Raw genomic sequence first — 115,343 nt, 5'->3', positions numbered from 1 at the left:
ATTGTAGCGGTACCTTCGTGAACTTCGCCAAGTTTATGCACTTTCCCAGTGTAAAAGAGGATTCTTTCGGTGGTAGTGGTCTTCCCGGCGTCTATATGAGCCATTATACCTATATTCCTCAATCTGTTCAGCGGAATCTGTCTAGGCATTTGCTACACCCCTTTCTGTATAAAATGGCAAAAAAGACCCACAATAGCTCGTATTACCACCGGTAGTGGGCAAAAGCCCTGTTGGCTTCAGCCATCCTATGAGTTTCGTCCTTCTTCTTCACCGCACCGCCCGTCCCGTTGGCAGCATCCATTATCTCTGCGGCTAATTTTTCTTGGATAGTCTTCTTGTCATTGCGCTCGCGGGCATACTCCACGAGCCAACGAATACCTAAAGAAATTCGCCTGTGCTCGGGCACTTCTATAGGCACCTGGTAGGTAGCACCGCCTACCCTACGAGGTCTAACCTCAAGGACCGGCATCACGTTTTTCAACGCTTCATGGAAAACTTCCAATGGATCCTTTCCTGTTTTTTCGCGGATTATCTCAAAAGCTCTGTAGCATGCCTTTTGAGCGATGCTCTTTTTCCCATCGTACATTAGTTTATTAATGAGCTTAGTCACTAACTTGCTCTTGTAGATGGGATCTTCTGGCACATCTCTTCGAACGACATGACCTTTTCTCGGCATCCTCTTCCCTCCTTTCAATTAAGACTTCGGCCTTTTAGCCCCGTAAAGGGAGCGACCCTGTCTCCTGTTGGCGACTCCTGCAGCATCTAATGCGCCGCGGATGATGTGGTACCTTACACCAGGTAAGTCCTTTACCCTGCCGCCTCTTACCAAAACCACGGAGTGTTCCTGGAGGTTGTGACCTATGCCCGGAATATAAGCTGTAACTTCCATACCATTGGTAAGCCTTACCCTTGCTATCTTCCTCAAGGCTGAGTTGGGCTTTTTAGGTGTCGTGGTCTTTACAACGGTACACACTCCACGCTTCTGAGGACATCCTCTCAATGCAGGAGATTTAGATTTGGAAACAACCTTTTTCCTTCCTTTCCTCACCAACTGGTTTATTGTCGGCATCGTTACACCTCCTTCCCAAGCAATTCTGCAAAAAAGAATGCCCCATAATAGGGGCATTTTCCGTTTTCTATTGTTGATTTAATATCGCAGCCGATGCTGCCCCTACGTCGATGCCACACGCCTCCCCCAGTTCCTTCATAGTAGCTACAGGCACTATTTCGATGCCTTTAGCCCTACATAGTTCTTTCAGCCCGGCAACTACGTGCTCCTCCGCGTCTTCAGCAATGAACACCACAGATGCCTGTCCTTTTTCTACAGCTTTCAGTGTTTGTTTGGTCCCTACAGTTTTCTTGGGGGCGCTTTTCAATTTACTAAGCATTCCATGCCCTCCTCAAGCTTGTCGCTATTTTAAAGCTTGAGCACGCACCTATATATTTTAGCATTATCAAAAGTAAGTGTCAATAAAGTTTTACTGTTGGTTCGTAGATTGATTTTCTTGCCCCTGCCCCTCTACGTTTATTTTGATGTTCCTGTAGCGCTTCATTCCAGTACCCGCAGGAATAAGTTTCCCTATTATTACGTTCTCTTTAAGTCCTATAAGCGGGTCAATCTTGCCTTTTATGGCCGCTTCCGTAAGAACTCGCGCCGTTTCCTGGAAGGACGCCGCGGACAAGAACGAATCAGTGGCAAGGGACGCTTTTGTTATGCCCAACAGGACCCTCCTTGCTTCTGCGGGCTTTTTACCTTCCTGCTTTGCGTGCTCATTTATCTCTTCAAATTCAAATATATCTACTAGTTCACCCGGCAAAAGCTCTGTATCTCCCGGATCCTCTATTTTCACCTTGCGCAGCATCTGTCGGATTATAATTTCAATGTGCTTATCGTTTATATCCACTCCCTGCATTCGGTAGACCTTAAGCACTTCCTGTAACAGGTAAGCCTGAACTCCACCTACGCCTTTAATTCTCAATATGTCGTGGGGATTTATGGGTCCTTCGCACAATGGGTCTCCTGCTTCGACGCGGCTCCCGTTTTCCACCGTCAGCCTTGCTCCATAAGGAATCTGGTAAACCCTGGCTTCTCCGTCGTCGCCGGCAACCTCCACTTCCCTCTTTTTCTTGGTGTCCAGAATCCTGACCATGCCGGCATTTTCTGCAATGACCGCTTGCCCTTTGGGCCTCCTTGCCTCAAATAATTCTTCTACCCTCGGAAGACCCTGAGTTATGTCATATCCGGCAATTCCACCAGTGTGAAACGTTCTCATAGTGAGCTGCGTTCCGGGCTCCCCAATGGACTGGGCTGCTATAATCCCCACCGCTTCACCTACTTCTACAGGTTTTCCGGTAGCAAGGTTTTTCCCGTAGCACTTGGCGCAAACGCCGTGGCGAGTCCTGCAGGTGAAGACCGAACGGATTTTTACTTCCTCTATACCTGCGGCTACTATCTTATCCGCAATTTCGTCGGTAATCATTTCGTTGGCCCTTACTAGAACTTCGCCGGTTCTGGGATCTACCACATCCTCCAGAGCATAACGGCCATCGATTCGCTCTCTTAAGGTTTCTATCACTTCCTTGCCGTCCATTATAGCTCTTACGGTGACGCCTTCTGTTGTGCCGCAGTCCAGTTCCCTCACTATCACGTCTTGGCTTACATCCACCAGGCGCCTAGTCAGGTAACCAGAATCGGCAGTCCTTAAAGCTGTATCGGCAAGCCCTTTTCTTGCGCCATGGGTTGATATGAAGTATTCCAACACGGTAAGCCCTTCTCTGAAATTGGCCTTAATCGGCAGGTCTATGATGCGCCCAGCTGTGTCGGCCATGAGGCCCCTCATCCCGGCCAACTGTCTTATCTGCTGCTTATTACCTCTTGCGCCGGAATTAGCCATCATGTAGACCGAGTTCAATTTATCCAGGCTGTTCATCAAACTTTCAGTGACCTTCTCCGTGGCATTAGCCCATATCTCGATGACTTTTTCATAGCGTTCTTCGTCGGAAATGAGCCCTCGCCTGTACATTAGTTCTACCTGGTCGACCTGTTCTTCCGCCTCGGAAATGATTTTTTCCTTGTCCTCCGGTATCTCAATATCGGTGATGCCTATGGTAATACCTGCTTTTGTAGCAAAATGAAAACCTAATTCTTTTATTTTGTCGAGCACTTCAGCGGTCTTTGTCGTTCCGTGTTTTTTGTAGCAGCGGTCTACTATTTCTCCTAGTTTGCCTTTATCGACCAACATATTTAGTTCCGGCTCAAAGAGATTTTCTTCCTTGCTCCTATCTACAAAACCGAGGTTCTGGGGTATGCACTCGTTGAAAATTATACGGCCCGGCGTAGTCTTTATTATTTTAGAACACTTTTTCCCGTTGATTTCCCTCGTCACTCTTACATTGACTTTGGCATGGAGGGATACCTCGCCCATGTGATATGCCAAGACAGCTTCTTCGGGAGAGGAAAAATACCTACCTTCGCCTTTTACGCCGTCTCTCTCTATAGTGAGGTAATAGATGCCCAGAACCATATCCTGCGTCGGAGTGACTACTGGCTTTCCATCGGCTGGCTTTAGCATGTTGTTGGTAGAAAGCATAAGTAATCTTGCCTCTGCCTGGGCTTCAGCCGAAAGAGGGACGTGGACGGCCATCTGGTCGCCGTCGAAGTCGGCATTGTATGCGGTGCAGACCAGCGGATGAATCTGGATAGCCCTGCCTTCCACCAGCACCGGTTCAAAAGCCTGAATGCCCAGGCGGTGAAGTGTAGGAGCCCTGTTTAAAAGCACCGGATGTTCTTTTATGACATCCTCGAGTACGTCCCACACTTCGGGTTTTACCCTCTCCACCATTCTTTTAGCACTTTTTATATTGTGGGCGTATCCTTCCTCCACCAGTTTCTTCATCACAAAAGGTTTGAAAAGCTCCAATGCCATTTCCTTGGGAAGCCCGCACTGGTAGAGCTTGAGCTCGGGACCTACTACGATTACCGACCTGCCCGAATAGTCCACGCGCTTACCCAAAAGGTTTTGCCTGAAGCGCCCCTGCTTGCCTTTTAACATATCGCTCAGCGATTTAAGGGGCCTGTTGCCGGGACCGGTTACAGGTCTTCCCCTCCTGCCGTTGTCTATGAGCGCGTCGACAGCCTCCTGGAGCATCCTCTTCTCGTTGCGAACTATTATGTCAGGTGCTCCCAGGTCCAAAAGCCTCTTTAACCTGTTGTTTCTGTTTATAACTCTGCGGTAAAGGTCGTTTAAATCTGAAGTGGCAAAGCGCCCTCCATCCAATTGGACCATCGGCCGGAGGTCCGGCGGGATAACCGGTATCACCTCAAGTATCATCCACTCAGGTCTGTTGCCCGATTTCCTGAAAGCTTCCACCACTTCAAGCCTTCTTAAAATGCGAACTTTTTTCTGGCCATTAGCCTCTTTGAGCTCGGCCCTGAGTTCCTTGGCGAGTTTTTCCAGATCGATTTCCTGCAGCAATTCTTTTATCGCTTCAGCACCCATGCCTGCTCTGAATGCGTTGCCGTATTTTTCCCTGTATTCCCTGTATTCTTTTTCGGTCAGAAGTTGTTTCTTAGCAAGAGGAGTATTACCCGGGTCGATTACAATGTATGAAGCAAAATATATGACTTTTTCCAAAGCCCGAGGCGACATATCGAGCATTAGACCGATTCTGCTGGGTATTCCTTTCAAAAACCAGATGTGGGATACGGGAGCAGCAAGTTCAATGTGCCCCATCCTCTCGCGGCGCACTTTGGATTTTGTAACCTCTACACCGCAGCGGTCGCATATAACGCCTTTGTATTTCACTCTCTTGTATTTGCCACAATGACATTCCCAGTCCTTGACAGGACCGAATATCCGCTCGCAGAAAAGTCCGTGCTTTTCCGGTTTTAAAGTTCTGTAGTTTATGGTTTCGGGCTTTTTTACTTCGCCCCTTGACCATTCTCTTATCTGTTCCGGGGAGGCAAGACCTATCCTTATGGAATCGAAAAAGTTCAGCTCAAGCAAAGGGCGTCTCTCCCTTCATTGATTAATAATCGTCTTCATCGCTTTCTCCAAAATCCAACTCCTCATCGAAGTCCTCATCAAAATCCATATCTTTTTCCAATTCCCTATCCGACAGCAGTTCTTCGTACAGGTCTTCTTCCTCCGGTTCTTCTTCCTCTTCATCCGTCACCGGAGTTTCCGCCTGACCTTCGAAGCCTTCCATATTCACATCCAGACCTTCAACTTCTTCATCGTCATCAGTTTCCTTAATTTCTATTTCCTTCGCATCCTCGGAAAGAATCTTTACGTCAAGGCACAGCGACTGCAATTCTTTTATGAGCACCTTGAAAGATTCGGGTATTCCCGGCTCCGGCACGTTTTCGCCTTTTACGATGGCCTCGTAAGTTTTCACGCGACCCATCACGTCATCGGACTTCACAGTAAGGAGTTCCTGCAAGGTATAGCTTGCACCGTAGGCCTCCAAAGCCCACACTTCCATCTCTCCGAATCTCTGTCCTCCGAACTGTGCCTTTCCGCCAAGAGGTTGCTGCGTAACGAGCGAATAGGGGCCGGTGGACCTGGCGTGAATCTTATCGTCCACTAAGTGAACAAGTTTCAACATGTACATATAGCCTACCGTAACTTTTCTATCAAAAGGCTCTCCGGTACGTCCGTCCCTTAGCTCTATCTTGCCATTTTCCGGCAGACCCGCTTTCCTAAGACATTCAAAGATTTCTTCCTCATCGGCACCATCAAAAACGGGAGTTGCTACGTGCCAACCCAATGCTTTTGCAGCCCACCCCAGGTGCGTTTCAAGTATCTGACCGATGTTCATTCGCGAAGGAACTCCCAAGGGGTTTAGCACTATATCGACCGGGGTGCCGTCGGGTAAGAAGGGCATGTCTTCAATCGGCAGTATCCTTGAAATTACCCCTTTGTTCCCGTGACGACCTGCCATCTTATCTCCAACCGATATCTTGCGTTTTTGAGCAACGTACACCCTCACTAACTGGTTGACTCCAGGCGGCAGTTCGTCTCCGTTTTCCCTGCTAAACACCTTGACGTCTACCACTATACCGTATTCGCCATGCGGGACGCGTAGCGATGTATCCCTTACCTCCCTTGCTTTTTCCCCAAAGATGGCTCTTAGCAACCTTTCTTCCGCCGTAAGCTCTGTTTCGCCTTTGGGAGTCACCTTGCCCACCAGGATATCTCCAGCCCGGACTTCGGCTCCTATTCGTATGATTCCCCTTTCGTCTAGATCTTTCAAAGCATCCTCACCCACGTTGGGGATGTCCCTCGTAATCTCCTCAGGGCCTAGCTTAGTGTCCCTAGCTTCAGCTTCGTACTGCTCTATGTGAATGGACGTGAAAACATCGTCTTTGACAAGACGTTCCGAAATTAAAATGGCATCTTCGTAGTTGTAGCCTTCCCACGGCATGAAAGCCACCAGCACGTTTTTTCCTAAAGCGAGCTCCCCATGGTCGGTAGAAGGCCCGTCGGCTATAGGCTGGCCGGCTTCTACCCTGTCACCCTTCCTCACGATGGGCCTTTGGTTAATGCAGGTTCCCAGGTTGGACCTCATGAATTTGTGGACTTTATATACGTCAAGGCCGTTGTCACTGTCCCTACGAATTACTATTTCCCTTGCCGTAACCTTTTCCACCACGCCGGAATTTTTCGCTACGATCATGACACCCGAGTCCAAGGCCGCCCTCCATTCTATCCCCGTGCCGACTAACGGCGCTTCGGTGGTTATAAGTGGCACCGCCTGGCGCTGCATGTTGGAACCCATGAGGGCGCGGTTGGCGTCGTCGTGCTCAAGGAACGGTATGAGAGCTGTCGCAACGCTGACCAATTGCTTCGGCGTAAGGTCCATATAGTCTACCTCTTCCGCCGGAACCAGTATCGTTTCGTCCTTGTATCTTGCCGTAACCCTCTTTTGAATAAACCTTCCCTCTTCATCAAGGGGCACGTTGGCCTGGGCTATTACATATTCATCTTCTTCGTCGGCAGTCAGGTATTCAATTTCATCGGTGACTACGCCTCTTTCCTTGTCAACCTTGCGGTATGGGGTCTCGATAAAGCCGTATTCGTTTACCCTGGCGTAAGTGCTGAGCGAACTTATAAGACCGATGTTGGGTCCTTCCGGAGTTTCTATAGGGCACATGCGGCCGTAATGGGAATAGTGCACGTCCCTGACTTCAAATCCGGCCCTCTCGCGGCTGAGGCCTCCGGGGCCCAGGGCACTGAGCCTTCTTTTGTGGGTAAGTTCTGCTAAGGGGTTGGTCTGATCCATGAATTGAGAAAGCTGGCTACTTCCAAAAAATTCCTTTATTGCGGCTACCAGAGGTCTTATGTTAATGAGCCCTTGAGGAGTTATGGCATCCACATCCTGAATGGTCATCCGTTCTTTGATAACTCTTTCCATCCTGGCGAGGCCTATGCGGAACTGATTTTGCAAAAGTTCTCCTACCGACCTCACCCTGCGGTTGCCCAGGTGATCTATATCGTCTATGTCTCCTATCCCGTAAGAGAGGTTGAGAAGATAATTGACAGTTGCAACTATATCATCGACGGTGATGTATTTTTCAGTGCGGAATACGTCCGGACCATCACCTTCCTTATATCCATTGGCTATTACCTTAACGGCCTTATCTTCTTCAACCTGCACTTTGATTTCGTTTATCCTGTGCTGTTCGAGCATTTCGGCTATCTTTCGGGTGATTTTTTGACCCTGTTTTACCAATATCTCTCCAGTCGCGGGATCCTCTATGTTCTCCGCAGCCGTCTTCCCCACAATTCGGTTTTTCAACCGGAGCTTCTTGTTGAATTTATACCTACCGACATTCGCCAGGTCATATCGCTTGGGATCGAAAAACAGTGACTCCAGCAGCGACCTTGCATTTTCCACGGTCGGCGGTTCACCCGGCCTCAAGCGCTTGTAAATCTCAATCAAAGCCTCTTCTTGATTCTCCGTATTATCCTTCTCCAAGGTCCTTAAGATTTTCTCGTCCTCACCCAACAGTTCCAGAATCTGGGCATTCGTGCTGTAACCTAATGCTCTCAAAAGAACGGTTACGGGAATTTTCCTGGTCCTATCAACCCTTACGTATATGACTTCGTTGGAGTCAGTCTCCAGTTCAAGCCATGCACCGCGGTTGGGAATTACGGTTCCCATGTAGAGGGCCCTGCCGTTTTTATCTATCTGCCTGTCGAAGTACACACCGGGAGAGCGCACTAGCTGGCTTACAATTACCCGCTCTGCCCCGTTTATTATAAAGGTGCCGTTTTCTGTCATGAGCGGAAAATCGCCCATGAAAACATCCTGTTCCTTAACCTCTCCCGTCTCCTTGTTTATGAGTCTAACCCGAACTTTCAGAGGAACAGCGTATGTAACATCCCTTTCCTTGCATTCATCCACCGAGTATTTGGGATTGTTGTCCAAAGTGTAATCTAGAAATTCCAATACGAGATTTCCTGTAAAATCCTCTATGGGGGAAAATTCCTGGAGAACTTCTCTTAACCCTTCCCTTAAAAACCATTCATAAGAATTTTTTTGTATCTCTATAAGGTATGGGAGATCCATCACTTCTTGAATTTTCCCAAAACTCCAGCGGGTGCGTCCTCCTACTTTTACAGGACGAACCATTCCATTTTTCACCCCTTTATAAAAGTAAAAATAGCCAAAAGCAAGGCCCTCACTTTAAACCTGCTTTTGGTTTTTGCCGCCACATCTCATCTATATAATATTAACCATTTTCAGCTTGCTTTATTCAACCTCGCACCGTTTGACTAATTTTGTCCATAATCGTGCAGTTTATAATAATATCACAGGGAAGTTAATTTGTCAATAAAAACCCCTCCATTAAGTCCGCCTCGCTTACGACGATGGTTTTGAGCCCGAGGAACCTCATTATTTCTAAAGCTATAAGCGCTCCTGCCGCTATAATGTCGGCACGCTCCGCTGCAAGGCCGGGGATTTTTTTTCTTTGATCTAAGTTGAAGCCGCAAAGCTCTTTTGTCATTTTTTCCATCTTTTCGTATTCGAGGTAAGTCCCGTGCACTTTAGTCCAGTGATATTCCTCTAGTTTTTTTAAAATGGCACAAAGAGACGTAAAAGTTCCACCGACGCCAATTGCGTTTACCCCACCTGCTTTCACTTTCTTAAAATTTTTTTCAAAGCCTGAGAGCAACTTCCTTGCTTCCATCTGCAGGGCCTTTATCTCTTCATTTTTTGGCGGATCAGACTTCAAAAATTGCTCCGTCCATCTTACCGCCCCCATCGGCAGGCTCTCTTCCAATTCTATCTCCTTTTCACCTAAAGCAAATTCTGTGCTGCCTCCCCCTATATCTATGACCAGAGCCCGTCCTTCAACTTTAAGGGATTCCTTTGCTCCAATGAACGAAAGTTTCGCTTCCTCCCGTCCCGAGAGAAGCCTCACTTCAAGGCCGACCCTTTCCTTCAATTCTTGCATAAATTCACCGCCGTTTTTGGCTTCACGGACGGCACTGGTTGCAAAAGCAACTATTCGCTGGCAGCCGAAAGCCATAGCCTTGTTTTTAAAAGCCTCCACTGCCGATACAGTTTTCTCAATCGAATCCCGCCAAAGCATCCCATTTTTTACTACACCCGCTCCGAGGCGGGTTGTCGCCAGATCCTTAAATATTTGGTTTATTTTCCCTTCCTCAATCTCTGCAACGAGAAGCCTCACAGAATTAGAGCCCAAGTCTATGACAGCCGCTTTCATAAAAATCCTCCTTGTCTTCACTAATGGAACTAAAAATCCAGGGTCTTTACCCTGGATGTCTGCAAAATATCTTTTTAATACGCTTTGCGCTTATATCCACTTGTCCCCTTCTTTGCCACGTATTTCTTTAAATCCTTTTGGCGTTCTTCGCTTTCCTTTAAAAATTTCGCCAGCTTTTCTTCAAAACTCATGGCATTAGTTCTGCGGGGCTTGGCATTCTCCCTTGTCTTCCGAATCGAAAGGCTTACCCTACCGTCCTCGGATATGGCAATGACCTTTACTTTTACTACGTCGTTGTAGTTGAGATAATCCCTCACGTCTTTTACGTATCCCTCTGCCACCTCCGAAATATGCACCAATCCCGTAACGCCTTCGGGAAGCTCCACAAAAGCTCCGAATTTGGTTATTCCCGTAACTTTGCCCTCAACAATTTGTCCCACCTGCACAGGCATTATAAAAGTATTCCTCCTTCAAAGATTACACTCAATGGCCTTATTATACTCCATATATAGAACTTAAGTCAATAAAAATTTAGCTTTAACCCTCAACGCCTCGGCGATACTTTATATAGAATCTCTCCGGGCTTAACCAAACCAAGTTGGTCTCTTGCCAATTCTTCTATGTAACTTTCGGTGTTCAAAAGCTCGATTTCTTTTTTTAACTTCTCTCTCTCGGCAGAAAGCCGTGTTATCTCACTGCTTAGTTCAACTTCCTGCCTTCTTAAATCGTTGATTTTAAACTGCTGAACTGCAAATGTATAAATGAAATATATCAAAAAAATCAAAAACAATACCCTGCCTATTTTAATCCTCTTCTTCGCGCCCACCGCAAGCCCTCCTTTTGTTATTAAATTCTATGAATCCTTGAAAAATCCTCTTTAATTAATATTTTCTTTTTGGCATCATCCTCCTGGCTTCTTCTACTATTCTCTTCAAAAGCCTCACCGGTTTCCATCGCATTGTATAACAAAAAATTTTTCGCGGAAAACAGGCTATCCCACACATAATCCTCTCTATTATAATTAAAACTCTTATAACATAAGGGCTTACGGCGCAGCAATATACCAAAAGTCCTGTAGCAAATCCAAAAAAAAGGTAAATTCTTACTTGACCGTAATTTATTTTATAAATAATGTAAAAAGTTCCAAGAGCCATAAAAATCCAATACATAAAATCGCCAACTGAAGTCAAAATAGGCCCTGGCTTTAAAAACCTCCTCAACCTCCTGTAAATATCAAAAAAAAGTCCTGCTATAATTCCCGACGATATGGCCCCTGCAAGGAAAATAAGCTGCACATCTACTTCGGCTATATTCATAGACTATTTCCCTTCCTCTGCCCATTTGACCCTTACTTAAAAAGCCGGCTTAAAAACCTTTTCCCTTTTTCCGCAGATGCAATTTCTTCTGCATACGAAAGTGCTTTCACGTAACCTTCTATGACTATTATCCCTTCATCGAGATTTAATTGCTTCATAAGCATTTTTTCACCTTTTATGTTGAGCACGCCCCTTTCTGTAGAAACTACTATATCCTCATCGGTGAATTTGTCAACATTAAGCACACCGTTAATTTCTAAAATCTCCCTGTCATTTAAAACAATACGGTGCTTTGAGGGCCTTTTCTCTTCCAACAAAAAACCCTCCCTTCAAATAACTCCCTTAGGAAATTATATTAGGGAGGGATTTGTTTTATGACGATTTTAATCCCATAGTTTCACTATTTTTACATCCTTGAAATAATACCTTATTATGTCTTCTGGAGACTTCCCTTGTTCTGCAAAAACCCGGGCGCCCCATTGAGACATTCCCACCCCGTGTCCGAAACCTTTGCCTTCCATGATTATCTTGTCCTTTTCGATTCTCAAACTTGTAAGCAACGTAGATCTCATCCTCATAGGATCAAGAGCCGTCCTCAAATCCGCGGCGTGAACGACGGCACTGCCTATTTTAATCTTAGTCGCCCTGCCTGAAGGCCCCCTTTCCAACACGGATACTTCGTTTATTTCTCCGGTTTCTTGCCCTAGCTTTTCTTTCAAAAGTCGCTTTAATTCATCCTTTCTGAAAGCAGCCTTCCACACTCGCTTGCCCTCAGGCCCCGCGTTCTCATCAGGAGATTTAACCACCGCAATATACGGCGGCTCTTCTTCTTTATAATTCAACCCTTCCTTTGCAGTAGCAGTGAGGCCTCCCGCATGGGAATGAAACCAAGCTTTTACAAAATTCCCTTTATATGATATGACTTCGCCTCTGGTCATTTCTACGGCCTTTTTTATTCTATCGTTGATATTGCCCGGATTCCAGGCCTGTGCTTCTTCAAAGTCAGTAGAAATGTGGGCATCTCCGTACTTAGAAGTTCCTTTACTTTTGACGAATTCCAAAACATAAGTCCTAGCCAGTATTGCCTGAGCCGCAAGGGCTTCCACAGGCCAGTTGTTTTCCATCTCTCCAGCCACAACGCCCGCCACGTAATCCTCCAGTTTCATCTTTTTCCTCTGCCCGCTTTCTACTTCATACACTACAAGCTCCGGCTCTTTGCCCTGTCCCCGGCTTATCTTATCCGGAATTTTCGGAAGTTCGTGAGTCTTTTCAACGCCCTGCCTCGCTCTGCATCCAGGGAGTATCAAAGTCAATATTAAAGCCATTATCAGCAAAACCTGCAGTTTTGTCCTCATATCCAAGCCTCCCTAGGTCCGATTTTTTTATTGACAAGCTACGATATTAGTATTTTTCTAATATGAAAAATTAATTATCGGGGAATAAAAAAATAGGCCCCTTCGAGCCTATCATTTATCCATAAAATCGAAATATTATTGCAGTCTTTTCATTTGTTTATCATATCTTTCAGGGCCTTGCCAGCTTTAAAAGCAGGAATAGCAGCCGCAGGAATGTCAATTTCCTCTCCCGTCTGAGGATTGCGGCCTTTCCTCGAACTCCTTTCCCTAACCTCAAAGGTACCAAATCCAACAAGCTGTACTTTATCTTTCTTTGCAAGGGCCTCGGAAACGGCTTCAATAAATGCATTCAGAGCTTTTTCTGAATCTTTTTTGGTCAATCCGCTCTTTTCCGCCATCACCGAGATTAATTCCGCTTTGTTCACTCAGCTTCCCTCCTTAATAATTCTTAAGTTTAAAACCTTTTATCATAATTAGTCTATTCTCCGCGAAAAGCCAAAATCCTTCTTGTCTCAAGGCAATTTATAACTTTTTTTCTTGAATTTTCCCTTTGTCCCAGAGTCTGTCCATGTCTTTTAATGTCATTTCCTGTAATTTTTTGCCCATTTTTGACGCTTCTTCTTCGACATATTTAAACCGGCGGATAAACTTATTGGTAGCTCCCCTTAAGGCCAATTCCGGGTTTACGCCGAGAAACCTCGCCACATTTACCATTGCAAATAAAAGATCCCCTATCTCTTCCATTATTTTGCCTCTATCAATGCCTTTATATACTTCCTTTAACTCATTGAGCTCTTCGTACACCTTTCCCAGAGCTCCATCCACGTTCTCCCAATCAAAGCCCACCCTCGCAGCTTTCTCTTGAACTTTGTAAGCTCTCATCAAAGCCGGAAAGGACTCGGGGATCTTGTCCATCGTTTCGGCATAAGATCCAACTTCTTTTTCTTCTTTCTTTATCTCCTCCCAATGTTTAAGCACTTCCTCGGCACTTTCAAGCCTTTTTTCGCCAAAAATATGGGGATGGCGGCGAATCATCTTTTCGCAGATAATTTGAACCACATCATTGAATTTAAATTCTCCCCTTTCTTCGCCAATCCTCGATAAAAAAACTATCTGCAAAAGAAGGTCGCCGAGCTCTTCCGACAGCTCTTTGGGGTCGCTTTTATCTATGGCATCTATAACCTCAAAGGTCTCTTCCAGTAAAAACTGCTTTAGCGTCTCCGGAGTTTGGGCCTTGTCCCAAGGGCAGCCGTTTTCCCCCCTCAACTTGGCCATTATATCAACAAGATCCCGAATGGAATAGCTGGACGTACTAATCACCTCCTTTTAAAATTAATACCTTTCAACCAGCCGATTAACCGCGCTCCTCCAGGTAGCAGGCTTAGCTCTTCTTCTCCCACTCCACCTAATGCCAGAAGTACAGCCGCATACACGAAAACGCCCGCACCTACTGAGCCCAGCGTTGCAATACCACTGCCGTATCCGTAAGTGGCTATAAGATTATAAAAATTGCGCACCAAAAGTCCCATAAAAGCAGCAGCAGCCGCTGGTTTTATTACCATGTCCCTAAGCTGCAAATTCATGCCAGTATATTTCATCGCAGAAATAAAATTAAAAAGCGATGCTATAAAGTAACCGGCCACGGTACCCATGGCCGCTCCTTTTATATTTATAAAAGGCAGTGCGGTTAAAGTATAATTTATGCCCACTTTAAAAACCGCTCCCAAGGCCAAATTTTTTACAGGCACCGTAGTTTTTCCTATTCCCTGGAGAATGCCGGTCGTGGTCTGCTGGAGAGCCAAAAATATTATACCCCACGATAAAATTGAAAGAGGAATACCGGCCTCCGGGTTTTTGTAAAGGAGGGCACACACCGGCTCGGCCAGCACGTATAATCCCACCGCAGCCGGAAGTGCAAACATCAGCGTCACCCTAATGCCGGTCTTGGCTCTTTGAGCCACCAGTTGCCCACTTTTCAGAGCCATTGCTTCAGATATCGCCGGCACGAGACTTGCGGCGATGCTCATGGTCACCACTGCCGGGAGATTTATGATAGGTGCAGCCATCCCTGTGAGCTGGCCATAAAGCTGTGTAGCCCTTAACATTGAAAAACCCGCATCTTGAAGCCTTCTTGTCACTATCGCCGCATCGGCCAGGTTCATAACTGGCACAATAAGTCCTCCTAAAGTTATTGGCACCGCATAATAAAAAAGCTGCCACGCTATTTTAAAAGGATTTTCAATCCGGGAATTCGAGGCTTCTTCAAAAGAACCAAAGATGCTGGCCTTCTTCCTGCTGTAGACGGCCACCAGCACCAGTAATCCCGCCACCGAGCCCACCACTGGCCCAAAAGCCGCCCCTGCAGCCGCATATTCTACGCCGCGGGGAAGGAGAACGGTCGCCAGCAAAAATACTGATACAACCCGCCCTATCTGTTCAACCACCTGAGACAAGGCAGAAGGGGTCATGTCCTGCAACCCTTGAAAAAAACCGCGAAAGCACGACATCACCGACACGAAAAAAATAGCAGGCGAAATACTGAGCAAAGGGTAAAAGGCCTTTGGATTTCCAAGGACCTTTTCTGCCAAAAACCGTGCGTTTATCATTAAAAATAAAGCAAGCAATGCACCGACTATCGTAAGAACCATCAAAGACACTTTAAAAATCCTGTAAGCATTGCGGTATCTTTTAACCGCCACTTCTCCTGCCACCATCTTCGATATAGCGGTGGGAAGACCTGCTGTGGAAATGGAAAGCAACGTCACGTAAATGGGATAAGCCATTTGATAAAGGCCCATACCCTCTTCTTTTATCATCATGGCAAGGGGAATCCTGTATACCGCTCCCAGTATCTTTACAAGAAATCCGGCCGCCGTAAGCACCATGGCACCTTTTAAAAAAGAATTTTGCCTTTCCGTCAAAAACGACCCCAGCCTTTCTTTTTTCTGCAAGTTTCTACGACCCTTAATTATATTCTATTTGCTTTCTTCTTTCAATATTTGCAACCCGTCGAAGAAATTTTCTTGCAGAATACAATTTTATATTATACTATAATATTGTATACAATATTATTGTGCATCATAAAAAAGGATTAAGATATATTATTTACATAGGGGGCCTTCAATAATGAAACATTTAAAATCTCTGGGGTTAACAAACCCCCGCAAAGTCCATTTCAATTTGCCCGTACCATTGTTAATAGAACACGCTTTGAAAAGAGGTGAAGGCGTCCTCGGCAATACCGGCGCTTTAATAGTCAATACCGGAAAATACACAGGCCGTTCTCCCGAGGACAAGTTCATAGTAGAAAACCCGAAAAGCGCAGGTGAAATTTGGTGGAACAACAATAAACGTTTTCCCCGGTCGAAATTCGAGGCTCTCTTTCGCCGCATAACTTCTTACCTGCAGAACCGGGAACTTTATGTTTTCGACGGCTTCGTAGGAGCTGATAGCAACTTTCGAATCCCTTTGCGAGTGATAAATGAATATGCCTACCAGAATCTATTTGCCCGGCAGCTTTTCATAAGAGGTTCAAAACAGGAACTCAAAGCCATCACCGAAAATACCCGCGCGGCCTATCCCGTCGATTTCATACCAGGCGCGGTCATCCCCGGAACGGGAGGGCATCCCCGCACGATAATTTTCCTCACCGCCGATGCATTCGGCGTGCTGCCTCCGATAGCAAAACTTTCTTTCGAACAGGCCATGAATTATAAAAAAAACTAGCAGCTTTTTTGCTGCTAGTTTTTATCAGGAAATATTCATCTGCCTCGAAAAGAAACCGGCCGCGGTTTCTGCCACCTTTAGCTCCAATTCTCCCATAGAAACATTAGGGTCTTTTGAAAGAAGAATTACAGCCCCTATTGGGTCGCCATCGGCTATTATAGGAACTATCACCTGACCAGTGTACTTTATTTTCCCCTCTTCTTCATCAGCCGTTATCTTCACGTATTCCTTCTCGCTCGTCTTTTTTATGAGAACCGTCTTGCGCTCTTCTAAAATAGCCTCGATGTCTGAACTTATAGATTTATCAAGAAGCTCTTTTTTCGGAGTCCCAGCCACCGCGATTATCGAGTCCCTGTCGGATATGCATGCGATATGACCCAAGGAGTCATGGAGGGCTTCCACGTATTCTTTTGCAAAGTCCGCAAGTTCTCCGATAGGCGAATATTTCTTTAAAATAACTTCTCCTTCGCGGTCGGTAAATATCTCAAGAGGGTCCCCTTCTCGGATTCTCAGGGTTCGCCTGATTTCTTTCGGAATCACGACTCGCCCCAACTCATCAATACGCCGCACAATTCCTGTTGCCTTCAATGTTTTCCCTCCTTAATTTCGAAAGAAAGATTTTTCTCAAAGATAGTATACAACCCCGCAACCTATTTTATTCATTAGAGGGAAGTTGTAGAAATTCCACCATCTCCTTTAACACACCCTCGATTTTAAATAACAACTTGTGACCTTCCAGGTTTCTAACCTTGAAGATAAAAGAAGGAACGGTCGTGCCCTGAAACGTAACCTTACTTTTGAAAGCTTCTTTTAAAGCTGAAAACTGCTCGTGTGAAAAAACACCGCCCGACTGAAACTTGAAAACGACGATATCGGTCAGCTGGATTATGCTCGAAAGCTTCAATCTCTTCGCCAGCACCCTGAGGCGGGCCACCGCCAGTAAATTCCGGGCAGGCTCGGGCAAATCGCCGAACCGGTCTTCTATTTCCTCCTCTAAGTCATCGGCCTCTGCCAGGCTCTCCACCGCTGCAACCCGCCGGTATACGTCTATCTTTTGGGCGGCGTTGCTAATATAATCGTCCGGGATATAGGCGCTGAGCTTCAGGTCAATAACGGGCTGAATTTCTTCTTTTTCCGGTTCACCTTTGAGTTCCCGGACCGCCTCCGCAAGGAGCTTGCAGTAAAGGTCGTACCCCACTGCCATCATGTGACCGTGCTGTTCAGCGCCGAGGATGTTGCCTGCACCGCGTATCTCCAGGTCCCTCAGGGCGATTTTAAAACCCGCGCCGAACTCCGTAAAATCTCTTATGGCGGCCAATCGCTTTTCAGCCGTTTCACTCAGCGCTTTATCCTTTCTATAAGTGAAGTATGCGAAGGCCTGGGTGCTGGACCTTCCGACCCGTCCCCTCAACTGATAAAGCTGAGAAAGGCCAAACCTGTCTGCCGAAATCACTATAAGGGTGTTAACACTTGGTATGTCTAGTCCCGTCTCAATTATGGTAGTGCATACCAGGACATCATATTTGTGTTCATAAAACTCCAACATGACCTCTTCTAGCTCTCTTTCCTTCATTTTCCCATGGGCTACGGCAATTCTCGCTTCAGGAACTATTTGAGAAAGCCTTTTTGCTTCTTCATAAATGGTATTCACTACATTATAGACGTAATAGACTTGTCCGCCTCGAGAAATCTCCCTTATAATGGCGTCCCTTACAAGAGCGTCGCTATATTCCACAACGTAAGTTTGAACAGGATAGCGATTCTCCGGTGGCGTCTCAATAATACTCATATCCCTTATCCCAGTCATCGCCATGTGTAAAGTCCTAGGTATAGGCGTGGCCGTTAATGTAAGCACGTCTACGTTCTTTTTAAGCTGTTTTAATTTTTCCTTATGGGCAACGCCAAACCTCTGCTCCTCGTCCACAATGAGAAGCCCAAGGTCTTTAAATTTCACATCCTTTTGCAGCAATCGATGGGTACCGATAATTATGTCTATAGCTCCCTTCCTCAGGTCTTTCAAAATAGCCTTCTGCTGTGCTTTTGATTTAAACCGGCTTATCACCTCTATTTTTACCGGGAAAGGCGCAAATCTTTCCGAAAAAGTACGGTAATGTTGTTCAGCCAGAATTGTAGTGGGAACCAATACCGCCACCTGCTTCGAGTCCATCACCGCTTTAAAAGCAGCCCTCATGGCAACTTCGGTCTTCCCGTACCCCACGTCCCCGCAAAGGAGCCTGTCCATGCATTTACTGCTTTCCATATCCTTTTTTACTTCTTCTATGGCCGTGAGTTGGTCGGGCGTCTCTTCATAAGGGAACATATCCTCAAATTCCTTTTGCCATACCGTATCCGGCGAAAACGCAAAACCTTTCATGGCCTGCCGGGCAGCGTAAAGCTCAAGCAGGTCCTTTGCCATTTGCTTTACCGACTCTTTTACCTTAGCCTTTGCCTTCGCCCATTCACCGCTCCCCAACTTGTTCAACTTCGGGGGTTTATCTTCAGGACTTACATATTTGTGCAGCATTTCCACCTGTTCGGTAGGTACATAGAGTTTGTCCCCACCTGCATACTGAAGAGCAAAATAATCCCTTTTTTGCCCGTCTACCTCCAGGGTTTCGATTCCCAGATATCGGCCTATACCGTGAGAAATATGCACAATGTAATCTCCTGCTGAAAGTTCTTCAATGGAATGAATTCTTTTACCTTCACGCCTAAATTTAGGTCTTCGCGCTCTTATCTTGGGTTGTCCGTAAACATCCAGGTCAGATATTAAGGCAAACTTTGCCTCGGGAATCAAAAAGCCCTTTTCAACGGAACCCGGCGTTATCACAACCTTTCCAGGCATAAGTTCCCCTTCTACCGAACCAATAAATACTGCCTCAAGACCCTTTTCCTCCAGAGCCTTCTTTAAGTGAATACCCCTTTCGCCTGTCCCCGACAAAACTATAGTGCGGTATCCTTTTTTCTTTAAGTCGCTAATTTCTTCGACCAAAAGGTCCGCTTTGCCATGAAATGAGGCAACTGCCCTGAACTGAAATGAGTAAAGCCCTTTTACATCAAATTCCCTTGGAATGCGGGGAAGCGTGGAAACGTAAACGGTCTGCGCCCTTGTAAGATTTTCCAAAATCTCAAAAGGCGAATAATACATTGCCGAAACCGACGGCAGGATTTCTCCCTTCTCCAGGAGCCCTTTGTAGGTCTCTTCAATTTCAAAAGTAGAGGTTTTGGCACTTTCTACTATTTTGCCCGGTTCCACCATTATGACGATGGGAGGATGCGAAAAGTAATCGATGATTGAAGAAAGATTCGGGTAAAGATGAGAAATATAAAGTTGAGCTGATTCGAAAAACATCCCACTTTGCAGCTTCTCTATATGTTCATTTATTTTTTCTTCTAGCTTTTTGCCTTCCACAAGAGACGATACTTGCTCGAAAACTTTTTTCCTTTCCTCCAATTCGCGGGCTATGCTTATGGCTGCGTTCCTTGCCGTTTCCCTGTCAAATACCACTTCTCTCGCTTGAGAAATGAAGACTTCTTGAAGTTTTTCTATAGAACGCTGGTCCTCCACAGAAAATTCTCTAATAGAATCAACTTCATCATCAAAAAATTCCACGCGGTAGGGGTTTTCCACAGTTATGGGATATACATCTACAATACCCCCCCTTACCGCGTACTGGCCGGGTCCTTCAACTATGTCCACCCTTTCGTATCCCATGAGGGAAAGTTTCGAAGTCATATCATCGAGCTTTATTTTTTGTCCAACGCTAATTCGTATGGTGAATTTTTTAACAATATCAGGTGGCATCATTTTATTCGTCAAAGCCTGTAACGGTGCTACTACTACCGGATTTTTATCTGCAAGCAGCTTCTCAATAACCTTCAATCTATGCGCTGTAAATTCGGGACTTTTAGCTGCTGTCTCGTAAGGTATCACCGAGCTTGCCGTAAAAATAGCCACATTTTCTGGTCCCAAAAAGTACGTAAGGTCGTCGGTCAACTTTCGGGCATCCAACGAATCAGGAGTCACCACAAGCACCGACCTTGGTGTTTCCTTTTTGACAGCAGCTATGAGGAAAGCCCGCTGGGAATCCGAAAGGCCGTAGGCCAAAAGTCCGGAAAGCCCCCCTTTTAGGTCTTCAATAAACCTTTTTAATTCGCTCATTTCTCGAGATATAATTCGTACATCCATCTTTTCTCCCTTTACTTTTATGGATATATTTTAAAATTTTCTGATAAATACTTCCGCTATATTTCATCTTTTAAAAAGCTATGTATTTATTATATAAAATATTACCGCTCCTGACAACTTAACATCACCAGACTATTCCATCCAATGTGAAGAATGCAAGCTACAAAAATCCCGACATACAGGCTTTTAAAAACATCCCATACAAAGACCGTGACAAGCCCGAGAATGGCGTGACTTAAAACCGCCGATATCCCCGCCACCAAAGCTTTTTTACCTCCCTTTTTTGCCACGTCGCATATAGCCTCAATCATTCCGAAGGTCAGGTGGGACAAAAACACGCTACCACCAAAAATTACCGCCGACGTCTTCAAAATCTCCTCGACCACCGGTGCTCCGAAAGTCACCGCACTCCTTTTTGAGTATTTCGCGAATTTCGTGTTTATCGCCATGGCAAAAAATGCCGAGAAGATACCCGCCACTATTCCGGCTGCCGCTTCTTTTATCAACACTTTACCTCCAATTTTCCATTCTCATATTAAATTCTTCCCAAAATTACCTGTTTTAAAAAAGAAAAACCGGGTATATAATTAAATATATCAAACGTTTGTTCGGAGATGATGCCCATGCCATTCTGCCACCTTCACGTCCACTCGGAATACAGCATGCTCGACGGCCTCTGCCGTCTCCCCCAGTTGGTAAAAAGGGCGTCAGAACTTTCCATGCCGGCCCTGGCTCTAACCGACCACGGCGGCCTTTACGGGATGGTGCCGTTTTACAAGCTGTGCACCGAGGCGGGAATAAAACCCATTTTGGGCTGCGAAGTTTACGTGGTGGAAGACTTGTTTCAAAAACGCGGAAAGGAGACTCCTTATCACCTGGTGTTACTTGCCGAAGACCAGGAGGGCTTGAAAAACCTTCTGTCTTTGGTTACCCGCTCGCATTTGGAAGGCTTCTACTACCGCCCCAGAATATCCAAAAAGCTGCTCGCATCCCATTCCAATGGCCTTATAGCCCTGAGCGGGTGTCTCAAAGGGGAGGTGGCCAGCCTCATCCTTAAAGGCGAAGTAAAAGCGGCCGAAGAAGCTGCAAAAGAGTATAAAGATATATTCGGCCGCGACGGCTTTTTCCTCGAACTTCAGTACCACGGACTTTCCTCCGAGAAAAAGGCCAATTTCTGGCTCAATGCCATTGCCCGAAAGCTCGGAATCAAAACGGTGGCCACCAACGACGTTCATTACCTTTACCCTTCGGACGCCGCAATTCACAAGGTTTTACTGGCAGTCCAAACTCTCTCGTCGCTGAATCAAGCTTTGCATCTTCCCGGAAAAGAGTATTACCTAAAAAGCCAGGCGGAAATGGAATCCATTTTTCGAGAAATTCCGGAGGCCCTAAAAAATACCGAAGCCATAGCTGAAAGGTGCAACGTAAAATTAAGCCTCGGAAAGACCAAACTCCCCGAAATCCCGCTCCCGGAAGGAAAAAGTGCCGACGAGCACCTCAGTGAACTTTGCATTGAAGGAATGATTGCGCGCTACGGCAGCCCACCGCCCCGGGAAGTCGAAAAAAGACTTTCTATGGAACTTTCCGTCATAAAAACCACGGGCTTTTCCGGCTACTTTTTAATCGTCAAGGATATCGTGGATTTTGCCCGTCAGAAAGGGTTTACCGTAGGGGTTGGACGCGGCTCTGCGGCAGGAAGCCTCGTAGCTTACCTGCTCGGCATAACCAACGTGGACCCAATAAAATACGGCCTCATCTTCGAAAGATTTTTAAATCCGGAAAGGGTGAGTTTGCCCGACATCGATGTAGACCTCTGCCATGTAGGGAGGAGAGAAGTGCTGGAATACATAAGGCGCCGCTTCGGACCCGAGCGCATCGCCCACGTGGGCGCCTTTTCCACCCTGCAAGCCCGGGCAGCCCTCAGGGACACCGGCAGGGCTCTGAAACTCGATTACGAAAAAATAGATGCAGCGTGTTCTCTAATACCCTATTCGCATACCAGCCTGGAGGAAGCTTTAAGAGAAAGCCCTCATTTTTCGAACCTAGTCAAAGGCGACCAGGAAATCCGCCGCACCTTCGAAATAGCCCGTCAGCTCCAGGGCCTCCCCAGGCACATAACCCAGCATTCCGCCGGAGTCGTAATAACCGACAAATCCCTCACGGAATACCTTCCTCTGCAGCGGGCCTCGGGGGAGGAGATTATAACCCAGGCCGACATGTATGCCTTAGAGGAACTGGGCCTTGTAAAGATAGACCTTCTGGGACTCCGGTTTTTGACCGTAATCGGCGAGACATTAAAGCTCGTTCGCGAGCGGCACGGCATAAACTTAAGACCCGAAGAAATCCCTTTAGACGACAAAGCCACTTACCGCGCCCTTGCCAGTGGAGACACCGGCGGGTGCTTCCAGCTTGAATCCTCCGGAATGAGAAATATGCTGAGAAGGATAAAACCCGCAAATATCGAAGACCTCTCAGCCGTTTTGGCCTTGTACCGCCCCGGACCTCTAAAGAGCGGTATGGCGGAGGAATTCATAGCGCGCCGCCTGGGCAGAAAGCCGGTCTCGTACATCCACCCCGCCCTCGAACCCCTCTTAAAAGAGACTTATGGCGTCTTCGTTTACCAGGAGCAGTTGATGCAGGCAGCCTGCATCATTGCAGGTTACACTCCCGGCGAAGCGGATCTGCTGCGCCGGGCCATAGCAAAAAAGAAAAGGGAGGAAATAGAAGCGGAAAAACCGCGCTTCTTGAAAGGAGCAATGGAAAGGGGTATTGACGAAAAAGCCGCCAGGGAAATCTTCGACACCCTGGCAGCCTTCGGAGATTACGGCTTTAACAAGTCCCACAGCGTAGCTTATGCCATAACCGCTTACCGCACCGTATATCTGAGGGAGCATTTCCCCCTGGAGTACTTTTCATCGCTTTTTAACCTTTACTCGGATTCGCCCTCCCGCTTTCAGCTTTACCTTTGCGAAGCCCGCCGCCGGGGGATAAGACTTCTCTTACCGGATATAAACAGGAGCGGAGCGGGTTTTCACCCCGAAGGTGATAAGGCCATCAGGACCGGCCTTGCCCTCATAAAAAACCTGGGACCCCGCGGAATCGAAGAAATTTTAAAGACACGCCGGGACGGTCCATTTGAAAGCTTCTTTGATTTTTGCCACAGGGTGGACCGCAAAATTATAAACGCCAAGGTCTTAGAATCTCTTATATTATCCGGAGCTTTCGATTCTTTCGGCATACCGAGGGCATCGTTGCTTATATCTTTGAAATGGCTGCTTTCCGAAAAACAACCAGCGCACGAAAGGCAGCTCTGCCTCATAGACGAAATCTCGGACATTCAAGCAATGGTAGCGGAACTGGATATCGAAGATTTCACTCCTTCTCAAAAGCTGGCCCAGGAAGTAATGGCGATGGGCTATTACATAACGGCCCACCCTATGGAGTTTGTGGCAGAAAAACGGCAAGTATCTACCCATACGGTTTCCGAAATCGAAGAAATATGCCAGCGGCAAAATGTAAGACTCGCCGGCATAGTGCTGGACCCCAGGTCCGGCAGAACCCGCAGCGGAAAGCGCATGGTCTTCGCCCGTTTGGAAGACCTGACCGGTTCGGTAGAATTTGTCGTTTTCCCGCAAAAATTGACCTTGTTCGAACCTTATATTTACACCGGCTCGGTAGTGGCGGTGGAGGGCTGGGTGGATTTTAACGACGATGGCCGCAGGACGGTGGTTGCGGAAAAAATCGAACCTATTAATTAAAATTCTATTTTCTTGGCAAAAATCCGGCTGAATTCGCTCACCGCGCTGAGTTCTATATAATGGATCTTCCGGGAAAGTGCAAGTGCTCGCTCGTATTCTTTTTCGGACACAAGCGCAAGTTTTGCCCCGGTCCCGGCGGCATTACCAACTGGTTTAATCCTACCTTCCAGTTCGGGCGGTATGAGTCCTATCTTACACGCGCTCTCGGGGTTCAGATAATTCCCGAAAGCCCCCGCAAGAAATACTTCCTTTATGTCTCCCACTTTAGCCCCGAAAGTATTTAATAAAATTTCAATTCCGGCGGCTATGGCTCCTTTAGCAAGCTGCAGCTCCCTTATATCTTTCTGGTTTATATACACAGGCTGCCCGGTCGATGTATTCTCCTTAATAATAAATGCTCTTATTCCGTTTATCTCTCTAATTCTATCTTTGTAAATTTCCCCTTCCCCGGAAAGTTCCTCGGGCTTAAGGATTCTTCCTTTTTTGTCCACGATGCCCACTTTCAGAAGCTCCGCCACAATATCCAAAAGTCCAGACCCGCATATACCTACAGGCTCAACCCCGCCTATCACCGTGTACTTTACTTCTCCGTCTATTTTCGCATGATCTATAGCTCCAGTCGCCCCTCTCATGCCGCAAGCTATGTGAGCACCTTCAAAGGCGGGCCCTGCAGCAGTGGAACAGGCAAAGAGCCTTTCTTTAGTGCCGAGCACCATCTCTCCATTAGTACCTATATCTATCAGCAGCCTGAGGTCATCGTACTTGTCCATCTCGCATGCCAGGGCCGCGCCCACCGTGTCCGCCCCTACAAACCCGGCAATGTTCGGCAGTGTAAAAACCTTGCCGTTCGGGTTGATGTCAATACCAAGTTCACTCGCATCCACGACCATCGGCTCTGAAAAAACGGGCACGTAGGGAGCTAAGGCCAGGTGCTTTGGCTGCACCTTTAAAAACAGGTGCTGCATGGTCGTATTGCCCACTGTTGTAACTGCGTAAATGTCCTCTCGCTTAAAATCGGTACCTCTCAATGCCTTGTCGATTAAATTGTTGATTTCATTTATCACTTCTGCGTGAAGTTTTTCCAATCCATCCGGCGTCTCGGAAGCCAAATTTATTCTTGAAATAACGTCGGCCCCGTATTTTGTCTGCGGATTCAGTGCGGATACTCTGGCTATTTCGCTGCCGGTGCTCAAGTTTATAAGATAGCCGGCTATTGTCGTCGTTCCTATGTCGAAAGCCATACCTAAAAGTTCCCGGCTGGTATCCCCTTTTTCCACGGCCAGGACTTCATCATTCCAAATTGAAACGGTAACTTTATAATTACTCTTTCTCAATATCTCAGGTAATTCTCTTAAAATCCTGAGTTTGGGCTTTAAACCGATATTATCCAGTCTTTTCCAATCATCTCTGTTGTCCTCCAATGATGGCAGTGGAAGCTCACGGTATTGCTTTTTAATCAGGGGATCTAGAGCTACCTTTTTTTCAACGCCTTCCGACAAAATCTCATACTTTTGCTCCTTCTTGGATATTTCCACCTTCACTTCCTCTACAACCTTGTACTGGCACGCCAAAACCTCTTCGCTGGAATTTTTACTAATCACCCTTACCTTGCACTTTTTGCATTTCCCCATGCCTCCGCACGGAAATTCAAATTTTATGCCGTTTTCAGTAAAAACCTTCTTCAGGGTAGAATTTTCTTGAACGGATATTTGAATGTTATCCGGAAGAATTGTAACTTTATAAACATTCATCAAAACTTACCTCCATACATTGCGAAATTAAAAAACAAGCTGCCGCAAAGCGGCAGTATTAACAGGATCTAATTTAATAATAGTATTCATCAAGCGTATTTTTCAATAGCATCTATCAGCGCTTTTATATTTTCAACAGGGGTTTCCCTAGGAAGCGTCCCTATAGTGGTGGACAGTATAAATCCACCGCCCGGTTTTACCTTTTCCATGAGAGTCTTTATATGCTCGTCAATCTGCGCCGGAGTCCCACCGATTATTAAGTTAGCCGGTATCCCTCCCATCACGCAGGAATGGCCTTTTAAGACCTCTTTCGCTTTGACCACGTCCGTCTTTTCAAAATACGCAATACCCCATCCTTTGGGTAGCTCTAAGATAGTCTCCAGATGAGGGGTATGGTTTCCTTCAAAAAATACAAACGATTTTATTCCCTCATCTAATAGGTTCAAGATGACCTTTTTCAACGTCGGCCAATAAAATTCTTTGTACAGTTTCGGCGACAAATATTCATTTAGATGAAGCGGGATAAATGCTAGTTTAGCACCTCTGGCTTTAAAGGATAGTGCATACTTCGTTACCGGCTCTACCAATGCTTCAGCAGCTTTTTTAACCTTATCCGGATACCTCCTTATATCGAGTAGAACATTTTCTATTCCTCTTAAAAAATCTCCAATTATATCAAGCGGCGCGTAAGCTCCTCCCATAGGGATTGATGGATATCCCATGGAAGCAGCAATAGCCCCCAACTGCCGGACTGCAGCATTATATTTTGCAAATTCCTCTCCTAACTTTACCATTGTAGCCATAGCCGAAGAAGGACTTTCTAGATTCTTACAAGCTCTTGGCAATACTGTTTCTGCGACAAATTTTACCGGATCTTCGATTAACTTATCGTATTCATCTGCTTCCATGAATGTACCTCCTATGAATTGCGGCGAGGAATTTTCGCTGGTCTCCATTCCTGGATAGCGGTAATATTTGTCTTCTAAAACTTTGTGCATCGGGCCAGTTATAAAGGTAGTATTTACTGTAACTTCCGGCCAATTTGCAAATGCAATGCTAAATACTCTTCCGTCCAGCCCTGCCAATCCCGCCGAAGACCAATCACAAGGAAAGTCCTTCAAAAATTTTTCAATAGCCTTTAACGCTTTGTCGTAGTCAAAACAAAACTCCTGGTATGATATGCCGTAGTATTCCGGGATTATATCCCCTCCAAAACCCCTGAAAGGCACTTTATCCGGTTCTTCTAGGTTGATAGCTGCCATTATGCGTTCGTACCGCTTTTGAGCTAGGTCTTTAGACTCTTGCACCATAAACCTTCCCTCCCCATTATACACTAATATATACTTGTCTTTATTTTATTGTACTTTATTCTAATAAGTCAATTGTGATTTTAATTTTTATTCTCCTTTATTAAAAAAAAAGCACCTTTTTCAGGTGCTGTAATTCTTAATTAATTTCGGACATTGAGATTTTTCAACCTTGAGCTGAAACGCCGCTCTGCTTTCTACCGCCAGTAATGGCATAAATTATAGCGCTAATAAGGTATACAACCATGGCGACGAAAATCGGGAATCGTATATAACTGTTGATTTTCAAAAGCATGGCTATATAGTACGTTGAGATAAAGCCTCCCAGGTTCAAAAAAGCCATTAGCATCCCTGAGGCCGAGGCAAAAGCCGACGGGTGGACTATAGTTCCTATTATCATCATCACTGCGGGCATCAATATGCTGAAGCCCATTCCAACCAGCGTGGAACCTGCCGTCAGCATCATCAAGCTATTGGCGTAATATACGAGTCCCATTCCAAGCGATATCAAGAGTAGACTTACAGTAATGGCCTGATTCTTGATATATTGGTGTAATTTGCCGAAAATAGCTCCTCCAATCATGCCTCCTACTGTAAACATAGAAAGAACAAAACCAGCCGCAGCCGCGTCGCCAAGATTTCCGGTGATTATTATTGTAGACATATTGACAAGCATGGGATAGTTTAACATCACACTTGCGCCAAACAGTGCAGCAATTAAATACACTGCTCCAGGTATCCCAACTTTTTCTCCTGTTCCTTGAGTCTCCACTTTTGGAGGTTCTGGCAACATAAAGAGAACCATGAAGAGCGTTAAAAGACCTAAAAGATGCGGAAGGAAAGCATATCTCCAACTAATAGTGCAAAGAATACCGCCTAATATTTGAAGAACTATGCCACCGAGGTTCATTACAACGCCGGAAAGTCCCAACATGTTAGCCCGCTGTTGCCCTTCAAACAATCTTAAAATCAATGCAGTTCCAAGAGGACTTATAATTCCTAGCCCTATTCCGAAAAGCGCTCTTGCAACCAAAATCACCGTAAAGTCGTTCATCATTACAGGGGCAGCTCCAGCCAGAGCAAAGAGCAATGTTCCTATTATGAGCAAAGTCCTGTAGCTTACTGTCTTGCCAGCTACCATTCCCGACCAAGCCGTAGCAGGAATTATGAACAAAGACGGAAGCGTCGAAGCGAGAAGGATCGTGCTAAACGGCAGGTGGGGAAAAGCTTCGGCTATGTTCTGCAATGCCGGCGTAATTGTACCAATGCCCATAGCTATAAAAAACACCGACATTACAGCCAGTACAGTCGTAAACCTGGTGTTTGACATAAAATCTCATCCCCTTTGATTTATTTTTATTAATTTTTTATTTTGATAAAACTTGCAATAATTACTTGTGATTATCTTTTTCTTTTTTTATTCTTTTATTAATTTTATGATATTTTGGCTGACTTTTATCCCTCTTTTTTATGGTATTTCAAGCCGGCCGCAGACAAATTCTGCAGCCGGCTTTTTCTATTAACCGTACTTTTCTACTGCTTCTGCAAGGGCCTTTATGTTCTCCAGCGGCGTCTCTCTCGGGGCTGTACCAACTCCGGGAGCTAGTATAAATCCTCCACCCGGTTTTACTTTTTCGAGCAGATTCTTGACGTATTCGTCGATCTGGGCAGGAGTTCCTCCCACAATCAATCCCATCGGGATTCCGCCCATTACGCAGGTATGGCCTTTTAAAACTTCTTTAGCTTTTACGACATCGGTCTTTTCGAAATATGCCACACCCCAACCCTTTGGCAATTCCAAAATCGTCTCAAGGTGTGCATCGTGTTTGCCTTCAAAGAAAACCATTACTTTAAAGCCTTCTTTTACTAACCTCTCGATAACTTCTTTAAGTGTCGGCCAGTAGAATTCCTTATATAGCTTCGGCGAGAGGTATTCATTCAGATGTAGCGGTATAAAGGCTAAATTAGCTCCTATGCTCTTGTGTGCCAGAGCGTAATTCATTATCGGTTCTACCAGTGCCTCAGTAGCTGCTTTTACTTTATCTGGGTACCTCCTAATATCGAGTAGCAGGTTTTCTACACCTCGTAGGAAGTCTCCAATCAAATCTAATGGCGCATAAGCGCCGCCGAGGGCCATCGCTGGGTACCCATTTTCGATCATTTTTCCGACTATCTGACCCATCAGAGCATTAAAATTGGATATCTCCCTTCCGAGTCTAACCATTGCCGCCATTGCCTTGCGGGGTGTCTCTAGGTTGCGGCAGGCCCTAGGCAGGATAGTTTCGGCTATAAATTTTACTGGATCTGCTATTAATTGATCATATTCGTCCGCTTCCATGAAAGCCCCGCCAATAAATTGCGGCGATGAATCGGGAGATATTTCCCTACCTGGATACCTATAATATTTATCTCCTAAGGCATCATGCATCGGCCCGGTTATAAACGTAAGGTTTATCGAAATGTCTGGGTATTCCGCAAAAGCTATGTTAAATACCCTGCCATCTAAACCAACAACCGAAGCGGAAAAAGGCCAATCACACGGGAAGTCTTTTATGAACTTTTCGGTAGCTTTCACTGCTTTCTCCATGTCATAACAATACTCATACATGCTGATACCCGCGTAAGCCGGGACAATATCTCCCCCCACGCCAGCAAGGGGAACTTTATCGGGTTCCTCCAGGTTTATCGCCGCCATAAGGCGAGCCATTCTTTTTTCTGCCAATTCTTTTGCGTTGCTTATCATATTTTTAACCCTCCACGCCTATTAATTGTTTGCAGAGTCTCACGCCTTTGGCTGCATCGTCAGCCCACGCATCGGCACCCGCAAATTCCTTCACGCTCTCGTCTACCCTGCCTCCACCTATTATTATCTTTATGCTATCCCTTAAACCAGCTTCCTTTAATTTGTCCACTGTCTTTTTCATGGAAGTTACTCCAGCAGTTATTAGACATGACATTCCCACTATGTCGGGCTTGTGCTCCTTTACCGCTTCTACAAACTTCTCCTCAGGCGTGTCTATTCCTATGTCTATTACTTCAAACCCTGAAGCCTCCGCAAATACTTTGAATATGTCCTTTCCTATGTTGTGCACGTCTTCTTTTACCGTCCCTAATACTATCTTGCCTATCTTCTTCACCGACCCGCTCTGCAGTTTGGGAAGCGTGAATTCCATTATCTGCCTGAAAATCTCGCCACCTAATATAAGCTCGGAAAGGAAGTATTCGCCTTTCTCAAACCTCGAACCCACTTCTCCCATCGCATCCCTGCATACTTCTAATAGCTTTTGCGGGTCTCCTCCGCCATCCAGATATTCCTTCGCCTTCTTTACAGCTTCCTCTTCTTCCATCTCTACTATGTTCTTCAAAATTTCCTCTAACATAATTTCTTAAACCCCCTCTATATTTTAATTAAATTTAATATTTGCCGTATTTTTCTACGGCCTCAATTAAAGCTTTTATGTTCTTAACCGGTGTCTCCCTAGGAGCAATTCCGACGCTGGTCGCGAGTATGTAACCTCCACCTGGCTTAACTTCCTCAAGTAGTTCCTTCACATAGGAGTCGATTTTTTCGGGCGTGCCGCTTACGATAAGGCTGATCGGTACTCCACCCATCACGCAGGTATGCCCCTTCAATATTTCTTTCGCCTTTCTCACGTCGGTTTTCTCGAAATAGGCTATTCCCCATCCTTTAGGTAGTTCTAAAATCGTCTCAAGGTGCGCATCATGCCTACCTTCAAAGAAAACAAATGACTTTATACCTTCCTTTGCAAAACCCATTATTACTTCTTTCAAATAGGGCCAGTAAAATTCGTTGTAAAGTTCTGGAGAGAGGTATTCGTTGAGATGCAACGGTATAAAAGCGTATTTAATTCCTAAAGGCTTTAAGGCCAATCCGGCTTTTAAAATCGGCTCTACCAGCGCTTCGCACGCTTTTTTTACTTTGTCCGGATACCTGCGAAGGTCAAGTATTAAGTTGAGTTCGTCCCTCAGACCATCTCCTATGAGGTCCAAGGGAGTATACCCCATTGTGATAGGTATGGAAGGATATCCTAGCCGTGCTAATTCCATACCCACTTCCATGGCAAAGCTTTTGATTTTTTCGGCCTCCATCCCAAGCCTTATCATAGTCGCCATGGCATTGCGCGGAGCATTCATGTTGCGGCATATCCTCGGAATTATAACCTCTGCTATGAACTTGACCGGATTTTCAATTAGGTCGTCGTACTCTTCAACTTCCATGAACTTCCCACCGATGAACTGCGGCGAACAGTTGCTTTCGATTTCCCGCCCTGGATACCTGGTGCATACATCTCCTGTAATGTCGTGGATCGTGCCAAACATAGCCATTCCAACCGTAGCCGAAACATCAGGGTCGTCGGCAAAAGCATAAGTAAGCGGAGGAACTCCTACCCCTACAAAACCTGCTGCAAAAGTCCAGTCACAAGGAAAATCCCTGTTGAATTTTACAATAGCTTCTTTTGCTTTTTTGTAGTCGAAACAAAATTCTTCTTGGGTTATGCCAGCATAGGCTGCAATCACATCGCCACCTACGCCACTAAAAGGCACCCGGTCAGGTTCTTCGAGGTTTACTGCCGCATCAATCCGCCTCATTCTTTCCTTCGCTAATTCTTCCGGACTTTTCATTTTTTTAAACACCTCTTTTTATTATTTTGGAGAAATCTATATATATCACCTCCCTGCAAATATCTCTTTCATTTTATTTACCATTACTGCCCTTATAATTTACCCAATACTTCTTTATAGGCTTCCTCTGCCAAAATATCGGCTTCTTTACTTATGTCATCTATGTATTTCTTCATGTCTCCCACGAATTCTTTATCATCGAGTCCTCCTAAATTTATAAGCACATTAAGTTTTCCTCCGTGAACCGCTGCCTTCAAAAGGAGCGCCCCTACTCCTACGTCACTTATTGCCATTTTTGAACCTATCTTTGCCAGCCTTCTTTGCAATTTCAACGCTTCTAGGGAATATTCCATTATCTTGAGCGGCACCTGACAAGCATTCTTCAATGCCTTATTAAGCGCTTCCTTTTTTCTCTGCTTTTCCTCCTCTGTATTCTTTGGGAGCTTATAAGCAGCGGCTACTTCTTTAAAGACCTCAGCATCCTCATCTACTAACAAGAGCAGCTTCCTCTGAAGGTCCTTCAACTTCTCGAGAATATCTGTTATTTCAGGCTCCACATCCTTATATTTTTCCTTTCCTATCGTAAGGTTGCATACCATCCCGCCTAGTGCACTCCCGAGCGCACCTGCTAGCCCTGCAGCCCCGCCTCCACCCGGGACCGGATCTTTAGATGAAAGAACTTCTACAAAATCCTCCAAACTGCTTTTAACGAACATCCGTAAAATCTCCACCTTTCTTACTAAAGAGTATAGTATTGCAAAATACACATTTTAGATCTTAAAATCGCGGTTTTGTTCTTCCACGAAATACGCCGTAAAGTAGAACAGAGGCACTACTATTGCTCCTCCGATGATGTTCCCCAATGTCACGGGGATTAGATTTTTCGCAAAAATTTCTCCCCATCCTACATTCATTCCGCCGAATTTTGCAAGCGGGATGAAAAACATATTTGCCACACTGTGCTCGTACCCGGAAAGCACAAAAAGCATTATCGGAAACCAACACGAAAAGATCTTTGAAATTATGTCTTGCGAGGAAGTCGCCATCATCACGGCAAGGACCACCAACACGTTGCATAATATGCCTCTAACAAGCGGTGTGGTAAAATCTGAAAATAATTTATTTTGCCCTACGGAAAGCGTAAGCTCCTTCACGCTTCCCTGCAAATATCCTCCCTTTGCGATAAGGAATGCAAGCAGCACGGAACCCACAAAGTTAGCCACATATACCGTAATCCAATTTCTCAAAAGTCTCCTGCCGTCAATCTCCTTTCTCAATAGCGAAAACACCATCAGGTTATTTCCTGTAAAAAGCTCGGCACCGCAAATCACAACTAACATGAGTCCAACGGGAAAGACCATGGCACCGGCAAATTTCATAAGACCTGTATCTATATTCTTCAAAGTCTGCATTATGGTAATTGAAGCAAATCCGCCAAACCCTATATAGACCCCTGCCAACAATCCCAAAAGAAGCATTTGTAAAAAAGTAAGACCAGCTTTCTTTTTTCCCGCCGCAATAGTGGCTTCTATAATTTCTTTCGGCGCTAAAAATCTTTTTTCCATATTTGGCTCCTTCCTTTTCAAATCTCAATTGACATGTATATACATCTTAAGAATATCACAGTATTATTAAATTGTCAATATTTTTAAATTGTATTTGCATTTTATTATTTTTCGCAGTTAAGCTGCAAAGTTCATCTTAATACAATATTTTCATGCAACTATGAAATTTGCTATAATAAAAGGAGCTCCAAGCGCTTAAAATATAATCAAAAGGGTGATGTAAAATGTCTTTGCAAAAATTAAACGGCAATTTTATTGACACTTTCCATCCTGATTCAAATTCCTCAAAAGCTGGCATTCTAGACCTTCTAATTAAAGTCGCTCCCTTATTTGTGGAGTTGTTTCCAATCGATTGTTCCATAGCAATAACCGATCGAGAATACTTTATCGCCAACTTCAATTATGAAAAACTGGGTGTCTCGCGGGCAGTAGGGGAAAGGATTCCAGAAAATACCGGGATAAAAAAAGCCATAACGACTGGAACTATTCAAAAAACCGAAATTCCCAAAGAAGTATACGGTCAGCCGATTAAATCGATAGCACTGCCTGTCAGAGAAAACGGAGAAATCGTAGGATGTCTGGCACTCGCCATGAGTTTAAAAAATCAAAGAACCCTCGAAGAAATAGTCCAGGTTCTTGCTGCTACAGTTGAAGAAATCACGGCCTCTACAGAAGAATTAGCAGCAATGGCAAGCGAACTTGCGAAAAACATGGAAGAAATAGACAAGATGAGGGAGGAACTCCTAAAGCAGGTAGAAGAAAGCGAAAAATTCCTCGACGTTATTAGAGATATAGCAGCCCAGTCTCAGATATTGGGTATCAACGCCGCCATCGAAGCTGCAAGGGCGGGGCAGACTGGGCGGGGATTTGGCGTAATAGCCACGGAGATAAGGAAGATGGCTGAAACCAGCAAAAAATCGGTAGAAGAAGTGAAGGCTTTAACATTAAATATGAGAGAGAGGATATCTGAAATAAACGAGGATATAAAAGTTACATTCGAATTTTCCCGCAATCAAGCTGCAGCTTCTCAAGAGATTTCCAAGGCTGTTCAGGGATTGATCGATCATATAGAAAAACTCGAAGAAATTTCGAAATTATTATAAAAAAAAACGGGCTATATAGCCCTTTGTTTAGCCCTAAAGAAAATAAAATTCATAAAATTATTTCCTTAAAGTAGCAACTATTCTCTTCGTATTTAAAAACAATTCAAGGGCTTCTTCGGGGCAAGTAACTACTATATCGGAATTCATCAATGCTTCCCAAAAAGCCCCTTCCCTGCCTATAACAGCTACCCTCAATTTGGAAGCCTTAAACATTTTCACATCGTTCTTTCCATTTCCTACAGCCGCCACATATTCTCCGCCCAGCTTTTCTACAAAAGTTCTTTTATCCTCGCCTCCATTTAAAGGGCTAACCCTGTGAAACTCTACGGGGAGGCCCTTTATCTCTTCATAGGCACACCCATAAGTATCGGCCGTGAGCACGTAAATATCAAGCGTTTTGGCGATATCCAAAAGCAGCCCCTTAACTTTTTCAGAACATTTCCCGTCAACCGCGATTGTCCCATTGTAATCCAAAACCAAATACCTGAGTTTGATAATACCCTCTCCCGGGATTTCAATTTTTAACATAATTTACCTCCTCAAATTTGCAAAAGAGCAACGCCCTTATGCTTTCTTCTATTTTTTTGCTCGTTTCGGCAAATATCCTCTTCTCTGTTTCGCTTATCTTGCCTTTCTTTTCTACCGATATAGCTTTACCCATAATAAGCTCAATCCTTCCCCTTCTCGGCAAATATTTCCCAACAGGCAGCACATCTTTCGTTCCCCTTATTGCAACCGGCAGCACTTGCGCTCCAGACTTCAAAGCAAGGTACGCAAACCCCGGCTTGAATGGTCGTAACTTGCCATCTACGCTCACACCGCCTTCGGGGAAAAGGGCCACCGCCCCACCTTTTTTCAAGGTCCTAAGGGCCTTTTTCAGGGAGGAAACATCTCCTCGTTTGGCATCATTGACCGGTATAGCTCCGTAAAGTCTCAACAAAATATTGAGTCCCGGAATCCTAAAAAGATAGGCAGCCGCAATGAATCGCAGCTTCCTGGGAATAAAAGCCATGATTACAAGCGGATCTAGGATGCTCTGGTGGTTGGAAACTATTATTAAGGGACCTTCCTTTTGCACGTTTGAAAGTCCTCTCGCCTTTACCCCTCCGGTCAGGGAAAAAAAGCATCTGAGTAAAAGCTTTGTGAGAAAATAAAGCACCTTACCACCAGCTTTGATTTAAATTTAACCCGTGAATCTGTGCAATGTCACGTAAATCCTTCCCTTTTTGCTGCTCCCCCCTATTTCGACCACTTTAGCCCTTCCCAGCCGCAGAGCGGAGATGACATCCCCTTCCTTCACCTCCGCAGAAGGGTCCTTCACGGTCCTGAAATTCACCCGCACGTTTTCGCCTTTTATGTAAGGGGCCATTTTGGACCTTGATATGCCGAAGGCGAGGCTCGCGATTGCATCAAGCCTAAGCGAAGCGACGGTGCCCTTTATCTCCTTATACCGCCTTTCGGGGCGGGCCACCTCTTTTAGCGATATCTCCTCAACCTCCACCGGGATTTTGCCGACTTTGGCAAGGTTGAGCCCCACGTACTCGGCCACTTCTTCTTTCAACACGATATCGGCTCCTTCGGAATGTATGACTATATCCCCCACCTTATCGCGCGAAATGCCAAGGCTCAGCACGGCTCCCAGGTAATCCCGGTGTCCCGGCCGTTCTTCCCGGTCCTTCGGCGTTACCCTTACGGCCTTCACGGGCAAAGAAAAGGACTCCTCTCTTAAATATTCGGGGAATACCACCAGTATCTTTCTTTCAGCCTCCTCCAACCCTCCATCGAAAAAGTAACCGGCGCCGGGAAAATCCCGGGATATCTCTTCTGCCAATTTTTGCTGCGCTGGGTTGAGGAAATTGCTCGCTCTTTTTTCTCCGTTTTTGAGCGCTGTCGAAAACAAATCTCTTATTTTTGCTTCTGTTATCTTTTCGTCTTGCTCTTTCAACACAAACCCTCCAGATACGCAGAAATATTTTTTAGCCTTATTTTTTTATTATATTATACCATCAAAATTGTCCAATAAAAATAAAAGCCCGGGGAATCCCGGGAAATCTATTGATTCACATCTTTCTGTCTTTGAACGCTGCTTGTAGCAGAGATAATGCCATAAAGGACAGAAGTGGCCACCGTATTAATGGCAGCCGTCGGAACTACTATCGTCGTAAATAAAACTGGAAACGCGGCGGGGAGCGCACCCGTTACCAGCATGGCAACGAGAAGAAAATTCGTACCGCTCATGATAGTTCCTATAAAACCGACCAGGGGAACCATTATCTTTTGATTCACGTTCTTCCCTTTTCTAATTAACGCTGCCATTACCTGGGAGGTTATAAGTTCATCCACTATATTGGCTATCTGTCCACCGGGGAAACTAGTGGTAAGCGCTGCGAATATACCTCCCAACATCCCCGCCAATAAGGCATTTCTGGGAGTAGGATTTATAAAGAGTGAAACAAACAACATCACCAGGAGAAAATTGGGCCTCATCCCCGCGACTATGGGCGGTGTGACCTGATGGAGCACCAGGCCTATTGCCATCAAAAGAGAAGTCAGAACCATATCCCTTAATTTCATACAAAAATACCTCCTTTAAATTAATGTTTAAAATATCAGAATAAAAAAAGCATCCATCCCCCAAGGGACGGATGCTTTTCATCCGCGGTGCCACCCAAATTAGCCTGTTATTAACAAAAAAGCATTTCACCCAAGGAGATGAAATGCTTTTTGCCATCCTGGACAGGCTCACTCTAAGGGTACGGCCTTTCCGGCGATACCCCGCCCTTATGTTAACGGAGGGCTTTCCGAATGCGACTACTTGCCTTCGCCGCACCTTCTCCGGGGCCCATTCACCCAACTTCCGGTACCGCGCTCTCACCTACCGCGGCTCTCTTTGACCTTACAGCCAGGTTACTCTTCCCCGTCATCGAATCGAATTTAATTTTTTTATTTTTGATATTATAATATACCATAAAATCGAAAAAATGCAACCCTATTTAGAAAAATTTTTTATAGGTTTATGATTGCCTTTTCACCTTCAAGACCTCATCCTTGCCGAACACAAAATGTCCGGACTCGTATCCTTTGCCTTCCACGTTTAAAATAACACCTTCGGCATCGAAATTTTTCCCATAAGTGTTTACTATGCTGTCTATAAGCAGAGCTTCATATCCGGAACCTGCGTTCATACCGCTTATGAGTTCTTTAGAGAAATTAAGCCTGAGAACACCATTTTCCCTTTCTAAATTCAAGAGTTTTACATCCTCGCTTAGCACACTGTATTTTTTTTCTTTTAAAAGCCCGGTTATCCTCTCAGCAAGAGTTTCACCGGTTTTAAACTTCTCTACCACCCTATCTTCCAGCAATTTATCTACGTTTTTCGAAGGATAATAAATTGCCAGTTCCTTTTCGGGCAGGGAATTGTCTTTTTGGGCATCGCCATATTTAGAGAGATTTTCTTCCACTACCATATCGCCCTGAATGAATTTTTGTTTTACCAATCCCACGCCCTTTGCAAAATATCTTTCTACTGTCGACTCTCCTGCCTTCCCCACAACCTTAATGCATGTAAACTCTCCTGCAGGTACTTTTACTTTTTCATCCAGGCTTTCAATAGTCCAAGTGGTATCGCCGTCCTGCCAACTACTTTTTTCCTTTAGCGGCGATTTTAAAAAGTATTTCTCCTGGGAAGGCTCTTTTTTCAGATAGTTAATCCTGAAATAGCTCTCTTCGATAGAGTTTATAAGTTTTATCCCTTCGTCACTCACCTCGAATACCTTCGCGACAACAGTACCGCCGTTGTTTTGGGAAAGCTGAACCCTGTTTCCTTCAATAAATTCCGTATCTACCCTTCCTCCTGCGAACTCATTGCCGATGCCTTCGTATTCCCAATAAAGATTTTCCGCAATTGGAAAATAATCGGTCACTTCCACCTCTTTTTTTGTTTGATCATCTCCCCCAATTTGATTTTTCTTCACGCATCCCGTAAAAACTAGCGACAATGCCAGTAACAGCGCAACAATTAAAAAAAACCTCTTCATCTTAAAAACCTCTCCTTTTTATCCTCAAAATCAGACGTATCGCAATCCCTGCAAAATCCGTACACTACGAATTCATGTTCAACAGGCACAAATCCCTTCTTTTTTACCTCCTCCCCCATAAAATTCATAGGACAGTATTCTATGACCAGAGACTTTCCGCATCTTTTGCATATAAAGTGGTGATGATGGGCTTCTTCTATCCTAAGGAGATAAGTAGGTATTCCATCGCTTCTCACTACAGTACATAGTATTCCCCTTTTTTTCATGATTTCCACATTTCTGTATATCGTAGAGAAATTCACTCCAGGAAGTATCTCCTTTACTTTTTCAAATATTTCCATTGCGGTCATAGTCCCTGAGCTGCCAAGCACTCTCATTATCGCAAGTCTTTGATTGGTCACTTTAAGTCCCATTTTTCTCAAAAATTCTTCAAACTCCACCCTAAACTGCCCTCCTTTTGCCAATAAGAACGACAAATAACACCGCTGAAGCAATGAGCACTATCGTGCCGCCCGGTGCCAAATCGAAATAAAAGGAAAGGTAAAGACCCATTATCACCGAAAAAGCGGCCACTATATTTGATATAAAAATCGCCGAACTGAAACTCCTGGCAAGCTGAAGGCTTACGGCAGCGGGGATGACTATGAGCGCCGAGACAAGCAGCGTACCCACTATTTTAACCGATATGGCCACCGTAAGGGCGGTAAGTATTGAAAAGAGCACATTCACCGTATTGACGGGTATTCCGGAAAGTCTAGCCGTTTCCTCGTCGAAGGCTATGGAAAAAAGTTGCCTGCGCAAAAGATAAAGAGCAGACATGACAAAAAATCCCAAGATTATCATCAATTTGATGTCTTCTTCCGTTATCGCCATCAGGCTGCCGAAAAGGTACGAGAAAAGGTCGACATTAAACGACCTGCCAAGGCTTATCATCACCACGGCCACCCCCATGCCCGCCGACATTACAACCGCCAGGGCTACCTCGGCGTACCTTTTAAAAGTAACCCTGACCATCTCAACGAGTAAAGCGGCCAGGACCGAAAACGCCAAGGCACCGTAAAAGGGATAAAAACCAAAGAACATCCCGGCCGCAACCCCCGCCAGAGATGCATGAGATAGGCTGTCGCCCACCATCGACATGCGGCGCAACACCACAAACACCCCTATGGAGGAAGTAACCAAGGCAGAGGCGATTCCGGCCGCAAAGGCCCTGACCATAAAGGAATACTGAAATATCTCCATGACAATTCCTTCCTTCATCTTTCAGTCTGGCGCTTGTTTTTCATGCTGTAGCCCATTATTTCGGCTATGTGATCTTCGGTTACATCCTTCGTATTTTCGTGGACGTCCACTTTGCCGCTTTTCACGCACCCGATTTTATTCGCCATGCCGCAAGCCATGCCTATATCGTGGGTTATCATCACCACCGTTAAGCCCCTCTCCTTATTGAAATGCTCTAAAAGGCCGTAAAATTCCTCCTGGGATTCGGCGTCGATACCGGTCGTGGGCTCATCCAGAAAGAGCACTTCCGGATTTCCGACGAGGCTGCGGGCCAGAAACACTTTTTGCCGCTCTCCCCCTGAAAGTTCCCCTATAAGTCTTGCCGCAAGGGGTTCTATGCCGACCGTAGCCATGGCCTTTCTCACAGCTTCAACCACCGATTTGCCTTTCATAGATCCTGCCTTTCCAAAAAGCCCCGACGCCACAACCTCTCTGACCGTCGCAGGAAAAGACAGATTTATCTGCCCTCCATTCTGAGGAACGTAAGCGATTTTATGCCACTCACGAAAGCTTTTAACGTTTTTTCCGAACAGCTTTACCTCACCTTCATTAGGAACGACAAGTCCAAGCATTACCTTCATAAGCGTTGTCTTTGCGGCGCCGTTGGGCCCAATCAGCGCGAAGAAATCGCCTTTTTCCACTTTCATATTAACTTTTTCCAAAACTTTAGGACCTCCATAAGAAAAACTCACACCTTTAAGTTCTACTACCGGTGTGTCCATACCCTCTTCCTCCTACTCATTGAGGGCCCTTTTTAGATTCTCTAAATTTTCCAGCATTATGGAAAAATAATCCTTGCCGGCTCTTATATCTTCATCAGTTAAATTCTCCAGGGGATGCAAAACCAGAACCTTATTTCCCGTTTCCTTTGCAAGCACCTCAGCCAGTTTGGAGCTCGACGCAGCCTCAACCATTATATATCTTATGTCCCTTTCTTTGCACAACTTTGCAAGCTCTGCCAGCTTTTTGGGAGAAGGCTCCTGCTGGGGAGAAAGGCCGCTTATGGCTATCTGGTTCAGATTATATCGCTTCGCCATGTAGCCAAAAGCCGCATGATTTACCACGAAATCCCTTTTGGAGGTCGACAAAAGGGAGTTTCTATATTTTTCATCCAGGTCGTCCAGGCGCTTTTTCAGGTCTTCGAGATTTTTGCGGTAATATGCCTCGTTTTTCCCATCTGTTGCAGCCATAGCCTCGGCTATCCTTTCGGCCAATGTCTTTGCAAGTATGGGATCCAGCCAGACGTGGGGATCCAAATGTTGGCCGTTTCCTTCGGTAACTCCCTCTTCATCCTCATGAAGCTCCTCCTGAAAAAGTCCTTCTCCTGCTTTTACTACCGTTACACCCTCTTTTAAAAGCTGGACAGCAAGCTTTTCTGCCCATGGATCTATCGAGCCTCCCAAATATATGAACACATCCGCATCATAAATTCCGGCCACAAGCTTGGGCGATGGCTCGAAGTCGTGAACTTCAACCCCTGCCGGTACGATTTTTTGCACACTAGCCTTATCGCCTGCTATTTTGACGGCAAAGTCATAAAGAGGATATATAGTAGTATATATCCTTATTTTTCCACCCTCATGAGGTGTAAGACGGCTTGCCTTAGTCGTACAGCCGTTTATCAAAAAAATGACAGCCATAAGGACTGCAAGCAGAGAGTATATTACCCTCCTTCTCAAGGCGGCTACCTCCTTAAATGCAAATTATTTGCATTAAGACTCAAGGATATATTATAACCTTAAGGTAGTTTTTGTCAATAAGAAAAAAATTAACCGCCTTTTTATCGGCGGTTTTAAAAGTTCGTCCTACAGCCCGAATTCAGAAACTATCTCGCTCTTTGGTCTAAAACCTATCATTTTTTTGGCTGGCTGGCCATTCTCAAACAATATCAGCGTGGGTATGCTCATTATCCCGAAGGCACTTGCGCTGGTTGGATTCTCGTCGACGTTCAGTTTGCCTACTTTTATTCTGCCTTCGTATTCAGCAGCAAGCTCGTCGATGACCGGCGCCATCATGCGGCACGGGCCGCACCAGGGAGCCCAGAAGTCCACCAGCACAGGTATATCGGAATTGAGGACTTCCTGCTCGAAATTATCATCGGTGAGGGTAATGGGTTTCATTTTATTTCCTCCTCCATTAAAAATATTATTTTTTCTTATTATAACCGACTTTATAAAGGAATCCCAATTTATTTTTTTCGATTATTTTGTTATACTATAATCATACCTTAGTCTGACTAAAGCGGGGTGAAATTCGTTGATTTGCGGCAAAACTATACGCGAATTTCGCAAAAAGAGAAATATGTCATTAAAGGAACTTGCCGAAAAGGCAAACCTTTCCGTATCTTACCTTTGTGAAATAGAGCGCGGCAAGAAACAGCCATCGCTCGATGTTATCGAAAAACTAGCAGCCGCTTTAAATATATCAAAAGATGCTCTCTTCGATGAAAATTCTCCAAAAGGCAGCGGCACAACATCAACGGGCCAAAAGATAAGCATCCTGCGCCGCGAAAGGGGGCTTTCCCTTTCGGAACTTGCGCAAAAGGCTGGCATTTCGGCCACGTATCTTTGTCAGATTGAAAACGGAAACGCATTTCCTTCTTTAGCCACATTGAAAGCAATCGCCCGGGCTCTAGATGTCAGTCCCCAGGATTTTCTGTCTTCGTCCCACGTCGGTTACAAAATCAAAAAAATTCGCCAGGAGCGCAGCATTACTCAGGCAGAGCTGGCAAAAAAAGCAGGAGTTTCGCCGGGACTCATTGGACAAATCGAAAGCGGCAAAGTAGAACCTTCTATAAAAACTCTTGAAAAAATAGCCAAAGCCCTTTCTCTTTCGCCCTGCTATTTCGTGAGCGACGATGATGACATAACTTCCCTTTTAAGGCCAATGAATCCGGAACTAAAGCAGCTTTTCGCAGACCCGAAAGTGAAGTCCTTTTTGGAAATAATAGCAGATTGTACTCCAGAAGAGTTCATGTTTATAATGAAGTTTATACAGCTTTACAAGGAGCATAAAAAAGTCTAATCAATACCCTCCGGTTACGGCAAGGTTTTTGAACATACCAAAACCAGAAATGTAAATTTTAAGGCCATCTCTTGTATTGACAAAAGGACTGACGTACACCTTTATACCGTCGACCTCGTATACTTCGTAATCGTTAGCATCAGATGGGACACCTACGTACACGGTAGGCAGATACCTGCAACCTGCTCACCCTCCGCCGTAGCGCTCCAATTTTACTGTCACAGCGTCGGCATTTTTCTGCCTAATGAAATTTTTTGCTCTTTCATCTATCTGTATATTTACCATTTTTTCACCTCCAGCTTAATTTTATTATACTTTATTTGTTTTTCGCTGTCAATAAGTCAACGTCAATTTTTTAAATGTCCCTAATAGCATTATCCCCCGAGCCAGCTTAGTATAATCTGCAATAAATAAAGCACCCCCTGGGATCTAGCCAAGGAAGTGCTTTTTAGAGATTTTTTTCTTTTTATAAAAAATATCCTTTTATAATCTCGAATAATGGATTTTCTTCTGGTATACCACATACCTTTTTTAGAACTTGCTCTATTCCTTCATCTTTAATCATCATCTGCAGTTTGAGGGCTTCTTCATCCTCTTCATAGTCGAATTTTAAGGCTGCGGCTATTCCCTTGCATAAATTATGGGGAGTTATCCCGAGCTGCTGGGCTTTCATAGCCGGATAAATTAATCGGTCTTCAGGGCCCAATTTTCTCAAAGGATTTCGCCCCACACGAACTACAGCATCTTTCAGAGCTGGATTTAGAAAACGCCTCAACGTACTTTCGATGTAATTGCCGTGCTCCTTTTTATCAAATCCAAATCTGGTCGTCAGGTAAGTTCCCGACTCTTCCATCGCCCCCCTGACCGTCTCAAGTATACTTTTTTCATTCAGCGCATCAAGTATAGTGCCGTAACCTTTTTGGTAACCGAGGTAAGCCGCCACTGCATGTCCGGTGTTCAATGTATAAATTTTTCGCTCTACGTAAGCCCGCAGGTTATCAACAGCTTTCATCCCCGGGATTGACGGTATTTCCCCAGCAAAGCCTCCGGCATCCACCACCCATTCGAAGTACGGTTCTACTGAAACATCAAGGAGAAAGGTCCCTTCCTGAGGGGGAACTATCCTGTCCACCGAGGCATCAGGAAATCCCACCTTTTTTATCGCCTCCTGTCTTTCTTCAGGTGTAAGTTTTTCCATGACCTTTTCTTTTAAAAAAGTAGATGCACCCACCATATTTTCGCAAGCAATAACATTGAGTGGCTTCGATGAACGCTTTAACCTGAGCGAAATACCCGATGCTATAATAGGAGCTATAGCCTTCAAGACACCCGGCCCCACCGCCGTTGTAACTATCTGAGCCTCGATTATCTTTTCAGCGACCATTTCCTCGTCTGATGCCAGGATGCCCTCCACGCCTTCAACCAGATGGACCTTAAGCTCGTCGCCCTTTTCCAAAACCTTGTAAGAACCGCTTTTATTGAGCTCTTCTATCAAACCGGGATTTATATCGACAAATACTACACGGTACCCGGCCTTTGCAAGCAAAAAACCTATGAAGCCCCGCCCTATGTTGCCAGCACCAAAATGAACAGCCGTCTTCATCTTGAAAACCCTTCTTTCAGCAACCTTATGATTTCTTTAGGATTCTTGGTTTTTACTAGTTTTTTCACCCTATTTTCATCTTCGCAGGCTGTCGCAATATTTGCTAGAATATCAAGGTGTTCGTCGCCCTTTGCTGCTATTCCTATTACTATATACGCCTTGTTCCCGTTGCCGAAATCAACTCCTTCAGGAAACTGGGCCACTGCAAGCCCGCTCTTTTTGATCTTTTCTTTTGCTTCGCTTCCGCCATGAGGAATTGCAATCCCATTCCCAATATACGTGGATAAAAGTTCCTCTCTCTTTTTCATTTCGTCTATATAAGAACGTTCTACATGCCCTTCTCTTACCAGTAACTCACCCACTATTTCTATAGCTTCATATTTATCTTTAGCTTTCGCGCCTACTGCAACGGCCTTTTCGCTAATCAATTCATCTTTTTTCCTGAAAAAAGCAAACGCCAACTTCATTACCCCCTATCTATTTTAAAATCCTAATAAATGACCTAATCACTTCCACATCAGCACCGTCTTTAAGCAATTCGGCAAAGCCTTCTTCTTCTATCAAAGCTGCGCTTATACGTCCCATTATCTCCATCTCTTTCGGCGAAGATTTTTTAGGAAGTAGCATTAAAAGACATGCCTTGACATCCTCTATTCCACCATCCATACTTTTCATCTTAAGAGGTTTTTCCAGGCGAAAAAGTCCCAAAAAAGGCTTTTCTACTCCAACGGTCCTGGCGTGGAGCACTGAGATTCCCGCCCCGGGCACGGCAGTCCCCGACTTCAATTCTCTTTCATTAATATCCCTTTTCACTTCCGATACAGAAATTATCCCCGGCTTTGACTTAATCTTTTCCCCTATGGCATCCAGTAGTTCCTCAAAAGTTCCCGTATTTACTTTTTCCAGCGAAAAATGTTCCAGCAGTTCAAACGCTATATCGCCGCCCGTCTTTTGCTTTTCGCAGCTTTTTTTATCCAAAAAAGTCTTCTTCCTGATTAAAGTCTTGATATTTTCCACATCATCGTAGGATAATAGCGGAGACACCACTATTACCGGCAGCCTGTCTTCTTCTAAAGGCACGGTAGATATCACGGCCTCTGTCTCGGGGTGTTTTTCCAGAGCCCTTTCCAAATCTAACAGCGAAACCACATCGATGATTTCCAAATCCGGCAGCTCTTTCTTTATACGACTTGCCAGCATCCTGGCGCTTCCGATGCCGCTTGGGCATACCAGCACTACCCCTGCCTTCTCTATCTTCCTCTCAAGAGCTGCACCTATGTGCATTGCTATATATCCTATCTCTTCCTCCGGAACCTGAACGCCAAACCGACTTTCCAAAACCCGAGCAGCTTTTTTCGCCACCCATAAGAGGTCCGGGTAGGCATCTTTTATCTGGGGAAGAATAGGGTTTCTAATTTCCATTCCCATCCTCATTCTAACGAGAGCGGGCTTCAAGTGCATTGCCAAATCTTCTACAGCCCTAGCATCCCCTGCCAGGTCCCGCTTCAGTTCCCTGCCCGCTTCTTTTAGGATTTCCAAAGAAGCTTCCACAGCTTCCTGGTGGTCCATTACAAAAAGTTCCCTGAAGTCTTCATCCCCGGCGCGGAGTTTAGCCCCCAAAAGATGCATTGTTATATAGCCAAGTTCTTCTTCAGGAATTTTTACTCCAAAAGTCGTTTCCAGCCGACTTGCAAGCCGAGCTGCTAGTTCGAACTCCTTGGTCCCTCTCATTGCAGAAAGGAGCGCACCATCTATTGATATAACCTCTCCGTTTTTTAACCTTTTCAAAGCAAGGGCTACGTGGACCAGCAAGCCGGCATACGCGCTGTCCGCTAAGTTTATTCCGTTTTCTTCAATGGTCTTTTTTAAAATACTTTCTACACTTTCAAGCCAATTTTTCTCAATAAAACCAAAAAACCTACCTTTTATCCTCTCAACCCAATCTTCATTCTTTAAAACCCCCTTCAGATTCTCTCTTATAAGCCTCACCAGTTGCGTTTCATCGAAGTATTCGTAAAAAAGCTCGGTAATGAGGTGCCTTATATTTTTTTCGGGTCCTTTTATAAAAACCCCAAGTCCCGGCCTCCTCACAAGCTTCAGTCCATATTCAGAGAGCAATTCTTCCACTTCATCTAAGTCGTTGCTTATCGTAGCTTCCGTAACTCCAAACTCCTTTGCCAGGCTGTATAGTTTTTGAGGCTCCTTGTTCTCCAGCAAAAACAAAATGATAAGCTTTTGCCTCTCCTCATGGGTTACCCTTTCATCTTGATAGGCTTTCTCTATGTCCCGTTTCAGATTTTCAAGGGAATCGCTTTCGCCTTCCAGGCTTATGCCCTTCCCTGATTTTCTCTGGAGTTTTATCCCATAGGCCTTCAATTTATCAGAAAGCCCGGGTAAGTCTCTGAGAATCGTTCGCCTGCTAACCCCTAAAATACTTGCGAGCTTTTCGGCAGTAGCCTGCCCTTCAAACAACACCCTTATTATTTTCCTTTGCCGCCTGGTAAAACTCACGTTCATCACCATCTTGAAAAAATGAGAGTAACAGCTTGAGCTGTTACTCCATATTATTTCCTTTTTTCATCATTTTTTCAACCTATCGACCAGTTCATCGTATATCGGATTATTCACGAAAGTTTCGATTGATACATGCTCTGCACCGGGGACTTTTGCTTTTGCCCGCGCAGTAAGTTCTCTGTGCGTAATTACTATATCGGCGTCTTCCGGAATTTCGTTTATGGCGGTGTGCACTACTTCAATATCCAAACCTGCTTCCTTGATTTTCCTTCTCAAGACCGAAGCACCCATGGCTGATGAACCCATGCCACCATCGCAGGCAAAAACTATTTTTCTTATTTTTGGCCTTTTTGTTACCTCGTGTGCCCTTCCGCCTTTAAGCTGGCTCACCATCTGCTTTGCAGCATCCAGGTCTTCCTCGTCCTGAGCGAAACGCTTTAGAAGCAGGGAAGACACAAGAAAGGACACCAAAGCCGAAAGCGCGATACCTGCCAACACCGGAATTAGGCCGCCTTTAGGTGCCATAGCTATTTCCGCGAAAATGCTTCCCGGCGATGGGGTCGCCACAAGCCCCGCACCAAGGGCGGCAAAGGTGAACACACCGGCAGCTCCGCCCAGGATCACAGCGATCACCAGTATCGGATTCATTAGTACGTACGGGAAGTAAATCTCGTGGATTCCGCCAAAAAAGTGTATAATTATCGCACCGGGCGCAGACTGCTTAGCCATCCCCTTACCCACGAGCCAGTAGGCCAGGAGCACTCCCAAACCAGGCCCCGGGTTAGTCTCGAGCAGGAAGAAAATGGACTTGCCTTTCTGGGCGACTTCCGCCACTCCTAGTGGTCCCAAAATCCCGTGGTTAATGGCGTTGTTTAAAAACAATATTTTGCCAGGCTCTATGAATATAGAAGCAAGAGGTAAAAGTCCCATATTCACTATGGCCTGAACTCCTGCAGCCAGGACCTTGTTGAGACCCAAAACCACCGGGCCTATGGCAGAATATGCCAGAATCGTGACTATCATGCCTACAATTCCTGCAGAAAAGTTGTTCACCAGCATCTCAAATCCGGCCGGTATCCTGTCTTTCAATGCTTCGTCCACCTTTTTTATAACGTATCCGCCTAGTGGACCCATTATCATCGCACCCATGAACATTGGTATATCCGAGCCCACTATTACGCCCATAGTGGCTACAGCGCCGACGACACCACCCCTCACATCGTGCACCATCTTTCCGCCTGTATAACCTATTAACAGCGGAAGTAGATAAGTAATCATGGGGCCTACTAATTTGCCCAGGTGTTCATTGGGAGTCCAGCCAGTGGGGATAAAAAACGCAGTTATAAGCCCCCACGCTATAAAGGCACCGATGTTGGGCATCACCATTCCGCTTAAAAATCTCCCAAAAGCCTGAATTTTTGCCCTCATAAATTCACCCTCCTCTTAAATTTTGTCACCAATAGATGGTGACATTATTTTATGAATTTCTTATATTTTCTGATTTTATTATATCCTCTATTTCTTTACGGTGCAATAAAAAGATAATAAAGGTCTGTCCCCATCAGACGGTGACAATTTTAAAAGCCGGCACTTTTCGCCGGCTTTATTATGCTACAGCCCTTGCCCTCCTAAACTTTATGTCTGCTTTGTTTAAATATGCCACCCCTATAGCGCTATCCGCCCCTGCATAGTAGATGTATATGTCGTCGCCCTTTACAGCATGTCCGCAACTGAAGACTACATTCGGCACATATCCTTCTTTTTCCCATGAAAGCTGCGGCTCCATTATGGGGTCTTCCTGCCTCGCTAAAACTTTCGAAGGATCTTCGAGGTCCAAAAGAGCAGCTCCAAGCCTGTACGTATTTTTTGAGTCGGCTGCATGGTATATCAAAAACCAGCCGTCCTGGGTCTTTATAGGGGGTCCTGCTATGCCTACTCTTGCGCTCTGCCACGTACCTTTCACAGGCTCTAAAATGGGTCTGTGGTCGTGCCATGCTTTTAAATCTTCTGAGAAAGCTATCCAAATATTCGGGTATCTGCGGTGAAGCATGACGAACTTTCCGTTTATTTTTTCTGGGAAGAGCGAGGCGTTTTTATTTGGCTCATCGAGCACTATTCCGTGTTTTTCCCATTTAATGAGGTTTTTGGAAGTTGCAAGACATATACGCCAGTCGCCGTCGAATCTTCCGCCGAATGCCACGTACATCATATAATAGGTATCGCCAATCTTGACTACCCGTGGATCCTCACATCCTCTCTGTTCGTGAGGCTGGTCGTTTGTGATTATTGGAGCCCGTAGCCTGTTAAAATTCAAGCCATCGGTGCTTACCGCGTAACCCAACCTCGAAATGTACCGCCCGTATTTCTCATGGGGGCCTATGTTTGAAGCTCTGTAAATCAGGTGGAAAAGGCCGTTGTCATAAATGGCAGCGCAGTTGAACACCGCTGCCCTCTCCCATTCGCTCTCCGCTTCTCCATTTCGTTTTGGCTCAAGAATAGGTTTTTCGGTAAGCCTCTCTAGCCTTATCATTTCCCTCTCCCTCTGGAAGTTGTTTTAACTAAAATACAGTATTTTATTATACCAGGGGATTTAGTTTAATTCCAGGTAATTGTATGCCTTTTATAACAATATATGGTTTAAGGCATAAATCCGTTATACCTGTTCATGGCCTCTTGTACCCCTTCCTTTACTATAGCGAGGGCAGCATCTGCTGCGGCTTCTATTGCAGATTCTACAGCTTGATTTTCTTCAGGATCGAAATTTCCTAACACATGATCGACCACATCGCCTTTTGGCCTCCCGATGCCCACCCTTATCCTTAGAAAATCCTCGCTTGATAAACAGGATATTATGGATTCCATACCCTTATGTCCACCCGAGCTGCCCTTTCTCCTTATTCTGAGCCTCCCAACCGGAAGGTCCATATCGTCGTAAATCACAATTAGGTTTTCCGAAGGGACTTTATAATACCTCACCGCCTCCCCTACACTTTGGCCAGAAAGGTTCATAAAAGTCATCGGTTTCAGGAGGATGATTTTCTCTCCTCCGTAGGTAGCTTCTCCAAAAAGTCCTTTGAACTTAATCTTGTCCACCTTCACACCAAGTTTTTCGGAAATTTTTTCAAGCACCTTAAATCCCACATTATGCCTGGTATTCTCATATTCTTTGCCCGGATTTCCCAGTCCGACTATCAAAAACAAAACGTTCCACCTCCGGTAAAAGAAAAGCGCAACATTTTGTTGCGCCAAAATCACTCCTCTTTCTTTTCCTTGCCCTTGCTCACTACTTCCGGCTCCGCAGATTCTCCGGCAGGCGCTTCCTCTTCTTCAATGGTCGGCGCGAGCACAGTGACGATCACTTCCTCCGGGTCATCTAGGACCGTTATCTTTTCGCTCAGCTTAATGTCTTTGACCATTAAAACATCGCCTATCTTAAGGTGAGAAATGTCCACTTCGATGAATTCGGGTATGTCTGTCGGCAATGCTTCTATAGTCAGTTCATGCAACTGGTGCTGCAGCACGCCGCCGGCCTTGACGCCCTCCGGCTCACCTTTCAGGATAATGGGCAAGTCTACCTCAATTTTGTCCGTCATGGACACCCGGTAAAAGTCTATGTGAGTAATAACGCCCTTTAAGTGGTCCCTCTGGATTTCTTTAATGATAACCGGGTATTTTTCTTCACCCAGTATTAAATCGATAAGAACGCCTTCGCCGTGAGTTTTAAACAATTTATTTATTTCTTTGGCGTCTACGGCAACAGCTTTTGTCTCTATGTTCTTTCCGTAAAGTACCCCGGGTATTTTGCCGCTTTTTCTGAGCTCGTTTAAATGGCCTTTTCCAGCAAGCTTTCTCTCTTCAACTGCAAGACTTACCTGAGCCATCATCCTTCCTCCTTTCTTAATTACGGACATTAGTATAACCTTTTTGTCACAATAAATCAATATCAATCAAAAAGAGTGCTCACCGATTCGTTGTTATGGATGCGTTTTATCGCTTCGGCAAATGTCTGTGCTACTGACAAAACCTTAATTTTGTCAATTTTCTGGTGTTCTCTCAACGGTATGGTGTTTGTCACCACAATTTCTTTTATGGGCGAGGCAGAAAGCCTCTCAATGGCCGGCCCCGAGAGCACCGGATGGGTACAGCAGGCGTAGATTTCTTTTGCCCCGTGTTCCAGCAAGGCCTGGGCTCCCAGTGTTATGGTGCCCGCCGTATCTATGATGTCGTCTATCATAATTACTGTCTTGCCCTTCACTTTTCCTATTACATTCATTATTTCGGCCATATTGGGTTCGGGTCTTCGCTTATCTATTATGGCGATGGATGCGCCCAGCCTTGTGGCCAGTTCCCTTGCCCTGGTAACTCCACCCACGTCAGGTGACACCACCACCGGGTCTTCTATTCCCTTTTTCCTGAAGTAGTCAGCCAGTATCGGCACCGCCATCAAATGATCTACCGGGAAATCGAAAAATCCCTGGATTTGGCCGGCATGAAGGTCCATAGTCAATACCCTGTGAGCTCCTGCAGTTGAGATGAGGTCTGCCACCAACTTTGCAGTTATGGGGTCACGTGCCCTTATCTTCCGGTCCTGCCTAGCATAACCGTAATACGGTATTACGGCTGTAATGCGCCATGCAGAAGCCCTTTTGAAAGCATCCAACATTATCAATAGTTCCATCAAATGGTCGTTCACTGGATAGCTCAATGGCTGAACTACAAAGACGTCGGCCCCCCTCACGCTTTCGTTAATCTTTACCTGAATTTCCCCGTCACTGAATGTGTTTACTACCGCATCCCCTACTTCGATTCCGAGATTCCTGGCTATTTCCCGTGCGAGCTCCACATTGGCGTTTCCCGTAAAAATTTCAAGCCTGTTTTCCATCGCTTTTATTCCCTCCTTCGCGTTCTTTGCGTTTCCTCGCCCATCCGGATATATTTTCCTGCCGCGACCTTGCTATTGCTAAAGCTCCTTCCTCCACGTCCTTGGTTATCGTGGAGCCTGCGGCTATATAGGAACTGTGCCCTACCCTAACCGGCGCAATAAGATTGGAGTTGCAACCTATGAAAGCCTCATCCTCCACCACCGTTCTGTGCTTTTTAAAGCCGTCGTAGTTTACAAAAATCACCCCTGCACCGATGTTGACATTGCTTCCTATATCGGCATCTCCAACGTACGAAAGGTGAGGCACTTTAGAGCTTTCGCCAACTTTGCTGTTTTTTATTTCCACGAAATCTCCCACCTTAACTCCCGCCATCAAATGGGTTCCAGGACGTATGTTAGCAAAAGGTCCTATTTTTACGCCATCCTCGATCACGCTTTCCCTTATATGGCACATGGCAATCTCCACATTGTTACCTATGCAGGAGTCTACTATCCTGCTGTATCCCACTATCGTACAGCATTCTCCTATCTTGGTTTTTCCTTCTAGGATCACTCCGGGGTAAATGATGGTATCCCTTCCGATTTCAACTCCTGCATCCACAACACAAGAATCAGGGGCCAAAAACGTAACTCCCCCCCTCATAAAGCGATGAATTATCCTCTTTTGCATTACAGACTGGGCCATCGCCAGTTGTATCCTATCGTTTACCCCCTGCACCTCGCTCGGGTCTTGAACTTCATAGGCCAAAACATTTTCTCCCTCTCGGTTGAGTATCTCCACTACATCCGTTAGATAGTATTCGCCTTGTGCGTTGTTATTATTTACCTGGCGTAGTGCTTCAAAAACCCGTTCCCCATCGAAGCAGTATATGCCGGAATTTATTTCGCCGATGGCCTTTTCTTCCTGAGACGCATCCTTCTCTTCCTTTATGGCGATCACCCTATACCCTTCCCTTATAATCCGCCCATAACCCGCAGGGTCCTTCACCTTCGCCGTCATCACCGTCGCAGCGGTTAGGTTCCGGATATGATATTCAACCATGGACTTTAAAGTTTCGCTGGTAACAAGAGGCATGTCTCCATAGAGCACAAGGAGGGTTTCTTCTCCTTTTACTGCACTTTCTGTTTGCAAAAGTGCATGTCCTGTACCTTTTTGTTCAGCCTGCAGGACAAATTCCACCTTTTGCCCTTCAAAAGCTCTTTTTATTTCCTCCGCACCCCTGCCCACCACCACAATTATCCTCTTGGCTCCGGCCTCCTTAGCCTGAGAAATCACGTGTCCCAGCATGGGAACACCGCATACCTTGTGAAGCACCTTAGGTATGCTAGAGTTCATACGCGTTCCTTCACCGGCTGCCAAAATAATCGCAGTAAAGTCCACACCCGTTTCCCCCCATTATGGTTCATTGGAAAACACAAACCTTCTCGTACTTCGACATTTTTCGCAAAAATCCTCTCTAGTTCAAAAAGAAAAATATAGGACAGGAACTGCCCTATATTTACTTTACACTCCTGCTTCATATTGTCTTAAAATCGCCTGCTCAATCTTAGCTCTAGAAGTTTTATTTATAGGATGAGCTACGTCTTTGAAGCGGCCACTTGCGGTCTTGCGGCTGGGCATGGCGATGAAAAGGCCTTTTTCCCCTTCTATAATCCTTATATCGTGGACCACAAACTCGTCGTCGAACGTCACCGAAACAATGGCCTTCATCCTGCCCTCATTTTCTACCTTCTTTATACGGACGTCAGTTACTTCCAAGGCCATGCCTCCCCCTAACCCGTTTTTTTAGTAGTTCTATAAAAAATATCAAAATCCTTCTTTGTCGTTTTGAAATTTGAGGGGTTTTAAGATAATTTGGCCTGTTTCAGCATCAATCTTTTCAAGCACCATGAGTGAGATATAGTTTTTCACCAGTTTTTCAACCGGTAGGGCAGTTGTCACCAATACCGCCACTCCCACCACTTCCGCTCCAAACTGCCTCACCAGTTCCATCATGCCTCGGGCGGTGCCTCCGCCCTTCATAAAATCGTCGACTATAAGTACCCTCGCATTCTTTGACAGGGCCCTTGTGGGCAATGCCATATTTTGAATCCTCTGGCTTGAACCCGATACATAGCTTATATTAACCGAAGGCCCTTCTGTTACCCTGCTGTCTCTTCTCGCCACCACCAGGGGCACTCCCAGGGCTTTTGCCGTCATCAAAGCCAGCGGTATTCCCTTAGTTTCAACAGTAAGGACGCAGGACGGTTCTTCTTCTACGAATATTTGAGCAAAAATTTCGCCTATTCGAGAGGAATACTCCGGAGAAAATATTATATCAGTCATATAAAGATAGCCCCCCGGGATTATCCTGGACCGGTCTGATAAAACACTGCAAAGCCCCAAAATAAAATTTTCGATTTCCTCTTTTGGCCTTTTTATTCGAAATCTGACGCCACCCGCCGCGCCGGGAATTGTTTCCAATACACCTTCTCCGCCTTCATAAAAGGCGTCCTTTATTATATTCAAATCTTCGCTTATAGAAGATTTAGCCGCATCGTACTTTTCGCCGAAAAACTTCAATGTGAAGATGCGGTTGGGATTGTCGCTTAAGAATTTGGATAAAAGCACTAGCCTTTTGCTCCGCCTCATTGTAGTACCTCCCGCGCCAGTACTCTTCGTGCAAGCTCCAGATCGCTTTCCTTGTCCACATCGCTGCCTAACTCAGGGAATCTACTTATTACAGCCCGGGCGTTTATGCCAAAAAGTTCAAAGACCCTTTTTTCAATTTCGGAAATGGTAATCCGTCCCAATAAGAACTTCAGCACTACTGGTATTCCTAAAATAGCAGCCAGCTTCCAAGGACTCTTCCTGTAAATAAAAAAATCCCTGGCCTTGTTAAGGCACTTTTTGCCGCTGCCAACCTTGACTAAAACCGCATTGCCCCCGGTAAACGTCCCTTCCTTTACCTTTACGTAAGTCCTCTTCACCCCGGGAAACTTTCTTTCAGTATCTTCCTTTGAAATTATGGGGTATGCAAACTCAGCGTCAGACTCTTTTGCCCTTTTCACAAAATCATCCAAGGCTTCCGGCGTTATCATCGGAATATCTGAAGTCAAAATCAGAACTTCATCTTCGTCTGAAAAACATTCAAGACCTTTTATTACGTTGTCTATGAGTTCATAGCCTTGCTGGACTATTTCAACTTCGTAATTTTTAATTACCGAGCTCAGTTTTTTTTCAGGTCCCACTACAACAATTTTTTCTATGTAATCAAGTTTTTTCAGGGCCTCTAAAATATAAAGAATCATCTCGCGCCCGTTTATTTTAATCAATGCCTTAGGGGTTTCTTTATCCTCTTTCAACTTATCGTTTTTTCCGCTTCCGGCCAAAATAAGGGCCTTCAGCATGGCAGGTCATCCTCCATCATATTCATCTCTTTTCTCAATATATTCATCACGTTGTTTTCTACCTTTTCTATGTGTTCTTCGGCCAACTTTTTGGCGAGTTCTACATTCCTTTCGGTTATGGCTTCCACAATCTTTTTGTGTTCCTCCATAAGGCTCTTAATTCTCGCCTTGTTGGTAAAGGACTGAACTCTGAACCGGTCTATCTGTTCTTTCAGGTTATTTATTATCTGCACAAGCCTGTCGTTCCGGGTTGCTTTGAATAATATCTGGTGGAACTCGGCATCTTTTTTTATCACCATATCCACATCTTCTTTTTCGGCCGCTTCGTTTATTTCCACCAGAATTTTTTCAAGGCTTTCTATCTCTTCTTCGGTTATTCGCTCTGCAGCCAGCGCAGCAGCAAGGCCTTCCAGAGCTTGCCTTATTTCGAACACATCAGCGGCATCCTTCAGTGAAAGCCCCGCCACATAAGCCCCCTTTCTTGGAATCATCACCACCAGGCCCTCTAGTTCCAGCTTGCGTATTGCTTCCCTTACCGGTGTCCTGGAAACCCCCATTTCTTCGGCAAGCTGGACTTCCATAAGCCTCTCTCCGGGTTTTAAGTCTCCCGAGATTATGGCCTGTCTTAAAACTTCGAACACGATCTCCCTCAAGGGCTTGTAATTGTCAAGCCTTATCGATTTAAACTTCCCCACCATTTTTCTCCCTCCTAAGCCATGCAGGATATTAAAATCGTGCATCCCGGAAGCGACAACGATGTAGCTGCTCTTTCGGCATCTTTTTTTGTCTCAAAAATACCGTATACAGTTGGGCCGCTGCCTGACATTAGACTTCCAAAAGCACCCCTCTCCTTCAACATCTCCTTAAACTTCCTAAGTTCCGGATGCTGTGCAAAGGTAACCTCCTCTAGGACATTGCACAGGCCTTTTGCTATTCCCTCAAGGTCTCCTTTCTTTATACTTTCTATTACAGTTTGAGTCTCAGGCCTTTTTTTAATAGAATTAATTTTTAGTCTATTGTACACCTCTCTAGTGGAGACCGAATAAGGCGGTTTAATCAATACAAGACTTGCAGGCGGGACTGCAGGGAGGCGACTTAGCTCTTCCCCTTTGCCGCATGCAAGAGCCGTGCCTCCCATGACGCAAAACGGCACATCAGCGCCTAACTTTTCTCCAAATAGCATCAGTTCTTCTGTCGAAAGCCCCAGTTCAAAAATCTCGTTCATCCCTTTTAATACCGCTGCCGCATCAGCGCTTCCCCCGGCAAGTCCAGCCGCAACGGGGATCTCCTTAAATATTTTTATTTCAACCCCTGCGTCGAGATTAAACTCCTCTATAAGCAGTTTAGCTGCCTTAAAGGCAAGGTTAGCTTCACCGTCAGGAATGGCTTTAGAATCAGCTACGATTCTTATATCCTTCTTGGGAAGAAGGGAAATAACTAGATAATCCCTCAAGGAAATCTCTTGCATTATCATTTCTACCTGGTGATAACCATCGGGCCTTTTGTAGAGCACATCCAGCGTCAGATTTATCTTAGCCTTTGCCTCCAGTTCAACCGCGTACAAATCCTCTCCCTCGCTTTAAAAAGCTCTATTATATATTTCAGGGAAAAATATCAAAATCCTTCTCTTTTTTTAAAAATAATTATACTATCCCTGCCAAAGCAGGAGTTTCCTCGTGGCTTTTAATGGCTTCCTTAATGGCTTTTAGAGCTGTCTCATATTTTTCGTAAAAGATAACTACAAGATCGCCTTCTCTGGCATTCTCAATAGCAAAAGCTATGGCCTCGCTCTCTTTTAAGATAACATCAATCTGTTCTTTTTTCAATCCAGCCTTCAAAGCTCCCTTCACGAGCAACGACGCCACCTCTCCCGGCTTCCTGCCCCGCAGGTCTTCATCCTCTTTTACCACAAGCCGCTGAAAACCCCGTCCAGCTACCTGTCCCAGCATTAAGATAGCATCGTCCCTCCTGTCGCCGGGGCTTGCTATAACACCTATCATACGTGCAGGATTCATGGATTTAGCAGTAGCTATTACCGCTTCCAGCGCGGCTGGGTTGTGTCCGTAATCGAGAATTATTCTCATACTGCTGCTTTCAATTATGTTCAATCGTCCGGGATTATTTTTTTCATCGCACTTGAAAGCCAAAAGAGCGTTCTTTACGGTATCCGAAGGCACACTCAGAGCCCAGCTAGCAGCTACTGCCGCCAGGACATTTTGAGCGTTGTGCTTTGCTTTTCCCCTTATTGTCGCAGGTATTTCAGTAATTTTCATCAATGGCATAACATCCTTTTCCGAGTGCAAAACTATTACTCCGTCCTTTAAATAAACGCCCCGACCTCCTTCGGATAGGTGTTTCCGGAGCACGAGATTGTCCTCCTCGAGGCTGAAAAAGATTACGTTACCCTTTAGCCTCTTTCTCACCTCCACCGAAGCGACGTCGTCGGCATTAAGCACTGCATATCCTTCAGATTTTACCTGCTCTGCCACTAAAGACTTCACGAAAATCAAGTCTTCGAGGGTATGAACTCCATCCTGTCCAAGATGGTCACCGGTTATGTTCGTAATTACGCCAACGTCAGCTCTGTCATAAGAAAGCCCGCCGCGTATCAGACCTCCCCTTGCGATTTCCAGGACCGCCGCTTCCACCGAAGGATCCAAAAGCACCATCCGGGCGCTTTCAGGCCCACTGCAGTCGCCCTTTTTCACGCAATGCCCTCCGATATAAACGCCATCCGTGCAGGTCATGCCAACTTTTAAGCCGTGATGGGCCAAAATGGCGGCTATCATCCGGACAGTAGTGGTCTTCCCGTTAGTGCCCGTAACTGCAACCAGCGGAAATTTCGGAGGATCTCCTGGAAAAAGCATGTCAACTATAGCTTTTGCCGCAGGCCTGGACTCCCCTTCCGAAGGATAAAGATGCATCCTGATTCCCGGCGCCGCATTGACTTCTATTACCGCACCCCCGCTTTTTTCGATGGGCACCGATATATCCTCTGTTGTCACGTCTATTCCGGCCACATCCAGTCCCACCATGGCCGCAGCCCTTTCGGCCAAGGTCCTGTTTTCCGGGCATACCAGGTCCGTTACATCTCTAGCAGTGCCGCCGGTACTGAGATTGCAGTTTTCCCTGAGGAAAACGACTTGTCCGTTTTCCGGGATCGAATCGAGGGTATAACCGTGCTTTGCCAGCACCCGCAGCACAACAGGGTCGATTTTTATTTTAGTGAGGGGTTTTTCGTGCCCTTCGCCCCTCCTGGGATCGTTATTTGTCATTTCTATCAGTTCCCTTATGCTGTGGATTCCGTCCCCCACTACGAGGGCCGGTATTCTCTCTGCAGCGCAGACAAATTTTCCGCCCACAACGAGCAAGCGGTAATGCCTGCCCCGGATGTATTTTTCCACTAGGACTTTTGGACTGTACTCTGATGCAATGCGGAAAGCTTCTGTCACTTCCTTTTCGTTTTTTAAATTCAGGCTCACACCTTTGCCCTGATTCCCGTCTATGGGTTTTACCACAACCGGGTATCCTATTTCTTCAGCAGCCTTTACCGCTTCTTCCTCGGTGTAAACCGCTATACCATCCGGAACGGGAATTCCCGCCAATGTAAGCATCCTTTTAGTCAAAATCTTATCACAGGCTATATCTACCGCAACACAGCTCGTTTGGTTAGTCAGGGTGGCTTTTACCCTTTTCTGAAAAGCCCCGTAACCTAATATGAGAAAGCTCCCATCCCCAATCCTGGTAACCGGAATCCCCCTGCTTTTTGCTTCCAATTCTATTGCCGACGTGCTCGGACCCAGTTCTTTTTCTGCCGAATAATGCTCTATCTTCGAAAGCTCCTCTGCAAGGTTTACATCCTTTCCGTTTAATAGCTCTTTTACCAACCGCACAGCAAGTTTTCCCGCCTCAAGGGCCGCATATTTTTTTTCATAGCCGAACACTACGCTATAGACTGTTTCCTCCCACCACCTGGCCCTGCCGAATTTTACATCCTGGCCCAATAAGTTTAAAAGCTCCAAGGCCACGTGTTCTATGACGTGAGGAATGTACGTGCCCTCATCAAGTCTTATCAGAAAGCCGCCGGGCCTATCAAAGCAGCAGTGGTGCAGGGCAAGGCCGGGGAGTTTTTCTAAAAGCCTTTCTTTAAATCCTCCCAATTCTTTTGTGGAAACGTCATCCCATCTTCCTATATCCACCAGCATCCTTATTACCGGCTTTGGGCTGTAAATGTTGGGCCCTTCAAGGGCTCTTATATCGACTATCCTCATCAAATTTCCTCCTTTTAAGACTTACACCAACTCTTAGAAATATACTATCCATTTCTCTAAGGTATATGCATTTTTCCACCTTTCATTCAAATAGAGGCCTTCTCTTTTTCATATCAAAACCCAATCCAGGTGACAGGACGTGTATTGCAATATTGCATACGGCAAGAGGTTCACCCGGCCCGAGCTCCGAAACATTCGTAAAGCTTATGCAATTTCCATCCAATACGGTTACGGTATTAGAGCCTATCACCCAAAAATTACCATCCGGGTGGACAACGATCGCCGTGTCCTCGTCTATACCAACCCCTAAAATAAATGGGTTTTGGGCAACAGCCATTAAAAGGCGGGCCATCCTCCCTCTCTGAGCAAAATGCTGGTCAATTACCACCTCTTCCAACAGCCCAAGGCCTGGCGCCATGCTGACAATGTTTCCTTTAGGCGCCTCGTCTCCTTCTCCCCCTATTATCATAGTATCGCTCATGGCAGCAGCCCCTGCGCTGGTCCCCGCAATAATTACACCCTGTCTGTATGCTCTTTCGAGCGCATAATGGGCTTTAGTGCCTCCAAGAACGCTGGTTATACGTAGTTGGTCTCCGCCCGTAAAGAATATCCCCGTGGAACTCGCGATGCGCTCTGCAACCGATTCCTTGTTGGCATCGCTCCGGCTTTTGATATCGAGGGTTTCTATATGCCCTACACCTATCCCAGAAAAAATCTCGACGTACATTTCCCCGACCTCTTGATGGTCCTGGGATGCAACGGTAATCACAGTAACGTTTGCCTTGCCTTGCCCAGAAATTTCGGCAAACTTTTTTAATATCTTTTTGTCCCCGCTATGGTCTTCTGCTCCTCCTATTACCATTAAATATCCCCTGACTTTTTCTCCCAAAAAAATCACCCCGGCGTTATTTTCCCCCAAAAAAAATAATAAAAATCCCGCATTCTGCGGGAATTTTTTAATGCATCTGTCTCGGGATGATTAACTTTTGTCCGGGGTATATCAAATCGGGATTTGCGATGTTGTTCGCCTTTATTATTGCGTCTAAAGTGACGTTGTATCGTTTTGCTATTTTCCACAGAGTATCGCCCTTTTGCACGATGTATATTGTCATGTAAGGTTTATCGTCTTTATACTCTTTTTTCTCTCCTTTTTTCTCCTCTTCTGCCGCTTCTTCCACGTCGACGACCACATCCATCTGCACCATTCTGGTAACCTTCGCCACGAGCTTCAATACTACCCTTACCTCATACCTGCGAGAGTCATTTGGGTCAACTTTGGAAGAAACATGCTCTACCTCCACTTCGTAATCAAGCGCCATGTCTTCTCTTGCTCCGGGAATTTCCACAAAAATTGTAAATGGGGTTTCATTTTCAACAAAATGAACCGGCTGTTGGGGGGAACAGTACGGTGCTTCGGCTACATACAGCGTTTCCAGTTTCAGCACACCTTCGACCACGACTTTATCCTCAATGATTTGGGTTTCTGTGACTTTCACTCTGGCTTCAGTTTTGAAAATTTGCTCAATGGGCGGTTTTTCCACAGGCACTTTAAAGGTTTCTTTAACGACTATCTGATTTTCTCCTTCACCGATAACTTTATCTACTTTAACTTTTGTCTTTTTCACATCAAGCCTTTGAGACGGGCTGAAAAGGTCTTCCACCACTTCTATGGTCTTGGGCTCTAAAACTTTTGCTTTTATATCAAGGACAGCTTCCACCGTAATGCTTCTTTCATCCTTTTTTCGGGCTCTTATGTGTTCTACGCTTACTTTTACTGTTTTAGACATGTCATGCCTGCAATCCGGCACTTCTACGAACTCTGTGAACGGTATTTCGGCTTCCATAAAATGCACCGGCTGCTGGGGAAGGCCTTCGCGGACATCACCTACATAAAGGATATCAATCTCTAAAACGCCCTCTATTACAACCTTGTTGTCAAGCGCCTTCGTCTCCGTGGTCCTGACTTTACCTTCGGCCTTTAATATCTCGAGGATGTCCGGTTTTTTGGGCGGCACGTCGACTTCGCTCTTTACTACCTTCTGCGCCCTCCCTTCGCCAACTACGTGGTCAATCCGTATGCTTTCTTTTAATACCTGGAGGTCCGCAGGCCCCGTGGCACCAACCACTATCTCAAGCTGTACCCTCTTTGTTACTTTCACGAAAAATTCCACAATAATCCTCACTTCGATTTCACGGGGCCTTGTGTTATTTTGGAAAAACTGCACGTGTTCTACCCGGCCTTTTACCTTGACGTCCATGTTTTTCCTGGCACCTGGAATTTTAGCAAAAACACTGAAATCCACATTCCCTTCTACAAAATGGACCGGCTGGGATTCGGCAGGAACTTTTCCGACATAAAGCGCTTCAACGTCAACATAGCCTTCTATTACAACTTTGTCGTCTATGACGTTTACATCCAGGTTCTCCGTATTCACTTTTGCTTCTACCGACAGCACCTTTTCTATATCTGGCTTGCCGTAAGGAAGCATTATCGAACCTTCTACGATAGCCTGCACTTTATCTTCTCCGACCACCTGATCTACTTTAACCAATTGTTTATCTAATCTTACTCCCATAGACTCCCCTCCTTTTGTAAAACCTCTAATAATATATATGTAAGGCCGGAGAAATATGTTCCACCGAAAAACAAAGACGGACATCCCTCGACACCCGTCTTTAAAAACGTGATATTATTGGAGTAAATTTTCAATATCATCATTCTTTGTTTCACCCTTTCGCTGCGGAGTTTTCGGAAGGTCTATTATTTCATCTTGCGGAAACTTGGGAATAGGATATTGCAATTCGTCATTAGAATGTTTTCTCCCACAATCTTTCGATATTAAATTTTCCCTGTAATACAGGTAGATTACCACAATAAAAATGCCGAGAACCACAGCCAACGAGAAAAACGCCACGAACCCCACCTCTTTAAACAAGTTTAAAAACCCTTCCCCATTCCGGGGCAATAACAGTATATGAATTTAAAAAGAAAATGTGAAAATAAAAAAACCCGCCTAATTTTTCTGCGGGTTAAAATCTAAAAAATTACTCACAATATCCACATGTTATCCACAGGAAATACACACCTGTGAAAAACTTTATTCTGTTCCTATAAAAAGCTGAGTGAACATTTTTCCGTACGGCCCGCCTTCAACGACCCCTATGCCAATGCGGTTATAGTTGGGACTCAAGATATTGGCCCGGTGGCCCGGACTGTTCATCAAACCCTCATGGGCTTTAAAGACGTTAGGAGCTCCTGCCAAGTTTTCCCCCGCGTATTTGTAAGTTATGCCCGCTGACTTCATCATATCAAACGGCGTTCCGTAGACAGGGGATGTGTGGCCGAAGTAATTGTTCAGAATCATGTCCTTGCTTTTCTTTCTTGCAAGTTCCACCAATCTCATGTCAATTTGAAGGGGCTTTAATCCCGCTTTAGTTCTTTCGGCGTTTACTAAATCCAGCATTTGTTTTTCATCGGCCGTTAGACCCTGGACTTGGGTAGTTTCCTGCTTATCGTTCGGTTTGCTGTCCTGTGTATTGGATTGGTTTTGAGGCTTTAGTTCGAAAAACTTCGAAACATTTAATGTGAACATATATTTTCCGCTCTTTAACACGCTTTCGATCGGAATGCGAAAAACCTTTACGGTGCCGTTATAGGTTACCTTAAGGTTTACCCATCCAGAAGCAAAGGCTACTGCAGGAAGCACTGCAAGAAAGACGATCAAAATAAGCGCTGCAAAATATTTCAGAGTTTTTTTCATTCTTACCGCCTCCCAAGCCGGATTTCTCATCTATTATATCTTTTTATCTTTTATTGAACAATCCGCCGATATCTCCATAAAAACAGGATAAGGGGAATGTCTATCCCCTTATTCATCAAAAATCGCTTCGTCGCCGAATATCCTGCCAATGGGTTGTATACCCTTCAATGGCATATTTTAATAAAATTTGACTCCCAAGAGCTTAAGCACCAGCGATATTGGATTGATCAAGGTAGCCACCTCAGATCCAGCAAAAAGCAGCCCTACCGCTTCCATCTTTTCATTTACCACAAGCGAACCACTGTCACCCGGTTGTGCCATCGGACCCGCAAGCAACTGGTCATGGAAGGTAGCTTCTTCTCCCGGGCTCATAATCACCCTTATCCTCACACTAAGAGCTCTTATCTCGCTCTTTGATACGCCGCTGGTACGGCCGCTTTTTATTAAAGTCATTCCTATGCTGGGCTCTGCTAAGCCTTTGATCTCGCCTAGCTCCATAATTTCGGCTTTGACGTAGTCGGGATCTACAGGTTTTGCTACCGCAGCATCTACAAAATTATACGCTGGTTTTTGTTTCAGGAATGCCACCTTATAGTCCGGTTTCAGGAACTTTAGAAAAAAATTTATAAAATTTTCACCCCTTTTTGCTACGGAGCACCTGCTGGGAGCTAAATCCTTCTCAACTGGAACAAACCTGTAAAGGTGGGCTATGACGTCCTCCGCCCCCCCACCGTCATAAGGGCCGGGCTGCAGTATGGGGTCTCCTATGGAGGCCCTGCCGTCTCTGCCATTTGTAGCATTGGCAAGCACGTGATTGTTTGACAATATTAGAGGCTCCCCCGTTGCTTCATCTTTGACCACCGCGCCAAAAGTTCCTGCTGTAACTTTATAATGCCCTATGCTCACACCAGGCATAGCCGGTCTTGTTTTTTGCGTCCTGACATCGAGAAATCTCACCTCGCCCACTTCTATCACGTCGGTCATCACATTTTCGAGTTTTTTGGGCAAAATTTGGCTTCTCGGCAACTCTCTTTCAGGTTTTTTCTTCTTAACGAGGACGATGACAGCAGGCTCGTTAGTAGTCCTACCCTCTACTATCTTGTAGCCCAAGCCAGTCCCCACTACATTTTCTATCGAAAAAAGCTTTTTTTCATAGCGCCTGAGCACTCTTTCAGCCCGTAACACAAAGACCCCCCTTTGCCGGTAAAAGGCCAGTTTAGTATATAATTATTCAGCAAAGGGAGGTTTTGTTTTAAATTTAAAAAAAAAGTCCTTTTAAGGACTAATTGGCACTTTTTTCTTTCAAACAGGGCATAAGCTGGACGGTTTCGGTAAGGATGTCCGAATAGCTATACGATATGCGCCTTATTGAATCTGGCGCATCCTCAACTCTCACAACAAAGATGCTTGGATATACCTTTTCCAATATACCTTCCTGTTCGAAAATCTTCTTTCGCCCCCGATTAGCTTTAATCTTGACCCTCTTCCCGACATAAGGCTCAATGCTCTTTTTTATTTTGAGGAGAGTGTTCTCGGTGGCCATAAACCTCACCTCACAAAAATACAAAATACGTAATAAATTATATCATTAATTTCCCGTGATGTCAAATATTATAATATTTTAGCAGCCATTATGTCTTTTGTCAACTGTTTTATTGCAAAAAAATAAGGCCTTTTAACTAAAATGGCCCTGATAATACGCTATTATTCCGGTTAATATAGCATAAGCCGCCCTTTCTCTAAATTCTCTCTCTGAGAGCAATCTCTCTTCTTCCGGATTGCTCAAACATGCAACGTTAATCAACGTCGAAGGTATTCGGGTTTCCCTCAAGAGATAAAGGTCCGCTTCTTTCACTCCTAAATCCTTCAGCTTCAATTCTGAAATAAGTTCCTTATGAATACAAAGCGAAAGCCTCCTGCCCTTTTCGTCTCCAGGCAAATAGAATAGTTCTGTGCCGCCGGATTTTTCGTCCTCCCAACAATTTTGATGGATGATTACAGCAATATCCGCATTGCTATCGTTTATTACTCTAGCCCTCTCGTGGAGACTCTTGTATTCGTTTTTATCTCTGGTCATCACCACCCGGGCTCCTTCCTTTTTTAACAATGATTCGAGACTTCTTGCTATCTCTAAGTTTACGTACCCTTCAGACAATCCCATCGGCCCGCAGTGGTTGGCATCTCCTCCTCTCCCTGGATCAATAGCTATTATTTTGCCGAAAAGGGGTTTTGCCACAGTAGGCGCTTTCAATTCCGATAATTCAACGCCGGTAAAGTAGAACTTTAAAATTTCATCCAATGGAAAACCCATAAGTGCCATAGTACGTGCCCCGTGCTGACACATACCCAGCCCATGGCCCTTCCCCATAACCTCGAAAGTTATTGCCGAAATTTTCCAACTTATCTTTGTAGAATTAAATCCCAATAATCTTTTGACATCGGCACCGTCGAAGACCATATCTCCTATTTTTATCTTCCTAATTCTTCCAGACTTTGTGCTTTGAACATTATCTATGATGCCAGGAACCCGACTTTTATCGAACCTGGCTTCATCTAAAGCTATGCCAAGTTTATTTTTGAGCTGCTTCTCAGAAAAAGTTCTTACTGTGCGCCATTCGGCGGAATTCTTGCAATAATCGCACTCCACCCTTCTCAGATAGCTTACACTGTTGCCCCAGACGTTTTCCGAATCCTCGGTACTCCCCCCGCACGCCCGGTGATACACGGCCTCGATGGGCTTGCCGTTATAAGTCAGGATAATACCTGCAGTATCCATGACTGCCTCTTTGACTTTACTGCTGTACTCCTCAAACCTCGCACCCCAGAGTATTCTTCTTTCTTCTTCATCTAAAAAACCCTGGCAATGCTCCGGGTCGGTGCAGACTTCAAAGCCGGGGTGCCTGCGGCATCCGCTGCCGCCGAAAACAGTCATCCTTCTTACCGCTATAGTCCTCGAGCACACCGCCTGAGCTTTTAAGGCTTCTAAAGGAAATTCCGCCGGCATGGCAAAGGCGACGGCACCTTCCACGTACTTTTCCATATCGAGTACATTTTCTTTTTTTCCCACGACATCGAACATTTTAATCTTTACATTTATTTCTTCTCCTTCCATAATGCGCACCACCTCGTTATTCGTAAGGAGAACGGGGCAATCCTTGCCTCAGTTTACCCCTCGTCTTGACCCCTCCTATGCCTTTAATACCTGTTATGGTGGCATCTATCACATCCTGTACCGAGACGACCTGGTCGAAAGGCGTATACGCTATTTTTTCGATTACAAAAACGGGGTCAAGGGCGTGAATAAATACCCGGTGAGGGGAACTTGCAAAATTGGCCCCCGCTTTTATGAGCTCTTCGTAGTGGGATTGGCAGGCACCGGCGAAAATCACCAGATCGTCCAGCGAAGGCTGATATCTCCTGACCTCCCTGACGGTCTCTATGAAATATTTAGAATTCCTGTAGGCATCCACGTTTTTAAAATCGCTCCTGTTTTTCAAAAGGCCGTCGTGACCCGTTATCACCAGGATATCGGGATTGTACTCCATCACCAGCTCTTTTATTTTTTTGGGCTGGTCTTTTTCAGCCAGATTCACGCCGTAGGCTTCTATTTCCAGTTGTTTGTAAGTGGAAAGGCAAAATTCCAGATAGTCCTGGTCACCGTCCACATGGAGCACTCTCCCAGGTATATAAAAAAAATCGTTTTCTTCAGAATTTCCCCGATTTAATCTGCTGATCTCCAGTTCCCGGCGGTAAAAAATTCTCTCCATGCATTCATTTGCCTTTTTAATATACTCCTTTCTGTACTCACGCACTTCCGCCGGGGAGGGATGAACGAGGTCATCGAAAGGGGCATCGGCAATTATCCTGACGTTTATACCTTTCAATACGGCGATTTTTTTCTCCTCTCTTATTTCGATCACCTTAAAAAACACATCTTTCCCGTAGGAAATCCTAGCCACCACATCCCCTACCCTCACCATTCGGCTTTCCACCTCTTTTCGACTGCCCCGATGAAATCTTTGAGCTGCTAATACATAATATGTTAAGAGAAACAGCCGTGTTAACGACAAGGGTGGTGAGCAATATTGAATATAGCGGTGGTGCCTGCTAAGGATGAAAAGGGAAGAATTTCAAAAGTTTTGGAAACCTTGTCAAAGGCGCCGGTAGACCGGATTTTGGTCGTCCTAAACGGCAGCAGTGATGGAACGCTGCAAGAAATTAAAGAAAAAAACATCCCCACCGTGGATTTATTAATTTTCGAAGAACCTTTAGGATATGACATCCCCAGGGCAGTCGGCGTCTTCTACGCCCTCAAAAATAACGCCGACTGTGTGATTTTCGTCGACGGCGATATGACAGGCGACCTTGCCCCGGTGATCAATCAACTCGCCAAATCAATCCTTTCAAAGAATGCGGACCTGGCCCTCACGCTCTGCATTCCTGACAAAATTCGGGAAAACAAAATAGCAATGGAGCTTTACTGTTTCCGAAAGCTTTTTAATACGCGCCTCGGTATTTATGAAAAAATCAATGTCGCCATCCCCTCCCACGGACCATGCGCTGTCTCAAGAAATCTCATGAATCTGGCCGACATAAGGGATTTCGCAGTCCCTCCTGTGATATCGGCTCTTGCCGTAAAAAACTCCCTGGGCATAGAAGCCCCCGTAACCATCCAAAGCAGGGCGCTCGGTTCGAAAGAACGGGGTTTTTTTCATGCAAAAAAAATCGCCGATACGATTATCGGCGATATAATCGAAGCCATGAATTATTTTGAAGGGAAGCCCAGGACCCGCACCCTTGGCTCAAAACAATACCAGGGATTCAACCCCTTACGGCGTTTCGACCTTCTGGAAAACTTCATAAAGGCTTTCACTTAGTATATTTATCCGCAACCTTCGTGGCCCCGAAGGCCTGGGGCTTTATCTTGACTTTATAACCGCTGCTCATAACCCAGCCCACCACTTCGCGAATTAGCTCCTTGGTGTCGCCGTTTTGGCCTATATCCACGTGGATTTCCACGTCCATATTCCGGTAGCTGGTCTTTGAAAGCTCTCTTTCCAGCAAATTCACGACTTCCAGGGAAAGCGAAGTTTCGGTATATACTTTGTGCCGCAGGCTTTTCACCTGCGACATAAATTTCTTCCGGTAATAGTACCTGGCTCCCTTCCCCACACGGTGTATTATTATGGCCGTTACAAAGCAGACCGTATCCCGGGCCTGGGAGTCGGTGCCGATAATCAATTTGTAAGCGGCGTTGGGCTCCTCTTCCATAAAGGCGATGATATCCTCTACCACTTCTTTTAATGTGATTTTTCCTTTAGTAGGGCTTATGAAGTACACGTCGATCACGTCCTCAAAACAGTTTAAGGTTGGATATGTACAAAGCCCCACCGTAAAAACATAGCAAGCTACTCAATATTTTTTATTATTTTTGCAATCTCCCTCGATAACTCCGTAAATTCCTCTATATTTAGCGTTTCGGCCCGGCGATTTTCGTCTATCCCCGCCTTTTTCAAAGCCTCTCTTATTTCATCGGAAGGAAGGGAAAGCCTGCTCTTTAAAGAATTTTTCACCGTCTTTCTCCTTTCGCCGAATGCGGCCTCCACGATCCTGAAAAACATCTTTTCGTCTTCGATGTTGACAGAGGGGAGTTCCCTCAACTTCAGCCTCACCACGGCCGATTCCACTTTCGGAGGAGGAAGGAAGGCCGACCTCCCCACCTGGCAAATCAAATCCACGTGTGCGTAAAGCTGCACCGCAATGGAAAGTATGCCGTAATCTCTTGTGCCGGGTCTTGCCGATAGGCGCTGGGCCACTTCTTTTTGTACCATAATAACCGCCATTTTTATCAAATGGCGGTTCTCCACTATTTTCATGAGAATGGGACTGGTTATATAGTAAGGGAGGTTTGCCACCACTTTGAACTTGCCATCGAAATGTTCCTTTGAAACTTTCTCTAAATCCAATTTTAGCACATCTTCGTTTAATAAACAAATATTTTTATACTTTCCCGTCAATTTCTCTAGGACGGGAAAGAGAGCAGGGTCTTTTTCCACGGCCACCACTTTTCTAACAAGGCGACCGAGTTTCAGGGTTAAAACCCCGAGGCCCGGTCCTATTTCGAGAACCCCGTCTTCATTTTTCAACTCCGCAGCCTCTATCATGGCCGCAAGCGGCCTTTCGTCTATAAGAAAATGCTGTCCCAGGCGCTTGCTGGGCCGAATCCCAAACTCCCTCATCACTTTTTTCACGTTCAAGCTTATTCCCCGTCCCCACCTTCAAAGTGCCTTACCCTGAATTCCACTCCGAGTTCCTCTGCTATTTTGCGGCACTTTTCCACGTCGACTCCCGGCACGTCCACCACCGTGAGGACCACCCTCGACACGTGGTTTTTGCATTTTCTCGCGAATTCCAGCATGGAATAAAAGGCGTCTTCTCCGTAATCGGAATTGCAAATCTCCTGATATTTTTTGGCATTTTCCGCATTAAGGCTTATGGATACGGTATCTATAAGTCCCCTGAAATAAGGCGTTATGTCCTCTCCGTTTATTAAGTTCCCCAATCCGTTGGTGTTTATCCTGATAGGCACGCCCGGATAGTTTTTCTTTATGTGGCGGGCCACATCCAGCACAACCTGAAGGCGCATCAGCGGCTCTCCGAAGCCGCAAAATACCACTTCTTTGTACTTTGTAGGGTCCCCTATGGCTTCGATAATCTCTCTCGTGGTGGGCTCCTTTTCCAACCAGAGGTTATATCCGTCTATGCCGTCGCTAAAGTTCCTTATGCAAAAAGTGCAATGGTTGGGACAGCGGTTTGTTATGTTGAGGTACAGGGAATCCCCCAAAGGATATGCTATCATTTCGTTACACCGTCCATTATCCTAAATTTTATGCGAACGCTGTTATTTTAACACAAAAGCTAAAAATTGAAAATACACCTTCTCTTAGCATTCGATGCCGAAAAGTTTTTTTGCGTTGTTCTTCGTGATTTTGACCACTTCTTCCTCGGAAATCCCCCAAATATATGAAAGAGCGCGAACTATGTAAATAAGGCGGGTGGGGTCGTTTCTCTTACCCCTGAACGGCTCCGGCGAAAGATAGGGGCAGTCGGTCTCTACTAGCACCCTTTCTTTCGGAAGGCCTGCCGCCACTTTCCTCACACCTTCAGCCTTTTTAAAAGTCAAGACACCCCCGAAGGAAAAATAAAAGCCCAAGGCCAAAAAATCCCATGCTTCCGCAAGGCTTCCGGAATAGCAGTGCATAAGGCCTTTTGCTACGCCTGACTTTTTCAGTATTTCCAGCGTATCCCCCAGGGCCTCCCGGCTGTGGACCACCACCGGCAGGCCCAGCTCCTTTGCAAGAGAAAGTTGTGCTTTAAAAACTTTTTTCTGCGCCTCTCTGGGAGAAAAATTGTAGTGATAGTCGAGTCCGATTTCACCGACAGCCACTACTTTCGGGTGCTTTGCCAAGTCCCGCAATACATCGATGTAGTCTGGACTTGCCTTTGAAGCCTCGTGGGGGTGGACCCCCACGCAGGCGTACACAAAATCACACTTTCGGGCAAGTTCCAAAGACATGCGGCTGCTCTCTAGGTCGGACCCGGCGTTAATGACAATTATCCCCTGTTCCTTTATATGCTTTAAAAGTTCCTCCCGGTCACCGTCGAAGGCCGCATCATCAAGGTGTGCGTGAGCGTCGACCAGCACCGAACCGCCCATCATTTGACCTTAGCCCCCGCCTCGATATCTTCGTCCACAGTAACGAGCACTACTTTTTCTTTAGACGAAGCCGCAAGCAGCATCCCCTGGGACTCCACACCCCGCAGCTTGGCCGGCTTTAAGTTGGCCACGACCACTATCTTTTTCCCGACTAATTGTTCGGGGCTGTAGTGCTTTGCTATTCCCGCCACTATCTGGCGCGTTTCTTCTCCTATCCTCACCTTCAGTTTGAGCAGCTTATCCGCCCCCTCGATTCGGGAAGCTTCAAGAACTTCGGCCACCCTCAGGTCCACTTTTGCAAAATCATCTATGGTTATGTGGACTTGCTGCCCTTTGGATTTTTCCTCCGCGGTCTTTATTTCAACAGGCTCTTCTATCCTCGGGAAAATTATCTTTTTATCTCCGACCTTCAGCCCCGCCGGGAGAACTCCAAAACGACTTACGCTTTCCCAGCTTGTGAGGTTTTCGTCGTTGATACCCAGTTGCTCTCTGATTTTAGCCGGAATACCGGGCATGGCCGGCTCTATGTGAACCGATATGATTCTAAGCACTTCAGCGAGGTTATAAATCACAGTCGCAAGGCGCTCCTTTTTCGCTGGGTCTTTGGCCAGAACCCAGGGAGCCGTTTCATCGATGTACTTGTTCGCCCTGCCAATGAATTTCCATATTGCTTTCAAAGCCTCGGAAAGCTCCATCCGCCTAATTAAAGACTCTACCTCATCCGGCAGCTTTTCGGCCTCTGAAATGAGCTCGTGGTCTGTCCCTTCGGCCGGTCCGGGGGACGGTATGTATCCTCCGAAGAATTTTTCAATCATGGTGACCGTGCGAGAGAGCAAATTGCCCAGGTCGTTGGCAAGATCGGCATTGTATCTTTCAACAAGCGCCGCCTCTCCCACGGAGCCATCAAGGCCATAAGGCAGGTCCCTGAGGAGGTAGTACCTCACCACATCCGAGCCGTATCTTTCCGCCAGAACAAAGGGGTCCACAACGTTGCCCAGGCTCTTTGACATTTTTCTGCCGTCGGGGCCGAGTAAAAATCCTCCCACATTCAGGCAGCGGTATATGGGTATGCCGGCGGATTTCAACATGGTTGGCCAGAATACAGCGTGGGGCTTCAATATGTCCTTGCCGATGAGATGCCAGGCATGCTCCCAGTAGCGCCGGTATTTTTCCCCATCCGGATAACCCAGGGCGGAAACGTAATTCAAGAGCGCATCGAACCAAACGTAAGTCACGTGCTCCTCATCCCAGGGCAGCGGAATTCCCCAGGGGACGCGCCGCCTGGGCCGGGATATGGAAAGGTCCCCTACGGGCTCGGAAAGCATGGAGAGCACTTCGTTCCTGTAACCTTCTGGGCGGATGAAATCCGGATTTTCCTCGATGTAGCTTTTCAGCCAGAGCCTGTATTTTTCCATCCGGAAGAAGTAATTGCCTTCCTTTCTCCTTTCAGGCACGGTGCCGTGGTCCGGACACCGGCCGTCCACCAGCTCCTTTTCGGTCAAAAAGCGCTCACACCCCACGCAGTAAAGACCTTCGTACTCGCCGTAGTAGATATCCCCCGCATCGTATACCTTTTGGAGCACTTGCTGCACTACGTTTTTGTGCCTCGGTTCCGTCGTCCTTATGAAGTCGTCGTATCTTATGTTCAGCTTTTCCCACGCATCTTTAAACCGGGTGCTCATCCTGTCCACAAAAGCCTGCGGTTCTTCGCCGCTGGCCCTGGCCGCCTGGGCTATCTTCTCGCCGTGTTCGTCGGTGCCGGTGAGAAAATAGGTATCGTACCCGGCAAGGCGGTGCCACCGCGCAAGAAAATCAGCTATTATGGTAGTGTACGCATGTCCAATATGGGGCTCCGCGTTGACGTAGTAAATGGGCGTCGTCACGTAAAATACCTTTTCTCTCATTGAACTCCCTGGTCATCCAAACTGTGCAAAATTGCACAAGTTTAGACGGCTGGGCTATTTATATTCCGCCCTTTCAGGGAGTGCTCATTCCCAGCAGGCGGTATTTAAGCACTCCCATAGCCCCTGCCCCAAGAAGCAGGAACTTGCGCCCTTATCCGGGTCTCCCCACTTGCCCCGAATGTAATACCCCCTTCAGGACAGAGATGTCTCTTAAGACTTTCCCAGGGGAGAGTGGCGTTACCACCGCTACCTTGAGAACTCGCCAGAGTTTATAGCTTTCGCTATAGGCACTAATACTTGTTCCATCCAGAGGTATTAGTGCCTCCCCCGGCTCACTCCCAAGGCTTTGTAACACCTTTATCGCATAGTCTATCTCTTTGAGTTGCTTCTTCTTTAAACGTCTGTTCTTGATTGCCTTGCTCACATAATCTTTCAGGTCTTCCAGGCTATCAACGTCAAGGTTTTCAAGGAGTTTCATGTAGTTGTCTGGTATCCTCTCTTTTATTCTAAGCCCCCTCCGTGCTATGACATACGCTGCTGCCACGTCCTTGCTTATCATATACTGCGGTACATACTTCAGCATCCCTATCATGGATGTATAGGCAGGATTAACTTCTATGACTTGTATGCCCTTTCTCTTCGCTAAAACCTTGATTTTCTCCAAAAGCGACCTGTAGCTAAAGCTGTGCCTTATCCTCCTCGATTTCCTCCCCGAAAAGTCCCCTCTTTTTCCTTTGTCTCTTATGTCCAACCTTTCGATCGCTATAGCCTTTTCCTTTTCTTCTGCTAGCCTTACTACTTCGTGGGCATGCTGCCATCTGTAATACTCCCTTTTATCTGAACTGCCGCTTGCAAGTTCGGGCATCAGAATTTTGCTGTAACTTACAAGATTACCGTTCTCATCTGTTTCTGACCACGCTATATGGTCCGGATATGCGTTGACGTCTATGCCTATAACCCCATTTTCTTTTGTTACCGTAACTTCCGGGAAGTTTTCTTCAATCGTAAAGTAAGCATATACTTTTCCGTTTTTGAGCTTTAGCTCGACGGAATAGGCTTCTCCGCAAGTGCTTATTGCCTCAAGTAATTCCTCCCGGCTCTTTCCTTTCTTACATCCCGCTTGTATCCTTGCATAAGCATACTTTCTTTCACTTACGTTGATTCTAAGTACTGCGCCATTTTCATCTATCTTGATTCTCGTATTCAGATTTCCTTTCTTGCTCTTATCTCCCCGTGAGTAGAGATTGCCCTTCCTTCTTTCTTGCCACTCTTTTTTCAGCTTCTTATATGCATTTCCGTTTATGTGCCGCTTCTTGAGCTTTTCAAACAAACTCCTGCTACCGAAAATAACCCTGCTTGGATTTTCGCATCTTTCTTTGCATGACTCAAGGACGCTTTTTGCCTTAATTATCGCATCATCTACATACCTCGAATTTAGATTGAAAATCCCTTGCAATTCTCGTTTGAGTTCATTTCTACCTTTACTTTCTAAAAGCCTGTTATATGCAAATCTCATGCAGGATGACCATCTTCTCATAAGGTCTAATACTTCTTGTTTATCTTCTTTACTGTCAAAACCAAGTTTAGCTTGGATTGTTAGCATGCTCTTTACCACCTTTTCGCCCGTAAATCCTCGCCATTCTATCCTTCGGAGTCCTGAGAGGGGTAATTGATCCTTCTTTTTCCCAGTTTATAAGTGTCCTTCGACTAATCGAGTAAATTTCTTTTACTTTTTACACACTTAATAACATCTATCATCATCCAATTAAAATTACACTCTTTTGCACAACTATCTTCAACTGTTTTTACCTCCCTGAATTTTTTCGTCTTCCACAAATAAAAAAGCCGCCCCGGAAAGGGGCGGGCTCGTATCCCGCGGTACCACCCTAATTCGCCTATAAAGGCCTCTTGGCTTTAACGGGCCTTCCCGTCACTGCCTACTTTAATTCAGCAGCGCAAGCTCGGGGACCATCTTCGGCAGGGCCTTCGGTGCCGGCTTCCACCTCACCCGGCTCTCTGGTACCTCCTCCCTACCTACTCTTCCCGTCATAGCCTTTTTATTTTGCATTATATGATACCACGGCCGGAATTTATTGTCAAGTTTGCCCGTAATACATGGCCCCAAAAGGCGTATCTTCCTTTTTTAGCTTTCCGTTTTTCACCAGGTTTTCAAGGCTTTCCTTCAAGGTTCTTACTTCCAGTTTCAAATCCGGCGCCTCTGCGTTCAAGGCCTGAATCACCTTCAATAGATTCGTCTCGTATATCGGCAGGTGAACCTCTAACAGGTCAAGCAGCCTATCCTGAGCCTTTTGCCTGTAATTTTTTATTTCTTCAAAGGGGTTTAAGGTGTGAGGACTTTTCGTGTAGGGAAGCCTGACTCTTATCGCCACGGTCCTGCCGAAAAGCGGCGAGGAGACAAATGCATCGCCGGAAGGAAGGTACGGAAGCCTTTTTGCCTCTTCCGCCCCTATGTCCGTCTCTTCCGTAATAGTAGCTATGTCGTGCCCCCTGACAGTCCTGAAGATTATCTTGGTGTTGAGCTGTGCGGTCACAGTTTCATCGAGAAGCGTAGGCCTCTGGGTTGCCAGCACCAAAAATACGCCGTATTTTCTGCCTTCCTGGGCTATTTCTGTGATAATTCCCTTGCTCGGAGCGTCATACCCTTTGGGGGCGAAATTATGGGCTTCATCGGTGGCTATAACAAAAGGGGGAAAGTACTCGCCACTGGCATTTCCCCTTAACTCCCCATCTTTATAATCCCTACGCGCCCGGTAAAGGTTGGCAAGAAGGTAGGTGGAAAACACCTGCAGCAGCCATATAGGCCCCTGTATAACAGCAAGTTTCCCCTGCAAAAGGGCTTCTTTTACCGGTTTTATGTTGTGATTAAAAAGTCCTGAAGCCTGAAGTCTTCTCAGCCTCCAGGCGATGCCCTGCACTGACACCAGTGGTATGTTGGGGTACTCCTCCAAAAGCTCCTTCATTTTTTTATATTTTTCTCTTTCCTGGAGTTCTATATCCTGCTGCAGCATCTTTTCTATCCTTAGCCTTCCCAATTCTAATGCTTCGGCTAAAAGTTCCAACCGCGAAGAAAAGCTCAAAAGAGTGTCTCCCCGGCGGTGAAGGATTTCCACGGCGCTGCTCATGGCTTCGGTCAAGGGTTTTACCGCGGATAGCAGATCCAAAAGGTCCCTTTTCCCGAGGGCAAGGAATTCGACACCTATATCCTCGCCTATCTGAAACTTTTTAAAAGCGCTTTTAAAATCTGGAGCACCTTTTAAATCTTCTTCTTTTGACGAAAAATCCATCTCATAGTGAGGGTCTAAGATTATCGCCGGAACTTCCTTCAGCATCAGTTCCTCCATTATGACCCTGAGCCCGTAGGATTTGCCCGAACCCGAACCGCCGAAGATGCCTATGTGGGGGTACTGCTGAAAAGACTTCAAGTCCAGCAAAAACGGCACGTTTTTAGTCTTTTTCTTTTCCCCCTTGGTATATACGTAAAAGAGCCCCTTTAAATTTTCGTCCATGGTGTCTGCCGTCTCTTCAGTATTTTTTATTTCTCCCAATGCGAGACCCTCCTGCGGAGTCGACCTCACAAGAAGGTCTTTAACTTCTGAAAACTCCGGGAGATGCACTTTTGCGCCCGTGGTTATCGGGAAGTTCGCTTCGTTTCTGAGTTTTACCCTCGCTATATTAATCTCGTCTTCGCTAATAGAATACCCCAGGCGCTCTAGGGACTCAATCACCCTGGCGTCCACAAAGTCGTGGTTTATCGAAAGCGGAATGAAGCGGTTGTAAGAATTGGCTTCCACCACTTCGCCTATGAGCGGGCCTTGGTGCGGGTCGTCTATTACCAGAATCTCGTTTATCCTGAATTTCCTCTCCTTAGAAGCAACAAATACTTCTTGAGGAGTCGTAAGGCCTACCACTTGCATAAAACCCTTTCTCCTTTCACTTGATTAGTTCAGTCAAGTCTTTAAATTTTTAAGGGGTCCGCTTTGCCCTTTTTGGAGTTAGGAATTCAGAAAAATCTTCGCCCAAATACATCTTTAAAAGTCCCTCTAAAAGAGCATCGCTGATTTTTACTTTTTTGTCAACCAGGTCAAGCCAAAGAGGTATTCCCCGACTGTCACGAGGAGTAAGGGTAAAAATCAGGTTTTCTACCTGTTTTATATATTCGTACTGCTCCTCCAGGAGGTCGATACCTATCGGTTTTGGGTCAATAGACGTTCTTATAAACACTGTGCGAAATCCTTCCTTAATTCCGGTCGGTATAACCTCCAGCCCCTCTCCTACATCCAACGCCCCGAAAAGCAATTCCCAATCACAGGCTCCTCTCACTGCCTCCGGCAGGAATTCCCTCAAAACATTGCTTATAATCTTTGTAGTAATGCCTTCTACCACGCCAACTAGCAAAATCTCTCTGTCGATTGCCTCTTTTTTCAAATCCTCCCATAGATTTTTAGCTTCAATTTTCAGGCGAACAAGAGAACCATCTACCAGGATTACCGCAGGTTTTAACTTTTCTATAGCTTCGATGGCAGCCATTGCCTCCAAACTTGCAAGGCTGGACTTTACAAGCTCGAGGTATCCTGCCTCATCCACCTCATCCTTCATGAAAAGAGGGCATAAAACTCTGGAACAATATATTTCTTCTTCAACAGTAGTACTCTTCGCCAGAGATTGCTGGACAGTTATTACGTAAGGGAAAGAACCGGCAGTATTGTTGGTGGAACCGTCCACCCCTACTATGCCGCCTTTTTCAGACAAAGACTTGAGCTCATCATTCGTCATCTTTCGACTTATCCTGAATCTCCCGAGACCGCTTTTTTCAATCAGATTGCGCAAGCTTTCTCTGTCGGGCCGTTCTTCAATTCGCTTTTTTAAGGCCGAAGCTGCTATAGAAAATTCTGTTTTCAGAGTCTCATTCAATTTTTCCAAGTTCGTCACTCCTTTTTTAAAAATACTTCTACTTTTTTGTATCATGTTGACTTTTATTGGCAGTTCTGGTATTATCTACTTAAGAAACCTTGTCGAAAAAAGTAAAAAAGAGGGGGCATTTTCCCATGAAATCTACGGGGGTCGTCAGAAAAGTCGACGAATTAGGTCGAGTAGTCATACCCATTGAACTTAGGCGCACACTAGATATAAACGAAAAGGACGCCTTGGAAATTTACGTGGATACCGATCGGATAATCCTTAAAAAATACCAGCCCGGCTGCATATTCTGCGGCAGTGCGGAAAACATCATTACTTTCAAGGGTAAAAACATCTGTGAGGAATGCTTTTCGGAATTGAAAAAGGAGAAAAAAAATTAAAGAAGAGACTACAGTCTCTTCTTTTTTTATGCTTTACATCATTATGATACAAAAAATTTAAATAATTGTCAAGAATTTCCGGAGACTCCACTTTCCTTTCTCATTTCTACCGACCTTCGCGCGGCGCTTTTAACCGCTTGCACTATGGCATTTACAAAACCCATTTTTTCGAGGGTTTCTATTCCCGCCATGGTAGTACCACCCGGAGATGTAACTTTCTTTCTCAAGGTCAAAGGCTCTTCTCCCGTTTCAACCACCATTTTAGCAGCTCCAAATACAGTCTGCACAGCAAGTTCATACGATACTTTCTCGGGCAGGCCTGCCCTTACCCCAGCTTCGGTCAAGGCTTCCATCATTAGGTAAACGTAGGCGGGTCCACTGCCCGAAAGGGCTGTCACCGCATCGAGCCATTTTTCGTCCACAAAATAGACCTTGCCCACGGAGGAAAAGATTTCGGAAGCCTTTTTGAGGTCTCTTCCCCCCGCATATCTGCCTGCTGCTATTGCCGTGGCGGATTCTTTTACTTGGCAAGAAATATTGGGCATAGCCCTTATAACCTTCAATTCCTTAGAATAAAAACTCTCTATAAAAGAAGTGGTTATGCCTGCTGCAACGGATATGATGAGGTGTCTTTCATTTAAATGGCTCTTAATCCTTTCCATCACTTCTCCCACGTCTTTCGGCTTTACGAGCAACATCAAAATCGAGCATTCCCCTGCAATTTCTGAATAATCCCTCGTAACCTTTACATCGTAAGTCTTTCTAATATACTCAAGCCTTTGGTCGTTTTGTTTGTTAATTACTATAATATCTTCAGCCCTGAAGACTCCAGCGCCGAGCAATCCTTTAAGCAGAGCTTCAGCCATTGATCCTGCCCCAAAAAATCCTACTTTTCCCAAAACGGACACCTCCTAAATATACAATTTTAAATCTAAAAACAAAAGACCCTTCGCCATAAAGGGCGAAAGGTCTTATTCCGCGGTACCACCTTTTTTGGCCGCACGGCCCACTCATCCTAGGTACGCCCCGATATAAAACGGGGTTATACCCTCCCTCGGTTAACGGCGGGGATTGCCGGCAAGGCTCATCGCCTTCGGCTCCGGGACGGGTTTCGGAACCCCTTGCGCAGGAAACCTCTCAGCCCCTGGGTTCCCCTCTCTTGGCGCAGGTTACATTCCTACTTTTCCCCCTCATAGCCTCGAGCATATTTTATTTTGTAATATATTTTACACCATTTTGGATCAAAGTCAACATGATTTTTTTTAAAATGTGACAAACAGGTTAATTTATAGTATAATTACTTAAAAATATTGGACTTCTTTGAATACCACAAGGAGGAGATGAAATGGACAGGCAAAAAGCCCTCGAAATCCTTCATCAATACTTACATACCGAAAACCTTGTAAAGCATAGCTTCGCGGTGGAGGCAGTTATGAGAGCCTTAGCAGAAAGGCTAGAACCCGATAGAATTGAAGAATGGAGCATAGCTGGCCTTTTGCACGATTTAGATGCAGATTTGGTGGATTACAGAAACCAACCCGAACTTCATGGCCCAAAAGCTGTCGAAATATTGAGGGGTCTAAACTTCGGCACGGAGGAAATGTATCACGCCATACTTGCCCATAACCAGGCTACCGGAACAAAAATAGAAAACAAATTCGACCGCGCGCTATATGCCGCAGACCCCATTACCGGATTTATAACCGCAGTAGCCCTGGTTTATCCCGACAAAAAGCTCTCCAGCGTAAAGGTCAAGTCAATAGTAAAGAGGATGGGCGAATTGCGGTTCGCAGCGGGTGCGGACAGGAATGCCATGCGCTCCATAGAACTTTTGGGAATACCTTTCGAAGAGTTCGCAGAGCTATCACTAAAGGCTATGACAGAAATTGCAGATATCCTAGGGTTGTAATATATACAGGCGAGGCCCTTTTGCCGCCTTGAAAGCTCGAAAAATTTCATCAAAATGTAACACAGCCTCAAGAAATTTAATATGTTCTAGTAGGTTAAAAGGCAGGTGGCAAAAATGACAAAAAAGGGCCTTGTCGAAAACTTAAAATCCATTTTTAAAAAGATGATAAAGAAAAAACGACCCATTCAATCGAACGAAGTGGAATTAATACTTCCCGGGCTTATTATAAGGATGAAAAGAAACCTCGATATAAAAGATCCCCACGAATTCACAGCAGTGGTGCCGAGGGCGGAATTCAGAAAAAAGATAAATAGCAATAATAAAATCATAGAATACGAGGTTATTTTGAGTAGCATAACGGTGGTTCACGCCCCGAGGCACCCTCCAGGGGAATCTTATTTACCGTAAGGACACTCCTTGTACCTGTTATAATTTTTTTCTTCCAATAAAACTTGGTATACCTTCCTTTTTGATATGGATAATTCCCTTGCCACCGCTTTCATGGCTTCTTTTTTGTCCATCCCACTTTTAATTTTATTTTCCACTTCTTGTCGAATTATTTTATCTATGTCCTCCTTTTCGCATAAATCCACTTCCCCTGTACTTCCGGTCCCAGACTTTGCCCCTTCGATAACCAACACAATCTCTCCTTTGGGCTTAGCACCCCCGAATTTTTCTATGGCCTCGCTCACGGTTCCTCTGAAAAATTCCTCGTGGAGCTTCGTAATCTCCCTTGCTACCGTAATTTTCCTTTCGCCCAAAATGTCTTTTATGTCTGAAAGAGACTTCAAAAGTCGGTGCGGCGCTTCATAAATCACTATGGTCCTTTTTTCGTCCCGAAGCTTTTTAAGCTGCTTTCGCCTTTCTGCAGATTTTTGCGGGAGAAAGCCCTCGAATGCGAACTTTGAAGTGCTTAGGCCCGATGCCGAAATGGCGCAAATCACAGCAGAGGGCCCCGGAAGCGGTACTACCGGGACGCCGGCATTTACTGCCTTTTTTACCAGGTCCTCTCCCGGGTCGGAAATTCCCGGCGTTCCCGCATCCGAAACAAGGGCCACTCGTTTTCCCTCCAGGATATCTTCCACAATTTTTTTCCCCATAATCTCTTTGTTTTGTTCCCGGTAGCTGACAAGCGGCGTCTTTATTCCGTAATAATTGAGAAGCTTCTTCGTCACCCTCGTATCCTCCGCCGCTATATAGTCTGCTTCTTTTAATATCCTCAATGCCCTGAGCGTTATATCCTCCAAATTTCCTATGGGAGTCGGGCAAAGATATAAAACGCCTGGTTTGTTCTTTTCCATTAGAAATTCCCTCTCTTTTTCACCATAAGTCAAAAGAAGCTCACATCCGGCCTCAATATCCTTGCTTCTCTAAGGTATATGTGTTTAATTTCCTCTTGAGTTTTGTCTGTGTTTACAGCCATAAGTGCTCGAATGCAGTTTTTTAAAGCGCCTTTGACTTTCATCTGGGAAAAATCAAGTAGCGGTACATGCACCATCCCCAGCTCTCTTGCCGCCTGGGCGGGGAAGGCCGCATCTATATCTTCAGTCGCACTAAAAAGTATAAAACATATATCGTCTATTGTCACTTGGTTTTTGTCTATCATCTCCTTTAAGAGTTTCTTCGTCGCACTTATGACTTCTTCCTTCGTATTTGAATCAACCGTAATTGCCCCTCGGATGCCCCTCACTTTCACTTTTATCTTACCCCCCTTAGCCGGCTTTTATCTTATTGAGCTCTATCAGATAGTCAATAGCGTAAAGGTAGCCGCGGTAACCCAAACCTGCTATGACGCCGTCAACCACCGGGCTTATCACCGACTTATGCCGAAATTTTTCCCGCTTGAATGTATTGGAGATATGCACTTCTACGGCCGGCAGGGAAACAGCACAAAGGGCATCCCTGATGGCAATACTGTAATGGGTATAGGCACCGGCATTTATTACTATACCAGCCGCCCAATTCCTAGCCCGGTGTATTTCGTCTATAATCTCTCCTTCTGATGAATACTGTACAATTTTTACAGTGGCATTCTTCTGCAATGCCCTCTCCAAAATCAGCCGATTTATTTCTTCAAGCGTCATATTCCCGTAGATATGGGTTTCCCTGTTTCCTAAAAGGTTTAGATTCGGGCCGTGGATAACAAGAATTTTCATCTCGCATCACCTTCCATCTCCTCTATCAGACTTTCTAGTTCTGCAGGCAAGCATTCTACAACTCTGACGTCTCCTATTTTGAAAGGCAGGGCAAACCTGTACTTTCCATATATCGCTTTTTTGTCGAACCTCATGAACTTTAGGAGGTCGCTAATTTTTATATGAAGTCCGATTTCTTTTAGCGAAACAGGCAGGCCTAAAGACTCAAGCAGCTTTTCAATCCTTTGTTTTGTCGATGTATCAGCGTGACCCATCCTTTGCGAAAGTTCAGCCTCTAGGACCATCCCTACCGAAACCGCCTTTCCGTGACTTATTTGGTACCCCAAGGCTGCTTCTATGGCATGGCCGAAAGTGTGCCCTAAGTTCAGCAGCATACGCATCCCTCTGTCGCGCTCGTCTTGCTCCACAATACGGCTTTTCATTTTTATGCACGAAGATACAGCACAAAGTACAACTTTTGGGTCTCTTGCGATTATTTTCGATGCATTTTCTTTAAGAAAATCAAACAAATAAACTCCTTCTATTACCGACGATTTAACTACTTCTGCCAGGCCATCGATATATATTTCTTCCGGAAGTACATCTAAAAAACCCGCGTCTGTCAATACAAGGCTCGGCTGGTGAAAGGCCCCCAGCAGATTCTTTTGCTGCCCGTGGTTTACCGCCACTTTGCCGCCAATGCTCGCGTCAACTTGAGCGAGCAATGTGGTCGGCACGTAAACCCACCTTATTCCCCTCATGTAAATGGCCGCAGCCAAGCCTGCAGTATCCCCTACTACCCCTCCACCGACAGCCACCACTACCGATTCCCTGTCCAGGCTTAAAGAAGCAAACTTATCAATAATTTTAAGCAGAGTATCAGGGCTTTTATTTTCCTCTCCGTCTCTTATTAAAACTACTTCCATATTCAAACCTTCATCTTTTGCCTGCTTTAATAAGTCTTTACCCGCTAATTGATTCAAAATGGGATTCGTCACCAGCACAGCTTTGGAAACCGATTGGTCTTTTAAAAACTCGATCAAAGCCTTTTCAAAGAACCTGTAGCCTATTTTTACGAAATAATCGCGGGATGATGTCTTCACAAATATGCTTTCTTCCTTTACATCCGCATCCTTCTTTTTAATTCCACGGCGGTAAAGTTCCTCAAGTATTTTTCCCGCAACCACCTCGGGGCTATTTTCCGCATTAACCACAATGTCAGCAGCTTGCCGGTAGAGGTCGTACCTTTCATTGTAAAGCGAATAAAGCTTTTTTCTCTTTTCTTTCATACTCGACGAAGCCAAAAGCGGCCTTGAATTATCACTCGCCAAGCGTGACAAAAGTACATCTGGGGAAGCATCCAGGAAAACTATTAGGCCGTTTTCTTTTAAAAAATTTACGTTCCCCTTCCTAATAACCGCTCCCCCGCCAATAGATATCACTGCGTTTTTAAGCTTCGAAACTTTCTTTACAGCGTCAGTCTCCATTTCCCTGAAACCTTCTTGCCCATAGATATCGAATATCCGTGGAATATCCATTCCTTCTGAATCCTCAAGCAGCCGATCGGTATCCACGAAAAGCCGCGAGAGTTTTTCTGCTAAAATTTTCCCCACTGTAGTCTTCCCGCTGCCAGAAAGGCCGCACAGCACTATATTCTTGTCTACCACCTGTCGCCACCCCTCATCTCTAAAAGCGCATCGGCAACGACCAGAGCTACCATGGATTCCGCAACTACCGCAGCAGAGCCTACAGCACAGACATCCGATCGCTCGATATATGCCTGGCACTCTTTTTTGGTCCTGACATCTACTGACGGCAGAGGCGACTTAAGCGTAGGAATCGGCTTCATTGCAGCTCTCATGAAAATAATCTCACCGTTGCTGACTCCGCCCTCGATTCCTCCCGCTCTATTCGATGGCCTTTTCGGCAATTTTAAGGGGTCATGGGCTTGGCTCCCCATCATCTCCGAAAATTCAAAGCCCACGCCAAATTCGACTCCCTTAACACCCTGAATGCTCATCACAGCCGCAGCCAAACGCCCATCGAGCCTTCTATCCCACTGGACGTAGCTTCCGAGACCCACCGGTACTCCGATAACAGCCACTTCAAAAATCCCCCCAAGAGTATCACCTTTTTCTCTCGCCTCGTCGATAAGCTTTTTCATCCGCCCGGTAGCTTCCAGGTCCGGACAGCGTACCTCGGAGCATTCGGCAAGGTAAAAGAGCTTTTTTGGAATTTCTTCTTTGCTCATTCTTTCCTCTAATGGCGGAAGTTGGGCCCAAATCCCTCCAATGCTCACAACCCAGCTCATCACTTTTATGTTTTCTTTCTCAAGGAGTTTTTTGGCAAAATACCCGCAAGCAACCCTGGCGGCTGTTTCCCTGGCGCTCGCCCTTTCGGCGACCGGACGGCAGTCGTTAAATCCATATTTTACCATACCAGCAAAATCCGCATGACCGGGCCGCGGAGCATATATCGGCACGTATTTGCCTTTCCAATTCTCATAGTCTTTGTTAGGAATAACGATGCATATCGGCGCCCCTGTGGTTTTCCCATCGTTCACCCCTGAGGCTATCAAAACATGGTCATTCTCTATGTTTGCCCTTTCACCCCTGCCGTACCCTCTTCGCCTCCGTGAAAGTTCGACTGAAAGCTCCTCTTGGCTCACTTCTATGCCTGCTGGCATTCCGTCCAATACGGCTGCTATCCCCCAGCCGTGGGACTCCCCTGCAGTTAAAAACCTCAACATCCCAACCACCAACTTCCTATTTCTTCTTTCAGTGCATTTTTCATGCTTTCCACAGGGCACTCGACCCCTGTGAAAATCTCAAAGGCATACGCACCTTGCCAAACCAATATTTCCACACCGCTTATCATCCTGTATCCCAATTTTTCAGCCCTCAAATAGAGCTTGCCCGGTTTTTCTCCATAGGAAAAGTCGCAAAAAATCTTGCCCTTTCCATCTTCTGTTAAGACATCTTCCAATGAAGCTGCCCCTTCGTCTGGTATGCAGTTTACCACGAGTTCGACTTCCTTTAACACCTCGAGAATATGTTCGCCTTTTAGCTCGATTGCCGCTATTTTTGATGCCTTGAAATTTCTGCGAAAACTTTCAGCAAGGTCTTCAGCTTTTCCCAGGGTCCTGTTTGCTATATAGATTTGACCTGTACCACTGGCCAGAAGGGCCGCAATCCCTCCAGCAGCCGCCCCTCCAGCCCCTAAAAACAATGCCGAACTTATAGTTTTCTTTTTCCTTTCGCTAAGAGCCCTCATCAGGCCCAGGCCATCGGTGTTGTAGCCGAAAATTTTTATCTTTCCTTTAATCTGCCTAAATACCACAGTGTTTACGGCTCCACAAACATCTGCAAAATTGTCCCTTTCATCGCAAAGTTCATAAGCCCTAGGCTTATGGGGCATAGTTACATTAAACCCTCTCATTTCCTTTGAAGCCTTTAAAAAGAACTTATCAACTTCATCAGGCGGAACAGGTATCGCCTCATATTTCCATTCGATGCCTGAACTTTTGAGAGCAGCATTTTGAATTATAGGCGAAAAGGTCTTTTTAAGAGGCCAGCCTATCACAGCCAATTCCGGAAGCCCTTTTCCCTGCATAGGAAGCCCTCCTTTTAAATAGGTTCGCTTATATTCTTCAAGGTATCAAAAAAGCCCGGAAAGGAAATATTGACACATTCGGCATTTCTTATCCTGGACCGCCCTGGAACAGACAAAGCCGCCACAGCCATAGCCATCGCAATCCTGTGGTCGCCAAAACTTTCCAAATCGCAGGGCTTAAGCTGCCTTCCTCCTGTTATCAAAAGTCCGTCTTCAAGCTCTTCTACTTCAGCCCCAAGTCTTTTTAAATTCCAAGCTATTGACTTTATCCTATCGCTCTCCTTTACTCTTAATTCTCCCGCATCTTTTATAATGCTCTGCCCTTCGGCAAAGGCACAGGCCACGGCTATTGCGGGAATCTCGTCTATGAGCCTCGGCACGATTTTCCCATCTATAACGGTACCGCGAAGGCCTCCTCCCCTGACCAGAATATTCCCTACCTTTTCTCCATTTTTTATCTTCTCACCTTCAACTGAAATCGAACACCCCATTTCCCGCAGCACATCTATAATTCCGGTTCTGGTAGGATTTAGGCCCACATCCTTTACAAGAAGCTCTGAATTTTCGCTTATCGCTGCGGCCACCATAAAAAACGCTGCTGAAGAAATATCCCCTGGAACCACAATCCTTCGGGCATAGAGCTTATCAACGGAGGTTACCCTCAAAAGGCCATCTTCTAAAGAAATCTCAGCGCCGAATTCCTTCAGCATTATCTCCGTATGGTCGCGGGTCCTTTGCCTTTCCAAAATCACCGTCTCCCCTTCGGCATATAGTCCAGCCAACAGCAAAGCGGACTTGACCTGGGCACTGGCTACAGGAAGTTCGTAATAAATCCCTTTTAGGCACCCACCCTTTATGGTGAGCGGCGCAAACTTACCTCCATCTCTTCCTTCGATGCGAGCCCCCATCATCCTGAGAGGTTCTACAACTCTCCCCATCGGCCTTCGAGAAAGTGATTCGTCACCGCTTAATACCGCTTCAAAATCCTGGCCGGCGAGAATACCCAAAAGAAGTCTCATCGTAGTGCCCGAATTGCCGGCATAAAGTTCTCCTTCTGGTTTTCTCAGCCCTCTCAAACCCTTCCCCTTCACAATCACAGTATCGTGACCCATAAATTCAATTTCTATTCCCATTTTTCGAAAACAGTCAACAGTCCTCAAGCAGTCGTCAGCGAATAAAAAGCGCATTATTTCGGTGGTACCTTCGGCAATCGCACCTATCATAACACTCCTGTGGGAAATGGATTTGTCAGGTGGCGGTGTAACTTCCCCTCTAATCCTCATTTTCCCTTCTATGACCACGTCCACAAATTCCACCCCTCTCTATGCACTTTTTTGCTTCACAGAATATCTTCCTTATGCGACCTTCATCTTTAGACTCAATGGCCTCGGCAAGTTCTCTTAGCTTTTTTTCGAAGAGGCGAATAACTTTTATAATTTCATCGCCGTTGGTGATAAAAACATCCCTCCACATCTTAAACGACGACGCGGCTATCCTTGTCGTGTCTTTAAATCCTCTCCCGGCTAGCTTCAACCATTCTCCACCTTCTTCAAGTTCACCTACCGTCGCCGCCAGGCTAGTAGCTACCACCTGGGGCAAGTGGCTCAAGGCGGCTATTATCCTGTCGTGTTCCTCGGCTGTTATCACATAAGGGATGGCGCCAATCTTCGATACGATTTTTTTTAAAACGTCTATAGATTCCTCGCTGCTTCCCGGGGCAGGGGTCAATATATAAGGAGCGTTTTGAAAAAGGTCTTTCCTGCTATGTTCATAGCCGCTTTTTTCCGAACCTGCCATTGGGTGTCCCCCTATGAATTTAACCCCTTTTGTTAGCTCAAAACTGAGAGAATTTAAAAGAAATCTCTTCGTGCTGCCCGTGTCCGTCACAATGGCACCCTTTTTGAAAAAGGGCGAGATTTTTTTGGCAACGGGTACAATTTCCATGACAGGTAAAGCAAGAAATACCACGTCCGCTTTTTTAAGCAATTCCAACTGCTTCTCATCGTCACAATTGATATTGAAGCTGTCAGGAGAAATTACGCCATCTTTTCTTGCCTTCAATAGAGTCTTGTCATCCATATCTATTCCCATAACCTCGACCCCGGCTGCATTCAACGCCTTGGCCAGCGACCCTCCGATTACTCCCAGCCCAACCACTGCCGCCTTTTCTATATTCACTAGAGCCTCCTCCCTACGATAGGTGCTATTTTCCTAAGGTCCTCGCACAGCTCAGCGAATTTTTCTGGCTTTAATGACTGGGGCCCATCCGACAGTGCCCTTTCCGGATCGGGATGGACTTCTATTATAAGGCCATCGGCTCCAGCGGCCAAAGCTGCTCTGCTCATAGGCGCAACCCACCGCCAGTTTCCAGTACTATGGCTGGGATCAACTATGACAGGGAGGTGGCTCAAGTGCTTTATTACAGCTACTGCACTAAGATCCAGGGTATTTCTTGTCTTTTGCTCGAAAGTCCGAATTCCCCTTTCGCAGAGAATCACTTGAAAGTTGCCTTCGTTCATGACATATTCGGCGGCATTCAGCCATTCTTCAATTGTAGATGCCATTCCCCTTTTTAAAAGCACTGGTTTTCCTGATCTCCCTGCAGCCTTCAAAAGCTCGAAATTTTGCATATTTCTTGCCCCTATCTGGAGAATATCGGCGTATTGGGCAACCTTGCTCACATCTTCGGGACTTACTACTTCAGTCACTACAGCTAACCCTGTCCTTTCCCGCGCTTCGGCAAGGATTTTTAAACCTTCCTCCCCCAGCCCCTGAAAGGAATAAGGTGAAGTTCTTGGCTTAAATGCCCCACCTCTTAGTACTTTAGCACCGCACTTTTTCACTATCTCTGCCGTCTCAAAAAGCTGTTCTTTATTCTCTACGGCACAGGGACCTGCCATTATTACGAACTCTTCGCCGCCTATTTCAGTATCCCCAATCTTTACTATAGTCGGCTCGGGGTGGAAGGTGCGGCTTGCGAGTTTGTACGGTTCCATTATCGGGACAATCTTTTCCACCCCTTCCATCAACTCTATGGGTTTATCGGCAAGTTTGCGCCGATCCCCTATAACCCCTACAATTATCACATCAGTCCCCCTGGAAATGTGAACCCCAAGTCCCGCATCCTCCACAACCTTGCATACTTTTTGAATGCTCTCCTCGGTGGCGTCTTTTCGCATAACTATTATCACGCTAATCCCTCCGCTCATTTTTTTAATTTCAAGTCTTAGAGGTTCGGATCTTTTCTATCCCCCCCTGCGGGGGGATATCCCTCCTGCCACCGGGGATACGACCCTAGGATTTTAAAATAAGTCGTGTTATTTTGGACTTCCATCAGCACTTTTTTCAAGACTTCATCGTCGCGGTGTCCTTCAACTTCCAGTAAAAATACATACTCGCCTAGAGCCTTTCGGGAAGGCCTCGATTCTATTTTCGTCAGGTTTAAGTTTTCTCTCGCGAAAAATCCCAAGACTCTGTAAAGGCTACCCGGCTTGTTTTCCGTTGCAAAGACTACAGAAGTCCTATCAAAACCTGTTGGTAAACTGTCCTCATGGGATAAAATGATAAACCTCGTGACATTGTTCTTGTAATCTTGGATATTTTCAGCAACGATTAATAAGCCATATAGTTCTCCCAGGCGTCTATGCCCTACTGCCGCCCATGGCTTTTCAGACTTTGCCACTATCCTGGCAGCCTCGGCAGTGCTCTCCGTCTCCCTCCACAAAGCTTTCGGCAGCCTTTCATGCAAAAATCTGCGGCACTGATAAAGGGCCTGAGGATGGGAATAAACTATTTCTATTTCTTCCAAGGAAAAAGGCTTTTTTGCAAGTAAATTTTGATTTACTGGAAGCACAAGCTCTTTTTTGATCATCGCCATCGATTCATGGATTAATAGGTCTAAAGTTACGTTGACAGAACCTTCTATAGAGTTTTCAAAGGGCACTACCGCCTCGTCTATTTTCGTTCCGATAGAGTAAATCATTTCCGGAATTGAAGAAAATTCCAGTTTTTCATAATGCTCATTACCGCTGGTATATAAACACATAGCCTCTTCAGTGAAAGTTCCTGCAGGTCCCAGGTATCCAATCCTTATTGCCATGCTCTCACCTCTCGGAAAAATGATAAAAAAAAACCGCCCCTAAAAGGGGCGGGTTTTCCCGCGGTACCACCCTACTTGGTCTGCCGCTTTTATTTTGCGACAAACCCACTCTTCCCCTTTAACGAAGGGACACGGCTCAGCCTACTCGGCCCAATTTGCATTTGCCTTTCAGCCTGCGGCTCCGGAATGTACTTCACCGTAGCCCCAACCGGTTCGCACCTCCCACCGGCTCTCTTGATGGCAGATACGGCTACTCTTTCCCTCATTGCCTTTGACTTTTTTAGGAATTATAATATCATTTTTATTCACTGTCAATACCATATAGATATAATTTTTTTTAAATTAAACTCATCCAGAACTCAAAGAAGGAATGCCTCTTTACGGTGTCGAATTTTTAAAAAGGCAGTCTGTGGATAAATCTGTGGAAACTGTGTACATTCAATTAGGGGGAACAACTTATGTATGAGGGGAAAATTACCGATGTCCCGGGCATCGAAGTGGGACACGCTCAAGATTTTACAGCGAAGACCGGTTGCACGGTAATCTTAGCAAGAAAAAGTGCGGTTGGCGGTGTGGACGTCCGCGGCTCTGCCCCGGGGACCAGAGAGACCGACTTGTTAAGGCCAATGAATTTAGTAGAAAGAATCCACGCCGTAGCATTGTGCGGAGGTAGCGCCTTTGGGCTTTCTGCAGCTTGCGGAGTAATGAAATATCTCGAGGAACAGGGGATAGGCTTTGATACAGGAGTTGCCAAGGTCCCTATCGTAGCTGCTGCAGTGATTTTTGATTTGGCCTATGGAAATTCTCGCATCCGCCCTGATGAAAAAATGGGCTACGAAGCTTGTATTAACGCAAATAGCGGTATTATTGCTCAAGGAAGTGTCGGAGCTGGAACTGGCGCTACAGTCGGTAAAATATTGGGAATGAGAGGATGTATGAAGGCAGGAGTTGGTACTTCAAGCATAAAGCTTCCGGGAGGCATCGTCGTAGGTGCATTAGTGGTAGTCAATGCTTTTGGTGACGTTGTAGAACCCGGCACTGGAAAGATAATCGCAGGTGCCAGAAATCCCGAAACCGGTGAATTTGTCGACACTAAAAGGGTCTTGCTTCAAGGATACACTACAAAAGCTCCAATAGGTAACAATACAACTATCGGCGTTGTCGCTACGAACGCCTGTCTCAGCAAAGAGCAGGCCAATAAAGTGGCATCTTTAGCCCACAACGGCCTGGCTTTGACTATAAGTCCCGTCCATACGATGTTCGACGGCGATACCATTTTTGCGATGTCTACCGGGGACATCAAATCTGACGTTAACGTCATAGGGGTTGCCGCAGTTGAAGCGGTTTCCCGGGCTGTCGTAAACGCCATAATGAGCGCTCAAAAATTTCAGGATACATAATTATTTCTTAAAAATTATGTAGTATAATAATATCAAATGTCAAATCCAATAATACTGCTGGGGGAGCCTTCGGCTGAGAGGAGGCTAGGTTCTAGTCTCGACCCCTTGAACCTGCTCAGGGTAATGCCTGCGTAGGGAAGCAGTTCAGATTTTCCCATTCCGGGAGTAATCGATCTGCCCGCCTGCACAGGCGGGTAAATTTATTTTTAGGGGGGATTTGGAAAATGAAGCTTGCTCTCACCATTGCGGGTTCCGACTCGGGAGGTGGAGCCGGAATTCAGGCGGACCTCAAGACGTTCAGCGCCCACGGCGTATTCGGAATGAGCGTCATAACTTCTGTCACAGCCCAGAACACCAAAGCAGTAATTGGTGTCGAGGACATCTCGCCGGAAATGGTGTATTTGCAGATGAAGGCCGTTTTCGAAGACCTGCCGCCGGATACAGTAAAGATAGGCATGGTATCATCCGAAGCCATAATAAAAGCAATAGCAAAGGGACTTGATGAATTCAGGCCGGAAAAGGTCGTGCTAGACCCGGTCATGATTTCAAAAAGCGGCCATGCGCTTTTGAAACCGGACGCCATCGATGCCCTTAAAAAAGAGCTTATTATAAGATGCCTTGTGGTAACCCCAAATATCCTCGAAGCACAAGCACTTAGCGGAATAACCATAAAGAACGTGGATGACATGAAGAAAGCCGCAGAAAACATAATGTCCTACGGCTGCCGGGCAGTAATCGTAAAAGGCGGCCATCTGGAGGATGACGCCGTTGACGTGCTTTACGACGGAAATGAGTTCCATGAATTAAGGTCGGAAAAAATCCCGACGAAAAATACCCATGGCACCGGCTGTACCTTTTCTTCGGCCATTGCGGCAAACCTCGCTCTGGGACACGACCTTTTAACGTCGTTTAAACTGGCAAAAGAGTACATCACTTCGGCCATTAAACATTCCGTAAACATAGGCGGAGGCGCGGGTCCCGTCCATCACTTTTTCAATCTCTACCAAAAGGCGGGGCTGAACGTTTGAGATTTTCATTAACTACAAGGGGATGATTGCATGAAGATTGATTATTCTCTTTACGCCATAACCGAAAGGTCTTATATTGGCAAAAGAAATCTCGTTGATGCCGTGGAGGAAGCCATAAAAGCGGGTATTACGGTGCTTCAGCTCAGGGAAAAGGATATTACAAGCAGGGAATTTTATCATCTCGCCCTACAGCTTCGGGAACTCACAAAAGCCTACAGGATTCCGTTCATAATCAACGACCGGGTTGACATCGCTCTGGCCGTAGATGCCGACGGCGTGCACGTGGGGCAGGAAGACCTGCCTGCAGATGTGGTGAGGAAAATCATAGGGAAAGAAAAAATCTTGGGAGTCTCGGCCAAAACCATCGAAGAGGCTATAAAAGCAGAAAATGACGGAGCCGATTATCTGGGAGTTGGCGCTATCTTCCCATCTCCTACTAAACCATCTTCTGAGGCCATTGGCCTGGAGGGCCTCAAAAGAATAAAAAGTAACGTAAAAATTCCCGTAGTCGCCATTGGTGGAATTACTAAAGATAACGCCGGGGAAGTCATCGAGGCGGGAGCCGACGGCATCTCCTGCATATCTTCTATATTTTCAGGAGATATAACCGAAAACGTCAGGGCGTTGAAAAAAGTTGTTTATGATTTAAGAAAATGTTAAAAAAAGGAAGGTGGTTTTTATGAAATCTTTTTCCATTCCTGTCCCTGACACAAAGGTGAGCAGCCTCATCATGAAGCATTACTTCAAGGATCTGGAAGATGCAGTTAAATCCGATGTGATAGTAGCCGGCGCGGGGCCTTCTGGCCTTACCTGCGCCTGGACTTTGGCAGATCAGGGCTATAAGGTTACGGTCTTGGACAGGAGATTAGCGCCAGGAGGCGGGATATGGGGTGGCGCCATGAGTTTTAATAAAGTGGTGCTTCAGAAAGACGTGGAGTGGATATTAAAAGAAGCCGATGTTCCTTTTGTGGAAGACGAAGGGGCTCTGGTAGTCTCCGCGCCTCTTTTTGCCAGCAAGCTCATCGCCAAAGCTGCGGCACATCCTGGTATTAGGTTTTTCAATATGCTTACCGTGGTGGACCTTCACTCCAGCGGGGACAGGATTACCGGCGTGGTAGTAAACAATAGCGCCATAGAGATGGCCGGCCTTCACGTGGACCCCATGGTGCTCACCGCCAAGGCAGTACTAGATGCCACTGGTCATGATGCAGTGCTGGCCAACCTTTACAGCAGGAGAGCCGGCACGGGCCTTATCCGGGAATCCTTTATGAACGCTGAAAAAGGCGAGGAGGACGTGGTGGCCAATACGCGGATGTTGGCGCCGGGGCTTTTTGTGGCGGGGATGGCGGCCAACAACGTGGAGGGCGGCTGCCGCATGGGCCCGATTTTCGGTGGCATGTTGCTTTCCGGAAAGAAGGCCGCCCGCCTGATAATAAATTATTTAAGCGAAAACTCCAAATAGGTTTCATCTTTTAAAAGCTTGAAATGCAGTCGAGCCTCCAAAATGTGGTATAATACTTATAGCCACAACTCTTATGCAAAGGGAGGCAATAAATTTTGGTTGAGCTTATAGACTATGTAATAAGAGCCATAGACGAGGAGGCAGGGGTGCTGGCCTTTGCAGCCCGCACCACAGATCTGGTAGAGAGGGCAAGAAAAATCCACGGCTGCTCCCCTACTGCGACAGCAGCCTTAGGACGGTTGCTCACAGCGGCAGCAATGATGGGATTGATGTTAAAAGGCGAAAAAGACAATATCACGCTTCGCGTGGATGGCAGAGGCCCTGCAGGTGTTCTCTTTGCTTTTTCCGATTCTAATGGAAACGTAAAGGGCTACATCGCAAATCCCCTTGTTGACCTTCCTCTCAACGAAAAGGGAAAACTCGACGTGGGAGGCATCGTCGGAAGGCAGGGGACCCTTACCGTCATAAAAGACCTGGGACTGAAAGACCCTTACGTGGGGCAGGTACCTTTAGTATCCGGCGAAATTGCCGAAGACCTCACTTACTACTTTGCCAAATCCGAGCAAATTCCCTCTGCAGTAAGCCTTGGAGTCCTCGTGGATAAAGTGGGAAAGGTGAGGGCAGCAGGTGGTTTTATCGTCCAGCTTCTTCCTAACGCTGACGAAAGCACTGCCATTTCCATAGAAGAGAACATAAAAAAAATGAAATCCGTAAGTGAGCTCATAGATGAAAAAAAATCACCTGACGAATTGCTCGATTTAGTTCTCCCCGGTTTCAAATTGAAATCCCTCGCAAAAAGCCAGGTTAGTTACCACTGTTCCTGCTCCCGGAAAAAGCTCGAAACCGTAATAGTCAATTTAGGAAAAGAACAAGCCCAGGATATGTTAAAAGAAAATGGGAAAATAGAGCTTATATGCCAATACTGCAAGAAAAAATATGAGTTTTCAGAACAGGAAACGATGCAAATCCTGGAAAATGTTCACAAATAAATAGGCTGCTTCAAAAAGGCAGCCTATTTTAGTTTTTACTTACATTTCATAAAAGTCCAAGTTTGCTCAACGTTTTCTTTAAAATTTCTCTTGTCTTTTCATCGGCACCCACAAGAGGCGGCCTAAGGCCTCCAACTTTAAACCCAACCATGTTGAGGGCTTCTTTCACAGGTATTGGATTTGTTACTACAAACAGGGCCTTAAAGAGTTCGAAGAGTTCTAAGTGTATTTCGCGCGCTTTACCCACTTCGCCTTTCTCGAAGGCCTGTATCATTTCTTTTATTCTCTTTCCCACAAGGTGAGAAGCCACACTTACTACTCCCTTAGCCCCAATGGCCAACATTGGCAGGGTAAGACTATCATCTCCGCTGTAGACCCGAAGGTTAGGGGCAAGAGCCACTGTTTTGCTCGTCTTATCCAAATTTCCTGCCGCGTCCTTTACTGCCACTATGTTTTTAACTTCTGAAAGTCTTTTTAATGTTTCTGGTTCAATGGTAACAGATGTACGTCCCGGTACATCGTAGAGCATTACTGGAATGTCGACCGACTCTGCTATCATTTTAAAATGCCGGTAAAGACCTTCCTGGGTGGGCTTGTTGTAATAGGGGCTTACCAGCAGAAGGCCATCGACGCCTATTTCTTGAGCCTTAACGGAAAGTTCGATGCTGTGGCGGGTATCGTAAGAACCCGTCCCGGCTATAATTTTTGCCCTTCCCTGCGATACTTCTTTTGCAATTTTGTACAAATTTACCTTTTCTTCATCGCTAAGAGTGGGCGATTCTCCCGTGGTCCCTGTCACGACGAGGGCATCACTTCCATTTTCTATCAAGTAGTCCACCAGTTTTTCGAAAGCCCTATAGTCTACATTTAAGTCTTCATCAAAAGGCGTCACCATCGCGGTAATAACGCAGCCGAAATCCATAAAAATTCCCCCTTTAAAAACTCCTTTAGAATTAATTATATTAATAACATTTTAAAAAAATAAGGGGGGCAGAACCCCTACCTATCGTCCCTGTTGTAAATTCCAAACAATACGAGCAACCTTAAAAGTTGAAGGATGGCCATTAGGGTAGCAGCCACATAAGTGAGGGCTGCGGCGTCCAAGACTCTTTTAACCGGCTTTACTTCATCGTACGAGATTAACCCTGCGCTCTCTAACGCCGCTATCGCCCTGCTGCTAGCATTGTATTCCACTGGCAATGTGATTAGTTGAAATAAAACAGCGGCGCTAAAAAACAGTATACCCATTGTCGCAAGGAAATCTAAGTTAAAAAGAAGTCCTATGAAAAACAGCGGAAAGGCCATCTGCGAACCAATTCCTGCCAGAGGCACTATGGTGTTCCGCAAATTGAGCGGGACATAGCCCACATTGTGCTGTATTGCATGACCGCATTCATGTGCCGCAACGCCAAGCGCGGCAAGGGACCTGCCGCTGTACACTTCCGGTGAAAGCCTCAACACCTTGTTTCTAGGGTCGTAGTAGTCGCTTAGCCTTCCTCGAGTCATTTCTACTGTCACGTCGTATATTCCATTTGCCCTTAATAATTCCCTCGCCGCTTCCGCTCCTGTGAGGCCTATCCGAGCTGGGACCCGGAGATATCTTTCAAATGTAGTGGATACTTTGGCTTGGGCGTAGAAGGCGAGGATAAGGGCCGGTAATACTATAATCCATGTCGGATCGTAATAATACCATCCAAAGGGGAACATTAATCCCACCTCCTCTAAGCAGCATCCCTAAAACTATAATAACCCGCAAATTAAAACCTTTCAATCCCCTTTAAGCTCCACTTCTTCCATGGAAAATTCTTTCTCTTCTTCGCTTCCTGCAAGTTTTACCGTCGCTGTTTCTTTTTCCCTATCTATAGAGACAACTGTTCCTTCACCAAAAGGAGTTATCACCTTTAAACCTACTTTCAGTATTTCTTCTGCCTCCTTGCATTCATCGCAGCATTTTGTTTCTCCGCAGTAATTTTCATATTCGAACTTAAGACAACACATCAGCCTTCCGCACAGCCCCGAGATTTTACCGGGGTTCAACGAAAGGTTCTGCTGTTTTGCCATTTTTATAGACACTGGGTCGAATTCTCCTAAAAAAGTGTGGCAGCACACGATCCTGCCGCACGGGCCAAGACCTCCTATCATCTTTGCCTCGTCCCTTACCCCTATCTGCCTGAGCTCAATGCGGGTGCGGAAAATCGACGCCAAGTCCTTTACAAGTTCCCTGAAATCCACCCGGCCATCAGCCGTAAAATAAAAGATGAGCTTCGACCTGTCGAAGGTGTACTCCACATCTACCAGTTTCATCTCGAGGCCGTGTTCCTGGATCTTCTTTTCTGCTATTCGGGCTGCTTCTTTAGCTTTTGCTCGGTTTTCTTCCACCACATTCTCGTCTTCATCATTAGCTCTACGAATCACATCCTTAAGAGGTGAGATTATATCTTCTTCCTTGACTTCTTTAGGGCCTATAACCACTTCTCCAAACTCTATACCTCTTGAGGTTTCGACGATAACTTTGTCTCCCACCGAAAGTTCTAAATCTTTTGGGTTGAAATAATATATTTTCCCTGCCTTTTTGAATCTAACGCCTATTACCGTGACCATGCTACATCACCTCCTGCTCCTTCAACCCCATAAATAAATTATACCATGCAAGGGTTTCATTTCCTTTTGTCTTAACTGCTTCTATTTGTGAATATACGATTTCTATAGCTTTTACCAATGCCTGGGATGATAATTTTGCCTTTTCTTTTAATTCATCTAACAAATCCCGATTCTTTAAACTGGCCCTACTCTTAGTCTTAATCGCTAAAATATCTCTATACACCGAAGCTATAAATTCCATAATTTCATCGGCCTCTGCTTCAGCATCGGTTAATTTCTGAACGTATAAATTTATTTTCGAAAAATCAATTCCTCTTATGATTACTTCAAGCGCAATTTCTTTTACATCCTCAGGAATAGTCTTGCCTTCATTCATTCTAGAATAATCTAAAATTTGGCATCTAGAAACAACTGTGGGAAGCAGTGCCTTTAAATTCTGGGAAAGGAGCAGGAAGATTAGCGGCGTAGGAGGGTCTTCCAAAGTCTTCAAGAGGGCATTTTGAGCCTCGGGGGTCATTTTATCTGCTTCGTGAAACACGTAGACTTTCTTTTTCGCCTCTACAGGCGGCTGATGTGAGCTCATTATCACTTCCCTTATTTTTTCAACCTTTATGGAGAACCCATCGGGAAATACGTGAAAAAGATCGGGATGACATCCCGCCTCCATTCGGCGGCAGCAATTACATTCATCGCAATAGCGGAGAGCATTTTTGCAATTGACAGTTTTTGCGAGCTCCTTCGCTTTTTTTATCGTCTCTTTTTCAGGTCCTAGAAGAATATAAGCATGGAAAATTCTACGCATAAAGGTCCAGGAGCAGCCCTCTGATTTCATCTACTAAAGATAAAACTTTAAATACGTCGACATTCTTTGAAAACAAAAGCTCAGTAAGTTCTATGAGCTTTCCATCCACAATTTTTACAGTAGTTAGAACCTTTTGCTTCCCTTGACCGGAAAAAAGTCTTTCTTCTTTTAGCTTTAATCCCAACTCAAGACAATATTTGACGAAGCGTCCGACCATTTCCTTATATTTTTTCAGGTCAGCCAAGCTCATGGTTTTAACGAGTCTCTTTCCCTGCTCTTCTATCAATGATAACATGGAAGAAAGCTGCTCCTTTGAATACACCTCCTGAGCACTTTTCAAAAAGTCCTTGAAGCCGCCCACCGCTGAAGGCAGCTTTGAAGGAGAAAAATTCATCTCGGATAGGTCACCTTTTGATGTTAGACCCCGGACTCTTAAGGTATTCATATTTTCTCAAACCTTTCAACATTTAATACAAAAACCGTAGCTCCCCCTACCGTCACCTCTATAGGGTAAGGAGCCATGGTCTCTCCAGGAGATGCGGGAAATGGCGTTATTACATGTTTTCTTGAACGACATATTTTCTCAATTATTTTTATAACTTCGTCAAGCCTTTCTTCTTCCACACCCATGAGCAAAGTCGCATTACCTCGCTGCAAGAATCCGCCAGTGCTCGAAAGTTTAGTGACGCCAATATTGTTTCTGGTCAGTTCTGCAACAAGTTTAGGTGAATCGATATCCTGTACCACAGCCATTATGAGTTTCACGGGCACCACCCCCTTCGTTTCACTCAAGTATACCAGTTTTTTCTAGTTCCTCCACGATTTTTTCGAAAACTTCTTTAACCGAAAGCGATGCATCTATTACTTTTATCCTCTCAGGGAACATCTCCTTTACCTTCATATAACCTTCCCTTACCTTCTGGTGGAATTCCAAAGTCTCTCCTTCGAGTCTGTCCTTTCCACCGGTCAACCGCTTTAAGGATTCAGCCGGGTCTATGTCCAGCAATATAGTCAAGTCAGGCCAATAAGTTCCAATCACCCACTTATTGAGCTGAAGTATTCGGTTGATCCCTATCCCCCTAGCATATCCTTGATACGCCAGGCTTGAATCAACAAATCTGTCACAGATAACTATAAACCCTTCCTTGAGGGCCGGAATAACCATCTTCTCAAGAAGCTGAGCCCTACAAGCAGCGTATATCAAGGCTTCTGCACTGGAAACAGGACTACCCTCCGGGTCCAAAAGTATCTTCCTGAGTTGCTCCCCTAAAGCGGTACCTCCAGGTTCTCTCGTCGCGATAACCCTCTTTCCCTTGCTTTTAAGGAATTCCACCAGTTTCCCAGCCTGAGTTGTCTTTCCTGCCCCATCGGGGCCTTCAATGGTTATGAATTTTCCTTTTCTTACACTCCTACCCATCTTTCACCACCGCTAAAAATCCTTTTTTTATTCCAATGCAAGTTCCACCCGCTTTTATTATTTCATCGATAATCTCTATATGATGTTTTTGTATAACTTCTCCGGGACATAAAAGGGGAACACCAGGCGGATAAGGAATTATTGCATCCCTTGCTATTCTTCCCGCAGCGTCCTTAAGTCTTACCTTTTCTTCTGCAGAGAAGTAAGCTTCCTGTGGGCTCATGGCACTTTCTGGCACATCGGGAGTGAAAATAATTTGCTTTATTTTTTTTCTTCGAGCACCGAACCGTTTTAAAGCAGAGATCAAACTTACCACGTCCGAAGAAGTGTTTCCTCCAGTTAAAATAAAGTATACATTGCAATAATCGGCGTATTCGGCGTATATTTTGAACCTGGTCCTTAAAATTTTTTCCACGAAAAAACCCGTATAGCCAGCGCAAGAAACATTAACCATGAGCCGGGAAAGGTCTAAATCATTAACACCGCCCATCCCTTTTACCTCCCTGCCCACGCAGTAAAAAGGAGTCTCTTTATTTATCATTTTCCTAGCCCTTTCTGCAAGGTAGAGCCCTTTTTCCACCCATCTTTTTCCCATCTTTTCCATCACGGCTCTTGTCAAATCCAGGGACGCCATCAGGATATACGAAGGGCTGGTAGTTGTAATCAGCGCCAGATAAGACCTGATACGTTCCTCTTCAAGTTTTTCGCCCTTCAAATGGAGCCAGGCACTTTGGGTCAGGGAGCACAGAGTCTTGTGGGGGCTTTGGACCCATGCGTCCACATCGTGTTCTCCAGCAGTAGAAGGCAACTGGTCGCTGAAGGCAAGGTGAGCACCGTGCGCTTCATCCACTAGAATTTTCATTCCCAAAAGTCTTGCTTTTTTTATAATTTTAGGTAGGTTGGGACAAAATCCCTGGTAATTTGGATTTGTCAAAAAAACTGCCTTGGCATCGGCGTTAAGCTCGAAATTTTTTTTCCACTCTAAATCTGGTACTCCGACTGCTACGCCTAGATCTTCATTCACATCTGGTCTCAAGTATACAGGCTTTGCCCCTGAAAGAATAATTCCCATCAATGCGGATTTATGGCTGTCGCGGGGCAACAGGACCTTATCTCCTTTTTTTAAAGCAGCTCCTATCATTGCCATGACTCCTGACGATGCGCCGTTCACGAGGAAAAAAGATTTTTCTGCCCCGTACAGGCTTGAAAGTAACTCCTGGGACTTTTTTATCACCCCTAAAGGCTCGTGATAGTTGTCCATTCCCGGAATTTCCGTCACATCCCAGAGAAATAAATTCTCTTTCATTAAGTTCTCAAAATACTCGGGTAAGCCTTTTCCGCCTTTGTGGCCGGGCACGTGGAATCGAATGCCGTCTTTTTCAGAATAAGATATTAACTTTTCCAAAATAGGCGCTGAAAGTTTTTTTCTCATGGCTTCTTTTTCTAAATTCTTTTTAGAATATAATACCATAAATTTTTTATTCTGTAACGGGAAACCATAGTATTAAGAGGTGATTTTTATATTATGGAAATGGAATATAACTGCCCTTTGTGCAACGGCCTTATCACAATCAGTGAAAGATGTCCTGAATGCGGAAGCCTTATGGAAGACTGGGGAAGGGTCCAGGATTACCTAGACCCCTATCAACCTTACCTAGACATAAGTATCACGGCTTCTGAAGAGCGGCGTGATGAAAAAAAGTGCGTCCACCTGTATCTATGCCCTCGGTGCGGACGTGATACCAGGATTACCGTAAACCAGATACTAGGTCCCTAGTCCTTCTCGTTTTCCCTTATTACCGCCACTGCCGATATTATATCGTCTTTTTCCAACTTCATAAGGGTTACTCCGCGGGCATTTCGGCCCATTCTAGAAATGCCCGAAACTTCTAGTCTTATCATCATACCGGAAGCAGTGCATAAAATTACCTCATCTTTTTCCGAAACCACCCGGAGACCTACGAGCTTTCCTGTAGCATTACTTATCTTCTGAGTGATAATTCCCTTCCCTCCCCGTGACTGCAGCCTGTACTCTTCAATTCGAGTTCTCTTGCCGTACCCCTTTTCTGTTATCACCAAAACTTCATCGCCCAAAGATGTCACATCCATCGAGGCTACTTCGTCGCCTTCTTCCAGGGTTATGGCTTTTACTCCGCGAGCCGTTCGACCCGTGGGGCTCACATCGCTCACTGAAAACCTTATACTCATTCCGAGAGCAGTTCCCAGCACCAATTCGTCTTTTTCGCCCACTAGCTTGACTCCAATGAGTTCGTCTCCGGGATTCAAAGTAATGGCTATTATACCGGATTTGCGGGTATTTTCGTATTCCGAGAGAAGGGTCTTTTTTACCATCCCCTCGCGGGTGACCATGATTAAATATTTGTCCTGGGAGAAATCTTTTATAGGAATTACCGCATTTACCTTTTCCTGACTTTTTAACGGCAAAAGGTTTACGATAGCAGAACCCTTAGCTGTGCGCCCCGCTTCGGGTATCTCGTGGGCTTTTAATCGGTATACGTTGCCGTAATTTGTGAAAAACAAAACAACATGGTGCGTAGTAGCTACAAAAATTCTGTCTACGAAATCCTCTTCCCTGGTAGTTATTCCATTTACACCCTTTCCGCCACGTCTCTGGCTTTTATACGACGAAAGGGGCATTCTTTTTATATACCCAAAGTGTGTCATCGTAATAACTATGTCTTCTTCGGGTATCAAGTCTTCCTCATCAAAATCCTTTGATTCCGCAACAATCTTGGTTCTCCTCTCATCGCCGAAGCGTTCTTTTACCCTTATAAGCTCCTCTTTGATTATACCTAAGACAATTTTGTCGTCTCCTAAAACTTTCTTGTAGTACTCTATTTTCCCTAAAAGTTCCTTATACTCTTCTTCAATTTTTTGCCGCTCTAAGGCAGTAAGCCTCTGGAGCCTCATATCTAAAATGACCTGAGCCTGTTTTTCGGTAAGGCCAAATTTTTTCATCAGCCCTTCTTTCGCAGCAGGCACGTCCTTTGACTTTCTTATAAGTGCTATTACTTCATCCAGATGATTGAGAGCTATCTTTAGCCCTTCCAGGATATGCACCCTTTCCTCAGCCCGGGCAAGTTCAAATTTTGTTCTCCTTATCACCACATCCTTCTGGTGTTCCAGGTAATAATATATTAAATCTCTCAATGTGAGCACCTGGGGTCTATTATTCACAAGCGCTAGCATTATCGCACCGAATGTAACCTGCATTTGGGTATGCTTGAAGAGTTGATTTAATATGATTCGAGCGTTAGCATCTCTTTTTATTTCTATCACTATCCTTATGCCGTTCCTATCGCTCTCGTCCCGCAGGTCCGTTATCCCCTCGAGATGTTTTTCCCTGACGAGCTCCGCTATTTTCTCTATAAGGCGGGCTTTGTTTACCATGTACGGAATTTCGGTTACTACTATCCTCTGTTTCCCGCCTTCCATAGGCTCTATAGCTGCCTTTGCCCTGATTACTATAGAGCCTCGCCCCGTCGAGTACATTTCCTTAATGCCGTCCCTTCCCAAAATGATGCCGCCCGTTGGGAAGTCCGGGCCTTTTATTGCAGTCATGAGCTCAAGGGACGTCACGTCAGGGTTTTCTATCATCATTATTACTCCATCTATTACCTCTGAAAGGTTATGAGGAGGTATGTTTGTAGCCATACCCACCGCTATACCAGATGAGCCGTTCACCAAAAGGTTTGGAAAGCGGGACGGCAACACTGCCGGTTCCTTAAGTGTGTCGTCAAAATTAGGTACAAAATCAACTGTATCCTTGTCAAGGTCTGCCAGCATCTCTAAAGCTATTTTCGATAACCTGGCTTCAGTATACCTCATAGCCGCAGGAGGATCACCATCTATGGAGCCGAAGTTTCCATGACCATCGACTAGCGGATAACGAATAGAAAAGTCCTGGGCCAATCTCACCATTGCTTCATATATAGCCGCATCGCCGTGAGGATGGTATTTTCCCATTACATCTCCTACGATTGTAGCGGATTTTCTGTGGGGTTTATCGGGAGTTAGATTGAGCTCTCCCATAGCGTAGAGTATCCTTCGATGAATGGGTTTTAAACCGTCTCTCACGTCGGGCAGAGCCCTACCTACTATGACGCTCATGGCATAATCGATATAGGATTTTTTCATTTCATCTTCAATAGCAACAGGTAGCACCTTATTCGCCAATTCAGACATCTATAAGACCTCCGTTAAACATCGAGATTTCTTACTTCTGCCGCGTGTTCAAAGATAAATTGTCTCCTGGGTTCTACTTTTTCCCCCATTAGTATCGTAAAGATTTCATCTGCTTCTATTGCATCCTCTAAAGTAACCTTTAAAATTGTCCTGGTCTTGGGATTCATCGTGGTCTCCCAAAGCTGGTCAGGGTTCATCTCCCCAAGACCTTTGAATCTCTTGATATCGGCCTTTTCCCTGTCCTTGCCCAATTTTTCTAATATGGCTTTTAACTCTTCATCGCTGTAAGCATAATATACTTCTTTGCCTTTTTTTATCTGGTACAGGGGGGGTTGAGCTATATAAACCATACCTGCTTCAATCAAAGGTTTCATGTAACGGTAAAGGAAAGTAAGCAGCAAAGTCCTTATGTGCGCACCGTCAACATCAGCATCTGCCATAATAATCACCTTGTGATACCTAATTTTTTCGATGTCAAAGTCCTCACCGATCCCAGTGCCAAGGGCGGTTATCATTGCTCTTATCTCTTCATTACTAAGTATCTTGTCTAGTCTTGCTTTTTCAACATTCAATATCTTGCCCCTCAAGGGAAGTATAGCCTGAAACCTGGGGTCCCTTCCCTGCTTTGCAGAACCTCCGGCCGAATCTCCTTCCACTAGGTAAAGTTCGCAGAGCCTCGGGTCTTTTTCCCTGCAGTCCGCGAGTTTTCCGGGGAGTGAATTCCTATCGAGAGCATTTTTTCTTCTGACTAACTCTCTGGCCTTCCGCGCTGCTTCCCTGGCTCTCGCTGCGCTGATGGCTTTTTCTACGATGCTTCGCGCCACCGAGGGATTCTCCTCTAAAAATCTATCCAGTGATTCACCTACCACAGATTCCACTATTCCCCGCATTTCGCTATTTCCAAGCTTGGTCTTGGTCTGACCTTCAAACTGCGGATTGACCAATTTTACGCTGATGACCGCCGTCAGACCTTCCCTTACGTCTTCTCCTGAGAGGTTGGCATCCTGTTCTTTTAAAAGGTTCATCTTGCGCGCGTAGTCGTTGATTGCCCGAGTTAAGGCCGATTTAAAACCTATAAGGTGCGTTCCGCCTTCCTGGGTATTTATATTGTTGGCAAAACTGAGCACATTTTCCACGTATGAATCGTTATACTGCAATGCAACCTCTACTTGCCATACGTCTTTTTTTGAAGCTTCTATATAAATCGGCTCATCGTGAAGCACGTCCTTATTTCTGTTTAGATACTTTACGAAAGAAACGATGCCGCCTTCGTAGTGGAAAACTTGGTGTTTACCGCTCCTTAAGTCAACAAGTTCTATTTTTAGGCCCTTGTTTAAAAATGCCTGTTCCCGTAATCTTTGGGCTAAAACGTCGTAGTTAAAAGTAGTATCCTCAAAAATTTCATCGTCGGGCATGAATGTAATTTTTGTACCTGTTCCTTGTGCCTTTCCTAAATCTTTTACATCGGTCACCGGCTTTCCCCGTTCATAACGCTGATAGTACTTGAAGCCATCCCTTTTTACTTCTACCTCAAGCCATTTCGAAAGGGCGTTGACAACAGAAACACCTACTCCATGAAGACCGCCTGAGACTTTATATCCTCCGGTCCCGAATTTACCCCCAGCGTGAAGCATCGTAAGAGCTACTTCCAGTGCGGGTTTTCCTACTTTAGGGTGGATTTTAACGGGGATGCCGCGCCCATCGTCTTCCACCGTCACCGAACCGTCTTTATTTATCGTCACCGTTATGTTTTTACAAAATCCTGCAAGCGCCTCATCTATGCTGTTGTCCACTAACTCGTAAACTAGATGGTGAAGGCCCTTGCTGTCGGTAGAGCCGATGTACATGCCGGGCCTCAATCTTACGTGCTCCAATCCTTCGAGCACTTCTATTTTTGTTTCATCGTACACAATGTTCTTATCCAATCTGACTACCTCCAACTTAGAAGCATTCATCACTTAGACTTTTGAGAAAATGGGACCTCTTAAAAAGAGTAGTGGAAGAAATGGGCGAGAAATATATTTTTTTGTCCGTAACCACTAACGATTTTCCCTCTTCTTCCCCTGGCACTATAAATCCTTCTTCTTTGGCAATTTGCAAAAAATCCTTGGTATCCCTAGAAAGAGTACACTCCCTGTCTAAAATCATGATTATATCCTTAGTTCTGACTACTGTATTCTTGCCTATGTGCAGGAACACGAATTTCACCTCTTTTCAATTTAAACTCTAAGTCCTTTATACAAAGTTCTATAAATTTATTCCGAAGCTTTTCATCCTGTATGCCCGCTGCAATATTATAAAACATCTGCTTATTTTTGTCAGGTATATCCATCTTAACATCATCAGTAAAATTCTTTTCGCTATCGCTTTTTAAGTTATTTTCAGAAAATAAAACTATCTGAAATCTTATATCTCTTACTAAAGGAGTTGTTAAAAATGAATTTATTTTTTCTATAATTTCTGGCTTCAAAAACAAGAGTTGATGTGCCCAGGCAGAATTTTTTACACCTATAAATAAGGTGTCTCCTCGAAAAAAAACAGGTTTTGAAACTCTCGATATCTTTTCACCCACTATATCTTCATACATCGCGAATATCAGGGCTTCATTCAGTTTCCGCCCCATGTCGCCCTTTTTCAATACGTTCCACAGTATTTTTTTTACATTATCCACACTAAAACCACCTTCCCAAGGTGCCTGCCTCAATTCTGAATACCGAACCCTTTTTTAAGATATCATCTGGAATAGCAGAAATGTCGGAGGTAGTGACAAATACCTGCCATTCTTTATTCTCTTCTAAAATCCACTTCCTGCGGTATTTATCAAGTTCCGAAAGCGCATCGTCCAAAAGGAGTATTGGCGAAATACCAGTAACCTCAAAAAACATGCGCATTTCTGCAAATTTTATACTAAGACACAACGTCCTTTGTTCTCCCTGGGAGCCGAAATATCTCAAATCTCTGCCGCCTAACAAAAATTGTAAATCATCCCTGTGGGGACCAACCTGGGTAAAACCACTTTCTAAGTCATGTGGCAATGATTTTCTCAAGGCTAAGGCATAAGCTTCGCGGAAAGAATCCGGCAAAATTTTTTCCGTAAAACAAGTGTTTTCGTAATTTAGTTCGAGCTGTCGCTCATCCCTGGAAAAATAAAGATAATATTTTTTAACCCAGGGATATAGTTTTTCTAAAAAATCCATCCTGGTTTTTAATATTGCAGTGCCTAATTCAGAAATCTGTTCATCCCAGACCTCCAAAGCCGAGATTAGAGTCCTATTGTGCTTTAATTGTTTTAAAAGGATATTTCTCTGGAAAAGCGCGCGGTTATATTCTGCAAGGTATCGCCCGTATTTGGGTCTCAAGCGGCTTATTATAAGGTCGAGAAACCTCCTTCTTTCTGACGGCTTGCCCTTAACCAGGCTGAGGTCGTCAGGAGAAAAAAATACGGCGTGGATTTGCCAAAAAAGTTCTGAAAAACGCTTTTTTTCAACGCCGCATTCCCGAACTTTTTTCTTATCTCCTAGGTTTAGCCATATTTCCCTGTCTACCGAGCCAAAAAAAGTAGAGAAAACTCCTTTTAAATAAGCCTTTTCTTCTTCAAAGAAAATGAGATGCTGTTCCTTGTTCGTCCTTACGGGCTTCAAATTACAAAGAAAATATATAGCTTCCAAAAGGTTGGTCTTTCCCTGCGCATTATCACCAAAAAAGATGTTCAAGCCTTTTGAAAAGTCCGCTTCGAGCTCTTTAAAATTTCGAAAGTTAAATAGCCTAATTTTCTCAAGGTGCAAATTATTCACTCCCGCCCTTTACAAGAAAGGTCTGGCCTTGAAACTCCACCACATCTCCCGGATGAAGTTTTCTTGACCTCTTCGTCTCAACCTGTCCATTCACTTTAACAAGTCCCTGTTTTATTATAAGTTTTGCCTGTCCCCCAGTCAAAACGATGCCTGACCATTTCAAAAACTGGTCGAGGTTTATTGTTTCAGTTCTTATGGGGACCTCCTTCACTAACCATCACTCCTTAGCCTTACGGGAAGGATGAAATTTACGTGATTATCAACACCCAACGGTCTTATAACACAGGGTCCAACTTCTCCAGCAAACTTCATTTCTATTTCTGGTTTTTCAACAGACCTCAAGGCCTCTATAAAGAAACGGGCGTTAAAGGCTACAAGAAGCTCCTCCCCTGACGTATCACAGTCGATTTTTTCGTAAACACTACCTATTTCCGACTCGGTGCTTATTTTTATAGAGTTACTTTCTATGTTAAATTTTATAAGATTGTTTTTACTGCCTTCCTTTGCAACAACAAAAGCCCGCTCGATACTAGAAAGTAGCAAATCGGTGTTCGCCACCACCGTAACTTTTGGTTCAATTTCCACTACCTGTTCATAATCTATAAATTTTCCCTCCAGAAGCCTACTGGATATGGATATATTTTTTGTGTAAAATACTGCCTTGTTGCTTCCGGTATGTATTTCGATAAAATCTTCTCCCGCTGAAATTGCTCTTGTAAGTTCCAGAAGAGCCCTACCTGGTACAACTATACTGAATTCACTTCCCTCTATCTCTTCCCACCGCCAAGCTATCCTAAATCCATCTAGAGCAACGACATGAAATTTTCCGTTTTTCAACTCTAAAAGTTCGCCAGTTAATACCGGCCTTGCTATTGAATCTTCAGCCCTTGCATATATCGTCTGTCTTATCATATTTTTAAGAACTTCTTTTGGAAGTTTGATCAAGGGGCTGGTCTGATTAGGAACTGCTTCTGGAAAATCGTCGCTTTCCAAGGTTGGAATGGTGAGGTAAAAATCTCCCGACTCGACGCGGACTTGCCCTCCGTCCTGCTTAAATAAAACCTGGCCTTTTGGCAACTTCCTGAGGATTTCAGAAAGGGCCTTAGTAGATATTACGATATCTCCTTCTTCCATAATTTGCGCAGGCACTCTGTATTCTATACCCATCTCAAGGTCGGTAGCGGAAAGTTCAAGTGTGCTTCCATAAGCTGAGAATTTGATGCCGGATAAGATAGGAATTGTGGTTTTTCCGGCAGTAAATCTCTCGGCAACTAAAATACCCGAAAGAAGATCGTCCTTATCTATTAAAAATTCCATCTCAAAAAACCTCCGTTTAAGAGAAATAAACTGGAACTTGGTGTACAGAATTAGGAGTAGTAGTAGTAAGCATTGTGGATATGTGGATAAATAATGTGAATAATTCTACTTGTAGATTTTTTTATGTGGATAACCTGTTGGAAACGGTGGTTATTTTATCCACTCAGTGCACATAATAAAATTGTGCTTATAATTTATCCACACGTTTCCACATGTTATTAATATAATTATCAATAAATTTTTCCACATCATCCACTTAAGATTTTCTTTTTTAAGTTTTCGATTAACGATGCAAACTGAGGGTCTTTCTGGATATCTTTTGATATTTTTTCGCAGGCGTGTATTACTGTTGTATGATCTCTTCCGCCAAATTCTTCTCCTATTTTCGGTAGCGAAAAATCAGTCAATTCCCGGCACAAGAACATTGCCACTTGTCTTGCATAGGCAATCTCTTTCGTCCTCTTTTTTGATTTGAAGTCATCTATTTTAACAGAAAAGTAGTTACCAACAACTTGTAGTATATCCAATACAGAAACCGTTTTAGGCTTGCTGTTGGGCAGAATATCTTTCAAAACGTGTTCAGCCAGTGCAAGGTCTATGGGTTTGTTGGTAAGAGAAGAAAAGGCAACTATGCGAATCAATGCGCCTTCTAATTCTCTGATATTGGTCTCAATTTTAGTGGCAATAAAATTTATGACTTCATCTGGGACTGTAAGATTTTCCATCATAGCTTTTTTCCTGAGAATTGCGATCCTAGTCTCAAAGTCTGGAGGCTGAATATCAGTTATAAGCCCCCATTCGAATCGAGAGCGGAGTCGTTCTTCTAAAGTTGGAATCTCTTTAGGTGGCCGGTCGCTGGATATTATTATTTGTTTATTTGCCTCGTATAGAGCGTTAAAGGTATGGAAAAATTCCTCTTGAGTCCTTTCTTTGCCGGCTATGAATTGAATATCGTCTATCAAGAGCACGTCGATATTCCTGTATTTATTTCTGAATTCTACATTTTTATCGTCGCGAATGGAGTTAATAAGTTCGTTGGTAAATTTTTCTGATGATACGTACATAACCTTGCTAGAGGGATTGTGCTCTAAAATATAATGACCTATGGCGTGCATGAGGTGAGTTTTACCGAGACCTACTCCTCCGTATATAAAAAGGGGATTATATGCTTTAGCTGGAGCCTGGGCTACAGCTAAAGAGGCGGCGTGAGCAAAACGGTTGCTGTTTCCGACGACGAAAGTGTCGAATGTGTACTTGGAATTCAGGTTACAATGGATTTCTTCGTTGTAACTCTTAGTATCTTTTTCTATGGTATCAACAGTAGAGGCCTGCTCGGAGATTGAAGAACTATCAATTTTAAAGAAAATACTGACATTATGGTTTAAGATTGAACTTAATATGTCCTTAAGGAGGTTTGAGTACCTTTTCTCGAGGATTTCCTTAAGAAAATCGTTGGGAACCTCTACTATGGCGATGTCGTCTTCAATTCCAACGAGCTTTGTGGGTTTCAAGAAAGTATTGAATGAAACATCGTTATTAAGTTCGCTGCTGAGTACCTTAAGTACCTGCTGCCAAAGGTCGGAAAGATTGTGGGTCATATAAAAACCTCCTTAAAAGAAAAAAGAACTAGAAGCTAATAAAATGATAACAAAATACGACATTACATTCAATAAGAAACATATTTTCTTGACAATTATTAATATTATCGGCTATAATCTACTTAGTTTTCAGCCTGAGGGGGTGAAGAGATGAAACAGACGTACCAGCCAAACAGAAGACACAGGAAAAAAGTTCACGGTTTTAGAAAGAGAATGAGCACAAAGAGTGGAAGGAACGTTATAAAAAGAAGAAGATTAAAAGGAAGGAAGAGGTTAACAGCTTAGGGGCCGCATAAAAGAAAAAGCGGCCTTATTACAGATTTTCGGAGGAAACGGGAATTTGGAAAAACGCTTAAGATTAACAAAAAATTTCGAATTTATATCAGTATACAAAAAGGGAAGGCGTGCTGGATGCCCTCTTTTTACCATGTACGCAAAAGAAAACGATCTAGGATATACGAGATTAGGTGTGTCAGTAAGTAAAAAGATAGGTAGAAGTGTAGCAAGAAACAAGGTAAAAAGAAGGATAAAAGAAGCCTTCAGGACAAGTTACGATAGTATAAAAAAGGGTTTCGATGTTGTGATTTCGGTGAAGGAAGATGTAAAAAAAGCGGACTACAAAGAAATAAAAGGGCAGATGATAGTTTTATTAAAAAAATTAAACCTCTGGGCTGGGAACGAAAATGATTAAAAAAATAGTCATATATTTAATAGTAATTTATCAAAAAACAATATCACCTTTGAAGCCAAGAAGCTGTAGATTTTATCCTTCTTGTTCTGAATATGCGAAGCTTTCTATCGAAAAATACGGATTGCTGGCGGGAGGAATGAAGGCTTTAAAGCGAATAATTAAATGCCACCCCTTCCATCCCGGCGGTTACGATCCGGTTTAAAAAATATTTAATTTAAAAGGGGGAGCGCATTGATGGAATTTTTGCAAAATATAATGAAACAGATGCTGGATTTTATATTCGTTTATACAAAGAACTACGGAATTGCAATAATAGTGCTTACGGCTTTGATAAAGCTGATTTTGTTGCCATTTAGCTTTCAGCAATTTAATTCAATTAAAAAAATGCAAGAAATAGCTCCATTGCAGAAAAAAATTCAAGAAAAGTATAAAAACGATAAAGAAAAACTAAACAAAGAATTGATGAAGCTTTATCAAGAACATAAAGTAAATCCGATGGGTGGATGTTTGCCTTTGCTCATACAATTTCCGTTTATTATTGCATTATTTAGATTATTGCAAACGTATAATTTCGGGAATGCAGGCTTTCTGTGGATTAAGAACCTTGGAATGCCTGACTCTACATTTATTTTGCCGATCCTTGCAGGGTTTACAACTTACGTATCTTCAAAAGTAGGAATGGTGCAGACTCCCGATAGCCAGCAAGGAACGATGAATATAGTCATGTCAATTTTTATAGGATGGATGGCAACCAAATTCCCTTCGGGCCTTGCATTATACTGGGTTGTGAGCAATTTATTACAGATTTTACAGCAGGTGTTAATAATGCGCTCCCCAGCCTCTGCGAAGGAGGAGGCAAGATGATATGAAAACCGTGGAAAAAGTGGGAAGAACGGTAGAGGAAGCGCTAGATTTGGCATTAAAAGAACTAAAAGCAAAAAAGGAAGATGTGAAAGTAGAAGTTTTAGACGAAGGAAGTAGGGGACTATTCGGTTTGCTTTCGAGAATGGCTAGAGTAAGGGTAACTTTAAGGAAAAAACCGGAAGAAAGGGCACAAGAATTTTTAAAAGGACTTTTTGATATTCTAAAGATAACACCTGAAATTAATTTAGTATACGAGGAAGATGGTATGTGCAAAATAGAATTGAAAGGGAAGAATATGGGTATTATTATAGGCAAGCGAGGTGCTACTCTTAATGCGCTGCAGTTTTTAACAACACTTGTGGCAAATAAAGAAAGCAGTGAATACAAAAAGATTGTGCTGGATGTAGAAGGATACAGAAGTAAAAGAGAGAAAATATTAAAGGAATTGGCGTTGAAAGTGGCAAAAAAGGTTAAGGAAACAAAAAAGAGTATAGCACTGGAACCTATGCCCCCTTCTGAGAGAAAGATTATTCACAGCACGCTCCAAAATGACAGTCGTGTGAAGACACACAGTGAAGGAGAAGAACCTTACCGGCGGGTTATAATTTCGCTAAAGAATCCTCCTGTCAAGTGACAGGAGGATAAATTGTAGTAGGGGGAGAAAATTTCATGGATTATGAAAGGGATACTATTGCTGCCATATCTACACCATTAGGTGAAGGCGGAATTGGGATAATAAGAATAAGTGGAGATGATTCTTTTAATATAGCGGACAGGATATTCGTTCCAAGGAAAATAAAACCCTGTGATATGGAGCCAAGGAAAATGTACTTGGGAGATATTATTGACCCAGAAACTAAAGAGACCATTGACGAAGTACTTATTGTCAAATACAAGGCACCTTATACTTATACAAGGGAAGATATGGTAGAAATAAACAGCCATGGGGGGTTTACTGTACAAAATAGGATTCTAGAAATAGTTTTATCTTGCGGAGCTAGAATGGCAAGACCAGGAGAATTTACAAAGAGGGCTTTTTTAAACGGGAGAATAGACCTTTCCCAGGCTGAGGCGGTAATTGATGTTATTCGCGCTAAAACTGAAAGGTCGTTGAAAATTGCACAGGAACAGCTGCGAGGAGGATTATCAGAAAAGATACGTGAAATGAGACATAATTTAATAAGAATACTTGCGCATATTGAGGCTAGTATAGATTTTCCGGAAGATGATATACCTTGTTTTGACTCAGAAACAATTGCAGGTGAAATAAAAAAATTAAAGGAGGAAATGGAAAAAATTTTAAATAAATCGAAAGCAGGAAAGATTGTGAGAGAAGGATTGTCAACTGTCATTTTAGGAAGGCCTAATGTGGGCAAATCTTCGCTTTTAAATTCTCTATTGAAGGAAAAAAGAGCGATAGTTACAGACATTCCAGGCACGACGAGAGACGTAATAGAAGAATATATAAACATAAAAGGAATACCGATAAAAATTATAGATACTGCGGGTATAAGGGAGGCAACAGATGAGGTTGAAAAAATAGGAGTACGAAAGGCGTTGGAATCCCTTGAAAAAGCCGAACTCGTTATCTTGATGTTTGATGCGTCCGATGAATTAAAAAAAGAAGATATAGATATTGCCGAACTTGTAAAAGAAAAATATGTGATATTAGTTATAAACAAGATTGACCTACCTGAAAAGATAGACTTAGAGAAATTAGAAAAAATTTTTCCAGGAAAGAATATAATAAAGATTTCCGCGCTTAAAGAAGAGGGTATTGAAGAGTTAAAAGAGGCCATATACCAAGCAGTGACGAAAAATATAGGTTCTTTGGAGGAAGGGATTTTAATAACGCGAGCAAGACACAGCCAGGCAATAAGAAAAGCAGTCGAGGCTTTAGAAAGAGGAGAAAAGGCTTTAGAAGAATCTATTCCAATGGAAGTTGTTGCAATGGAAGTAAGGGAAGCTCTGGAATTTTTAGGAGAAATTACGGGAGACAACGTAAACGAAGATGTTATAAAAGCAATATTTGAAAATTTTTGCATTGGAAAATGAGGGTGATGAAAATGGAATACACTGCTGGCTATTACGATGTTGCCGTTGTTGGTGCGGGGCACGCCGGTTGTGAAGCAGCGCTGGCATCAGCACGATTAGGCCTAAAAACGGTTGTTTTTTCATTGAACCTCGACAGCATTGCGATGATGCCATGTAACCCCTCTATTGGAGGGCCTGCTAAAGGTCATCTTGTGAGAGAAATAGATGCTTTAGGAGGAGAGATGGCGAAAAACATAGATAAAACGCTGATTCAGGTGAGGATGCTGAATACTAAAAAGGGGCCTGCAGTGCGAGCATTAAGAGCGCAAGCTGATAAAAAAGCATACCAGTTTTCAATGAAGTATACGTTAGAAAGGCAAAATAACCTGGACATTGTACAGGCTGAAGTGACAAAAATTTTGGTAGAAGGGACAAAGGTTAAAGGTGTAGCAACGAAGACGGGGGGTATATTTTACGCAAAAGCCGTTATACTGACTACGGGTGTGTATCTTAGGGGTAGAATAGTAATTGGAGATGTAAGCTACAGCGGAGGACCTAATGGGTTATTCCCGGCTAATGAGCTTTCAAAATGTTTGGAGGAACTCGGATTCGAATTGGGAAGATTTAAGACGGGAACACCTCCTAGAGTCCACAGGGATTCAATAGATTTTTCAAAAATGGTAGAACAGCCGGGAGATGAAGTTATAATACCGTTTTCTTATGAAACTGAGAGGATTGAAAGGCCCCAAGTTTCATGCTGGCTCACATATACAAATGAAAAGACGCATGAGATAATTAGGAAAAATTTACATAGGGCGCCGCTTTACACTGGACAAATCAAAGGTGTAGGACCACGATATTGTCCGAGTATTGAAGTGAAAATAGTAAATTTTCCAGAAAAAGAATCCCATCAGGTATTTGTAGAGCCAGAAGGGCTGAATACTTGTGAGATGTACCTGCAGGGAGTTTCAACGAGCCTTCCAGAAGATGTACAGCTAGAAATATTAAGGACGATAAAAGGTCTAGAAAATGTAAAAATGATGCGTGCTGGATATGCCATAGAGTATGATTACGTTGTGCCTACCCAATTAAAATTGACTTTGGAAACTAAGGAAATTGAAGGTCTGTACATGGCAGGGCAAATAAACGGTACTTCCGGGTATGAAGAGGCAGCGGCGCAAGGATTAGTTGCAGGCATAAATGCGGCATTGAAGATAAAAGAAAAAGAGCCGC

At 44.9% G+C, this 115,343-nt stretch carries 115 protein-coding genes, 2 pseudogenes, 1 riboswitch and 3 other annotated features (2 of these 121 running past the window's edge); of the genes and pseudogenes, 21 read left to right on the top strand and 96 right to left on the bottom strand.

Translation table 11 applies throughout. The features are described from left to right. The 15 genes from fusA to BUB66_RS02615 all read right to left on the bottom strand — a co-directional run. Window positions 1–149, bottom strand: the 5' end (the start) of a protein-coding gene (fusA, locus tag BUB66_RS02685) for an elongation factor G (RefSeq protein WP_073254188.1). Its footprint begins 1,918 nt before the window's first position; 149 of the gene's 2,067 nt are visible here — the first part of the coding sequence; the start codon lies at window positions 147–149; its stop codon lies beyond the left edge, outside the window. 53 nt (window positions 150–202) lie between these two features. Then, window positions 203–676, bottom strand: coding sequence for a 30S ribosomal protein S7 (rpsG, locus tag BUB66_RS02680; protein ID WP_073254186.1), 474 nt, complete (start codon window positions 674–676; stop codon window positions 203–205). An 18-nt stretch (window positions 677–694) separates the two neighbouring features. Further along, a complete protein-coding gene (gene rpsL, locus BUB66_RS02675) occupies window positions 695–1,069 on the bottom strand; it encodes a 30S ribosomal protein S12 (RefSeq protein ID WP_073254183.1) in 375 nt (124 codons plus the stop codon). 67 nt (window positions 1,070–1,136) lie between these two features. Further along, window positions 1,137–1,388 (bottom strand): L7Ae/L30e/S12e/Gadd45 family ribosomal protein, encoded by a 252-nt coding sequence (locus tag BUB66_RS02670; RefSeq protein ID WP_073254180.1) that lies wholly within the window; start codon window positions 1,386–1,388, stop codon window positions 1,137–1,139. A gap of 90 nt (window positions 1,389–1,478) precedes the next feature. After that, window positions 1,479–5,006: a DNA-directed RNA polymerase subunit beta' gene (gene rpoC, locus BUB66_RS02665; RefSeq protein WP_073254177.1), complete on the bottom strand. Its 3,528-nt coding sequence runs from the start codon at window positions 5,004–5,006 to the stop codon at window positions 1,479–1,481. Window positions 5,007–5,028: 22 nt separating this feature from the next. Further along, complete coding sequence (gene rpoB, locus BUB66_RS02660; RefSeq protein WP_073254174.1) at window positions 5,029–8,637, bottom strand: DNA-directed RNA polymerase subunit beta; 3,609 nt, start codon at window positions 8,635–8,637, stop codon at window positions 5,029–5,031. A gap of 190 nt (window positions 8,638–8,827) precedes the next feature. Beyond that, window positions 8,828–9,736, bottom strand: coding sequence for a Ppx/GppA phosphatase family protein (locus BUB66_RS02655; protein ID WP_073254171.1), 909 nt, complete (start codon window positions 9,734–9,736; stop codon window positions 8,828–8,830). Between the two features lie 74 nt (window positions 9,737–9,810). Next, window positions 9,811–10,188, bottom strand: a complete 378-nt coding sequence (locus BUB66_RS02650; RefSeq protein ID WP_073254168.1) for a S1 RNA-binding domain-containing protein — start codon at window positions 10,186–10,188, stop codon at window positions 9,811–9,813. A gap of 92 nt (window positions 10,189–10,280) precedes the next feature. Further along, window positions 10,281–10,562: an FtsB family cell division protein gene (locus BUB66_RS02645; RefSeq protein WP_244269724.1), complete on the bottom strand. Its 282-nt coding sequence runs from the start codon at window positions 10,560–10,562 to the stop codon at window positions 10,281–10,283. 55 nt (window positions 10,563–10,617) lie between these two features. Beyond that, window positions 10,618–11,052, bottom strand: a complete 435-nt coding sequence (gene yabQ, locus BUB66_RS02640) for a spore cortex biosynthesis protein YabQ (RefSeq protein WP_073254165.1) — start codon at window positions 11,050–11,052, stop codon at window positions 10,618–10,620. Between the two features lie 32 nt (window positions 11,053–11,084). Next, window positions 11,085–11,366, bottom strand: a complete 282-nt coding sequence (gene yabP, locus BUB66_RS02635) for a sporulation protein YabP (protein WP_084098626.1) — start codon at window positions 11,364–11,366, stop codon at window positions 11,085–11,087. A gap of 69 nt (window positions 11,367–11,435) precedes the next feature. Further along, window positions 11,436–12,407, bottom strand: a complete 972-nt coding sequence (locus tag BUB66_RS02630; RefSeq protein ID WP_073254160.1) for a SpoIID/LytB domain-containing protein — start codon at window positions 12,405–12,407, stop codon at window positions 11,436–11,438. A gap of 149 nt (window positions 12,408–12,556) precedes the next feature. Then, window positions 12,557–12,832, bottom strand: coding sequence for an HU family DNA-binding protein (locus tag BUB66_RS02625; protein ID WP_073254157.1), 276 nt, complete (start codon window positions 12,830–12,832; stop codon window positions 12,557–12,559). 97 nt (window positions 12,833–12,929) lie between these two features. Then, complete coding sequence (mazG, locus tag BUB66_RS02620; RefSeq protein ID WP_244269723.1) at window positions 12,930–13,727, bottom strand: nucleoside triphosphate pyrophosphohydrolase; 798 nt, start codon at window positions 13,725–13,727, stop codon at window positions 12,930–12,932. Continuing rightward, a complete protein-coding gene (locus BUB66_RS02615; protein ID WP_244269722.1) occupies window positions 13,724–15,358 on the bottom strand; it encodes a putative polysaccharide biosynthesis protein in 1,635 nt (544 codons plus the stop codon). The genes mazG and BUB66_RS02615 overlap by 4 nt, the downstream gene beginning before the upstream one ends. 175 nt (window positions 15,359–15,533) lie before the next feature. Between BUB66_RS02615 and BUB66_RS02610 the strand changes: the two are divergent. Beyond that, window positions 15,534–16,121: pseudogene (locus BUB66_RS02610) on the top strand (phosphoenolpyruvate carboxykinase (ATP)); the annotation flags it as partial. A gap of 36 nt (window positions 16,122–16,157) precedes the next feature. On the opposite strand, the gene spoVT reads toward BUB66_RS02610, so the two are convergent. The 3 genes from spoVT to BUB66_RS02595 form a co-directional block, all read right to left on the bottom strand. Next, complete coding sequence (spoVT, locus tag BUB66_RS02605) at window positions 16,158–16,721, bottom strand: stage V sporulation protein T (RefSeq protein ID WP_073254149.1); 564 nt, start codon at window positions 16,719–16,721, stop codon at window positions 16,158–16,160. A 67-nt stretch (window positions 16,722–16,788) separates the two neighbouring features. Next, window positions 16,789–20,322 (bottom strand): transcription-repair coupling factor, encoded by a 3,534-nt coding sequence (gene mfd / locus BUB66_RS02600; RefSeq protein WP_084098623.1) that lies wholly within the window; start codon window positions 20,320–20,322, stop codon window positions 16,789–16,791. Between the two features lie 101 nt (window positions 20,323–20,423). Then, a complete protein-coding gene (locus BUB66_RS02595; RefSeq protein ID WP_073254147.1) occupies window positions 20,424–20,828 on the bottom strand; it encodes a hypothetical protein in 405 nt (134 codons plus the stop codon). Between the two features lie 108 nt (window positions 20,829–20,936). Between BUB66_RS02595 and dnaE the strand changes: the two genes are divergently transcribed. Continuing rightward, window positions 20,937–24,080 carry a DNA polymerase III subunit alpha gene (dnaE, locus tag BUB66_RS02590; RefSeq protein WP_084098620.1) on the top strand — a complete coding sequence of 1,048 codons (3,144 nt, stop codon included), beginning with the start codon at window positions 20,937–20,939 and terminating at the stop codon, window positions 24,078–24,080. Here the strand turns inward: dnaE and BUB66_RS02585 are convergent. From BUB66_RS02585 to BUB66_RS02550, 8 genes are all read right to left on the bottom strand, one after another. Beyond that, on the bottom strand, window positions 24,077–25,831 hold the full coding sequence (locus BUB66_RS02585; protein WP_073254141.1) for an ASKHA domain-containing protein: 1,755 nt from the start codon (window positions 25,829–25,831) through the stop codon (window positions 24,077–24,079). The two genes, dnaE and BUB66_RS02585, sit on opposite strands and share 4 nt — an antisense overlap. Window positions 25,832–25,920: 89 nt before the next feature. Beyond that, window positions 25,921–27,141 (bottom strand): uroporphyrinogen decarboxylase family protein, encoded by a 1,221-nt coding sequence (locus BUB66_RS02580; RefSeq protein ID WP_073254138.1) that lies wholly within the window; start codon window positions 27,139–27,141, stop codon window positions 25,921–25,923. A 163-nt stretch (window positions 27,142–27,304) separates the two neighbouring features. Beyond that, window positions 27,305–28,468 carry an MFS transporter gene (locus BUB66_RS02575; protein ID WP_073254135.1) on the bottom strand — a complete coding sequence of 388 codons (1,164 nt, stop codon included), beginning with the start codon at window positions 28,466–28,468 and terminating at the stop codon, window positions 27,305–27,307. Between the two features lie 189 nt (window positions 28,469–28,657). After that, window positions 28,658–29,881: a uroporphyrinogen decarboxylase family protein gene (locus BUB66_RS02570; protein WP_073254132.1), complete on the bottom strand. Its 1,224-nt coding sequence runs from the start codon at window positions 29,879–29,881 to the stop codon at window positions 28,658–28,660. A 4-nt stretch (window positions 29,882–29,885) separates the two neighbouring features. Beyond that, window positions 29,886–30,518, bottom strand: a complete 633-nt coding sequence (locus BUB66_RS02565) for a cobalamin B12-binding domain-containing protein (protein ID WP_073254130.1) — start codon at window positions 30,516–30,518, stop codon at window positions 29,886–29,888. Between the two features lie 34 nt (window positions 30,519–30,552). Next, window positions 30,553–31,782, bottom strand: coding sequence for a uroporphyrinogen decarboxylase family protein (locus BUB66_RS02560; protein ID WP_073254127.1), 1,230 nt, complete (start codon window positions 31,780–31,782; stop codon window positions 30,553–30,555). Between the two features lie 92 nt (window positions 31,783–31,874). Then, window positions 31,875–32,498: a cyclodeaminase/cyclohydrolase family protein gene (locus tag BUB66_RS02555; protein ID WP_073254124.1), complete on the bottom strand. Its 624-nt coding sequence runs from the start codon at window positions 32,496–32,498 to the stop codon at window positions 31,875–31,877. A 54-nt stretch (window positions 32,499–32,552) separates the two neighbouring features. After that, window positions 32,553–33,347 carry a formate/nitrite transporter family protein gene (locus BUB66_RS02550; protein ID WP_073254121.1) on the bottom strand — a complete coding sequence of 265 codons (795 nt, stop codon included), beginning with the start codon at window positions 33,345–33,347 and terminating at the stop codon, window positions 32,553–32,555. A gap of 224 nt (window positions 33,348–33,571) precedes the next feature. On the opposite strand from BUB66_RS02550, the gene BUB66_RS02545 reads away from it, so the two are divergent. Next, window positions 33,572–34,450, top strand: a complete 879-nt coding sequence (locus BUB66_RS02545) for a methyl-accepting chemotaxis protein (RefSeq protein WP_073254119.1) — start codon at window positions 33,572–33,574, stop codon at window positions 34,448–34,450. Window positions 34,451–34,507: 57 nt separating this feature from the next. On the opposite strand, the gene BUB66_RS02540 is transcribed toward BUB66_RS02545, so the two are convergent. The 10 genes from BUB66_RS02540 to trxA form a co-directional block, all read right to left on the bottom strand. After that, a complete protein-coding gene (locus BUB66_RS02540) occupies window positions 34,508–34,978 on the bottom strand; it encodes an HAD family hydrolase (RefSeq protein WP_073254116.1) in 471 nt (156 codons plus the stop codon). Beyond that, entirely contained in the window at window positions 34,965–35,609 is a 645-nt protein-coding gene (locus BUB66_RS02535; RefSeq protein WP_084098617.1) for a lysophospholipid acyltransferase family protein, read from the bottom strand. Before BUB66_RS02535 ends, BUB66_RS02540 begins: the two co-directional genes overlap by 14 nt. 24 nt (window positions 35,610–35,633) lie before the next feature. Next, the gene (locus BUB66_RS02530) at window positions 35,634–36,395 is read right to left on the bottom strand and encodes a YlmH family RNA-binding protein (RefSeq protein WP_073254111.1); all 762 of its coding nucleotides are present in this window, start codon (window positions 36,393–36,395) and stop codon (window positions 35,634–35,636) included. A 107-nt stretch (window positions 36,396–36,502) separates the two neighbouring features. Further along, complete coding sequence (locus BUB66_RS02525) at window positions 36,503–37,024, bottom strand: tryptophan transporter (protein ID WP_073254108.1); 522 nt, start codon at window positions 37,022–37,024, stop codon at window positions 36,503–36,505. Between the two features lie 60 nt (window positions 37,025–37,084). Further along, window positions 37,085–37,383 (bottom strand) — a binding site (T-box leader). 81 nt (window positions 37,384–37,464) lie between these two features. Continuing rightward, window positions 37,465–38,487, bottom strand: coding sequence for a GerMN domain-containing protein (locus BUB66_RS02520; RefSeq protein WP_073254105.1), 1,023 nt, complete (start codon window positions 38,485–38,487; stop codon window positions 37,465–37,467). After that, a complete protein-coding gene (locus BUB66_RS02515; protein ID WP_073254103.1) occupies window positions 38,484–38,927 on the bottom strand; it encodes a Fur family transcriptional regulator in 444 nt (147 codons plus the stop codon). Before BUB66_RS02515 ends, BUB66_RS02520 begins: the two co-directional genes overlap by 4 nt. A gap of 1 nt (window position 38,928) precedes the next feature. Continuing rightward, the gene (locus BUB66_RS02510) at window positions 38,929–39,729 is read right to left on the bottom strand and encodes a metal ABC transporter permease (RefSeq protein WP_073254100.1); all 801 of its coding nucleotides are present in this window, start codon (window positions 39,727–39,729) and stop codon (window positions 38,929–38,931) included. A gap of 14 nt (window positions 39,730–39,743) precedes the next feature. Further along, window positions 39,744–40,490, bottom strand: coding sequence for a metal ABC transporter ATP-binding protein (locus BUB66_RS02505; RefSeq protein WP_073254097.1), 747 nt, complete (start codon window positions 40,488–40,490; stop codon window positions 39,744–39,746). 12 nt (window positions 40,491–40,502) lie between these two features. After that, window positions 40,503–41,447: a metal ABC transporter substrate-binding protein gene (locus tag BUB66_RS02500; protein WP_084098614.1), complete on the bottom strand. Its 945-nt coding sequence runs from the start codon at window positions 41,445–41,447 to the stop codon at window positions 40,503–40,505. A gap of 126 nt (window positions 41,448–41,573) precedes the next feature. After that, a complete protein-coding gene (gene trxA / locus BUB66_RS02495) occupies window positions 41,574–41,888 on the bottom strand; it encodes a thioredoxin (protein ID WP_073254094.1) in 315 nt (104 codons plus the stop codon). A 136-nt stretch (window positions 41,889–42,024) separates the two neighbouring features. Between trxA and BUB66_RS02490 the strand changes: the two genes are divergently transcribed. Next, window positions 42,025–42,792, top strand: coding sequence for a helix-turn-helix domain-containing protein (locus BUB66_RS02490; RefSeq protein WP_073254092.1), 768 nt, complete (start codon window positions 42,025–42,027; stop codon window positions 42,790–42,792). Here BUB66_RS02490 and BUB66_RS12595 read toward each other — a convergent pair whose 3' ends face one another. The 24 genes from BUB66_RS12595 to yabG form a co-directional block, all read right to left on the bottom strand. Then, window positions 42,793–43,077 carry a CC/Se motif family (seleno)protein gene (locus tag BUB66_RS12595; RefSeq protein WP_280144528.1) on the bottom strand — a complete coding sequence of 95 codons (285 nt, stop codon included), beginning with the start codon at window positions 43,075–43,077 and terminating at the stop codon, window positions 42,793–42,795. A gap of 181 nt (window positions 43,078–43,258) precedes the next feature. Then, entirely contained in the window at window positions 43,259–44,395 is a 1,137-nt protein-coding gene (locus BUB66_RS02485) for a mannitol-1-phosphate 5-dehydrogenase (RefSeq protein ID WP_073254089.1), read from the bottom strand. Further along, window positions 44,392–44,856, bottom strand: a complete 465-nt coding sequence (locus tag BUB66_RS02480) for a PTS mannitol transporter subunit IIA (protein ID WP_198409333.1) — start codon at window positions 44,854–44,856, stop codon at window positions 44,392–44,394. Before BUB66_RS02480 ends, BUB66_RS02485 begins: the two co-directional genes overlap by 4 nt. A 16-nt stretch (window positions 44,857–44,872) precedes the next feature. Next, window positions 44,873–46,918: a BglG family transcription antiterminator gene (locus BUB66_RS02475; protein ID WP_073254083.1), complete on the bottom strand. Its 2,046-nt coding sequence runs from the start codon at window positions 46,916–46,918 to the stop codon at window positions 44,873–44,875. 57 nt (window positions 46,919–46,975) lie between these two features. Continuing rightward, on the bottom strand, window positions 46,976–48,337 hold the full coding sequence (locus BUB66_RS02470) for a PTS mannitol transporter subunit IIBC (RefSeq protein ID WP_073254081.1): 1,362 nt from the start codon (window positions 48,335–48,337) through the stop codon (window positions 46,976–46,978). A gap of 178 nt (window positions 48,338–48,515) precedes the next feature. Then, window positions 48,516–49,439 carry a beta-1,2-mannobiose phosphorylase gene (locus tag BUB66_RS02465; RefSeq protein WP_073254078.1) on the bottom strand — a complete coding sequence of 308 codons (924 nt, stop codon included), beginning with the start codon at window positions 49,437–49,439 and terminating at the stop codon, window positions 48,516–48,518. Between the two features lie 107 nt (window positions 49,440–49,546). After that, window positions 49,547–50,110, bottom strand: a complete 564-nt coding sequence (pth, locus tag BUB66_RS02460) for an aminoacyl-tRNA hydrolase (protein ID WP_073254272.1) — start codon at window positions 50,108–50,110, stop codon at window positions 49,547–49,549. Window positions 50,111–50,160: 50 nt separating this feature from the next. Then, entirely contained in the window at window positions 50,161–50,820 is a 660-nt protein-coding gene (locus tag BUB66_RS02455) for a 50S ribosomal protein L25/general stress protein Ctc (protein ID WP_244269719.1), read from the bottom strand. 32 nt (window positions 50,821–50,852) lie between these two features. Continuing rightward, the gene (locus tag BUB66_RS02450) at window positions 50,853–51,791 is read right to left on the bottom strand and encodes a ribose-phosphate diphosphokinase (RefSeq protein ID WP_073254073.1); all 939 of its coding nucleotides are present in this window, start codon (window positions 51,789–51,791) and stop codon (window positions 50,853–50,855) included. After that, window positions 51,775–53,172, bottom strand: coding sequence for a bifunctional UDP-N-acetylglucosamine diphosphorylase/glucosamine-1-phosphate N-acetyltransferase GlmU (gene glmU / locus BUB66_RS02445; protein WP_073254071.1), 1,398 nt, complete (start codon window positions 53,170–53,172; stop codon window positions 51,775–51,777). The genes BUB66_RS02450 and glmU overlap by 17 nt, the downstream gene beginning before the upstream one ends. Window positions 53,173–53,295: 123 nt before the next feature. Then, window positions 53,296–53,550 carry a septation regulator SpoVG gene (gene spoVG, locus BUB66_RS02440; RefSeq protein ID WP_073254269.1) on the bottom strand — a complete coding sequence of 85 codons (255 nt, stop codon included), beginning with the start codon at window positions 53,548–53,550 and terminating at the stop codon, window positions 53,296–53,298. A 48-nt stretch (window positions 53,551–53,598) separates the two neighbouring features. Then, the gene (gene purR, locus BUB66_RS02435) at window positions 53,599–54,423 is read right to left on the bottom strand and encodes a pur operon repressor (RefSeq protein WP_073254068.1); all 825 of its coding nucleotides are present in this window, start codon (window positions 54,421–54,423) and stop codon (window positions 53,599–53,601) included. After that, window positions 54,420–55,181, bottom strand: a complete 762-nt coding sequence (locus tag BUB66_RS02430) for an NTP transferase domain-containing protein (RefSeq protein WP_244269718.1) — start codon at window positions 55,179–55,181, stop codon at window positions 54,420–54,422. Before BUB66_RS02430 ends, purR begins: the two co-directional genes overlap by 4 nt. Beyond that, entirely contained in the window at window positions 55,175–55,879 is a 705-nt protein-coding gene (locus BUB66_RS02425; RefSeq protein ID WP_073254066.1) for a GntR family transcriptional regulator, read from the bottom strand. The genes BUB66_RS02430 and BUB66_RS02425 overlap by 7 nt, the downstream gene beginning before the upstream one ends. Before the next feature lie 11 nt (window positions 55,880–55,890). Beyond that, window positions 55,891–56,745, bottom strand: coding sequence for a 4-(cytidine 5'-diphospho)-2-C-methyl-D-erythritol kinase (gene ispE, locus BUB66_RS02420; RefSeq protein WP_073254063.1), 855 nt, complete (start codon window positions 56,743–56,745; stop codon window positions 55,891–55,893). Between the two features lie 79 nt (window positions 56,746–56,824). Beyond that, entirely contained in the window at window positions 56,825–59,452 is a 2,628-nt protein-coding gene (cphA, locus tag BUB66_RS02415) for a cyanophycin synthetase (protein WP_073254060.1), read from the bottom strand. Between the two features lie 82 nt (window positions 59,453–59,534). Continuing rightward, window positions 59,535–60,341, bottom strand: coding sequence for a cyanophycinase (locus tag BUB66_RS02410; protein WP_073254263.1), 807 nt, complete (start codon window positions 60,339–60,341; stop codon window positions 59,535–59,537). Window positions 60,342–60,408: 67 nt separating this feature from the next. Further along, entirely contained in the window at window positions 60,409–62,028 is a 1,620-nt protein-coding gene (locus tag BUB66_RS02405; protein WP_073254058.1) for a DUF3794 and LysM peptidoglycan-binding domain-containing protein, read from the bottom strand. 114 nt (window positions 62,029–62,142) lie between these two features. Continuing rightward, the gene (locus tag BUB66_RS02400; protein WP_159431493.1) at window positions 62,143–62,376 is read right to left on the bottom strand and encodes a hypothetical protein; all 234 of its coding nucleotides are present in this window, start codon (window positions 62,374–62,376) and stop codon (window positions 62,143–62,145) included. A 174-nt stretch (window positions 62,377–62,550) separates the two neighbouring features. Then, a complete protein-coding gene (locus BUB66_RS02395) occupies window positions 62,551–63,213 on the bottom strand; it encodes a CAP domain-containing protein (RefSeq protein ID WP_073254052.1) in 663 nt (220 codons plus the stop codon). Between the two features lie 177 nt (window positions 63,214–63,390). After that, window positions 63,391–64,398: a chymotrypsin family serine protease gene (locus tag BUB66_RS02390; RefSeq protein ID WP_073254049.1), complete on the bottom strand. Its 1,008-nt coding sequence runs from the start codon at window positions 64,396–64,398 to the stop codon at window positions 63,391–63,393. A gap of 97 nt (window positions 64,399–64,495) precedes the next feature. Next, complete coding sequence (locus BUB66_RS02385; protein ID WP_073254047.1) at window positions 64,496–64,756, bottom strand: Veg family protein; 261 nt, start codon at window positions 64,754–64,756, stop codon at window positions 64,496–64,498. A gap of 132 nt (window positions 64,757–64,888) precedes the next feature. Continuing rightward, complete coding sequence (gene spoIID, locus BUB66_RS02380; protein ID WP_280144529.1) at window positions 64,889–66,334, bottom strand: stage II sporulation protein D; 1,446 nt, start codon at window positions 66,332–66,334, stop codon at window positions 64,889–64,891. Between the two features lie 7 nt (window positions 66,335–66,341). Further along, window positions 66,342–67,193 carry a sporulation peptidase YabG gene (gene yabG, locus BUB66_RS02375; RefSeq protein ID WP_073254041.1) on the bottom strand — a complete coding sequence of 284 codons (852 nt, stop codon included), beginning with the start codon at window positions 67,191–67,193 and terminating at the stop codon, window positions 66,342–66,344. A 105-nt stretch (window positions 67,194–67,298) separates the two neighbouring features. Between yabG and BUB66_RS02370 the strand changes: the two genes are divergently transcribed. Next, window positions 67,299–68,090, top strand: coding sequence for a glycosyltransferase (locus BUB66_RS02370; protein WP_073254038.1), 792 nt, complete (start codon window positions 67,299–67,301; stop codon window positions 68,088–68,090). Here BUB66_RS02370 and BUB66_RS02365 read toward each other — a convergent pair. The 9 genes and pseudogenes from BUB66_RS02365 to BUB66_RS02330 all read right to left on the bottom strand — a co-directional run bounded on the left by BUB66_RS02365 (window position 68,083) and on the right by BUB66_RS02330 (window position 77,784). Further along, on the bottom strand, window positions 68,083–68,553 hold the full coding sequence (locus BUB66_RS02365; RefSeq protein WP_066352484.1) for a ribonuclease H-like YkuK family protein: 471 nt from the start codon (window positions 68,551–68,553) through the stop codon (window positions 68,083–68,085). The genes BUB66_RS02370 and BUB66_RS02365 overlap by 8 nt on opposite strands. A gap of 68 nt (window positions 68,554–68,621) precedes the next feature. Further along, entirely contained in the window at window positions 68,622–69,464 is an 843-nt protein-coding gene (rsmA, locus tag BUB66_RS02360) for a 16S rRNA (adenine(1518)-N(6)/adenine(1519)-N(6))-dimethyltransferase RsmA (RefSeq protein WP_244269728.1), read from the bottom strand. Between the two features lie 8 nt (window positions 69,465–69,472). Then, window positions 69,473–70,072 (bottom strand): TatD family nuclease-associated radical SAM protein, encoded by a 600-nt coding sequence (locus BUB66_RS02355; protein ID WP_073254035.1) that lies wholly within the window; start codon window positions 70,070–70,072, stop codon window positions 69,473–69,475. An 84-nt stretch (window positions 70,073–70,156) separates the two neighbouring features. Then, window positions 70,157–70,933: a TatD family hydrolase gene (locus tag BUB66_RS02350; RefSeq protein ID WP_244269716.1), complete on the bottom strand. Its 777-nt coding sequence runs from the start codon at window positions 70,931–70,933 to the stop codon at window positions 70,157–70,159. Then, the gene (gene metG / locus BUB66_RS02345) at window positions 70,930–72,834 is read right to left on the bottom strand and encodes a methionine--tRNA ligase (RefSeq protein ID WP_073254032.1); all 1,905 of its coding nucleotides are present in this window, start codon (window positions 72,832–72,834) and stop codon (window positions 70,930–70,932) included. The genes BUB66_RS02350 and metG overlap by 4 nt, the downstream gene beginning before the upstream one ends. A 151-nt stretch (window positions 72,835–72,985) precedes the next feature. Continuing rightward, the gene (locus BUB66_RS02340) at window positions 72,986–74,437 is read right to left on the bottom strand and encodes an IS200/IS605 family accessory protein TnpB-related protein (RefSeq protein ID WP_073254029.1); all 1,452 of its coding nucleotides are present in this window, start codon (window positions 74,435–74,437) and stop codon (window positions 72,986–72,988) included. A 37-nt stretch (window positions 74,438–74,474) separates the two neighbouring features. Beyond that, window positions 74,475–74,555, bottom strand: a pseudogene (locus BUB66_RS11995) (IS607 family transposase); the annotation flags it as partial. Window positions 74,556–74,687: 132 nt separating this feature from the next. Then, window positions 74,688–74,893: a binding site (T-box leader), on the bottom strand. A gap of 37 nt (window positions 74,894–74,930) precedes the next feature. After that, complete coding sequence (locus BUB66_RS02335) at window positions 74,931–76,769, bottom strand: ATP-binding protein (RefSeq protein ID WP_073254026.1); 1,839 nt, start codon at window positions 76,767–76,769, stop codon at window positions 74,931–74,933. Between the two features lie 49 nt (window positions 76,770–76,818). Next, on the bottom strand, window positions 76,819–77,784 hold the full coding sequence (locus BUB66_RS02330; RefSeq protein ID WP_244269715.1) for a DNA double-strand break repair nuclease NurA: 966 nt from the start codon (window positions 77,782–77,784) through the stop codon (window positions 76,819–76,821). A 116-nt stretch (window positions 77,785–77,900) separates the two neighbouring features. On the opposite strand from BUB66_RS02330, the gene BUB66_RS02325 reads away from it, so the two are divergent. Next, complete coding sequence (locus tag BUB66_RS02325) at window positions 77,901–78,152, top strand: AbrB/MazE/SpoVT family DNA-binding domain-containing protein (RefSeq protein ID WP_073254020.1); 252 nt, start codon at window positions 77,901–77,903, stop codon at window positions 78,150–78,152. A gap of 68 nt (window positions 78,153–78,220) precedes the next feature. Here the strand turns inward: BUB66_RS02325 and proC are convergent, their stop codons facing one another. Continuing rightward, window positions 78,221–79,051: a pyrroline-5-carboxylate reductase gene (gene proC / locus BUB66_RS02320; RefSeq protein ID WP_425291861.1), complete on the bottom strand. Its 831-nt coding sequence runs from the start codon at window positions 79,049–79,051 to the stop codon at window positions 78,221–78,223. A gap of 446 nt (window positions 79,052–79,497) precedes the next feature. Here proC and BUB66_RS02315 point away from each other — a divergent pair, with 446 nt between their 5' ends. After that, on the top strand, window positions 79,498–80,061 hold the full coding sequence (locus BUB66_RS02315) for an HD domain-containing protein (RefSeq protein WP_073254017.1): 564 nt from the start codon (window positions 79,498–79,500) through the stop codon (window positions 80,059–80,061). A gap of 114 nt (window positions 80,062–80,175) precedes the next feature. Then, entirely contained in the window at window positions 80,176–80,469 is a 294-nt protein-coding gene (locus BUB66_RS02310) for a hypothetical protein (protein ID WP_073254014.1), read from the top strand. Here BUB66_RS02310 and rsmI read toward each other — a convergent pair. Genes rsmI through pheA form a run of 10 tightly spaced genes read right to left on the bottom strand, consistent with a single transcriptional unit; the run spans window position 80,457 to window position 89,907 of the window. Next, window positions 80,457–81,362, bottom strand: a complete 906-nt coding sequence (gene rsmI / locus BUB66_RS02305) for a 16S rRNA (cytidine(1402)-2'-O)-methyltransferase (protein WP_073254252.1) — start codon at window positions 81,360–81,362, stop codon at window positions 80,457–80,459. The two genes, BUB66_RS02310 and rsmI, sit on opposite strands and share 13 nt — an antisense overlap. 29 nt (window positions 81,363–81,391) lie before the next feature. Beyond that, entirely contained in the window at window positions 81,392–81,757 is a 366-nt protein-coding gene (aroH, locus tag BUB66_RS02300) for a chorismate mutase (protein WP_084098611.1), read from the bottom strand. Window positions 81,758–81,773: 16 nt separating this feature from the next. Continuing rightward, window positions 81,774–82,217: a type II 3-dehydroquinate dehydratase gene (aroQ, locus tag BUB66_RS02295; RefSeq protein WP_073254012.1), complete on the bottom strand. Its 444-nt coding sequence runs from the start codon at window positions 82,215–82,217 to the stop codon at window positions 81,774–81,776. Then, on the bottom strand, window positions 82,214–83,863 hold the full coding sequence (aroB, locus tag BUB66_RS02290) for a 3-dehydroquinate synthase (RefSeq protein WP_073254009.1): 1,650 nt from the start codon (window positions 83,861–83,863) through the stop codon (window positions 82,214–82,216). The genes aroQ and aroB overlap by 4 nt, the downstream gene beginning before the upstream one ends. Beyond that, a complete protein-coding gene (gene aroC / locus BUB66_RS02285) occupies window positions 83,857–84,945 on the bottom strand; it encodes a chorismate synthase (protein ID WP_073254006.1) in 1,089 nt (362 codons plus the stop codon). The genes aroB and aroC overlap by 7 nt, the downstream gene beginning before the upstream one ends. After that, the gene (aroE, locus tag BUB66_RS02280) at window positions 84,939–85,808 is read right to left on the bottom strand and encodes a shikimate dehydrogenase (RefSeq protein ID WP_073254003.1); all 870 of its coding nucleotides are present in this window, start codon (window positions 85,806–85,808) and stop codon (window positions 84,939–84,941) included. The genes aroC and aroE overlap by 7 nt, the downstream gene beginning before the upstream one ends. Before the next feature lie 14 nt (window positions 85,809–85,822). Further along, window positions 85,823–87,115: a 3-phosphoshikimate 1-carboxyvinyltransferase gene (aroA, locus tag BUB66_RS02275; protein ID WP_073254000.1), complete on the bottom strand. Its 1,293-nt coding sequence runs from the start codon at window positions 87,113–87,115 to the stop codon at window positions 85,823–85,825. Continuing rightward, a complete protein-coding gene (locus tag BUB66_RS02270; RefSeq protein ID WP_084098605.1) occupies window positions 87,081–87,986 on the bottom strand; it encodes a prephenate dehydrogenase in 906 nt (301 codons plus the stop codon). The genes aroA and BUB66_RS02270 overlap by 35 nt, the downstream gene beginning before the upstream one ends. Then, window positions 87,986–88,999 carry a 3-deoxy-7-phosphoheptulonate synthase gene (gene aroF / locus BUB66_RS02265; protein ID WP_073253998.1) on the bottom strand — a complete coding sequence of 338 codons (1,014 nt, stop codon included), beginning with the start codon at window positions 88,997–88,999 and terminating at the stop codon, window positions 87,986–87,988. Before aroF ends, BUB66_RS02270 begins: the two co-directional genes overlap by 1 nt. Before the next feature lie 35 nt (window positions 89,000–89,034). Continuing rightward, a complete protein-coding gene (pheA, locus tag BUB66_RS02260) occupies window positions 89,035–89,907 on the bottom strand; it encodes a prephenate dehydratase (RefSeq protein ID WP_198409332.1) in 873 nt (290 codons plus the stop codon). A gap of 41 nt (window positions 89,908–89,948) precedes the next feature. Continuing rightward, window positions 89,949–90,182 (bottom strand) — a binding site (T-box leader). A gap of 183 nt (window positions 90,183–90,365) precedes the next feature. On the opposite strand from pheA, the gene BUB66_RS02255 reads away from it, so the two are divergent. From BUB66_RS02255 to hslO, 5 genes are all read left to right on the top strand, one after another. After that, a complete protein-coding gene (locus tag BUB66_RS02255; RefSeq protein WP_073253994.1) occupies window positions 90,366–91,307 on the top strand; it encodes a P1 family peptidase in 942 nt (313 codons plus the stop codon). Window positions 91,308–91,356: 49 nt separating this feature from the next. Continuing rightward, window positions 91,357–91,462: riboswitch (TPP riboswitch) on the top strand. A 69-nt stretch (window positions 91,463–91,531) separates the two neighbouring features. Then, window positions 91,532–92,335, top strand: coding sequence for a bifunctional hydroxymethylpyrimidine kinase/phosphomethylpyrimidine kinase (gene thiD / locus BUB66_RS02250; protein ID WP_073253991.1), 804 nt, complete (start codon window positions 91,532–91,534; stop codon window positions 92,333–92,335). Between the two features lie 30 nt (window positions 92,336–92,365). Then, window positions 92,366–92,995, top strand: coding sequence for a thiamine phosphate synthase (thiE, locus tag BUB66_RS02245; RefSeq protein ID WP_073253989.1), 630 nt, complete (start codon window positions 92,366–92,368; stop codon window positions 92,993–92,995). Window positions 92,996–93,014: 19 nt separating this feature from the next. Next, entirely contained in the window at window positions 93,015–93,797 is a 783-nt protein-coding gene (locus tag BUB66_RS02240; RefSeq protein WP_073253986.1) for a sulfide-dependent adenosine diphosphate thiazole synthase, read from the top strand. 95 nt (window positions 93,798–93,892) lie between these two features. Then, window positions 93,893–94,786 carry an Hsp33 family molecular chaperone HslO gene (gene hslO, locus BUB66_RS02235; RefSeq protein ID WP_073253984.1) on the top strand — a complete coding sequence of 298 codons (894 nt, stop codon included), beginning with the start codon at window positions 93,893–93,895 and terminating at the stop codon, window positions 94,784–94,786. 46 nt (window positions 94,787–94,832) lie between these two features. Here the strand turns inward: hslO and dapA are convergent, their stop codons facing one another. From dapA to BUB66_RS02195, 8 genes are all read right to left on the bottom strand, one after another. Beyond that, the gene (dapA, locus tag BUB66_RS02230) at window positions 94,833–95,708 is read right to left on the bottom strand and encodes a 4-hydroxy-tetrahydrodipicolinate synthase (RefSeq protein WP_073253981.1); all 876 of its coding nucleotides are present in this window, start codon (window positions 95,706–95,708) and stop codon (window positions 94,833–94,835) included. A gap of 77 nt (window positions 95,709–95,785) precedes the next feature. Continuing rightward, on the bottom strand, window positions 95,786–96,493 hold the full coding sequence (locus tag BUB66_RS02225) for a zinc metallopeptidase (protein WP_073253978.1): 708 nt from the start codon (window positions 96,491–96,493) through the stop codon (window positions 95,786–95,788). A gap of 60 nt (window positions 96,494–96,553) precedes the next feature. Beyond that, on the bottom strand, window positions 96,554–97,387 hold the full coding sequence (locus BUB66_RS02220) for a PSP1 domain-containing protein (RefSeq protein WP_073253975.1): 834 nt from the start codon (window positions 97,385–97,387) through the stop codon (window positions 96,554–96,556). A 1-nt stretch (window position 97,388) separates the two neighbouring features. After that, window positions 97,389–98,189: a DNA polymerase III subunit gene (locus tag BUB66_RS02215; protein WP_073253972.1), complete on the bottom strand. Its 801-nt coding sequence runs from the start codon at window positions 98,187–98,189 to the stop codon at window positions 97,389–97,391. Further along, window positions 98,182–98,583, bottom strand: coding sequence for a YaaR family protein (locus BUB66_RS02210; protein WP_073253970.1), 402 nt, complete (start codon window positions 98,581–98,583; stop codon window positions 98,182–98,184). The genes BUB66_RS02215 and BUB66_RS02210 overlap by 8 nt, the downstream gene beginning before the upstream one ends. Before the next feature lie 47 nt (window positions 98,584–98,630). Continuing rightward, on the bottom strand, window positions 98,631–98,954 hold the full coding sequence (locus BUB66_RS02205; protein WP_073253966.1) for a cyclic-di-AMP receptor: 324 nt from the start codon (window positions 98,952–98,954) through the stop codon (window positions 98,631–98,633). A gap of 19 nt (window positions 98,955–98,973) precedes the next feature. Next, window positions 98,974–99,606 (bottom strand): dTMP kinase, encoded by a 633-nt coding sequence (gene tmk / locus BUB66_RS02200; RefSeq protein ID WP_073253963.1) that lies wholly within the window; start codon window positions 99,604–99,606, stop codon window positions 98,974–98,976. After that, window positions 99,599–101,077 carry an aminotransferase class I/II-fold pyridoxal phosphate-dependent enzyme gene (locus BUB66_RS02195; protein ID WP_084098596.1) on the bottom strand — a complete coding sequence of 493 codons (1,479 nt, stop codon included), beginning with the start codon at window positions 101,075–101,077 and terminating at the stop codon, window positions 99,599–99,601. Before BUB66_RS02195 ends, tmk begins: the two co-directional genes overlap by 8 nt. Before the next feature lie 54 nt (window positions 101,078–101,131). Between BUB66_RS02195 and BUB66_RS02190 the strand changes: the two genes are divergently transcribed. Next, the gene (locus tag BUB66_RS02190; protein ID WP_084098593.1) at window positions 101,132–101,383 is read left to right on the top strand and encodes a hypothetical protein; all 252 of its coding nucleotides are present in this window, start codon (window positions 101,132–101,134) and stop codon (window positions 101,381–101,383) included. Here the strand turns inward: BUB66_RS02190 and gyrA are convergent. From gyrA to dnaA, 8 genes are all read right to left on the bottom strand, one after another. After that, window positions 101,380–103,812, bottom strand: coding sequence for a DNA gyrase subunit A (gene gyrA, locus BUB66_RS02185; RefSeq protein ID WP_073253960.1), 2,433 nt, complete (start codon window positions 103,810–103,812; stop codon window positions 101,380–101,382). The two genes, BUB66_RS02190 and gyrA, sit on opposite strands and share 4 nt — an antisense overlap. Before the next feature lie 14 nt (window positions 103,813–103,826). Then, window positions 103,827–105,737, bottom strand: a complete 1,911-nt coding sequence (gene gyrB, locus BUB66_RS02180) for a DNA topoisomerase (ATP-hydrolyzing) subunit B (RefSeq protein WP_073253957.1) — start codon at window positions 105,735–105,737, stop codon at window positions 103,827–103,829. A gap of 16 nt (window positions 105,738–105,753) precedes the next feature. After that, a complete protein-coding gene (gene remB, locus BUB66_RS02175; RefSeq protein WP_073253953.1) occupies window positions 105,754–106,011 on the bottom strand; it encodes an extracellular matrix regulator RemB in 258 nt (85 codons plus the stop codon). Further along, window positions 105,971–106,483 carry a DciA family protein gene (locus BUB66_RS02170; protein ID WP_073253950.1) on the bottom strand — a complete coding sequence of 171 codons (513 nt, stop codon included), beginning with the start codon at window positions 106,481–106,483 and terminating at the stop codon, window positions 105,971–105,973. Before BUB66_RS02170 ends, remB begins: the two co-directional genes overlap by 41 nt. Window position 106,484: 1 nt before the next feature. Beyond that, window positions 106,485–107,606, bottom strand: coding sequence for a DNA replication/repair protein RecF (gene recF / locus BUB66_RS02165; RefSeq protein ID WP_084098590.1), 1,122 nt, complete (start codon window positions 107,604–107,606; stop codon window positions 106,485–106,487). After that, window positions 107,599–107,817 carry an RNA-binding S4 domain-containing protein gene (locus BUB66_RS02160; protein ID WP_073253944.1) on the bottom strand — a complete coding sequence of 73 codons (219 nt, stop codon included), beginning with the start codon at window positions 107,815–107,817 and terminating at the stop codon, window positions 107,599–107,601. The genes recF and BUB66_RS02160 overlap by 8 nt, the downstream gene beginning before the upstream one ends. Beyond that, window positions 107,817–108,923: a DNA polymerase III subunit beta gene (gene dnaN, locus BUB66_RS02155; RefSeq protein ID WP_073253942.1), complete on the bottom strand. Its 1,107-nt coding sequence runs from the start codon at window positions 108,921–108,923 to the stop codon at window positions 107,817–107,819. The genes BUB66_RS02160 and dnaN overlap by 1 nt, the downstream gene beginning before the upstream one ends. Before the next feature lie 248 nt (window positions 108,924–109,171). Continuing rightward, window positions 109,172–110,521 (bottom strand): chromosomal replication initiator protein DnaA, encoded by a 1,350-nt coding sequence (gene dnaA / locus BUB66_RS02150; RefSeq protein ID WP_073253939.1) that lies wholly within the window; start codon window positions 110,519–110,521, stop codon window positions 109,172–109,174. Between the two features lie 150 nt (window positions 110,522–110,671). On the opposite strand from dnaA, the gene rpmH reads away from it, so the two are divergent. The 7 genes in view from rpmH to mnmG are tightly spaced (at most 55 nt apart) and all read left to right on the top strand, a layout consistent with a single transcriptional unit that may run on beyond the window. After that, window positions 110,672–110,806, top strand: coding sequence for a 50S ribosomal protein L34 (gene rpmH, locus BUB66_RS02145; RefSeq protein WP_073253936.1), 135 nt, complete (start codon window positions 110,672–110,674; stop codon window positions 110,804–110,806). Window positions 110,807–110,861: 55 nt separating this feature from the next. Next, on the top strand, window positions 110,862–111,212 hold the full coding sequence (gene rnpA, locus BUB66_RS02140; protein WP_073253933.1) for a ribonuclease P protein component: 351 nt from the start codon (window positions 110,862–110,864) through the stop codon (window positions 111,210–111,212). Then, window positions 111,205–111,414, top strand: coding sequence for a membrane protein insertion efficiency factor YidD (gene yidD / locus BUB66_RS02135; protein WP_188092865.1), 210 nt, complete (start codon window positions 111,205–111,207; stop codon window positions 111,412–111,414). Before rnpA ends, yidD begins: the two co-directional genes overlap by 8 nt. Before the next feature lie 32 nt (window positions 111,415–111,446). Further along, window positions 111,447–112,076 (top strand): YidC/Oxa1 family membrane protein insertase, encoded by a 630-nt coding sequence (locus tag BUB66_RS02130; RefSeq protein WP_073253930.1) that lies wholly within the window; start codon window positions 111,447–111,449, stop codon window positions 112,074–112,076. A gap of 1 nt (window position 112,077) precedes the next feature. Beyond that, window positions 112,078–112,710: an RNA-binding cell elongation regulator Jag/EloR gene (gene jag / locus BUB66_RS02125; RefSeq protein WP_073253928.1), complete on the top strand. Its 633-nt coding sequence runs from the start codon at window positions 112,078–112,080 to the stop codon at window positions 112,708–112,710. Between the two features lie 35 nt (window positions 112,711–112,745). Beyond that, on the top strand, window positions 112,746–114,131 hold the full coding sequence (mnmE, locus tag BUB66_RS02120; protein ID WP_073253925.1) for a tRNA uridine-5-carboxymethylaminomethyl(34) synthesis GTPase MnmE: 1,386 nt from the start codon (window positions 112,746–112,748) through the stop codon (window positions 114,129–114,131). An 11-nt stretch (window positions 114,132–114,142) separates the two neighbouring features. Next, window positions 114,143–115,343, top strand: the 5' portion of a protein-coding gene (gene mnmG, locus BUB66_RS02115; RefSeq protein WP_073253922.1) for a tRNA uridine-5-carboxymethylaminomethyl(34) synthesis enzyme MnmG. It continues 689 nt past the right edge of the window; only the first 1,201 of its 1,890 coding nucleotides appear in the window; the start codon lies at window positions 114,143–114,145; its stop codon lies beyond the right edge, outside the window.

The organism is Caldanaerovirga acetigignens (genome assembly GCF_900142995.1).
Classification (GTDB): domain Bacteria; phylum Bacillota; class Thermosediminibacteria; order Thermosediminibacterales; family Thermosediminibacteraceae; genus Fervidicola; species Fervidicola acetigignens.
This window is presented reverse-complemented; position numbering and strand designations above follow the sequence as displayed.

Coding starts and splice junctions, on each gene's coding strand:
- BUB66_RS02560 (WP_073254127.1), bottom strand. CDS start 31,782: ATGAAAAGTCCGGAAGAATTAGCGAAGGAAAGAATGAGGCGGATTGAT.
- dapA (WP_073253981.1), bottom strand. CDS start 95,708: ATGGATTTCGGCTGCGTTATTACCGCGATGGTGACGCCTTTTGATGAA.
- BUB66_RS02525 (WP_073254108.1), bottom strand. CDS start 37,024: ATGAAATTAAGGGATATGGTTCTGACTTCTCTTTTGATGGCAATAGGC.
- yabQ (WP_073254165.1), bottom strand. CDS start 11,052: ATGAATATAGCCGAAGTAGATGTGCAGCTTATTTTCCTTGCAGGGGCC.
- BUB66_RS02650 (WP_073254168.1), bottom strand. CDS start 10,188: ATGCCTGTGCAGGTGGGACAAATTGTTGAGGGCAAAGTTACGGGAATA.
- BUB66_RS02465 (WP_073254078.1), bottom strand. CDS start 49,439: ATGATAAGGCTAGAGAGGCTTACCGAAAAACCTATTCTTGAGCCAAAA.
- BUB66_RS02325 (WP_073254020.1), top strand. CDS start 77,901: ATGAAATCTACGGGGGTCGTCAGAAAAGTCGACGAATTAGGTCGAGTA.
- tmk (WP_073253963.1), bottom strand. CDS start 99,606: ATGGGTAGGAGTGTAAGAAAAGGAAAATTCATAACCATTGAAGGCCCC.
- BUB66_RS02520 (WP_073254105.1), bottom strand. CDS start 38,487: ATGAAGAGGTTTTTTTTAATTGTTGCGCTGTTACTGGCATTGTCGCTA.
- BUB66_RS02215 (WP_073253972.1), bottom strand. CDS start 98,189: ATGCGTAGAATTTTCCATGCTTATATTCTTCTAGGACCTGAAAAAGAG.
- thiD (WP_073253991.1), top strand. CDS start 91,532: ATGAAGCTTGCTCTCACCATTGCGGGTTCCGACTCGGGAGGTGGAGCC.
- BUB66_RS02355 (WP_073254035.1), bottom strand. CDS start 70,072: ATGATAGCATATCCTTTGGGGGATTCCCTGTACCTCAACATAACAAAC.
- BUB66_RS02450 (WP_073254073.1), bottom strand. CDS start 51,791: ATGGAAAACAGGCTTGAAATTTTTACGGGAAACGCCAATGTGGAGCTC.
- dnaN (WP_073253942.1), bottom strand. CDS start 108,923: ATGGAATTTTTAATAGATAAGGACGATCTTCTTTCGGGTATTTTAGTT.
- BUB66_RS02130 (WP_073253930.1), top strand. CDS start 111,447: ATGGAATTTTTGCAAAATATAATGAAACAGATGCTGGATTTTATATTC.
- BUB66_RS02335 (WP_073254026.1), bottom strand. CDS start 76,769: ATGCAAGTGGTAGGCCTTACGACTCCTCAAGAAGTATTTGTTGCTTCT.
- mfd (WP_084098623.1), bottom strand. CDS start 20,322: ATGGATGTACGAATTATATCTCGAGAAATGAGCGAATTAAAAAGGTTT.
- thiE (WP_073253989.1), top strand. CDS start 92,366: ATGAAGATTGATTATTCTCTTTACGCCATAACCGAAAGGTCTTATATT.
- jag (WP_073253928.1), top strand. CDS start 112,078: ATGAAAACCGTGGAAAAAGTGGGAAGAACGGTAGAGGAAGCGCTAGAT.
- BUB66_RS02240 (WP_073253986.1), top strand. CDS start 93,015: ATGAAATCTTTTTCCATTCCTGTCCCTGACACAAAGGTGAGCAGCCTC.
- BUB66_RS02585 (WP_073254141.1), bottom strand. CDS start 25,831: ATGAATGTTTATAAAGTTACAATTCTTCCGGATAACATTCAAATATCC.
- BUB66_RS02540 (WP_073254116.1), bottom strand. CDS start 34,978: ATGTTAAAAATTGAAATCCCGGGAGAGGGTATTATCAAACTCAGGTAT.
- BUB66_RS02430 (WP_244269718.1), bottom strand. CDS start 55,181: ATGCTGAAGGCCCTTATTTTGGCCGGAAGCGGAAAAAACGATAAGTTG.
- BUB66_RS02580 (WP_073254138.1), bottom strand. CDS start 27,141: ATGGTGCAAGAGTCTAAAGACCTAGCTCAAAAGCGGTACGAACGCATA.
- BUB66_RS02385 (WP_073254047.1), bottom strand. CDS start 64,756: ATGGCCACCGAGAACACTCTCCTCAAAATAAAAAAGAGCATTGAGCCT.
- BUB66_RS02225 (WP_073253978.1), bottom strand. CDS start 96,493: ATGTTCCCCTTTGGATGGTATTATTACGATCCGACATGGATTATAGTA.
- BUB66_RS02210 (WP_073253970.1), bottom strand. CDS start 98,583: ATGAATTTTTCTCCTTCAAAGCTGCCTTCAGCGGTGGGCGGCTTCAAG.
- BUB66_RS02220 (WP_073253975.1), bottom strand. CDS start 97,387: ATGGTCACGGTAATAGGCGTTAGATTCAAAAAGGCAGGGAAAATATAT.
- BUB66_RS02315 (WP_073254017.1), top strand. CDS start 79,498: ATGGACAGGCAAAAAGCCCTCGAAATCCTTCATCAATACTTACATACC.
- BUB66_RS02555 (WP_073254124.1), bottom strand. CDS start 32,498: ATGTTCGTTAAAAGCAGTTTGGAGGATTTTGTAGAAGTTCTTTCATCT.
- dnaE (WP_084098620.1), top strand. CDS start 20,937: ATGATGCCCATGCCATTCTGCCACCTTCACGTCCACTCGGAATACAGC.
- pheA (WP_198409332.1), bottom strand. CDS start 89,907: ATGGCAATAAGGATTGGATACCTGGGACCTGCAGGAACTTTCACTGAA.
- BUB66_RS02570 (WP_073254132.1), bottom strand. CDS start 29,881: ATGATAAGCAACGCAAAAGAATTGGCAGAAAAAAGAATGGCTCGCCTT.
- gyrA (WP_073253960.1), bottom strand. CDS start 103,812: ATGTCTGAATTGGCGAATAAGGTGCTACCTGTTGCTATTGAAGATGAA.
- BUB66_RS02395 (WP_073254052.1), bottom strand. CDS start 63,213: ATGAAAAAAACTCTGAAATATTTTGCAGCGCTTATTTTGATCGTCTTT.
- BUB66_RS02575 (WP_073254135.1), bottom strand. CDS start 28,468: ATGTCAAACACCAGGTTTACGACTGTACTGGCTGTAATGTCGGTGTTT.
- aroC (WP_073254006.1), bottom strand. CDS start 84,945: ATGTTGAGGTTTTTAACTGCAGGGGAGTCCCACGGCTGGGGGATAGCA.
- BUB66_RS02425 (WP_073254066.1), bottom strand. CDS start 55,879: ATGGTGGGGAAGTTTAAATCGATAAGGCTTGACAATTACAAGCCCTTG.
- BUB66_RS02545 (WP_073254119.1), top strand. CDS start 33,572: ATGTCTTTGCAAAAATTAAACGGCAATTTTATTGACACTTTCCATCCT.
- BUB66_RS02405 (WP_073254058.1), bottom strand. CDS start 62,028: ATGGGAGTAAGATTAGATAAACAATTGGTTAAAGTAGATCAGGTGGTC.
- BUB66_RS02255 (WP_073253994.1), top strand. CDS start 90,366: ATGTATGAGGGGAAAATTACCGATGTCCCGGGCATCGAAGTGGGACAC.
- rpsG (WP_073254186.1), bottom strand. CDS start 676: ATGCCGAGAAAAGGTCATGTCGTTCGAAGAGATGTGCCAGAAGATCCC.
- BUB66_RS02340 (WP_073254029.1), bottom strand. CDS start 74,437: ATGCTAACAATCCAAGCTAAACTTGGTTTTGACAGTAAAGAAGATAAA.
- aroQ (WP_073254012.1), bottom strand. CDS start 82,217: ATGAAAATTCTTGTTATCCACGGCCCGAATCTAAACCTTTTAGGAAAC.
- BUB66_RS02550 (WP_073254121.1), bottom strand. CDS start 33,347: ATGGAAAAAAGATTTTTAGCGCCGAAAGAAATTATAGAAGCCACTATT.
- trxA (WP_073254094.1), bottom strand. CDS start 41,888: ATGAAACCCATTACCCTCACCGATGATAATTTCGAGCAGGAAGTCCTC.
- rpmH (WP_073253936.1), top strand. CDS start 110,672: ATGAAACAGACGTACCAGCCAAACAGAAGACACAGGAAAAAAGTTCAC.
- aroE (WP_073254003.1), bottom strand. CDS start 85,808: ATGCAGGGAAAAGGGCTTCCGGAATTGGCTGTGATAGGCTGGCCTCTT.
- BUB66_RS02310 (WP_073254014.1), top strand. CDS start 80,176: ATGACAAAAAAGGGCCTTGTCGAAAACTTAAAATCCATTTTTAAAAAG.
- rpsL (WP_073254183.1), bottom strand. CDS start 1,069: ATGCCGACAATAAACCAGTTGGTGAGGAAAGGAAGGAAAAAGGTTGTT.
- purR (WP_073254068.1), bottom strand. CDS start 54,423: ATGAGGCGGAGCAAAAGGCTAGTGCTTTTATCCAAATTCTTAAGCGAC.
- dnaA (WP_073253939.1), bottom strand. CDS start 110,521: ATGACCCACAATCTTTCCGACCTTTGGCAGCAGGTACTTAAGGTACTC.
- yidD (WP_188092865.1), top strand. CDS start 111,205: ATGATTAAAAAAATAGTCATATATTTAATAGTAATTTATCAAAAAACA.
- BUB66_RS02565 (WP_073254130.1), bottom strand. CDS start 30,518: ATGTTAGAGGAAATTTTGAAGAACATAGTAGAGATGGAAGAAGAGGAA.
- BUB66_RS02350 (WP_244269716.1), bottom strand. CDS start 70,933: ATGATGGGCGGTTCGGTGCTGGTCGACGCTCACGCACACCTTGATGAT.
- yabG (WP_073254041.1), bottom strand. CDS start 67,193: ATGGTGAGGGTAGGGGATGTGGTGGCTAGGATTTCCTACGGGAAAGAT.
- BUB66_RS02655 (WP_073254171.1), bottom strand. CDS start 9,736: ATGAAAGCGGCTGTCATAGACTTGGGCTCTAATTCTGTGAGGCTTCTC.
- rsmI (WP_073254252.1), bottom strand. CDS start 81,362: ATGGAAAAGAACAAACCAGGCGTTTTATATCTTTGCCCGACTCCCATA.
- cphA (WP_073254060.1), bottom strand. CDS start 59,452: ATGAGGATAGTCGATATAAGAGCCCTTGAAGGGCCCAACATTTACAGC.
- metG (WP_073254032.1), bottom strand. CDS start 72,834: ATGAGAGAAAAGGTATTTTACGTGACGACGCCCATTTACTACGTCAAC.
- BUB66_RS02630 (WP_073254160.1), bottom strand. CDS start 12,407: ATGAGGACAAAACTGCAGGTTTTGCTGATAATGGCTTTAATATTGACT.
- BUB66_RS02485 (WP_073254089.1), bottom strand. CDS start 44,395: ATGAAGACGGCTGTTCATTTTGGTGCTGGCAACATAGGGCGGGGCTTC.
- mnmE (WP_073253925.1), top strand. CDS start 112,746: ATGGATTATGAAAGGGATACTATTGCTGCCATATCTACACCATTAGGT.
- BUB66_RS02195 (WP_084098596.1), bottom strand. CDS start 101,077: ATGGTATTATATTCTAAAAAGAATTTAGAAAAAGAAGCCATGAGAAAA.
- BUB66_RS02470 (WP_073254081.1), bottom strand. CDS start 48,337: ATGAGGGCAAAAATTCAGGCTTTTGGGAGATTTTTAAGCGGAATGGTG.
- BUB66_RS02505 (WP_073254097.1), bottom strand. CDS start 40,490: ATGGACACACCGGTAGTAGAACTTAAAGGTGTGAGTTTTTCTTATGGA.
- BUB66_RS02475 (WP_073254083.1), bottom strand. CDS start 46,918: ATGGTGATGAACGTGAGTTTTACCAGGCGGCAAAGGAAAATAATAAGG.
- BUB66_RS02455 (WP_244269719.1), bottom strand. CDS start 50,820: ATGTCCGTAATTAAGAAAGGAGGAAGGATGATGGCTCAGGTAAGTCTT.
- BUB66_RS02510 (WP_073254100.1), bottom strand. CDS start 39,729: ATGGAGATATTTCAGTATTCCTTTATGGTCAGGGCCTTTGCGGCCGGA.
- rpoB (WP_073254174.1), bottom strand. CDS start 8,637: ATGGTTCGTCCTGTAAAAGTAGGAGGACGCACCCGCTGGAGTTTTGGG.
- BUB66_RS02670 (WP_073254180.1), bottom strand. CDS start 1,388: ATGCTTAGTAAATTGAAAAGCGCCCCCAAGAAAACTGTAGGGACCAAA.
- BUB66_RS02190 (WP_084098593.1), top strand. CDS start 101,132: ATGGAAATGGAATATAACTGCCCTTTGTGCAACGGCCTTATCACAATC.